115 protein-coding genes and 8 pseudogenes are annotated in these 112445 nt (G+C 55.0%); 76 read left to right on the top strand and 47 right to left on the bottom strand.

The genetic code is table 11. From position 1 onward, the window contains the following. Positions 1 to 69 precede the first annotated feature (69 nt). The 10 genes from HKD28_RS10285 to HKD28_RS10250 all read left to right on the top strand — a co-directional run bounded on the left by HKD28_RS10285 (position 70) and on the right by HKD28_RS10250 (position 7951). A complete protein-coding gene (locus HKD28_RS10285) occupies positions 70 to 606 on the top strand; it encodes a TetR/AcrR family transcriptional regulator (RefSeq protein WP_207728953.1) in 537 nt (178 codons plus the stop codon). Positions 607 to 1304: 698 nt separating this feature from the next. After that, positions 1305 to 1811 carry a helix-turn-helix domain-containing protein gene (locus tag HKD28_RS10280; RefSeq protein WP_077804171.1) on the top strand — a complete coding sequence of 169 codons (507 nt, stop codon included), beginning with the start codon at positions 1305 to 1307 and terminating at the stop codon, positions 1809 to 1811. Between the two features lie 125 nt (positions 1812 to 1936). Then, positions 1937 to 2593: an Abi family protein gene (locus HKD28_RS10275; RefSeq protein ID WP_077804172.1), complete on the top strand. Its 657-nt coding sequence runs from the start codon at positions 1937 to 1939 to the stop codon at positions 2591 to 2593. A 240-nt stretch (positions 2594 to 2833) separates the two neighbouring features. Continuing rightward, positions 2834 to 3535, top strand: coding sequence for a hypothetical protein (locus tag HKD28_RS10270; protein WP_077804173.1), 702 nt, complete (start codon positions 2834 to 2836; stop codon positions 3533 to 3535). Between the two features lie 71 nt (positions 3536 to 3606). After that, positions 3607 to 4812, top strand: coding sequence for a helix-turn-helix domain-containing protein (locus tag HKD28_RS10265; RefSeq protein WP_149026843.1), 1206 nt, complete (start codon positions 3607 to 3609; stop codon positions 4810 to 4812). 326 nt (positions 4813 to 5138) lie between these two features. Then, on the top strand, positions 5139 to 5963 hold the full coding sequence (locus HKD28_RS10260) for a hypothetical protein (RefSeq protein WP_077804175.1): 825 nt from the start codon (positions 5139 to 5141) through the stop codon (positions 5961 to 5963). Between the two features lie 741 nt (positions 5964 to 6704). Beyond that, on the top strand, positions 6705 to 7199 hold the full coding sequence (ssb, locus tag HKD28_RS10255; protein ID WP_077804176.1) for a single-stranded DNA-binding protein: 495 nt from the start codon (positions 6705 to 6707) through the stop codon (positions 7197 to 7199). A 28-nt stretch (positions 7200 to 7227) separates the two neighbouring features. Then, positions 7228 to 7356 (top strand): hypothetical protein, encoded by a 129-nt coding sequence (locus tag HKD28_RS15910; protein ID WP_268898553.1) that lies wholly within the window; start codon positions 7228 to 7230, stop codon positions 7354 to 7356. A 141-nt stretch (positions 7357 to 7497) separates the two neighbouring features. Beyond that, complete coding sequence (locus HKD28_RS15905; RefSeq protein WP_255376059.1) at positions 7498 to 7623, top strand: hypothetical protein; 126 nt, start codon at positions 7498 to 7500, stop codon at positions 7621 to 7623. 151 nt (positions 7624 to 7774) lie between these two features. Then, positions 7775 to 7951 (top strand): hypothetical protein, encoded by a 177-nt coding sequence (locus HKD28_RS10250; RefSeq protein ID WP_194268055.1) that lies wholly within the window; start codon positions 7775 to 7777, stop codon positions 7949 to 7951. A 240-nt stretch (positions 7952 to 8191) separates the two neighbouring features. Here HKD28_RS10250 and HKD28_RS10245 read toward each other — a convergent pair whose 3' ends face one another. Continuing rightward, positions 8192 to 8359, bottom strand: a complete 168-nt coding sequence (locus tag HKD28_RS10245; protein WP_167369412.1) for a hypothetical protein — start codon at positions 8357 to 8359, stop codon at positions 8192 to 8194. A gap of 250 nt (positions 8360 to 8609) precedes the next feature. Here HKD28_RS10245 and HKD28_RS10240 point away from each other — a divergent pair, with 250 nt between their 5' ends. Continuing rightward, entirely contained in the window at positions 8610 to 9278 is a 669-nt protein-coding gene (locus HKD28_RS10240) for a hypothetical protein (RefSeq protein WP_077804177.1), read from the top strand. A 314-nt stretch (positions 9279 to 9592) separates the two neighbouring features. Beyond that, positions 9593 to 10267, top strand: coding sequence for a hypothetical protein (locus HKD28_RS10235; protein ID WP_077804178.1), 675 nt, complete (start codon positions 9593 to 9595; stop codon positions 10265 to 10267). Positions 10268 to 10442: 175 nt separating this feature from the next. On the opposite strand, the gene HKD28_RS10230 is transcribed toward HKD28_RS10235, so the two are convergent. Beyond that, positions 10443 to 11918: a Fic/DOC family protein gene (locus tag HKD28_RS10230; protein WP_077804179.1), complete on the bottom strand. Its 1476-nt coding sequence runs from the start codon at positions 11916 to 11918 to the stop codon at positions 10443 to 10445. Positions 11919 to 11925: 7 nt separating this feature from the next. After that, complete coding sequence (locus HKD28_RS15755; RefSeq protein WP_063905511.1) at positions 11926 to 12141, bottom strand: antitoxin VbhA family protein; 216 nt, start codon at positions 12139 to 12141, stop codon at positions 11926 to 11928. Positions 12142 to 12267: 126 nt separating this feature from the next. Here HKD28_RS15755 and HKD28_RS15750 point away from each other — a divergent pair, with 126 nt between their 5' ends. Beyond that, on the top strand, positions 12268 to 12546 hold the full coding sequence (locus tag HKD28_RS15750; protein ID WP_228119316.1) for a hypothetical protein: 279 nt from the start codon (positions 12268 to 12270) through the stop codon (positions 12544 to 12546). Between the two features lie 108 nt (positions 12547 to 12654). Here the strand turns inward: HKD28_RS15750 and HKD28_RS10220 are convergent, their stop codons facing one another. From HKD28_RS10220 to HKD28_RS10200, 5 genes are all read right to left on the bottom strand, one after another. After that, entirely contained in the window at positions 12655 to 13056 is a 402-nt protein-coding gene (locus HKD28_RS10220) for a hypothetical protein (protein ID WP_077804241.1), read from the bottom strand. Positions 13057 to 13078: 22 nt separating this feature from the next. Next, a complete protein-coding gene (locus tag HKD28_RS10215) occupies positions 13079 to 13888 on the bottom strand; it encodes a hypothetical protein (RefSeq protein WP_077804181.1) in 810 nt (269 codons plus the stop codon). Positions 13889 to 13997: 109 nt separating this feature from the next. Beyond that, entirely contained in the window at positions 13998 to 14564 is a 567-nt protein-coding gene (locus HKD28_RS10210; protein WP_077804182.1) for a hypothetical protein, read from the bottom strand. Further along, positions 14564 to 15409, bottom strand: coding sequence for a hypothetical protein (locus HKD28_RS10205; protein WP_077804183.1), 846 nt, complete (start codon positions 15407 to 15409; stop codon positions 14564 to 14566). The genes HKD28_RS10210 and HKD28_RS10205 overlap by 1 nt, the downstream gene beginning before the upstream one ends. A gap of 115 nt (positions 15410 to 15524) precedes the next feature. Further along, positions 15525 to 16079 (bottom strand): hypothetical protein, encoded by a 555-nt coding sequence (locus tag HKD28_RS10200; RefSeq protein ID WP_149026844.1) that lies wholly within the window; start codon positions 16077 to 16079, stop codon positions 15525 to 15527. 448 nt (positions 16080 to 16527) lie between these two features. Between HKD28_RS10200 and HKD28_RS10195 the strand changes: the two genes are divergently transcribed. Genes HKD28_RS10195 through HKD28_RS10180 form a run of 4 tightly spaced genes read left to right on the top strand, consistent with a single transcriptional unit; the run spans position 16528 to position 21556 of the window. Continuing rightward, positions 16528 to 17286 (top strand): BRO-N domain-containing protein, encoded by a 759-nt coding sequence (locus tag HKD28_RS10195; RefSeq protein ID WP_077804185.1) that lies wholly within the window; start codon positions 16528 to 16530, stop codon positions 17284 to 17286. A 10-nt stretch (positions 17287 to 17296) separates the two neighbouring features. Then, the gene (locus tag HKD28_RS10190) at positions 17297 to 17647 is read left to right on the top strand and encodes a hypothetical protein (protein ID WP_077804186.1); all 351 of its coding nucleotides are present in this window, start codon (positions 17297 to 17299) and stop codon (positions 17645 to 17647) included. Continuing rightward, complete coding sequence (gene mobF, locus HKD28_RS10185) at positions 17644 to 20820, top strand: MobF family relaxase (RefSeq protein ID WP_077804187.1); 3177 nt, start codon at positions 17644 to 17646, stop codon at positions 20818 to 20820. The genes HKD28_RS10190 and mobF overlap by 4 nt, the downstream gene beginning before the upstream one ends. A 49-nt stretch (positions 20821 to 20869) precedes the next feature. Beyond that, on the top strand, positions 20870 to 21556 hold the full coding sequence (locus HKD28_RS10180; protein ID WP_328750176.1) for a DUF6037 family protein: 687 nt from the start codon (positions 20870 to 20872) through the stop codon (positions 21554 to 21556). Between the two features lie 215 nt (positions 21557 to 21771). Here HKD28_RS10180 and HKD28_RS10175 read toward each other — a convergent pair whose 3' ends face one another. Genes HKD28_RS10175 through HKD28_RS10135 form a run of 9 tightly spaced genes read right to left on the bottom strand, consistent with a single transcriptional unit; the run spans position 21772 to position 29453 of the window. Beyond that, complete coding sequence (locus HKD28_RS10175) at positions 21772 to 24087, bottom strand: type IV secretory system conjugative DNA transfer family protein (RefSeq protein WP_077804188.1); 2316 nt, start codon at positions 24085 to 24087, stop codon at positions 21772 to 21774. Between the two features lie 4 nt (positions 24088 to 24091). Further along, positions 24092 to 24532 carry a hypothetical protein gene (locus HKD28_RS10170; RefSeq protein WP_077804191.1) on the bottom strand — a complete coding sequence of 147 codons (441 nt, stop codon included), beginning with the start codon at positions 24530 to 24532 and terminating at the stop codon, positions 24092 to 24094. After that, positions 24529 to 25692: a secretion/conjugation apparatus DotM-related subunit gene (locus HKD28_RS10165; protein ID WP_077804192.1), complete on the bottom strand. Its 1164-nt coding sequence runs from the start codon at positions 25690 to 25692 to the stop codon at positions 24529 to 24531. Before HKD28_RS10165 ends, HKD28_RS10170 begins: the two co-directional genes overlap by 4 nt. Next, positions 25689 to 26186: a lytic transglycosylase domain-containing protein gene (locus HKD28_RS10160; protein WP_194268054.1), complete on the bottom strand. Its 498-nt coding sequence runs from the start codon at positions 26184 to 26186 to the stop codon at positions 25689 to 25691. Before HKD28_RS10160 ends, HKD28_RS10165 begins: the two co-directional genes overlap by 4 nt. Continuing rightward, positions 26183 to 26602, bottom strand: a complete 420-nt coding sequence (locus tag HKD28_RS10155) for a hypothetical protein (protein WP_194268053.1) — start codon at positions 26600 to 26602, stop codon at positions 26183 to 26185. The genes HKD28_RS10160 and HKD28_RS10155 overlap by 4 nt, the downstream gene beginning before the upstream one ends. Beyond that, complete coding sequence (gene icmT / locus HKD28_RS10150) at positions 26599 to 26847, bottom strand: IcmT/TraK family protein (protein WP_064273037.1); 249 nt, start codon at positions 26845 to 26847, stop codon at positions 26599 to 26601. The genes HKD28_RS10155 and icmT overlap by 4 nt, the downstream gene beginning before the upstream one ends. Further along, a complete protein-coding gene (locus tag HKD28_RS10145) occupies positions 26847 to 28013 on the bottom strand; it encodes a type IV pilus twitching motility protein PilT (protein ID WP_194268052.1) in 1167 nt (388 codons plus the stop codon). Before HKD28_RS10145 ends, icmT begins: the two co-directional genes overlap by 1 nt. Next, positions 28010 to 29008, bottom strand: coding sequence for a type IV secretory system conjugative DNA transfer family protein (locus tag HKD28_RS10140; RefSeq protein ID WP_194268051.1), 999 nt, complete (start codon positions 29006 to 29008; stop codon positions 28010 to 28012). Before HKD28_RS10140 ends, HKD28_RS10145 begins: the two co-directional genes overlap by 4 nt. Continuing rightward, entirely contained in the window at positions 29001 to 29453 is a 453-nt protein-coding gene (locus HKD28_RS10135) for a DotD/TraH family lipoprotein (RefSeq protein WP_194268050.1), read from the bottom strand. The genes HKD28_RS10140 and HKD28_RS10135 overlap by 8 nt, the downstream gene beginning before the upstream one ends. A 225-nt stretch (positions 29454 to 29678) precedes the next feature. Between HKD28_RS10135 and HKD28_RS10130 the strand changes: the two genes are divergently transcribed. After that, the gene (locus HKD28_RS10130) at positions 29679 to 29975 is read left to right on the top strand and encodes a type II toxin-antitoxin system RelB/DinJ family antitoxin (protein WP_077804200.1); all 297 of its coding nucleotides are present in this window, start codon (positions 29679 to 29681) and stop codon (positions 29973 to 29975) included. Beyond that, positions 29932 to 30219 (top strand): type II toxin-antitoxin system RelE family toxin, encoded by a 288-nt coding sequence (locus HKD28_RS10125; protein WP_077804201.1) that lies wholly within the window; start codon positions 29932 to 29934, stop codon positions 30217 to 30219. The genes HKD28_RS10130 and HKD28_RS10125 overlap by 44 nt, the downstream gene beginning before the upstream one ends. A gap of 43 nt (positions 30220 to 30262) precedes the next feature. Here the strand turns inward: HKD28_RS10125 and HKD28_RS10120 are convergent, their stop codons facing one another. From HKD28_RS10120 to HKD28_RS10075, 10 genes are all read right to left on the bottom strand, one after another. Next, positions 30263 to 33367, bottom strand: coding sequence for an ATP-binding protein (locus HKD28_RS10120; protein WP_194268049.1), 3105 nt, complete (start codon positions 33365 to 33367; stop codon positions 30263 to 30265). Positions 33368 to 33380: 13 nt separating this feature from the next. Beyond that, a complete protein-coding gene (locus tag HKD28_RS10115) occupies positions 33381 to 34028 on the bottom strand; it encodes a hypothetical protein (RefSeq protein ID WP_207728952.1) in 648 nt (215 codons plus the stop codon). A gap of 6 nt (positions 34029 to 34034) precedes the next feature. Then, the gene (locus tag HKD28_RS10110) at positions 34035 to 34466 is read right to left on the bottom strand and encodes a hypothetical protein (RefSeq protein ID WP_077804203.1); all 432 of its coding nucleotides are present in this window, start codon (positions 34464 to 34466) and stop codon (positions 34035 to 34037) included. Positions 34467 to 34568: 102 nt separating this feature from the next. Beyond that, complete coding sequence (locus HKD28_RS10105) at positions 34569 to 35102, bottom strand: hypothetical protein (RefSeq protein WP_077804204.1); 534 nt, start codon at positions 35100 to 35102, stop codon at positions 34569 to 34571. Between the two features lie 10 nt (positions 35103 to 35112). Beyond that, a complete protein-coding gene (locus HKD28_RS10100; RefSeq protein WP_077804205.1) occupies positions 35113 to 36297 on the bottom strand; it encodes a hypothetical protein in 1185 nt (394 codons plus the stop codon). A gap of 67 nt (positions 36298 to 36364) precedes the next feature. Continuing rightward, a complete protein-coding gene (locus HKD28_RS10095; RefSeq protein WP_077804206.1) occupies positions 36365 to 37663 on the bottom strand; it encodes a DotG/IcmE/VirB10 family protein in 1299 nt (432 codons plus the stop codon). Beyond that, complete coding sequence (locus HKD28_RS10090) at positions 37660 to 38637, bottom strand: DotH/IcmK family type IV secretion protein (RefSeq protein ID WP_077804207.1); 978 nt, start codon at positions 38635 to 38637, stop codon at positions 37660 to 37662. The genes HKD28_RS10095 and HKD28_RS10090 overlap by 4 nt, the downstream gene beginning before the upstream one ends. A gap of 11 nt (positions 38638 to 38648) precedes the next feature. After that, complete coding sequence (locus HKD28_RS10085) at positions 38649 to 39278, bottom strand: DotI/IcmL/TraM family protein (protein ID WP_015074968.1); 630 nt, start codon at positions 39276 to 39278, stop codon at positions 38649 to 38651. A gap of 128 nt (positions 39279 to 39406) precedes the next feature. Further along, positions 39407 to 40300 carry a hypothetical protein gene (locus tag HKD28_RS10080; RefSeq protein ID WP_235993407.1) on the bottom strand — a complete coding sequence of 298 codons (894 nt, stop codon included), beginning with the start codon at positions 40298 to 40300 and terminating at the stop codon, positions 39407 to 39409. Positions 40301 to 40548: 248 nt separating this feature from the next. After that, positions 40549 to 41325 (bottom strand): helix-turn-helix domain-containing protein, encoded by a 777-nt coding sequence (locus HKD28_RS10075; protein WP_077804209.1) that lies wholly within the window; start codon positions 41323 to 41325, stop codon positions 40549 to 40551. Positions 41326 to 41488: 163 nt separating this feature from the next. On the opposite strand from HKD28_RS10075, the gene HKD28_RS15745 reads away from it, so the two are divergent. Genes HKD28_RS15745 through HKD28_RS10030 form a run of 9 tightly spaced genes read left to right on the top strand, consistent with a single transcriptional unit; the run spans position 41489 to position 49924 of the window. Then, positions 41489 to 41827, top strand: a complete 339-nt coding sequence (locus tag HKD28_RS15745) for a hypothetical protein (RefSeq protein WP_077804210.1) — start codon at positions 41489 to 41491, stop codon at positions 41825 to 41827. Positions 41828 to 41881: 54 nt separating this feature from the next. Next, positions 41882 to 42268, top strand: coding sequence for a hypothetical protein (locus HKD28_RS10065; protein ID WP_077804211.1), 387 nt, complete (start codon positions 41882 to 41884; stop codon positions 42266 to 42268). After that, a complete protein-coding gene (locus tag HKD28_RS10060) occupies positions 42265 to 42807 on the top strand; it encodes a hypothetical protein (protein ID WP_077804212.1) in 543 nt (180 codons plus the stop codon). The genes HKD28_RS10065 and HKD28_RS10060 overlap by 4 nt, the downstream gene beginning before the upstream one ends. Continuing rightward, a complete protein-coding gene (locus HKD28_RS10055; protein WP_077804213.1) occupies positions 42807 to 44000 on the top strand; it encodes a hypothetical protein in 1194 nt (397 codons plus the stop codon). The genes HKD28_RS10060 and HKD28_RS10055 overlap by 1 nt, the downstream gene beginning before the upstream one ends. Before the next feature lies 1 nt (position 44001). Continuing rightward, complete coding sequence (locus HKD28_RS10050) at positions 44002 to 45561, top strand: hypothetical protein (protein ID WP_077804214.1); 1560 nt, start codon at positions 44002 to 44004, stop codon at positions 45559 to 45561. A 3-nt stretch (positions 45562 to 45564) separates the two neighbouring features. Further along, the gene (locus tag HKD28_RS10045) at positions 45565 to 47898 is read left to right on the top strand and encodes a DotA/TraY family protein (RefSeq protein ID WP_194268048.1); all 2334 of its coding nucleotides are present in this window, start codon (positions 45565 to 45567) and stop codon (positions 47896 to 47898) included. 11 nt (positions 47899 to 47909) lie between these two features. Beyond that, positions 47910 to 48338: a hypothetical protein gene (locus tag HKD28_RS10040; protein WP_328750155.1), complete on the top strand. Its 429-nt coding sequence runs from the start codon at positions 47910 to 47912 to the stop codon at positions 48336 to 48338. A gap of 48 nt (positions 48339 to 48386) precedes the next feature. Then, positions 48387 to 49400 (top strand): thiol:disulfide interchange protein, encoded by a 1014-nt coding sequence (locus HKD28_RS10035; protein ID WP_194268047.1) that lies wholly within the window; start codon positions 48387 to 48389, stop codon positions 49398 to 49400. After that, entirely contained in the window at positions 49397 to 49924 is a 528-nt protein-coding gene (locus tag HKD28_RS10030; protein ID WP_194268046.1) for a hypothetical protein, read from the top strand. The genes HKD28_RS10035 and HKD28_RS10030 overlap by 4 nt, the downstream gene beginning before the upstream one ends. Before the next feature lie 33 nt (positions 49925 to 49957). Here the strand turns inward: HKD28_RS10030 and HKD28_RS10025 are convergent, their stop codons facing one another. Next, positions 49958 to 50251, bottom strand: a complete 294-nt coding sequence (locus HKD28_RS10025) for a hypothetical protein (protein WP_194268045.1) — start codon at positions 50249 to 50251, stop codon at positions 49958 to 49960. A gap of 68 nt (positions 50252 to 50319) precedes the next feature. Continuing rightward, complete coding sequence (locus HKD28_RS10020; RefSeq protein WP_149026847.1) at positions 50320 to 50667, bottom strand: hypothetical protein; 348 nt, start codon at positions 50665 to 50667, stop codon at positions 50320 to 50322. 572 nt (positions 50668 to 51239) lie between these two features. On the opposite strand from HKD28_RS10020, the gene repC reads away from it, so the two are divergent. From repC to HKD28_RS10005, 3 genes are all read left to right on the top strand, one after another. Beyond that, positions 51240 to 52484 (top strand): plasmid replication protein RepC, encoded by a 1245-nt coding sequence (gene repC / locus HKD28_RS10015; RefSeq protein ID WP_077804219.1) that lies wholly within the window; start codon positions 51240 to 51242, stop codon positions 52482 to 52484. Positions 52485 to 52536: 52 nt separating this feature from the next. Then, positions 52537 to 52821, top strand: coding sequence for a DUF2312 domain-containing protein (locus HKD28_RS10010; RefSeq protein ID WP_077804220.1), 285 nt, complete (start codon positions 52537 to 52539; stop codon positions 52819 to 52821). A 382-nt stretch (positions 52822 to 53203) separates the two neighbouring features. Continuing rightward, positions 53204 to 53455, top strand: a complete 252-nt coding sequence (locus HKD28_RS10005) for a Fic/DOC family N-terminal domain-containing protein (RefSeq protein ID WP_235993406.1) — start codon at positions 53204 to 53206, stop codon at positions 53453 to 53455. On the opposite strand, the gene HKD28_RS10000 is transcribed toward HKD28_RS10005, so the two are convergent. Continuing rightward, on the bottom strand, positions 53349 to 54281 hold the full coding sequence (locus tag HKD28_RS10000; protein ID WP_235993405.1) for an SDR family NAD(P)-dependent oxidoreductase: 933 nt from the start codon (positions 54279 to 54281) through the stop codon (positions 53349 to 53351). The genes HKD28_RS10005 and HKD28_RS10000 overlap by 107 nt on opposite strands. Before the next feature lie 149 nt (positions 54282 to 54430). Between HKD28_RS10000 and HKD28_RS09995 the strand changes: the two genes are divergently transcribed. The 3 genes from HKD28_RS09995 (at position 54431) to HKD28_RS09985 (ending at position 57250) form a co-directional block, all read left to right on the top strand. Continuing rightward, positions 54431 to 55357: a LysR family transcriptional regulator gene (locus HKD28_RS09995; RefSeq protein ID WP_077804244.1), complete on the top strand. Its 927-nt coding sequence runs from the start codon at positions 54431 to 54433 to the stop codon at positions 55355 to 55357. A 137-nt stretch (positions 55358 to 55494) separates the two neighbouring features. Then, entirely contained in the window at positions 55495 to 56277 is a 783-nt protein-coding gene (locus HKD28_RS09990; protein ID WP_194268044.1) for an SDR family NAD(P)-dependent oxidoreductase, read from the top strand. 91 nt (positions 56278 to 56368) lie between these two features. Beyond that, the gene (locus HKD28_RS09985; protein ID WP_167369419.1) at positions 56369 to 57250 is read left to right on the top strand and encodes an MBL fold metallo-hydrolase; all 882 of its coding nucleotides are present in this window, start codon (positions 56369 to 56371) and stop codon (positions 57248 to 57250) included. Between the two features lie 69 nt (positions 57251 to 57319). Here HKD28_RS09985 and fumC read toward each other — a convergent pair whose 3' ends face one another. Together fumC and HKD28_RS09975 are read right to left on the bottom strand one after the other, a co-directional pair. Next, positions 57320 to 58768 (bottom strand): class II fumarate hydratase, encoded by a 1449-nt coding sequence (gene fumC / locus HKD28_RS09980; RefSeq protein ID WP_077804223.1) that lies wholly within the window; start codon positions 58766 to 58768, stop codon positions 57320 to 57322. Between the two features lie 3 nt (positions 58769 to 58771). Then, the gene (locus tag HKD28_RS09975; protein WP_077804224.1) at positions 58772 to 60412 is read right to left on the bottom strand and encodes an NAD-dependent malic enzyme; all 1641 of its coding nucleotides are present in this window, start codon (positions 60410 to 60412) and stop codon (positions 58772 to 58774) included. A gap of 107 nt (positions 60413 to 60519) precedes the next feature. Here HKD28_RS09975 and HKD28_RS09970 point away from each other — a divergent pair, with 107 nt between their 5' ends. The 10 genes and pseudogenes from HKD28_RS09970 (at position 60520) to HKD28_RS09920 (ending at position 73008) form a co-directional block, all read left to right on the top strand. Continuing rightward, on the top strand, positions 60520 to 61425 hold the full coding sequence (locus HKD28_RS09970; protein WP_077804225.1) for a LysR family transcriptional regulator: 906 nt from the start codon (positions 60520 to 60522) through the stop codon (positions 61423 to 61425). A gap of 132 nt (positions 61426 to 61557) precedes the next feature. Further along, positions 61558 to 62721 (top strand): sensor domain-containing phosphodiesterase, encoded by a 1164-nt coding sequence (locus HKD28_RS09965; RefSeq protein ID WP_194268043.1) that lies wholly within the window; start codon positions 61558 to 61560, stop codon positions 62719 to 62721. Between the two features lie 101 nt (positions 62722 to 62822). Next, on the top strand, positions 62823 to 63647 hold the full coding sequence (locus HKD28_RS09960) for an IS5 family transposase (protein ID WP_077804227.1): 825 nt from the start codon (positions 62823 to 62825) through the stop codon (positions 63645 to 63647). A gap of 372 nt (positions 63648 to 64019) precedes the next feature. Beyond that, positions 64020 to 64481 carry a nitrate reductase associated protein gene (locus HKD28_RS09950; protein ID WP_077804228.1) on the top strand — a complete coding sequence of 154 codons (462 nt, stop codon included), beginning with the start codon at positions 64020 to 64022 and terminating at the stop codon, positions 64479 to 64481. Between the two features lie 4 nt (positions 64482 to 64485). Further along, complete coding sequence (locus tag HKD28_RS09945) at positions 64486 to 66789, top strand: FdhF/YdeP family oxidoreductase (RefSeq protein WP_077804229.1); 2304 nt, start codon at positions 64486 to 64488, stop codon at positions 66787 to 66789. Between the two features lie 105 nt (positions 66790 to 66894). After that, entirely contained in the window at positions 66895 to 67710 is an 816-nt protein-coding gene (fdhD, locus tag HKD28_RS09940) for a formate dehydrogenase accessory sulfurtransferase FdhD (RefSeq protein WP_077804020.1), read from the top strand. Between the two features lie 109 nt (positions 67711 to 67819). Continuing rightward, a pseudogene (locus HKD28_RS09935) lies at positions 67820 to 68844 on the top strand (IS5 family transposase). A 208-nt stretch (positions 68845 to 69052) separates the two neighbouring features. Then, complete coding sequence (locus tag HKD28_RS09930; RefSeq protein ID WP_077804021.1) at positions 69053 to 70156, top strand: Fic family protein; 1104 nt, start codon at positions 69053 to 69055, stop codon at positions 70154 to 70156. 51 nt (positions 70157 to 70207) lie between these two features. After that, positions 70208 to 71578, top strand: a complete 1371-nt coding sequence (locus tag HKD28_RS09925; protein ID WP_077804022.1) for a hypothetical protein — start codon at positions 70208 to 70210, stop codon at positions 71576 to 71578. Positions 71579 to 71691: 113 nt separating this feature from the next. After that, positions 71692 to 73008 (top strand): glycoside hydrolase family 28 protein, encoded by a 1317-nt coding sequence (locus HKD28_RS09920; protein ID WP_077804023.1) that lies wholly within the window; start codon positions 71692 to 71694, stop codon positions 73006 to 73008. A gap of 246 nt (positions 73009 to 73254) precedes the next feature. Here HKD28_RS09920 and HKD28_RS09915 read toward each other — a convergent pair whose 3' ends face one another. Continuing rightward, positions 73255 to 73926: a hypothetical protein gene (locus HKD28_RS09915; RefSeq protein WP_077804024.1), complete on the bottom strand. Its 672-nt coding sequence runs from the start codon at positions 73924 to 73926 to the stop codon at positions 73255 to 73257. A gap of 389 nt (positions 73927 to 74315) precedes the next feature. Here HKD28_RS09915 and HKD28_RS09910 point away from each other — a divergent pair, with 389 nt between their 5' ends. The 4 genes from HKD28_RS09910 to HKD28_RS09895 all read left to right on the top strand — a co-directional run bounded on the left by HKD28_RS09910 (position 74316) and on the right by HKD28_RS09895 (position 77109). After that, positions 74316 to 74810 (top strand): DUF4365 domain-containing protein, encoded by a 495-nt coding sequence (locus tag HKD28_RS09910; protein ID WP_077804025.1) that lies wholly within the window; start codon positions 74316 to 74318, stop codon positions 74808 to 74810. After that, complete coding sequence (locus tag HKD28_RS09905; protein WP_077804026.1) at positions 74810 to 75955, top strand: hypothetical protein; 1146 nt, start codon at positions 74810 to 74812, stop codon at positions 75953 to 75955. Before HKD28_RS09910 ends, HKD28_RS09905 begins: the two co-directional genes overlap by 1 nt. Positions 75956 to 76474: 519 nt before the next feature. Continuing rightward, positions 76475 to 76816 carry a type II toxin-antitoxin system RelE/ParE family toxin gene (locus tag HKD28_RS09900; RefSeq protein ID WP_015075038.1) on the top strand — a complete coding sequence of 114 codons (342 nt, stop codon included), beginning with the start codon at positions 76475 to 76477 and terminating at the stop codon, positions 76814 to 76816. Next, the gene (locus HKD28_RS09895) at positions 76813 to 77109 is read left to right on the top strand and encodes a helix-turn-helix domain-containing protein (protein ID WP_077804027.1); all 297 of its coding nucleotides are present in this window, start codon (positions 76813 to 76815) and stop codon (positions 77107 to 77109) included. Before HKD28_RS09900 ends, HKD28_RS09895 begins: the two co-directional genes overlap by 4 nt. Before the next feature lie 106 nt (positions 77110 to 77215). Here HKD28_RS09895 and HKD28_RS09890 read toward each other — a convergent pair. The 4 genes and pseudogenes from HKD28_RS09890 to HKD28_RS09880 form a co-directional block, all read right to left on the bottom strand. After that, positions 77216 to 77824: pseudogene (locus HKD28_RS09890) on the bottom strand (IS5 family transposase); the annotation flags it as partial. A gap of 61 nt (positions 77825 to 77885) precedes the next feature. Next, positions 77886 to 78011, bottom strand: a pseudogene (locus HKD28_RS15740) (IS701 family transposase); the annotation flags it as partial. Positions 78012 to 78104: 93 nt separating this feature from the next. After that, positions 78105 to 78224: pseudogene (locus HKD28_RS15735) on the bottom strand (transposase); the annotation flags it as partial. 121 nt (positions 78225 to 78345) lie between these two features. Next, complete coding sequence (locus tag HKD28_RS09880) at positions 78346 to 79248, bottom strand: LysR family transcriptional regulator (RefSeq protein WP_077804029.1); 903 nt, start codon at positions 79246 to 79248, stop codon at positions 78346 to 78348. A 104-nt stretch (positions 79249 to 79352) separates the two neighbouring features. On the opposite strand from HKD28_RS09880, the gene HKD28_RS09875 reads away from it, so the two are divergent. From HKD28_RS09875 to HKD28_RS16050, 18 genes and pseudogenes are all read left to right on the top strand, one after another. Next, on the top strand, positions 79353 to 81038 hold the full coding sequence (locus tag HKD28_RS09875; RefSeq protein ID WP_077804030.1) for an alpha-keto acid decarboxylase family protein: 1686 nt from the start codon (positions 79353 to 79355) through the stop codon (positions 81036 to 81038). Positions 81039 to 81143: 105 nt separating this feature from the next. Beyond that, a pseudogene (locus tag HKD28_RS09870) lies at positions 81144 to 81662 on the top strand (transposase); the annotation flags it as partial. 251 nt (positions 81663 to 81913) lie between these two features. Beyond that, positions 81914 to 82375, top strand: coding sequence for a lipocalin-like domain-containing protein (locus HKD28_RS09865; protein WP_077804031.1), 462 nt, complete (start codon positions 81914 to 81916; stop codon positions 82373 to 82375). A 14-nt stretch (positions 82376 to 82389) separates the two neighbouring features. Then, positions 82390 to 83460: a [citrate (pro-3S)-lyase] ligase gene (citC, locus tag HKD28_RS09860; RefSeq protein WP_086649678.1), complete on the top strand. Its 1071-nt coding sequence runs from the start codon at positions 82390 to 82392 to the stop codon at positions 83458 to 83460. After that, complete coding sequence (citD, locus tag HKD28_RS09855; RefSeq protein ID WP_077804033.1) at positions 83450 to 83746, top strand: citrate lyase acyl carrier protein; 297 nt, start codon at positions 83450 to 83452, stop codon at positions 83744 to 83746. Before citC ends, citD begins: the two co-directional genes overlap by 11 nt. Next, a complete protein-coding gene (locus tag HKD28_RS09850; protein WP_077804034.1) occupies positions 83743 to 84609 on the top strand; it encodes an aldolase/citrate lyase family protein in 867 nt (288 codons plus the stop codon). The genes citD and HKD28_RS09850 overlap by 4 nt, the downstream gene beginning before the upstream one ends. Before the next feature lie 11 nt (positions 84610 to 84620). After that, positions 84621 to 86138 carry a citrate lyase subunit alpha gene (gene citF / locus HKD28_RS09845; protein ID WP_077804035.1) on the top strand — a complete coding sequence of 506 codons (1518 nt, stop codon included), beginning with the start codon at positions 84621 to 84623 and terminating at the stop codon, positions 86136 to 86138. 25 nt (positions 86139 to 86163) lie between these two features. Then, a complete protein-coding gene (gene citX / locus HKD28_RS09840) occupies positions 86164 to 86697 on the top strand; it encodes a citrate lyase holo-[acyl-carrier protein] synthase (protein ID WP_077804036.1) in 534 nt (177 codons plus the stop codon). Beyond that, a complete protein-coding gene (gene citG / locus HKD28_RS09835; RefSeq protein ID WP_099287729.1) occupies positions 86694 to 87569 on the top strand; it encodes a triphosphoribosyl-dephospho-CoA synthase CitG in 876 nt (291 codons plus the stop codon). Before citX ends, citG begins: the two co-directional genes overlap by 4 nt. Beyond that, a complete protein-coding gene (locus HKD28_RS09830) occupies positions 87563 to 88495 on the top strand; it encodes an AEC family transporter (protein WP_086649673.1) in 933 nt (310 codons plus the stop codon). The genes citG and HKD28_RS09830 overlap by 7 nt, the downstream gene beginning before the upstream one ends. Positions 88496 to 88522: 27 nt before the next feature. Further along, the gene (locus HKD28_RS09825) at positions 88523 to 90118 is read left to right on the top strand and encodes an OprO/OprP family phosphate-selective porin (protein ID WP_149026834.1); all 1596 of its coding nucleotides are present in this window, start codon (positions 88523 to 88525) and stop codon (positions 90116 to 90118) included. Between the two features lie 33 nt (positions 90119 to 90151). Next, positions 90152 to 91078: a LysR family transcriptional regulator gene (locus HKD28_RS09820; RefSeq protein WP_077804040.1), complete on the top strand. Its 927-nt coding sequence runs from the start codon at positions 90152 to 90154 to the stop codon at positions 91076 to 91078. 60 nt (positions 91079 to 91138) lie between these two features. Continuing rightward, complete coding sequence (locus HKD28_RS16055) at positions 91139 to 91294, top strand: hypothetical protein (protein ID WP_174694309.1); 156 nt, start codon at positions 91139 to 91141, stop codon at positions 91292 to 91294. A 36-nt stretch (positions 91295 to 91330) separates the two neighbouring features. Beyond that, positions 91331 to 92409 (top strand): annotated as a pseudogene (locus HKD28_RS09815) (IS5 family transposase). An 11-nt stretch (positions 92410 to 92420) separates the two neighbouring features. Further along, positions 92421 to 92744, top strand: a complete 324-nt coding sequence (locus HKD28_RS09810; RefSeq protein WP_077804041.1) for a GIY-YIG nuclease family protein — start codon at positions 92421 to 92423, stop codon at positions 92742 to 92744. Positions 92745 to 93014: 270 nt separating this feature from the next. Then, entirely contained in the window at positions 93015 to 93653 is a 639-nt protein-coding gene (locus HKD28_RS09805; protein ID WP_077804043.1) for a tyrosine-type recombinase/integrase, read from the top strand. 45 nt (positions 93654 to 93698) lie between these two features. Continuing rightward, positions 93699 to 93995, top strand: coding sequence for a type II toxin-antitoxin system Phd/YefM family antitoxin (locus HKD28_RS09800; protein WP_167369413.1), 297 nt, complete (start codon positions 93699 to 93701; stop codon positions 93993 to 93995). A 66-nt stretch (positions 93996 to 94061) separates the two neighbouring features. Then, a pseudogene (locus HKD28_RS16050) lies at positions 94062 to 94151 on the top strand (type II toxin-antitoxin system VapC family toxin); the annotation flags it as partial. 132 nt (positions 94152 to 94283) lie between these two features. Here the strand turns inward: HKD28_RS16050 and HKD28_RS09795 are convergent. The 4 genes from HKD28_RS09795 to HKD28_RS09780 are packed head-to-tail and all read right to left on the bottom strand — an operon-like array spanning position 94284 to position 96793. After that, positions 94284 to 95363: an IS5 family transposase gene (locus tag HKD28_RS09795; RefSeq protein ID WP_194268042.1), complete on the bottom strand. Its 1080-nt coding sequence runs from the start codon at positions 95361 to 95363 to the stop codon at positions 94284 to 94286. A 16-nt stretch (positions 95364 to 95379) separates the two neighbouring features. After that, on the bottom strand, positions 95380 to 95616 hold the full coding sequence (locus HKD28_RS09790; RefSeq protein WP_235993403.1) for a tautomerase family protein: 237 nt from the start codon (positions 95614 to 95616) through the stop codon (positions 95380 to 95382). Positions 95617 to 95626: 10 nt separating this feature from the next. After that, positions 95627 to 96370 carry an SDR family oxidoreductase gene (locus HKD28_RS09785; protein ID WP_194268041.1) on the bottom strand — a complete coding sequence of 248 codons (744 nt, stop codon included), beginning with the start codon at positions 96368 to 96370 and terminating at the stop codon, positions 95627 to 95629. Positions 96371 to 96397: 27 nt separating this feature from the next. Further along, the gene (locus tag HKD28_RS09780) at positions 96398 to 96793 is read right to left on the bottom strand and encodes a (R)-mandelonitrile lyase (RefSeq protein ID WP_194268040.1); all 396 of its coding nucleotides are present in this window, start codon (positions 96791 to 96793) and stop codon (positions 96398 to 96400) included. Positions 96794 to 96912: 119 nt separating this feature from the next. Here HKD28_RS09780 and HKD28_RS09775 point away from each other — a divergent pair, with 119 nt between their 5' ends. Further along, positions 96913 to 97818, top strand: coding sequence for a LysR family transcriptional regulator (locus HKD28_RS09775; RefSeq protein ID WP_077804047.1), 906 nt, complete (start codon positions 96913 to 96915; stop codon positions 97816 to 97818). Positions 97819 to 97850: 32 nt separating this feature from the next. Here HKD28_RS09775 and HKD28_RS09770 read toward each other — a convergent pair whose 3' ends face one another. After that, a complete protein-coding gene (locus tag HKD28_RS09770) occupies positions 97851 to 98780 on the bottom strand; it encodes a LysR family transcriptional regulator (RefSeq protein ID WP_077804231.1) in 930 nt (309 codons plus the stop codon). Positions 98781 to 98882: 102 nt separating this feature from the next. Between HKD28_RS09770 and hxlB the strand changes: the two genes are divergently transcribed. The 5 genes and pseudogenes from hxlB to HKD28_RS09745 all read left to right on the top strand — a co-directional run bounded on the left by hxlB (position 98883) and on the right by HKD28_RS09745 (position 102652). Continuing rightward, a complete protein-coding gene (gene hxlB / locus HKD28_RS09765; RefSeq protein WP_077804048.1) occupies positions 98883 to 99461 on the top strand; it encodes a 6-phospho-3-hexuloisomerase in 579 nt (192 codons plus the stop codon). 4 nt (positions 99462 to 99465) lie between these two features. After that, positions 99466 to 100095, top strand: coding sequence for a 3-hexulose-6-phosphate synthase (gene hxlA, locus HKD28_RS09760; RefSeq protein ID WP_099287725.1), 630 nt, complete (start codon positions 99466 to 99468; stop codon positions 100093 to 100095). A gap of 27 nt (positions 100096 to 100122) precedes the next feature. Continuing rightward, positions 100123 to 101235: an S-(hydroxymethyl)glutathione dehydrogenase/class III alcohol dehydrogenase gene (locus tag HKD28_RS09755; protein WP_077804050.1), complete on the top strand. Its 1113-nt coding sequence runs from the start codon at positions 100123 to 100125 to the stop codon at positions 101233 to 101235. A 124-nt stretch (positions 101236 to 101359) separates the two neighbouring features. Continuing rightward, a pseudogene (locus HKD28_RS09750) lies at positions 101360 to 102099 on the top strand (transposase). 46 nt (positions 102100 to 102145) lie between these two features. Beyond that, positions 102146 to 102652, top strand: coding sequence for a transposase (locus tag HKD28_RS09745; RefSeq protein WP_235993402.1), 507 nt, complete (start codon positions 102146 to 102148; stop codon positions 102650 to 102652). 39 nt (positions 102653 to 102691) lie between these two features. On the opposite strand, the gene moaB is transcribed toward HKD28_RS09745, so the two are convergent. From moaB to HKD28_RS09720, 5 genes are all read right to left on the bottom strand, one after another. Beyond that, a complete protein-coding gene (gene moaB, locus HKD28_RS09740; RefSeq protein WP_077804051.1) occupies positions 102692 to 103195 on the bottom strand; it encodes a molybdenum cofactor biosynthesis protein B in 504 nt (167 codons plus the stop codon). An 18-nt stretch (positions 103196 to 103213) separates the two neighbouring features. Further along, positions 103214 to 105301 carry a S46 family peptidase gene (locus HKD28_RS09735; RefSeq protein WP_077804052.1) on the bottom strand — a complete coding sequence of 696 codons (2088 nt, stop codon included), beginning with the start codon at positions 105299 to 105301 and terminating at the stop codon, positions 103214 to 103216. A gap of 374 nt (positions 105302 to 105675) precedes the next feature. Continuing rightward, positions 105676 to 107478: a threonine--tRNA ligase gene (thrS, locus tag HKD28_RS09730; RefSeq protein ID WP_371818978.1), complete on the bottom strand. Its 1803-nt coding sequence runs from the start codon at positions 107476 to 107478 to the stop codon at positions 105676 to 105678. 106 nt (positions 107479 to 107584) lie between these two features. Beyond that, positions 107585 to 108067: a Fur family transcriptional regulator gene (locus tag HKD28_RS09725; protein WP_232309385.1), complete on the bottom strand. Its 483-nt coding sequence runs from the start codon at positions 108065 to 108067 to the stop codon at positions 107585 to 107587. A gap of 11 nt (positions 108068 to 108078) precedes the next feature. Then, positions 108079 to 108705 (bottom strand): DUF1826 domain-containing protein, encoded by a 627-nt coding sequence (locus HKD28_RS09720; protein ID WP_167369414.1) that lies wholly within the window; start codon positions 108703 to 108705, stop codon positions 108079 to 108081. A 174-nt stretch (positions 108706 to 108879) separates the two neighbouring features. Here HKD28_RS09720 and folE point away from each other — a divergent pair, with 174 nt between their 5' ends. From folE to HKD28_RS09700, 4 genes are read left to right on the top strand one after another with little or no spacing between them, the layout of a single operon-like run. Then, positions 108880 to 109479 (top strand): GTP cyclohydrolase I FolE, encoded by a 600-nt coding sequence (gene folE, locus HKD28_RS09715; RefSeq protein WP_233142725.1) that lies wholly within the window; start codon positions 108880 to 108882, stop codon positions 109477 to 109479. Continuing rightward, a complete protein-coding gene (gene hisI, locus HKD28_RS09710) occupies positions 109479 to 109985 on the top strand; it encodes a phosphoribosyl-AMP cyclohydrolase (protein WP_149026849.1) in 507 nt (168 codons plus the stop codon). The genes folE and hisI overlap by 1 nt, the downstream gene beginning before the upstream one ends. A 13-nt stretch (positions 109986 to 109998) precedes the next feature. After that, the gene (gene zigA, locus HKD28_RS09705) at positions 109999 to 111228 is read left to right on the top strand and encodes a zinc metallochaperone GTPase ZigA (RefSeq protein ID WP_077804058.1); all 1230 of its coding nucleotides are present in this window, start codon (positions 109999 to 110001) and stop codon (positions 111226 to 111228) included. Between the two features lie 36 nt (positions 111229 to 111264). Further along, positions 111265 to 112428, top strand: coding sequence for an S-(hydroxymethyl)glutathione dehydrogenase/class III alcohol dehydrogenase (locus HKD28_RS09700; RefSeq protein ID WP_077804059.1), 1164 nt, complete (start codon positions 111265 to 111267; stop codon positions 112426 to 112428). Positions 112429 to 112445 lie beyond the last annotated feature (17 nt).

The following is a 112445-nucleotide window of genomic DNA, read 5'->3' as shown; positions in this document are numbered from 1 at the left end:
GAAATAGCGTCAAAACGTCCCAGCGGGCGCCCCCGAAGTTTTGACCGCGATGCGGCACTTGAAACCGCCATGCGCTTGTTCTGGAAATACGGTTATGAAGGTGTGTCGTTCCAGCAGTTGACGGCGGCACTTGGCATCGGCGCACCGAGCCTGTATGCGGCGTTCGGCAACAAGGGAGCGCTTTATCGCGAGGCCTTGGACCGGTATGCAAATATGCGTGGTGCGTCGGATTTGTCCTTCATGGAAGCTGCATGCTCTCTACGCGAGGCGGTCCGCCTCCTCCTTGAAGGGACGGCACGCGGACTGGTGGATCCAGCGGGTGAAGTCGGCTGTATGCTCAATACCGGCATGATTGCGAGTCATCCCGACCATGAAGATCTGGCGCGCGATCTGGCGCAACGTCGCGCGCAGTTTCGCGCGCTTTTGACCGATACATTGCAGCGATGGGTCAGCCGAGAACACGCGACACGGCTGTCGTCTTACGTCACGGCTGTTATGCAGGGCATGGCTATTCAGGCGCGTGACGGTTTTCGTCAGGAACAGCTTCAGGTCGTTGTCGACGAGGCGCTCAAGGCGGTTCCCGATGTTTCCGCTCCCTCGAACTGATGTCCGGTAAGGATGACGCTAGCTATGCAACTTAACGGCTGACATGTAGGCGAGAGCAGCACATCCACTCTCGGATAGGGAGCGCGGACCGGCATGATCGGGGGGGGGGGAACCGGTCAATCGAGTTTTGGATGGAATGCTTCTGAAAGCGGACGTCTTCGCAAATCCCAGAGCGCCTCAAATATAGGTGTTGACTTGGAGCAGCGTGATCGTCGAGTTGGCCGCCCTGACGTTGCTTGAGACGAATTGCGCGCCGCTACTCAGTCGATCGGTTAGCGATTATTGCAGCGGCTTCCAGGTGGTCGAGACATGGCCCGGCTTCGGCGGAGCGCGCGGCGTCTACTCCATGACGGGTTCGAGCATGGAGCTGACCCGGGCTAAGGCGAACGCCTACCGCGGAAAACATGAGCGTCGATCATACGTATTCCTTCATCAGCCGGAGTGATTGTCGACTCAAGGTTGATTTTCAGAACGAAATTCCTCCGATGGTAGAGAATTATTTTCATCTACCTGTTAGGTATTTAGTGCGCCACCTCTCCCCTCCAAACAACCACATAAGTAGCGCTACCTAAGCAGCGTTCAGAGATAGCATCGCAAGTAGTCCTAATCGGGTAGCCCCTTCGATTTCACCACCCCCACTCTGTGCGAGCGTTGCGCTGGTCCGGTCCCATCCATAGGTTGGCGTCAGGAGAAGTAATATGAGCGAGACCACTAACACCGTCGTTGATTTTCCGAGTGCCAAACCGACGCGCAAGCTTTCCTCGACGGAAGGGATTTGGGGCAAATCTGTGGTCAGCCACGGTTATGCCGGCGTTCCTGCGATACTCATTCGCTCCCAAGGGCGCATGAACTTGAGCCCGATGCAATTCAACATCATTATCCAGCTGCTGGAATACTGGTACGACGCGAGCCGCCCACCCTTTCCCACGAAGAAGGATATGGCGGACCGTATGGGTGTAACCGTGAGGGCGATCCAGAACAACATCGCTCTGTTGGAGAAAGCCGGGCTGATCCGTCGCGAGATGCGGCGCACCGCTGCGGGCGACTATGACAGCAATATCTATCATCTGGATGGGCTGATTGAGAAGGTGCGTTCCCTGGAGCCTGACTTCGCGCGGGAAAAAGACGCGAAAAAGGCGCTCCGCCAAGCCCGGTCGGACGCACAGCTATCGCCGCTCCGACGGCGAGTCAGGACAAAATCCTAGCCCAGAAACAGGTTGCCCCGGCCGCATGTCATTGCTGACAGAGACGGGACCGGGGCTTACGCGGAAAGATATAGATCAACTGACGTCCTAGGGCAAGGCCAGAGGACGCCTTCGGGAGCGTGTATATGATCGTGGACGAAGAACTTGAACAAGCCCTCTCGCTGGAGCGGTTCAGCCGCTACCTGAGTTGGGCGGGTGGCGATCGGCGGAGGGCGCTCGACCTCTACGCCCTTAACACGCGCCTATCCGAAGCGCTCTACGTCCCTCTTCAGGTGCTTGAAGTGGCGTTGCGTAATCGCGTCCATGCCGTGCTGGCGGAGCACAAGGGGTGCCGTTGGTTCGAGGAGCCAGATCTCCTAATCGGCCCCTATCAAAGGGAGCAGGTCACGGCCGCGCTCTTGGACTTGGCGCGGCAGCGCAAGGAGGCCACGCCTGGCCGCGTCGTAGCGGCCCTCACCCTGAGCTTCTGGACCACGATGCTTGGCAAGCCCTACGAGAATTTGTGGCAGACGGATTTGCACCGTATTGCCAGACGCGAGGATGGTAAGGGTCTCACGCGCAAGAGCCTGTCAGTCCCCCTGACCCCGATCCGCCTTCTCCGCAACCGGATCGCTCATCATGAGCCGATCCTGTTCTGGGACCTAGAAAAACACCATTCCGCGATCCTGCAAATCACGGTGTGGCTTTCGCCGGCGGCCGCCTCGTGGTGCCGGTCGCTTGATCGTTTTTCCCAAGTGTTCCCGTCCGAACGACTTGTCTTGCAAGACGGTGACGGCGCTTAGATATAGCAGTCTGAGCTACCGCCCTCTGGCACCGGAAGCGCCGACACCACCATTGCCGACCTCCTATTTCACTCGCTCCATCCCACCTCCGACTGGCAATGAAGGCGGAGACGACAATGCACTTATGCTCAACCCGCCCCCGCTGGGAGCTGCTTATTGTCAAGCGCGATTTCCAAGAGATTCTTCATTCAAAACGCGAAAAATGTTAGATTAAATCCATTTATTCGCTAAACAAACCCTATGACCGATATTCGCCGCACCATTCTTGACGCTCTACCCAAGCACCTCTTGCTCGATCTGGAGGACAGGCTGCGGGCAGAAGCACTCAAGGCACACGAGGTGGTGCGCAAAGAGTTGACGCTTAACCCAAAGCGTAGTCGGGAAGCGGAAGGTCAAATTCGATTCCGTCTACAGGAAGAAGGCTACGAAGAGGTCGTTCAGCTTCATGGCGGGCATCTGCTTATCGATGGCGTGATGCTCGGTACCGACTTGAAGGTGTTCCAACCCTTTGCACGATTTGCCGGTCGCGAATCTGGCGTTATCCTCGGGTTTGCCGCCATGCCGGAACGGCGCAAGATTCCTGCCAAGAATATGTCGAGAGCAGCCGGGGTGACGCTTAACGTCCATCTTCAGCCTAGCCTTCTCGTTGATGAGAAAAGCCCGCGGCCAACTGATATCTTCGCGCTCTTCTTGACCGCGAGGGATCGCGAGCGCGCCGGGATGATCGAGGAAATCGCAATCGGGGTAATCGGGTCGGATTATAAAGACTTTATCTTCTACGAATCCTTGGAGAAATTCCTGGGCGGTTACGCTTCCGATCCAGTCACACCAGATGGTCCGGATTGTGAAGCGAAGATTGTGAAGCTGCGTCAAACCCGTAAGATATTCGTCCCACCCGAGACACAGCCCGACAGCGATATCGCTGAGGGAACCACCGACTAACCGGAACCCGGTTTCAGACAAGGTATGCTTGCTCCGTATCCATTGGGTACGGAGCCGATGGGATTCGAAATATGCGTATTGGTACTCCGGGATTTATACCCGCCCGACTGACCGAAGCTCGCGAGGCTCGCCGGATTGCAACCAAATCTGCGCTCGCAAGACGTCTTGGTGTCAGCCCTACCTCAGTATCGCGTTGGGAAGATCTTGGGGCTGACCAGAGTCCCGATTATTCCACGCTCGTCCGAGTTGCTGGTGAGTTAGGCGTTCGGCCTGAATTTTTTCTTCGGCCGCCCTACCATAGCGAACGTCCAACATTTCTGCGCTCTTTGGCCAGCACGCTTGTGCGTGATCTGGCATACCAAAAGGCGCAAATGCATTGGCTTCAGGAAGTCAGCTTCGTGCTAGGACATTATGTCGACCTGCCGGAAATCGACATCCCCGATGTTCTAGATGGGGCGACCTACGGCGAACTTCGAGATGAAGACATCGAAGACATTGCGCTACGGCTGCGCCAACACTGGAACATGGGCGAAGGTCCATGTGGCGATGTCGTGGTGCTCATGGAGCGTATAGGTATCGTAGTGGCGACGATCCCGATGGGCACGACCAAACTGGACGGTCTTTGCAGTTGGTCTCCAGTGGACGGGCGCCCGCATGTGCTCCTAGCAACCGATAAAATGTCCTTTCCTCGTCGGCAGATGGACGCTGCTCACGAACTTGCCCATGTCGTACTGCATCACCAGGTACCGGAGGAGGAGTTCCAAGATAACCTTCGCATGATCGAACGGCAGGCGTTTCGTTTGGCAAGCGCTCTTCTTATGCCTTCCACGACATATCCACACGAAGTTAAATACCCTTCACTGGCGATGCTCACCAATTTGAAAGAGCGGTGGCGTGTCTCGATTAAGGCTCAGATCAAGCGCCTTAGTGACCTTGAGATCATTCCCGAGGAATATACTCGGCAACTTTATAAACTTTACTCTGCCAAAGGTTGGTCGAAAGGGGAGCCACTGGACCACAATTGGCCAATTGTGGCGCCGAAAGCGCTCCGTGACAGCCTTAACCTGATTGTCGAGCATGGAGTTCGCGGTAAGGCCGATCTTCTGGCAACGGAGTTCACGATATCGGCGTCGGATGTCGAGAGCTTGTGCAGTCTACCGAGCGGTTGGTTTGATCGGGAGCCAGCAGAAGTTGTTTCTCTCAAAATTCGCACGGGGTCGTCGGCAGCCGATCTGTCGCCCAAAGGAGAAATAATCCCGTTCCCTGATAGGGAATAACTGAACGAACCCTCTTAGGGCCTGCCCGAAAATGAGTTTGAGCTGCACCGGGATTCAAGCAGACCCGTCGTCGCGTGCAACGGGCGACGTCTGCTTTGGGGAGGCGCTGAGCCACGCCCCACACGTCCGAGATGTAGGCGTAAGCAGCCGTCAATCGTACACTCCTCGGACGCGCACTTTGTAAATAAGAAAAAACAGGGAAGACGCGCCACAGGCCGTCCGGCCGCCACAATGGTTCGGCCGCACGCGGCCCGCGCCCTGAGGGCGCGCCATTGTCCCGTCCAGCCGTCTGCGCCTGCGGGAAAGCATCTGAAAAGAGAAAAAGGATGCTTCTCGTGGCTAGTCCCGTCACAACAGTCTTTACGCTCACCGCCCCGCAGGACCGTCTGCGCCAGATCGCGGAAGAGCGCGCCTACCGGACCTGTGCACCAAGCCAGATGGCGTGGGAGAACGACACCACGCTGGTGATGACCCTCGAAAACGGGATCGGCACGTCCTTCCTCGGGCACGGTCACGGGCTGTCCGACGACTATCCGGACGTCAGTATCCGGGGCATGGAGTATTTCGACAGCTTCGATGATCCGGGCTTTGCCAAATGGCAGGGCGGTCAGCTCGTGTATGAAGCAGACCTCATCACCGTTTTCTCGATCCTGTTTCCAACGGATCCTTCGAGAGACTGGGCGGGCTGTAGCGCCAGCTTCTGGCACAGGTCTGCGCCTCTCGCGCCCGCCGTAGCCGAGAACTGCCCTGACTTTGACCTGATGCCTTTGCGCCGACTGGTAGGGCCGGTGCCGGGATGGGTTGAGACAACGGACGGCTTCGCCACCCTCTTTCTCCGCCCGCCCTCGACACCCGATGCGCAGGATGGCCTCGGCGTGATCTTCTATCCGGAGATCGGCAGGAGCACCCTGCTGACAGGGATCGACCGGTTCGGTGGCGTCGCCCGGTTTCGGCGTCAGTCCTATGGACAGATCAGTGCCTCGTGTCCGGAGCTGCGGGCTGTCCTGCGGGGCTGCTGGAAGGCCCACGAAAAGAAGAGGCGGAAAGCGCGCCAGGAGCGCAGAGTTTTGAGAAGGAAAATGAAGAAAGCAGAGGGGGAGAGAGGGGATAGTATGTTTTCTTTCTTCGAGACTGACCCGTGGGTGATTTGAAGGGTAGGCGAAAAGAGGATTGGGGGCGGCCCTGAAGGGTTCGTTCACTCTATCTTACTAGGCTCCTGCGTCGCCAAGTTCGACCGAGCCACAGGGTCCAGCCGCCCTCAACCGTGCGTCTGGACCCTGCGTCTCGGCCCTTCCGGGTAACGGTTCACCCGCATCCTTTTCCAATAACGGTCGGCCCTGGTCTGGGGATCGGTTCGTGAGACGGCTCCTCAACCTCCCCGGCCCGTCCTGCGGACCGTCCGGGGAGGCACGTTCCATGGAGGTGGCCTCGCATCCAGCGTTCAGTCTGACAGTCGCCGTGCCAGTCCGTAAAGCCACTGCACATCCCTCGGCTTCAGGTGTCAGGCCCGCGTCTGCTGCAGGGCCGCGCGCGACCCTGCAGCAGACGCAAACCTGCCTCCCTTGCTCAGGACGCTCCGGGCTTGACGGCCTGTCCCGTCGCCCGTCTTGGCCGGTGGCAGGATGGGCTCAGGAAAACGCCACCTCCATTCCTCTTTCGTCGCCGTCAGTGTGCTCGCCGCACGGGCAGGATGGGTCTAGGAAAACATCAAATATCCATTAAGTATTCAACAAGTAAATCGTCAATTATTGAAGATTTATTTTCTCAAAAACGGCGGTTTCCTGCGGTTTTTGTTGACTGCGATAAAGTAAAAACCTAATATCTATTCATGGACGAAGGCAATAACGCCGAAACAGTCCAGTTGATACGTTCCTTAATTCTTGGAGGTTCTCATGGCCGGTTCTGTTAACAAAGTCATTCTCGTTGGCAACCTTGGTAAAGACCCGGAAGTCCGCAATACGCAGTCCGGGTCCAAGATCGTGAGTTTCCCTCTGGCCACGTCCGACACCTGGAACGACCGGCAGAGCGGGGAGCGCCGTGAGCGTACCGAATGGCACCGTGTCGTCATCTTCAATGAGCGGGCTGGTGACGTGGCGGAGCGGTTCCTCCGCAAAGGCCGCAAGGTCTATATCGAAGGCGAACTCCGCACCCGCAAATGGACCGATCAGGGTGGTCAGGAGCACTACACCACAGAGGTCGTCGTTGACCGTTTCCGGGGTGAGCTGGTGCTGATCGACAGCAACCGAGGCAATGGCGATGAGGGCGATGCCGGCTTTGCTGGTGGAAACGGTGGCGGCCGGTCTGGGGGATCGTCTGGCAACGGAAACCGCAATGCGGGCTGGGACGCACCGGGCGGGAACGACCTCGATGACGAAATTCCATTTTGAGTGCCGGGGGGAAGGGGCATAGCGTAAGATGAACAAAGACCGCCTCATGGCGCTGCTACCCCCACCGCAGCGCTCTAAACACAAGGAAGACCGCTACAAGGCGATTGCCAGCGTCCTTCAGACATTCGCCCTCAGCGCGTGGGGCTCGGCATCGTGACCCCACTCATCTCCGGGACAGGACCGTTGACCCCCATGCGTGCCGTCACCTGCTTTTTTCTGGGTGCGGCGCGTGAGGCAATTTCTTTGACTTTTCTGGCCTATATCCCTTATCCTGAGGACAAGACGGAGGCGAAAACCAATGGATAACGTGACTCAGAGTATCCTGTTTATTCTTCTTCCTGCCGCTGTTTTCACCATCGGTCTGGGGCTTGCGATCGGACCGATTGCCACCCGGCTCGCAAAGTTGCGAACGTCCCATCAGTGACACGGACAGGCGGCCTCCGGGCCGCTTTTTTTGTCCGCTCGCCCGATTTAGTCAGGCGGACGCGCCTCGTCGGCGCGAAGTGTGATGCCCCCAGTGCTCGCCCCCCACAGGGGGACTGCGCCAGGGCAGCGGAAAGAGCTAGACTGCGCTCATGTCACGACAAACCATAATCCGCATTGTTGCACTGAGTATTCAGGCAGCCGTTCTTCTCCTGATCTGGCAGGGCTTTTTGCATCCAGTCCGGGGAGGCCTGCTGGTGCTTGCCGTGGGTGGGGGTGTGTTCTTCCTGACGCGGGACTGTTCCGGTGCAAATCAGGGCCGTAGGTAGAAAAAACAGAAGAAGGGTCGGGGCGGCCCATCCGGGTAACGGTTCACCCGCGTTCTTTTTCCTGAACGGACGGTCCTGGTCTGGCACGTTCGACCGTGAGACGGCTCCTCGTCCCTCCCGAACGGTCCTGAAGGACCGCCCGGGAGGGCCGTTCCACGACGGCGGCCTCGCATCCAGCGTTCAGTCTGACAGTCGCCGTGCCAGTCCGTAAAGCCACTGCGCGACCCTCGGCGGCAGGTGTCAGGCCCGCGTCTGCTGCAGGGCCGCACGCGACCCCGCATCAGCCGCAGGCCAGCCACCCTTGCTCAGGACGCTCCGGGCTTGACGGCCTGTCCCGTCGACCGTCTTGGCCGGTGGCAGGATGGGCTCAGGAAAACGCCACTGTCGTTCCACTCTCGTCGCCGTCAATGTGCTCGCCGCACGGGCAGGATGGGTCTAGGAAAACGACAGGTATTAATAAAGTAATCAAGAAATCTTTTTACTTGTCACGCAAAAATAAAGCGCGTTTTATAGCGGTTTTTCGTGCTTTTTCTCTTGTCATGAAAGGCCAGAAAGGCTATCTTTTACTTGTCGAAAGGGATTGCCCCTCAAGACAAAGCGCCCCGAACGGTGTTCTAGCACCGAACGGGACTTCGCTAGACTAGAAAAGGTGAGTTTCATGTCCGACGCAGCAACCACAATCGCACCGAAGGCCCAGAACCGCAAGGCTGCAAACAAGGCCAGCCCCGCCGCCGTCCGCCGTTTCAACGAAGCCCGCGAGCGCACCAAGGCCATTGCCTCCCCCACGCTGGCGGACGTTCTCCGTCTCGCCCCCAATGATGACAAGATTTCCGCCATTGTTCAGCATTTCGGTTTCGAGGCTGGCGATTATGACGAGCTGATGGGGGCCGGTTTGAGCATGATCCGCGACCAGTACACGCTTCTTGAGGACGTGCTTGTCGTCACAGACTTCCGGGGCGAGCGCAATTTCAAGGCCATGGAAATGCACCTTGGCCGCATCGTGGACGGCTTGATCCGCTCTGCCTATGGGGCCGCCAACTTCTACGAGAACAAGCGCCAGATTGCCCGCGACGAACAGAACTCTTTCAGCAACGAAAGCCGCGACGAAGACCGCCAAGGCATCGACGGCGGGGAAAACCGCGTAGATCGGGCCGTCCGTTTCGCTGCACAGCAGGCTCCCAAGGCTTACGCGCTCGCCGTCCTGGCTCAGGGCGCATGTGACGCCTACCGCGAACTGATCGGGGAAGACTGGAAGCCTTACGTCAAGGACAACGCCCGCAGCCTCACCGAGAACGTCCGCGCCGCACAGTGGGGGGCCGTTCTCTAACCCCCACAAGCCGGGCCAGCAGGTCCGGCCACTAACCGGGGCCGCGCTGACGGCCTCGGCTCTGCCCTCGGCCTCTTCTCCCGTCCGCCCTCTGGTGTCCCCCTCTCGGTTTTTCCCGCAAAGGCGGACGCGCCTAGTCGGCGCGGAGTGTGATGCCCCCAGTGCTCGCCCCCCACAGGGGGCTGCGCTAAGGCAATCGAAAGAGGCAAGGGTAGAATTGCCTCCCTCAACGCGGTTTCCTAGTCTCGAACGAAGTTACTTCCAGAGAGGCCATAATGCTTTCAAGAAATGCGTCGTTCGTTAAAGGTCACACGATGAGGCTGGACGACTACCGGTTTGATGGGCCGGGAGATATTGGAAGTGCTGAAAAGCCTTCCACCTGGCTCTGTGGCATTGAGTTTGGTGATTCCGAAAATACAAATCCCGCCCTGGTCGCGGAAGAAGGTTTTTCAGTCGAAAAGCAATGGGGATACCCCGGAGGATACAATCGAAAAGCCCACAAGCTGCTTTGTTGCATCGAGGGTTATCCCATCAGCGAAGCCTTCGAGTTTGCAAAAGAAAGAAGCATTTTCGCGTCTCCAGACTGCGGCTACATGCTCACAAACCTCTTCCCGGAAAACTGCCTGACCGTCGATACATGGTCCGCTGAAGCGCAGGAGCGTACAGGCTTCGCAAGCAAGGCCGATTACATCGCATATGTCAGAAATGTTTGCTTCAAGACAATGAGAGCGCAGGTCAAGGAGCATAGACCAAAACTGTTTATTGGCGTCGGCGTAACACACGAGCGAGATTTCGTGAGCATCGCATCCGAACCAGAAATCAAGTGTGAACTCGCGGAGTTCAAGGTCGGAAACCACACAAAACGCATCAGGCTCTATCCCGGAGAGACGCCTCTCGCCGTGATCCCGCATCTCACCAGTGCGGGTGGCCTCAACAGCAATGAGTCCATCGAACTCGCCGGAAAAATCATCCGTGAACGGCTCCTTTAACCGGGCGGCCCTGAAGGGTTCGTTCACCCGCGTTCTTTTCCGACGACGGCCTGTCCCGTCGCCCGTCTTGGCCGGTGGCAGGATGGGCTCAGGAAAACGCCACCTCCATTCCTCTTTCGTCGCCGTCAGTGTGCTCGCCGCACAGGCAGGATGGGTCTAGGAAAACCGGGGGCGATCAGCCGGGGCCGGGTGTTTGGGCAGACGAAAGAGACGGGCGGTCTGCCGGGTCCGTTGTGGCGGTTAGGGCGGGCTGGCCGGTCAGGGTCTGAATCAGGGCGCGGCCCGGTTCAGAAGTGGGAGTCCGGCTGGCATGGCGGGCGATCTCCCGATCCGTCCCGGCCAGGTCTGTCAGGATTTCTGTTTCCCGACCGTGAGCGGCCCCAAACGCAAAGGCCTTTCCCCGACTGTCGCCATAGGCTGCCATGTCCTTCTGCACCTTGCCCAGCTCGCGCGCGAAGGTCGGATTGTGGCGCAGTTCCTTTTCGATCTTTTTCCCGAGCGCCGCATGACGGCCTCCGGCCTTCATGCCGGTAAAGGCCTGTGCTGCATCGCCGCCCTCCTGGCGGATAGCGGCCTCGATGTCGCGGCAGACGAGGGAAGGCGGGGCCGACCAGAACGCATGAAGAGAGGCGGCGGCCTTAAGGCCTTCTTCCTTGGCCTGTGCCAGGAGCGCGTTTTCGCGCTTCTCTTCCGCAGGCCCGAAGACAGCCGGGACGACCGGACGCGGTACGGGCCGAAGCATCGGAGCAGCAGAGGCCGTCAAAAAATCCGACTGCACGGTGATGGTGTACCCGCCGTCCATTCGGACAGCGTTTCGCAGATCCGCGACAGGCACCGCCACGATCCCGTCAGGCGTTTCAAACGCACCGGATAAGCTGGTTCGTGTTTTGAAGATCCCCGAGACAGTTTCCCCAGGCGCGGCCGTGCGGATGACGAGGTCATCCAGCGGCCTTGCGGCAGGACCGGAGCCCATGTCCTGCATCAGCTCCTTAAGAGCACGGGTGCGGGCGGGCGAACTGGCGTCCGTCAGCAGGGCCGCCATGGCCGGATGGTCCGGATCCTGCGTGCCGGCAATGGACGCGGAGACCATCCGAGATCTCGTGATGACGGAGAGGTCCACATTATGCCCGTAGTGTCGGCCGAGTTCCGCGACAAACGCCTCCTGCGTTCTGCCGTTGCCTTCCCGGAACGGGTGGACGTAATTGAGTTCGTTCAGAACCTTGCCGGCGATGGCCGCAAACTGCTCCGGCGTGGAGGTCTTCAGGACGTCCGGGTCGCGGATGGGCTTGAAGGCCTCGGTCAGCCCCATGTCGATGTGGGAGCCGGGCAGGAAGGTTGTTGACCCTTTCCGCATGGAGCCGATCGGTTCGACCCGTGCCCCGTCCACGACCGGCCTTTCGTGGCGCATGTGGCCCGCCCATTCATAGACGTCCTGAAAGATATGCCGATGAATGGCCTTCAGGTGGTCGGCATCGAAAGAGCCGGATGGCCCCATTCCAAGCCGGATTTCCAGAATCCTGTGGCTGGTGCGGCGGTATTCTTCAGGGTGAAGTTCGGAATGGCGGCGAAGGCCGATCCGGTTCCGCAGGACGTCTGTCTGGTCCGGATCGTCGCAGACGTTCGGGTAGGTGTAACCGTGGACGGGAGGCATCGACGCGTCAGAGGGCGGGATTCAGTCTCCGCCCCAGTTCAGCAAGGTCGATCTGCCCCGCAACGAACGACTGGCAGGCATCCTCGATAAGGGGATCATGCGTGTAGCCCTGCCGTCTCTGGGCCGCGAGAGTCCACTCGACCGCGTCCTGGCGGCGCGCGCGCTCTTCATCCGAAAGAGCGGAAAAAGGCGTCGGAGCGAAGAGGGTTTTGGCTGAACTCATAAGAAGAAAATAGCGGTTTTTGCCCGGAATGGCAAGGTTTTCCGGTGGTTCGTGGCCGTTCTGAAGATGTGTTTCAAGGCGAGATTTTTTGCGTTCAGTCGCAGAACACAGCGGCAGGATGCTCGCATGACGAAAAGCCTTTCCCCTCTCGATAGCCGCCCGAAGCACCTGACCGGTCCGCGCCTGTCTCTTGCCCTGTTCCGGATCGGATGGTCCGAGCGTCAGGCCGCCGAGAAATGCGATATGCACAGAAACCAGTTCCGGCGCTGCCTGGAGGGCACGTCCTCACTTCCGGCTGATCTGTCCCTGTGGCTGCTGGATCTGGAAGCGGCTCATCTGGCCCATCCCTGTCCCCGGCAACGTAAGGCCGATCCTATTCTCGCCGAGATCCGCAAAGCCGGGTGACATTGCCCGCGAAGTGGTAGGTTCCGGTGTCTCCACGTCCAGGCTCAGGGGATATGAAAAAGGCAGCCCGGAGGCTGCCTGATCGTCATCAGTCGTGGTGATGGCGAATTAGTTGTGGGGATACATGAATCCCTGTGTGCCATCAGACATCACGGCGGGGACACAACGCGCTTTTGGGTCGGCTGCGGCCGCATAAGGTTTGACCAGCGTGGCTTTCACCCATGCAGGCTTAAAATCAATCCGCAGCGTGGGGAGATAACCGTTTACTGGTGAGGCCCCGGTCTTGATTGCCATTTGTGCGCCAGCAAGGCCTGCATCGCTCGCTGTGTCGGACGGTGCTGATTTGAATAGCGCGGGATGGTTGAAATCCATCGCCTCTTCGTCGGTCTGGTTGATAGCCATGCATGTGTAGCCTGGCAGAACTTTGATGGGGTGTTTGCCCGCAGCATGGGCAGAGGACAGGCTGGCTAGTGCCAGACTGAAGGCCGCAAAAGTGAAAGCTTTAGTCATCAACATATGATCCCTCTATCTTTTACGAGAGTACAGAGGCGTTTGCCCCGGTGCCCATTTTGTTTGCGGTAGCCTGTTTCCATTGGCCCACGGTCTCTCCCGCCGATATGCCGTTTTGCGCAAGTTTGTCCGAAGAAAAACTGGTCAGAATATCGCTCATGGGCATATCGTCCGAAGCAGTAGCAATCTGCTTTCCGGCTGAAGGTCCGAAGTTATAATAGCCTCGTGTGTCTAGCGCGGTAGGATTGGTGACGCCTGCCGCCTGAAGGGACAGGGCGGCATCCTTTAGATATTGTGCGGCTGCAACGGCTTGCGTAGCAGGATCTTGCTGACCTGCTGTTCCAGACGTAATGCTGGTTGCTAACCCCGGATTATCCGCAAGGGCTTTGCTCATCTCTTGGGAATATGTGCCATTCGACATCTGGAAGGCACCAGTAATCGTGTTTCCTGAACTATTCGCCGTATGGACATTTTGGCAGCCGGACTCCACTTGGCATGTCGCGGCCAAGGCAGCGGGGTTTACACCGATGGAGGAGGCATTGTCGGCGGCCTGATAGCCCCACGCTTTACTATAAAGCGTTTGCAGTGAGTCTGACCCCGTCGAGACCGGCTGAGTGGTCTGGATGACCTTGCCGTCTCCGCCGATCTGCTGGACGGTCCCGGCCGGTACCGTAAAGTTCGGCAGGCCGACTTCCGGATAGACGACATGCGGGACTTCCGGCAGGCCGTTAGGCACTTCGATCGACTGCGCCTGGCACGAACCGCTGAGGCCAAGTCCGGCTGAGAGAGCCAGACCTGTAATCAGGAAGGATTGTTTGACGGGGGGCGGCATTGGGCACTCCTGTGTTGGGGTGCTCAGTATCCGTCTGTCGTCTGCGACTTTGAGGGCTGTTTGAAACGCTGCCTGATGGCGCGAGGTGGTGTGTCCGAAACGGACACACCTAAATGAGGTGATCGAGGATAATTCCGAAGACGGTTCCCCCGACGATCATGGTGGCGAACCATCCGGCCCGCTTGCTGATTTCGTCCCTTCGAACCCGGGTGCCCGCCATCACGATCTGGGCCTTCATGCTCTCGGCGATTTCGCCTTTGACCGTACCAAGGACTTCCGCGACCTTTGCCTTGACGGTCTTTTCGTCAATCTTCTGAAGCTGGCGAGAGGCTGCCACGCCTTCATGAAGAGCACGCCTGACCTCAATTACCTCCTCCGTTGCCGAGCGTGTGCATTGATCCAGCAGGCTTTCACACTTCGCGACACACTGCTCCATCCGCTTCTCGGCCTCCTGAAACAGCGCTCTGTGCGCTGCTTCAGAGTGTTCGCGATCCTTGAGGAGGAGGGCCTGATGAAGATTGTTCATCTCCATCAGAATCATGAGGCCATCCAGAACCTTGGCCTCAGGTGAACGCGGCCGAAGCGTCCACCGATGCGTCTGCTCACGGAGCGCATCCAGTGAGCTTTCAAATCTGGCCTGACAGTCGGAAATCCTCTGGGTAAGGCCGTCAGACATTACACGTCACTTTCGGCCGGAACAGGGAGGCCCTTAGGCATATTCGGCAGACGAGGCTCGCCTAGCTCCCGCAGGAAGACCGGGAAGTCACGGCGGTACCAACGGTCAATCGCGAGCCGGTCAAAGATTGAGGTGGTCGGGAACCCGTCCTTTTGTTCGCCCTCGGCATAGGCGCGGAATGTGAGCGTTCGGTCACAGACGTCTTTCATGGGCTCGGCAGCCGGATAGAGGACGAGCTTTGCGCCGTTGTCCATGGCTTCGACAACCGCAGGGTGAATGGCAACCTCTTCAAAGACGTCATCCACGTCCAGGGAAGGAGGAATAAGGCCTTCGTTGAGAATGACTGCGGCGTTCCGGGGAGAGAACTTCTTGTTGGTTTGGAGGTCTTCCAGATAATCGAGATCTGCGCGTTCATGGCCGATGAGGAACGCCACTGAGAGCGTGATGCCCATCATGTCGAGGGCGCGTGTCAGTGATTCCGTGCTGATTAACTCATGCAGCGCTGTCCATCCGCCGCCGATGTCGAGAATGGCGTCATGGCGACTTTCCATGAGAGACTGGATCTTTTCTTCCAGCCATTTCCGCTGACGTTTCGTGTCACCGCCTGTGGGGCTTTTCGCATCATGGAAACTGGAAATGGAGTGCGACCGGTTCAGCAGATCGGTGTTCCAGATTTCGGGTGTGCCGCCCTGCTCGTGGATTGTCTGGGCGAGAGCATTAAGCAGGGTCGTCTTCCCGACCCGCTGACGGCCAATGATCGTAAAAATAACCGGCTTGCGCTTGGGGGCGGCTGCCTTCTGGTCGGCAGCGCCTGTGGGGGCTTTGGCGGCAATATCCTTGGTCATGGATGGTCGGCTCCTGATGAGGCAGCCCCCTCACTGTGAGATGGGCTTCTCTTCCTCTTTCAGACGCCATAGTGCCGGGCCATTCTGCGACTTAACTCCGCCGCTCAGAAAAAAATCAGTCTGGCGTGAGCCTTCTTTTCTCTTCTCTGCGCGCCCGGAGCTTTGCCCGGATGTGTTCCAGAGACTGGCGACCCTCAGCAGAAATGTTCGTATGCGGGTCCGCGTTTCTGGAGGACGGTGACGTTACGGCGGCCGAAATGGCGGGCACCTGTGGCGTGGCGGCAGGTGGCGGCGCGACGGGTCTTTCCTCACGTTCCGCGTAATACTCTTCCACAGCGGCAGGCCGCCAGTCTGCCGGGGTTCGGCTCGGCGGTTCTGGCGTCTGATCGGGTGCGTCGTTTGCCGGTTTTCCGACTGTGATTTTCTCTCGCTCGCTCTTGAGGCGTGACCACATTTTTCTGATGGCCCCAAGTCCAACCGGAGAGAGTTCGACCTCCACACCATCCTTTTTCGCGGCTTCGGCGATCATCTCCCAGGTGGCGATTTTCGCCTCGCGAAGTTCAGACACGATGTCCTGATTTTTTCTGAGCCACTGATAGACGGCTTTCGAGTGCGGTTGAGCAGGGCGTGTCTTGTGTGCCTCCTGAATCTCTCTCAGTGCCTTGGACATGATCACTTTCGCCCCCGCTTTGTGTCCGTTCTGGACACACCTCGCACTCTGAACCGTTTTCACGGCCTCTGGTGCGTCGGACCTCTTTCGCAGGCGAGGCATCTCCGTGTCAAGTTCGAGGCATCATGGAGGCATCTACGAGGCGTCTCCGAAGCCATTTCGAGGCTAGTACGAGGCGACTGCAAGGCGGGATTGAGAATTGACGAGGCAACTATGAGGCAAAGAAAAGAGCTTCTTCATAGACCATTGCACCGTTGGTGCGGGCGGATGCGCCGTGCGGGCTTGAAAGGGCGTCGGAACTAACGACGCCCTTTGCTGCTCCCAGAGCGCGAGAGGCCGTCTATTTCAGGCATCTCAGTCGCATAAAGACCCAGCACGATGGCGGCCGAAAGAGGAAGAGAAGCCTACCTCACAGTGAGGGGGCTGCCTCATCAGGAGCCGACCATCCATGACCAAGGACAGGGATACCGAAGCGGGAGCTGTCGCCGCAGAGGCAGTTCATGATGCTGCCCGTACCACCGAGTTTATGTTTCAAAACCACTGTTTGGAGGGCGTGGTTCACGAAGGAAAACTATGGCTCCGTGCTAGCCAGGTTTGCATGGTACTGGGGCTCTCGAATTCACGCGATGCGATGCTGCGGCTGGATGATGACGAGCACACTTCAATGAAGATGATGACCCATGGAGGTTTGCAGACGGTCAACGCGGTTAGCAGAAGCGGTGCCCTTCACCTCACCTTTGTTTCTCGCTGTCCTCACGCAAAGGCCTTTCGTCGATGGGTTACAGACGCGGTCTTGCCGGAAGTTTTCGAGACAGGTTCCTACCTCGGCAAAGACCGTTCTCAGGCCGGTGTTGAGGGAGCCGAGATGATGCGGCTTCGAGAGAGGCTCCGACTGCCAGGCCGGTATATGGTTCTGAACCTGCCGGGGCGGCCTCTTCACATCGAAGCGCGAGATCTGGAAGAAATTCTTGTCGAGGTTGATCAGGCCGATGTGCAGGCGTTGGTGAGTTCTGCTCAACTGGTCGGATCCCTGTGGCGAAACTTCCGAACCGAGGACGTCATCATGAACAAGGCCGTGACCGAAAATTCCTGCGGCCAACAGCTTGATCAGGCCATCTCTCTGAGCACTCGACTAGCGCAATGGGTCATGCAGGCGGCAACAACCGCACAGAAGGAGAGGGAACGGCCTGACGCTTTGACGAAATGATCTCAGTCGCATGAGGGCTTTCTATCCTGCCAGCATGACAGATCAGACCCAGACCCCCGACCGCGCTCCCGAGACCGATATTACGGACCGGGAGCTTCTTCAGCATCTCATCACCCGCTCTGACGAGCAGGGGGAAGAGATCCGGTTCATCAGCGAAAAGCTGAGTATCCTCATTGAGCTTCTGACCCCCTCGGAGAAGGGGGACGGCCCGACACTGGACGACATTCTCGCGCGCCTGGTCGAGCTGATGAAGGATCAGGAGCCGGTCATCAGGCGCATCGACCATACGACCGCCCGCAACAATGACCTGCTTGAAGGCCGCAAGGTTCGCACGAAAGCAGAGGACGGCCGCCCGTCATGATGACCTTCCGCAAGATCTCGGCGGAGTGCAACGGCCGGTTCGTCGCCGCCTACTTCACCGAGGGCGCGCCGGATCCGGAGCACGATTTTCGCACGGATACCGGCAAGGTGCCTGACGGCGACGGTCAGCGCCTCACGAACTACTACCTCGGCCGGGATGGCAGGGCGTCGTTCAATCCGGGCATGAGTCAGAAGATGGCCGATGTGCTTGGCGTGGATCGGCGGGCCATGCCGACGACCGAAACACTTGCGGCCCTGTTCGAAGGCAAGCGCGCCGACAATGGCGAGCAATGGTCTCAGGCCAAGCGGAAGATCAGCGCCTACGACCTGACCATGGCCCCGCACAAATCGGTCACTCTGGCTGCCGAGTTTGCGCCAACACAGGCCGAAGGAGCCGCGATCTGGAACGCAGTGCAGCGGGCCAACGACGCGACCATGCAGTATGTGGCCCGTGAGCTGGGCTTTGCCCGACGCGGCCATGGTGGGGAAGACGGAGAAGAGGCCGGGGAAGTCGCCTGGACGTCCTACCGGCACCGCACGTCTCGACCGACCCTGACCCTGCATGATGCCGAGACCGATACAACCTACCTGCGCGAGGCTCCGACCGGGGGCGATCCGCAGATGCACATCCATAATTCGCTCTACAATGTCGTTGTCACCGACAGCGGCCATGTAGGCTCGCTGGACACGAAGCGCCTGCGGTCCCGCGTCCACGAGTTCGGAGCCTTCTTCCAGGCGGAGCTGGCGGATGAGCTGCGCAAACTCGGGATTGCGCAGTCCTACGACGCCAAAGAGCAGGCGACTGTTATTTCCGCTGTTCCGCAGGAGGCCTGTGACGCCTTCTCCAGCCGCACGGCCGAGGTGACGCGGGCCGCGCGAGCCTATGCCGAGAAAGAAGGTCATGACTGGAACGCCATGACCGCCGAGCTGAAGAACAAGATGCTCAAGGCCGCCAGTCTGGCGCACCGGCAGAAGAAGAATGAATCCGCCGACGACGTTCAGGCCTGGCGCGAGCGCGCCGCCGAGATCGGGTGGGAGCATCACAGCGTTCTCGATACAGCCGAAGCTCCTGCACTCTCGGTCGCGGAGCGACACGAGCAGGCCTATGCGTTTGCGGCCAAGCATCTCGGCAAGGAGTTCGAGACGGCTGCCGTGCTCGATCACGACAAACTGCGGATGTACGCGGCACGCGGCCTCATCGGTGCGGGGATCTCAGGTGGCATTGAGGACATTGACCAGGTCGTCAAACTGATCGAGGACAAGGGGCTTGAGGTCCGGGGCGAGCAGGTCAGCCTCGTGTCCTGCATGAAGAATGATCGGGTCCGCGTGACCAATACGGCCCAGATCCGGGTCGAAGAGACGCTCGCCAAAGAAGCCGTAAGGGCCTCGGCGGATCGCAGCGCTTCCCTTTCGGATGCCCAACTCACAGAGGCCATCGAGCGCTGCGACCTCGATTTTGACAACGAGCACGGCCAATCCCAGAAGGCGGCAATCTATGCCCTGGGGAAGGCCGGAAAGATCTCGATGCTCACGGGCGTTGCCGGCTCCGGTAAGACAACGCTGCTTAAGCCGCTTGTGGATGCCTGGAAGCGCGATACCCGGTTTTCGGAGAAGGGCCGTGAGATGATCGGCCTTGCGACGGCCTGGCGTCAGGCCGATGCGCTTGGCGATGCCGGCATTCATCAGCGCTACGCCATGATGCCGTTCCTGAGCCGCCTGGAGAAAGGCGAGCAGACGGTGGACGAGAACACGGTGCTGGTCATTGACGAGGTCGGGCAGATCGCACCGCGCCAGATGCTTCAGCTTCTGGAGCTGCAACGCGCGAGCGGCTGTACCATCAAGGCCTTGGGTGATCGGGAGCAGGCACAGTCCATTGAGGCCGGTGATACCGTCGAGATCCTGCGCAGGGTTCTGGCCAAGGAGGACATGCCGGAGCTGCTCTCCACGGTCCGCCAGACGACCGCCCGCAATCGTGAGATTGCCGGACTGTTTCGTGGCGAGAAGCCGAGTGCGGATGCGCTGGAAGCGCTTCGACCCAAAGGGAAGGCCGCCTACGCCAACCGGGACGAGGAGAACTCGGACGATCCCCGCAACGCCTTTCACCTCGAAGAGGTGCGCCGTGCGATCGACATGAAGCGTGAGGATGGCACGATCCGATTGGTCGGCGGCGACCAGGACGAAGTGCTGCAACAGATTGCCGAGCTGTATGTCACACGCCGCGACGCCCTGGCCGCGTCCGGCTCAACGCGTGGCATCAGCATGTCGGCCCTGACCAATCAGGACGCGGCCGATCTCAGCCGCGCCGTGCGCAGGATCCTGCAGGAGCGTGGCGAAATCTCCCGCGATGAGGTCAAGCTCGATGCGGTCGATCAGCGCGGCGAGGCCTACGAGCTTCAGGTGGCGGCCGGAGACAGACTGCGCCTTTTCCGGCGCACCTGGGGGGCGGTCGAAGGGAAAGGGACCACCGTTGGCAACAATGGCGATGTCGTGGAGGTTGTCTCGCACGGCAAGGACGGCCTGCGCGTCCGGATGAAGGATGGTCGGGAGGCAGATGTTGAGTGGCGTCGGCTGAAGGACCACAAGACCGGCCGGATCCTGCTTGGCTTCGGTCATGCCATGACCATTGATGCCGCCCAGGGCCTCACGTCTGACGAGCATATCAACGCGCTCCCGCGAGGTGTCGCGACGGCAACCGGGTTCACGTCCTACGTGGCGGAGAGCCGCGCCAAAGGCACGACCTGGACCATGATCTCAGACGGCGCGACATTTGAGGCCGTGCGCAACGGGCGCGCGCTCGGTGATACGACGGAGATCACCAGTGACGATCTGTGGAACCATGTGGCCAAGGGCATGTCCAACAAGCCTTATAAGGCGCTTGGCATGGATCTGCCTTTTACGTCCCAGGAGGAACGGGAGAAGCACGTTCAGGAACTGATCCGTCTCGGCAAGATGCAGGAGGAGATGGCGCAGGAGGGCCGGGACTACGGGCGCGAGGTCGCGGACCGGGTTCAGGCGATTACCTTAGAAAAGACGGCGCGGCCGAGACTGAAAGATCTTGACCGTCAGATTGAGGAGCTTCTGGCAGCCAGTGCTTCTGTTGCGTCTCAAGAAGAGCGCGACTTGCGCGCAAGACGGGTAATGAAGCTTTCGGAGCATCTCTCTCCTTCCGGCTAAGCTTGGGAATGCTTTCAAGCCTGACGAAAAGACGCCCCAAACACTTGAAATGACCTCACATAGAACAGAAGTGGAACTATGGGAGCTCGTTCCGAAGCTCAAAAACTTTGCGGTAGAGAGATGTGTTATGGTTGCGATGAATGAGCTCCGGCCCCTCCTGGATAGCATGGTTGATCAGGGTATTCAGCGATGCGTTTTTCCCTACGAGAGAAATGGTGTACATTTCTCGGTAGTATTCACTAGAGAATCCGGAAAAAACAACAAACCCTTAGCCCTACTTTTTGGGGCTACCGGTGTAAACCCGTTTGCATTTATATTTTACGGGACGTTAAATCTTCATTTTGACGCTTTTCTGGACAATGAAGAATATAGAAGGCTGTGCAATTATTTGGGTTTGCGTTATGACCCTGCTATGCCGTTTTCTACCTCTGCCTTTTTACAAAATTTTGCTGCTAGTGGGCAGATACCGAATGGCGCGAACCCTTTAGTAGTCCCTGATCCTCATCAAGTACCCGCACCTGCACGTTTTGTTGAGGATGCTGAGCGGCCATATTTTCATGGGTGGAGACAACTACCAGTCAATCAACAAGTAACCGATGGTAATTATAGGCGGACTCTGTTTTCTTTTGGATTGGCCTACGCCGATTATTGCAGGCAGCAGCGTATCTCCTCTTGCTGGACTGCAATAGAAAGAGATGCCCAAAGAGCTGTGGCGCCTGGAGGCTTTCCTGGTTAATGGCTTTTTGAGAAGGGCGAGGTGAATACTCGCCCCAATCCGGATGGCCTCATCATGTTTGGTGTCCGCGGACAGTAAACCGTTGGTCTCCGGATAAAGCTGCCACAGCGGATCAGGGCTGCTTTGTTTTGGCTATTATGGCTGGATCGCTGGGGACAATGCGAGCCTTTCGAAGCGTTCTGCATTGCTCTTAAGTCGTCTTGCGCAGATCGACGTTACGCCTGAAGGCGCTCCCCAATTTTGCGGAAAGATGCCAGTATCTCTTTTTCGTTCGCCCCCTTCGCTCCGGACGTATTGGCTGGAAGGACCCTGATCTGATCGCGCGTCGCCAGCACCAGCACAGCACGACGACGAGGCGTCCGCCCCGTCCTGCTCCCAACCAGGCGCTCCAGTTGCTCGACCTTCCCCAGAAAGGCCCCATCCATGGGCTGCGCAGGCACAAGGCTTTCATCCTTGTTATCGTCGCGATGGAAGCGGCCCCAGGCCAGCATCCCGGCAAACGGCGTGCTTCCGTCCGCCTGTACCTGTGTCGTCGCCGTCCGCAGGTAAGACGCGATTTCCGTCAGGTGCGTACTGACATCGCCCATGAGGGCCTTGCTGTCCCGATGGTTTTCATTCGCGATCTTGCCGATCAGGGCCTTGACCTCTGGCGGGAGGTTCGAGCTGCCGGTCTCGATCTGGAAGTCTCCATTCTCCAGCGTTTCGACAATGCCCCATGTCTCGGCGTCCGGATCCACACCATGCCCGGACTTGGGAGAGGGGAGCATGACCGGACGGGCGCGGCGGACCTCGCCGGAGCGTCCATTGATGTCGGCAAAGAAGGTCTTGGAATGAATGACGCGGCCGCCGAACATCGTCACGGCCTCACCTTCGATCAGGCTTTGCAAATCGTTCCAGGGCAGACGGGAAACTTCGCGGACCTCAGCCCCTGAGCCGTTGTAATAGCCGTAGCCATCATTCTCCACGCGGGTGGCCTGTGTCACCTCAACCTTGTCGGCCTGCTGTTCCAGCCATTCACGGGTCTTCATGGCATCCTGAAGCCGGAGCGCATGGGTAAGGTTGGCATTGCCAAGAAGCGAGAAGGCCTTTTCGCCAATCCGGGCCGTCAGGCCGGGCAGATCCTGAAACGAGATCCAGAACATGCAGTTCAGGCCACGGCCCATGGCGAGCATCCGGTCCATGCCGTCCGTTACATAGGCGGCCAACTCATCGAAGAAGATCTGGAACGGCGCATCGCCGGCACCGGCCTTCAGCTTGAACACTTCGCTGGCAGAGCCGTGCAGCTTGGCCCCGAGAAGCTGGGCCATGACGCCGCGCAGCGAGGCCACGACGATCTTGCCCAGGCCCGCCAGACTGTCTGATGAGTTTTCCAGCGATGGCAGGATGACGATCAGGATGCGGCGGTTCAGGACCACATCGCGCATGATGATGTCGGCCGTCTCCGCACTGAAGATATGCCCCAAACTCACGCCAAGCTGGGTGAAGACGCGCGAGAAATACATCTTGGCATAGCCGTGCTGCTCGGACGGTCTATTTTCCTTCTGGGCGTTCCACTCCAGAGAGGAATCATAACCGGGCAGCTCGCCGAGGTAGGCCTGAAGTGGCCAGAGCACATCGTCCGGAATATCCTCGACCCTGCGCTCGATGGCCTGATTGGAACCGGGATTGCGAATGAGGAAGACCTTGTGCCGGGCGAGGGTGCCGATCCAGCGCAGGTCGGTCGCATAGCGGATGGCGTCGATATTGATGGGGATGCCGTGCGTGTCGCGCATCCAGACGAGGGCCGGAACCACTGTGCCGATGAGGCCGACAGCGCGGTCGCGGAACACGCCATTGGAATCATTGGCCGACTGTTCGCCAAGCTGGCTGACCAGCATTTCGCGAATGGCGTCCGCATTCCCGGTGGCAAACGGGTTGAAGGTGTTGGAATCCCGGGTGCCGGAGGCGGCGAGGAAGTTCAGCGCCAGCACCTGGTCATCGAGCCCAAACCGCCTTGCGAGGGCCAGCACATCGCCGTAGACCGTGTTGTCGCCCTTGGCGTCCACGAGGATGCAGCCGGAGCCATGGGCCAGGGCGTTCGTCATCAGGGAGACAATGGCCGTGGTCTTGCCTGATCCGGTGGTGCCCGGAATGGCCGCGTGCTGACGGGCCGCGTCAGAGGACATCCAGAGCTGGCGTCGGGTGCGGGCTTCCGTGCCGAGATAGAGAATGCCGTTGGCCTGACGGGCCTTGCGATCTTTGGGATTGAGATCGTTCGCATCCTTCAGCCCGCTGTAACGCGGCATGTGGAGCGGGAGGCGCTCAGGACGGAGGACCACCCAAGCCGCGACGGCCGGGGCCGCGAGGATCAGCGCGCCATCTATCGCGGGCACGAACCAGCCCAGACCGACCCCGACGAAGCCAAGCCATCCGGCCAGAGGGGAACGCAGCTCTTCCTTCGTTTTCGTCCAGAACGGGCGGGTATCGCGGTATGTCTTTCCCCGCTCGACCTGCTGATGGCCAAGGGGGGCACCAATCTTGCGAGCCGTCATGGCCTCAGTGCTCCAGACCGAATGGCGAACCGGCCTGCGCGGGCGCGGGTGCCGGGGATGGCATTTCCAGATGGGCGGGCTGATGCAGCGCCTTCAGGATCTGTTGTGGTGCCGTGGGTGCCGCAGCTTGCGGCTGAGTCTCCAGCGGGCCGCTGGAGGGCAACGGCGGAAGAGGTGCGGATTCCGGCATGGTGGGAGCCGACGCGTGCAGGCCCCCAAAAGTGTACAACAGACCGGCACAGACGGCGGCTGTTGCGGCAACCGGCAGGAAGCGGCGGATCCGGCCAGGTGCGACGGCCTGAGTTCCAGCCGGGACGATCTCGGCCTGAACGGCCGCGGGTGGCAGGGCTTGCGGAAAATGGAGATGGATCGGGGCCGTGTTTCCCTCCTCGATGTCGAGCGTGAGGGGAGCGTTCTGGCCGTGCTGGAGAATGATGCGGGTCATGAAACTGTCTTCCAAGTGGAGCGGAGCGTGGAGAGGGCGCGATCAAGCACCGGGATGTAGAGGGGGCGACGCAGACGCTGTTCCTCGGACCAGTGGGCACGGGCGCCAGCGGCTTCGATCCGGGGATTGGGATGCACGTCTTCGTTCGGGTTTTCACTGGGGTAGCCCAGAGAGTGCAGGGCGTACCAAAGCGGCCGGTCGATGAGCTTGATGATGGCGAAGGCGGGCGGCGCCAGCACACCAGCCTCAAAGCGGGCATCGCACAGAAGCGTCATAAGGGCGGTCGTGGTCCACCCGTGACGGTTACAGCTCTGCGCGATCGTGGCCTGCACATCGGGATCTGCAAGGAAGTCCTGCGCGTTCTTCAGGACCGCTGCGGGCACCTTCAGGCTGACCTTCGGGCCGGTATCGCCATCAAGTCCTGCGTCAGTCAGACCTTCTGACAGTTGCCCGAGCAGGGTCATGGCCTCATCGCGACGCTTGAGTTTGTGCAGCGCAAAGGCCGCAAAGAGCACCTGGGCCGCAGGTGGGGCCGCGCCCGGACCGGCCGTTGTGTAGCGCGGGCCGAGCTGACGCTCGAAGGCTTCCTGCGCGCAGACCTCACTGAAACTACCATCGGCGGCCGTGGCAAAGCGGCTGCGCCATTCGTCAGCCGTCAGGGCCGGGTCGGCCGGAAGAGGTGCCCCGTTAGAAGGCGCAACCAGCCGGGTGATGCGGCGCTTGGCGAACCCGCGCAGGGTCGGAAACATTTTTGCCTGCACGGCAATCAGGCCTTCGAGATCAAGGACAGCCCGCAGCGCCTTGTTCTCCCCGAAGAAGAGACACAGACCTGCGCAGATCCCGCCGACCAGGACTGCAACCCACCGGAGCTGCAGACCGACGATGGACAGGCCGTAATAGAGCTGGATCAGGCGAATGGACGCCGGATGGTGCAGGGCCTGATGAAGCTGGAGATTCAGACGCGCCAGCTCAGGCGTGCGCGGCAGGATGCCGATCTGCCAGATCAGGGCCTTGCAGTAAAAGCGGCTGATCTCGGTGTGGAAGGTTGACCAGACCATATAGGCCAGGACAACGCTGCCGAGCAGCGCAACACCGGCCAGCATCAGGGTAATCTCGCCTGACGAGCGCGAGCCTGAGGACCGCGAAGCTGTGCCGCTCATGCCGGGTCTCCTTGATGGCTGGTTCGGATCAGAGTCTGGGAAATCTCGTAAAAGCGCTTCAGATAGGCCGTGCCAAAGCGGGGCGTGTGGGAGTGATAGCCCGCGACGGCCTGCCAGAGATCACCTTGGGCCTTGGCCATTTCCTGCCCGAGGATCCAGCCGCCCGCTTCGAGATTGGCGCAGGAGTTATTCCGCAAGGCCGCGTAGGCACGGGACGGGGTAGTGTGCCAGTGCCGCGCAATCTCGGGGACGTGGATCGTATTGACCTGCATGGGGCCGAGATCGGACGTCCCGTTCGTATTCTGCACGGCCTGTCCGGGATGACCGCCTTCGACATAGAGCAGGACCAGCATGACGCCTGCTGGCACATGCGCGTTATGGGCTGACTCTTTGAGGCAGGCTGCGATCTGGCGTCCGCCATCGTCCTCGGCCAAGGCAGCCGGGGCTGCCATGAGGGCCGCGAGGGCCAACGGAAAGAAAACTCGGGTTTTCATGCGGCTTGCTCCTTCTGGACGGAGACCGGCTGAAGACGTGCCATGCTCGCCTGCCAGAGGCCGTTCAGATCGCACAGGTTGATCTGCCTGTTCTGAACCGGGAGGGCATCCAGCACGTCGAGCAGACAGAGCAGGACCGTCACGGCAGACTGCGCGTCATGGTTGAGGACGGTCACGCCGAGGGCGGCTTCAGGATCATCGACCAGCTTCAACCCAAAGCCGTGCCGAGTCATTTCAAACCAGAGCGCCTCGGCAGTAATCAGGAACGCTGGCAGGAAACCGCTGCTGGACGCCGCGACCGTACTGGCGCAGGGGGTTGAGTTGGTGGCATCGCTCAGAATGACGCCGAGGCCCTTGCGGTCGATGGCCCGGACCAGAACGTCCGACAGGAGCGTGACGGCAGGAGAGGGGGTCATCCGTAGCGCCTCCGCTTCCAGGTCGGCCGCCCGGACCGGACGGGGCCGGTGATGAGGCGACGGACAGTTCTGAGGGCAGCGGGCAGCGTCAGACCAAAGAAGCTGATCGTTGCAAACAGGGCGGTGCCCAGAACGCCGATATACAGCGTCGTCCAGCTCCAGTACGTGACCGTTACAAGGAGCGGGAGACAGGCCCGGCCATCAAGGATAGCCAGACGGACAGGTTGTGCGGTTGCGCGCCACATCAGGCGTCTCTCCTCCAGGCATCGTTGGCCGTCTTTTCAGTAATCAGCCCCTCTTCCAGGGCTTTGCGGATAGCGACGGCGTAGCTCTGACCGTCGCTCTCGATGGCCTGCGCCACGAGGTCGGGCCAAAGCTCGCTTTCGGTTCGCATGAGCTGACGGCGCAGATCCTGATGAAAGGTCAGGAACTCGCGCACAGCCACACGGCCCCCGCCGACCCGTTCCAGAAGACGCTGGTTGATGACGAAACGCAGGGACTGAGCCAGAGCACTCACGAGGTTGTCGCGTTCGGCCCGTGGGCAGAGCGCAATGGAACGCTGGATCATGAGCGGGCCGTTATCGGCATGAATGGTGGTCGAGAGCTTCCCGCCCGTAATGGCGCAGTTGATGGCCGCTTCCATGGTGGGGCCGTCACGACATTCGCCAAGGACCAGATCCGAGTTTTCACGGCGCATGGAGCCCTCGACAAACAGGGGCGGTGTGAGATTGGGCGGACGGATCTCGGTCTGGGTGATCCGGTTGCCATTCGGCGGCTTGAGGCTATCGAAAAGGAACTCGATTGGCTGCTCGCCTGTGGAAATGTTGCACGAGACGGTCGGATCCATCAGCCGCTCGTGGATCAGCCCGAACTGCAACGTGGTCTTGCCCGATCCGGTCGATCCTCCCGTGAGCACCATGCCGCTTCTCAGCAGGTTGGTATCGCGGATCTCCTGCTCGACCCGCTGCTCATCCAGACTGGCTGGAAGGGTCGGGATGGGCCGAAAGACCAGATTCATGCCCGGGCCACGCATGGTCTGCACGGGAAAGATGTTGATCCGAAAGCGCAGGGACTCACGGCGGTTGAGCGTGACGCTATAGGCCGTATCGAGCTGAAGGCTGATCAGGACACGCGGCGAGCCGTCTGCACCATAGACGTGATCCACGATCTGCTTGAGATCCAGCGATGTCGTGGGGTCCATGGTGGCGTAGCGGTTGCGGCCATGAACCGTCAGCGTGGCGCGATGACCGGTCAGCAGGTCGATCCGCGACGCGCCGAGGCCATGCGCCCATTTCAGGAAGTCATCGAGACCGGGCGCGTTCTTCCGGGCTTCAGCGACCCAGGGACACTCGCGCTTCGCCCGTTCGTGCGCCCAGGTGTCAGCGTCACGCAGCTTGAGGACTGCGCTCATCGGCAGTCCTCCGGATAGGCAACGCGGCTGCGGGCCTGAAGACCAGGCTGCCCGGTGATGCGGATCACGCGGTCGCCAAGATGCAGACTGTCCCCGCCGCCCACGGCCTGTCGGTTCTCGAACACCACGCGCGGCTCTTCGACACGACCGGCCCGCAGAAGGACGCGGTAGCGGGCCATGCCGGTGATGTCGCGCTGAAGGCGCGAGAGATCGGCCAGGTAGATCTCATCCGCTACCTTTTCTCCGGAGGCCCAGCCTTCGGCCACCCAGTCGTTCCAGTGCCGCACTTCCTTGTCGGTGTGTGGCAAAGCAGATGAGGCCGGATGACGCGGCCTGTTCCAGGAGCGGACCAGATAGGTGCGCCAGTTCGGAGCGGCAGAGGTGAGCTGTGCCTCACGGGTAATCTCGAAGACACAGCGGCTTTCATGGGCGATGGTGCCGGTGTCGTTCAGAGCGAAGGCCATCTGCGCCTGACTGACGATAGGGGGCTGCATCAGCGTCTGGCCATCACCGACCGGCAGGACGAAGGGGCGGAAATCGAACGTCGTGTCGAGGATGGGCTCGTTGTGGCGTAGCATTTCGTTGATGGCGAAAGACCGCGCGGCCTGTCCGCCCTGTGCGCCGTAGGTCAGTGCAGCCTGCCGGATCTGCTCGCGTCGGCCCGGCTTGAGGTCATCGCCTGCTTCATCGTTCGGCCGCGCGTCCTGCAAGGCTTCAAGAGACGGCGGGGCCTCGCCGCCTGTGATGCGGTCGAGCTGAAGCGCGCCCGTGACCGGGGTGTTGGCCGGATTGCCCAGGGCCTCATCATTGGCGTTGACCTGATCCGCGCCTGGTTCAGGCGGGTTGGGCATGGAGACGAGCGTTCCGCTCCGGGCTGGCGGAGGAAGAGTGCTTGTGGACGGCATGATGGTGCCGTTGTCGGCCGCACCTGCGAGGGCGGGAAATGCGAGGAAGGCAGCCGTTGCGAGGCCGCAGAGCAGGGCGCGATCAGCCATGGTACGTCACCGAGATTGCGTGGGAGAGGGGATCGACAGAGACGGTGGCCTGATCTCCCGCCTGCTCGCCGAGCGTGCGCAGGTGGTCAATCACGGGGGCTACGGCATTGATCTGGACAATCACCTTCCGATGCGTGCCAAACGCGGTCACGCTGTAGCCGATGTCCTTGCCGAGTTTCCGCACGGCAGGCTCAAGCGGGCCTTGCCAGACAAACCAGACCTGTCGCTTGAGGTCAGCCGGAAGGCCGGGGTCCGGTGTCATGGGCGGCGGGGTAGGGCGCAATGTGCCGAGCTGGGCCAGATCCGCGTCGGTCGTGGCGATGGCGCGTTGCAGCGCAAGCTCGGGATTGGCCATGCCTGTTGTCGCGACAGGCTCGGGCGGCTTGGTGGCGCAGGCCGAGAGGGCCAGCAGAAGAACGGGTGTCAGAAGGTAGTGGTGTCGCATGGATCCCTCCAGATGTTGGAAGGATCATCGCGAGCCTATCTGCGACTTTCAGAAAAAAACCTTACGGCGGTTCATCGCCATTCAGGGATGAGTCTTGTTTACCCCGTTTTTTTTGTGTTGCTTTTGTTGAACATATGTTTGACAAACATTTCTAGTAAGTCGGTCCGATAGAGAAGATACGCGAGTGCCAGTGAGTGCCGCAGAGTAAAGAGAGATCCTGACACGATGCCCCAGATCACTGCAAACACAGCCCATTTCGGAATGCGGCTCGAAGCCGATTTCAAAGAAGAGTCCTTCAGGAAGGTCAAGGAACTCGGAACGACGCCTGCTGACCTGTTTCGGGACGTTCTTGAATATGTCGTCAGAAACAACCGTCTGCCGATCCGCAAAGAAGTCGTGAGCGACGATGACGCCGTTCTTCTTGATCTGGTCAAGAAACGCCTGAAGAACCCGGGGGAAATTATGAGGAACGTGAGCCTTGACGATCTACTCTCTGGACATCCCGGAAGTCGTAAGGGATGAACTGTACGCTCTGGATTATAGCGTTGCAGAACGGTTTTTAAAAAAACTTCGCAAGATCCTGCACAACCCCCATGTTCCAAAGAACAAGCTACGCGGTTTGCCGAACTGTTATAAAATCAAACTGCGTGATGATGGCATCCGGGGCGTTTATCAGGTGCATGATCAGGAGATCAGTGTGCTTTTGATCGCTGTCGGCAAGCGCGACAAAAGTGCAGTTTATGAAACTGCAAAAATCCGATTGTGAAAACAGGGGGGCTCTTGCCCCCTTCTTTTGTCGGTGGTGTGTCCTAGGCCGCCGCCCGTTGTTGCTCGTCCATGGCTTCCAGGCGTTCGTACAAGCCGCCTGCAATGCCCTGACCTGAGAGAATTTCCTCGACCAAAGCGTCCATGACCCCCTGTTGGGCCTGTTCGTCCTGAAGAAACGAGCTTTTCATCGCCAGAGCCTTGCGGCGTGCCAGTTCCTTTTCCGCACTCCCGCCTGGAAACACGATGGCAAGGCACCGCAAGGCGCGGCTTGAGGGCATCCGGGCGAAGAGACGCGACCGCAATGCGGTATCGTTCGGCGTGCTGGAGAAGGCCCAGAGTTCGATGGGGCCGAGCACATTGACCAGAAGCTGCTCGTATTTGCCCTCGGCCGCGTTCATCACCACGAAGAACGGCGCACCGTTGCGGCCTGGACCGGGCAGGCGGTTGCGCACTACATAGGCGCTGGCAGGTGTGAGCTTGAAGTTCTCGATCATCTCGTTGGCCTCGCGCTCGTCGCCGCATTTCAGGATCCAGCGGGCCGTGGACTGGCCGACGAGATCGGCGCTGAAATCGCCGCTGCGCTGGCTGATGAACGAAAGCTGGACGTTGTGCTTACGGCCTTCACGAACGTCGCGGATCGCCTGCTTATCGACCTGCGGAGCCTCCTTGGGACGATGCCACTCTTCGAAATCGAGGCGCTTGATCGTCTCTTTCATCTCGGTGAAGCGGCTGCGGTGATACTCCCGCACATCGTCCGGCATGACCGGCAGATCCGCATATTCCGGGTGCAGGAAGAAGTTACGGCCGATCAGGTAACGGCCGAGCATATACATCAGGGCCGTCTGCCGGTTTGCACTCTCTGAACCCTGTGGCGCGACACGGGCCAGATCCAGCACGATGATCCGGGCATCACCGAGATCAAGCTGGGTCGGCTCTGAGAGCGTCGGATATTTCTTGATCGCCGCCATGATATAGCGCTCGAACGCATCAATGAGCGTCTCGTGCGTCGGCAGGATGATCTTGGAATAGCGATTGAAGATCTCCGGCGCGCGGGCCGCTGTAATCAGATCCTGAAGAATCGGAACCGCGTGACGTTGGGCCATCCCTGCCAGACGATGCTCGCCCGCAGCGATCAGAGCCGTCACCACGTCCCGCCACCAGGTCGGATCCGCGCTGTCGAGATCGCCTTCGGCCGCAGCGTGGTGCGGGAGCTGGAGGCCGAGGCGGTGGATGGCCTCATCCACACTGGGCTCGATTCCTTCGCGGTAGTGCTTCGGATTGCCGCCCGCAAAGCCCGTGCATTGACGGTAGGCCTCCGGGATCACATCGCCGACGAGCTGGTCCATCCCCTCGAACGGGATGCCATCGAGCGGTGTGGCCAGCAGCGACACGAAATTGTCGATCGCGACCTCTTCGAGCGGCAGCGGGTATTCGAGGCCGACCTGAAGGTCGAAGATATTGACCTCAAACCCCGGAGCCATCTGCATTTCCACGAAGATGGCCTCATGGGCACGATCTGGCCCGAGCGCGTTGCGGACCATTTCGATGAAGCCGAGAGACGCATGGCCGATGTCCAGCTTCGCCAGCAGCGGCAGCTTGACGCCATTATTGCCCATAGCGGCAGAACTCAGGAGCAGGCCGAGAAGAATGGTGTTTCCGAGCACGGTCTTACCGCTGCCTGGGGGGGCTACGATAATATCCGCGATATGTTCGCGCACACCACCGCCAGTCGGATCGAACGGCCAGATCCCGCCATCGGGCTTGCGAAAAAGGATGGAGCCTTGCGGGAAGGGGGAGGCGCTTCGCATCCACGGCATCATGCCCATGGCATCCCCCAGAGGCGCAAGAGACGGGGTGGCCGTAGAGCCCAGAGAGAGCACGGGCACCGATCCCATGGCGGCCTCAAGCGGATCGCCCGGTACCCGGGTCGTTTTGCAGCCGCCCCAGCTTTCAATGCCCTGGGACAGATCGGCCGCACGGCGACGCAGCAGCTTGTCTTCGCCGACCGGAGCCCAGGTGCTGGCGGTCATCCGCATCCGGACGGAATTATGGTTTTCCTTCTCGCGCTTGGTTTTGATCGCCTGAAACGCCCGCGTGATGTCCTTGTTGCCCGGAAACATGCCAAGCATCGTGGCCCCCGTTTCCTTGATCGCGAACGCGGCCTTGCCACCGCCTTCAAGGATGATGGAACTCCGCCAGGGTAGGCGCTTGCGGCCCAGAGTGTTGAGCAGTTCGGAGAACGGGCGCGGATCCTCGGGACCGAGAAGCATGTCCACGGGCGCATAGGTGTAGTCGCCGACCGTCACGAGCTGACCGCCCTGATTTTCGGCGTCGGCATTAAAGATCTGGTCGCGCAGGGACGGCCAGAGCAGATTTTCAGTCTTTTTGCTCTGTTTTTCGTCATCCGGGAGCCGCGCCATGACACGATCGCCTACTAGCGTCGGCTTCCAGCCGCTTCCGGCCGTCTCGCGATAGAGCGTCTCACGCGCCAGCGTGATGGATTCATCGGCGCGCAGAAGCGTCGTGGAAATACCGAGATTGGACATGCTGTCCTGCACGCGCGCGACAAAGGCGTCGTGACGACCGGCCATCAGTTCGGAGCGCAGGGTAAAGCGCTGGCCGCTCCCCGCTTTTGGCCACGCCTTGACCTGCTCTTTCCGCTCCGCCGCCACCTGCTTCTTTTCTTCACGCGTCAGAACGGCCGGTCGGGTCCACAGAATGTAGCAGGCATCTTCCCACCGCATCACCTGAGGCCACCGCAGGCGGCGCTCATTGATGATGTCGTGGAAGTCGGCGTTCATCATGCGTGAAATCTGCTCGCATCCGTTGAGCGCGAGCAGATCGACGGCCACGCGGGCCTGATCGGGATCGGAGATGTACCAGCCTTCGATCGCATGGCCAGTGCCTTCGAGAAGGCCTTGCAGCTCGATGCGCTGTTGCTCGGCGATGGCCTCCACGTCCGCACGCGAGCACATGGTGCGCAGACCGTTCACGCGCAGGACAGAGACGTACTCGCCCCGCAGCGTCACGAGCCGGTCGTGATGTACGGCATCTGTGTGATTGGTCTCGACGTCGCAAAAGGATTCGAGGGGCTGACGAAGGAAGAGGCTCGCGCTGGCAAGCAACTCGGTCAAAAAGCCAGACATTGGAAACTCCGCGTCAGGATGGGGTAAGAGCAAGGGCCTTGTCGAGGAAGGCCGGATAAACGTCAGCGCCAGCGTCGAGCAGTCTGCCGGTCGGCAGAATACGAAGGCCTGCGCGGAGCAGATCGAGATTGCGTCGGACGGCTTCATCGGCGCTGCCACACAGGCGCATGGCCGTTGTGACCTGACGGATGGAGCCCGATTGCAGCCGGTGCTCGGCTTCCGCGCGCCGACTTTCGAGCAGACGCAGGAGCGTCATGGGTGTGCGGAAAGAGGGGGAAAACTGCGTGCCGAGCAACGGGTCCGGGATAGCCTTGAGGATGGTTTCCCAGAACTGGCGGTCAGACTGACCCTGCTGGCGGGCCATCAGGCGGAGCGTCTGATGGGCGGTCCGGGCGAGGAACATCAGGCGGGCCTGGGACATTTCGGGCCACCAGACGAGCATGGCTTCGGCGTCGATGGCTGCCCGCGACGTGTCCTGAAGAAGATTACACACCGGGCAGACCCGGAAACCGGCCTCTGAGGAGGGACCGGTCCAGGGGAGACCTGCACCGGGCGACGGCAGGCCGCAGCACGCGCAGGTGAAAGACCCATTCGACCCGTCTTTCCCGGGCCGGATCTCCTGGTCGAGACCAGGCTGGAGGAAGAACGGATCGGAAGTCATGTCGGCTTACTGGAACTGGTAGCTCTTGGCGGTATTGCTGATTTCAGCATTCCCGTTGGAGGCCGTGTTCGCAGAGTTGTTGATCCACTTCGGACCCGTCGCAGCCACACCGGCCAGAACAAAGCAGACGACGCCTGCAACAGCCATGCCGGGACGCTTGGTTTCTTCCTTCTGGGATTTGTAGAACAGCACGATGCCCGTCACGAGGGCGACAATGGCCAGACCGTAAAGGGCTGCGGCAGACCCGACACCGATGGTGTCCGTGCCTTCCTGCGCCATGTTCTGGATCTGCTGTCCAAGACCGTTGCTCGACGCCGTTCCACCAGCAGCGGCAAGAGCGTTACCGGCCATGACCATCGGCAGCATGGTGGCTGTCGCGACGGTTGCGCCGATCTTCGTGAGAGCGCGGGAAGCAGACGGGGTTGTGTGGGATGTCATGAGTTGGTTCTCCGTTGTGAGGGACAATCCCCTCTGCCGATCAATCTGACCGCGTGATCTGCGACTGAGGCGGCAGAGAGGTATTTTTTTCGTCAGCCCGTTTCAGGGCCAGAAAGAGAGGATCCAGGTCGCGTCCTTGACCGGATTGAGGAGCATGACGCCAAAGACGTACTGGATGCCGCAGCCAAGGCGTTCGCGGTTCGAGCGGCCTCTCTGGATGGCAAACCAGGTCAGGACGGCGAAGAAGCACGTCCAGGCCCCGAACATCTGAAAGAACAGGGCGAAGTCCTTGATGATCGCCATGATTGCGTCTTTGGGGCCGGTGCCGGTGATCAGGCTGTCCGCCGTGCTGTAGCTGGTGGCTGCGTCGCCCAGAGTGACCTGCACGTCCGTTCCGGCCGAGGCCGTGCTTTTGGTGAGGATGACGTTGAACGAGGCGAAGACACCGCACAGCACGAGGGACAGATAGGGCAGCCAGGGCTTGTCCTGCAGGGCCTGAATGGTCGGGTGGTAATACTGATAGATCCCGATCAGGCTGAAGATCAGGCAGGACACGGCCGCCGCATAGCAGGCCGTGGGCAGGAGCCAGCCCATGCCAACGGCGATTTCGTGGACGAGATTGACAAGGCCTTCCATGGTGGCCTCCTCAGTTCAGGTCGCCATGGGCCGTGTGCAGAACCCAGGTGGCGCCCTGCTGGCTGATGGTCAGGACCGCGCCGTAGCCCGGAATGACCGTGCCAACACCCACCTCGAACTGACGGTCCTGACCGCTCGGGGCCGCGCTGTCTTCGATCATGGCGAGCTGCGGTGAGGCCGCAACGATCCGGTAATGATGGATCCAGGCAGGCTTTGGAGCCGGTGCGGCGACGGCGGCCGGAGCGGGTGGGGCGCTCGACGATGAGAGGGCCGGAGCCTTGGACGCTGGCCCGTTCATGGCAGCGCTTAGAGCGGCACGGGCCTTTTCGGCAGCGGCATGGGCCTGAGCGGCTTCGTCCGCACCGGAGTTCTCGGCACCTGTCACGGCGTGACTGGCTTCGACCAGGGAGATGCGCCGTGTCAGATCATTCAGCTTGTCTTCTTCAGCCTTGCGCTGTCCTGCAAGGGACTGGCGCAGCTTTTCGACTTCGCCCCGCTCGCGCTCGATGACGCGGGCCTCGGCCGTGACGAGCTGAAGCACGTCGATCTGCTGCTGGGTCGCCATGGGCGCGGCCTGTAGAGTATGAGCCGCCTGCACGGGATCCGCAGGAGGCGCGGCAGGTGTAACCGCAGGCGCATCCGTCTGGGCTGCTGCGGACTGTGGCGGTGCGGGCGGTGTTGCAACGACGGCAGCGGGCGCGGCTTTCGCGGCCGGTACGGAGGCAGGCGGGGCCGCGGCAGTCTTAGGATGGCCGAGGGTCTGCATTTCCGCCAGATCGGCGCTTGCGGGCGGCGGTGCGGACGGAGCAGGTTCAGGGGCCTGAGCCACGGGCGCGGCCGTCTGGTCCATGCCCACTTCCTGACCCGGTGCCGAGACAGGGTGATGATGGTGGCCACTGGTCGCAAGAATCCCCGCGAGCAGGACCGCGCAGATCCCGAGGCCCGAACCGCCATAGAGCTTCTGGCGCGGCGTCAGAGCCTCGTAGCGAGAGATGAGGGGTGTGAGAAAAGAAGCCGGGCCTGACAGTGCGGGTTCCGTCGCGTGGCTGTCGTCGTGGGCCGTTGTTTCGGTGTCCTGACGCTCCGGATCATCAGACAGGATGTCATGCTGATCGGGCGGTGGTGGCGCTGCGTGAACGGGCTCCATCCGACGCGGCGCGACTTCGGTGTTCAGGTGGTGAACTGTGGAACTCATAAAAAAGATCCTTCTGGCTGAGACTGCCAGAAGGATCGGGTAACGATCTGCGACTGAGTGCGGAAAATCAGGGCTTATCAAGAACAGGATCCATGAACATCACACCGACATTCACGTTGGCGGCGAGGATGATCCGCGTGCGTGTTGGCGTATCCTGTGTCAGGGCGCTGTTGACGGCCGAAGCCGCACTTCCTGCGGCGACGCCGAGCTGCTGGCCCATGTTCAGACGCTGGATATAGTTCATGCCGCCCAGGGCGCTGTAACTGCCCGAGACATTGGACGTGGTTTCGATGGCCTGCCCAAGCCCCTGCACGAAGGCTGCGGCGGCAGGCATGACGAACCGCTGTATGATCAGGGGATCGACGCTGGAGGCGACACCCTGTTTCATGCTGTCGGGCGCCATCACCACGCCATTCGTCGATAGCGTGCGGCCCTGATGAATGATCTTGTTGACCTGCACGACCAGAAGCTGCTCGTTTCCGGGTGCCCTCGCAACCGTTGCAATCATGCGGTCGCCTGCAATGGGGCCGCTATCGGCCTCCAGCACGATCTGACCCGCCAGATCACTGTCCGTTGCCGTGACGGTATGGGCATAGATCCCGCGACCGGCCGGGATCAGGGCTGGCGCGGCGGCCGTATCATGTGAGGCCGTGGCCGCTGCGGATGCCCCTGTCGCACCATGCGAAGCCATCGCTTTCTCGGCCTGGGGCTGCGCCTCCTGCTCGGGCTTGAAGACGGCTTCCTGAAGGTCCGAGACGGGAGGCCGGGTCTGAAGTCCGCTTTCGATGCGCGCAATCTCGGCGACATAACGGGCGCGGCGCTTCTCGCGTTCCTGTTGCTCGGCCTGGGATGTCTCGCCATTGCCTGACGCAGAGTAGGCCGGATCGGTCTGGACGATCGAGGCTTGCGGAGCGGTCTCGATGTGGGGCGGCGTGGGAGGTGGTGCCGGGGACGCGATTGGCGCGTCATAGCCGATTTCCTGCGGCCGGGCAGGTGCTGGATCATCATGCGCGCCATCATACGACAGGACCGCTCCGGTCCTTTCGCCCTTGTCCCGGGTGACAGCGGGTGCCAGATCCGGGGTATAGGACTGTCCGGCGCGTTCGGATTTCTGTGCAGTCTCGGTGTTCTGCATCTGACGCAGACGGTCCTGCTCCGGGTTTGTGTTTGTGCCACCAGGCAGCGCATTCATCTCGGCAATATGCCCGGGATTGGACTTGGGCATCTGCTTGGTCTGATGGTGTGAGACAAGGAGGACAAGAGCGAGGACCGAGACGGCTGAACCCCCGAGCAGGAGCAGGCGTCGGTTCCCGCCGCGTGTCGCACTCGACAGGACGGATTTGAACTTGGGCAGTTTCGGGATCATGGCGTCATGTCCTTGAGAGACGCGGACACGGTCCGACCGGAATCCGACAGGAGAATGTAGGGGGTCTGGCGGAAGGCGTAGAGGGTGTAGCCGTCTTCGCCGCGCTCTGAACTGTCCCAGGCAGGCGTCATGAGCGCCAGCCGCGTGCGGATGTAGAGTTCATTGCCCATACGCCATGCTTGGACATCGTCAGGAGAGAGACCCTCGACGCTCTGGGGAACGGCGGAGGCCGGAGCGATCCCGGACAGCATGGCGTTCATGAAGGGCTCCGCCGTGCCGGGGGCGGCTTCCGGACCCATTTCCTGCTTCGCATTGGGGCCGTCTTCGTTGACGCGGACCGTCAGGTTGTCGTCATAGGTGCCGCGACCGGCCAGAAGCAGGAAGGAGATCGGCTTGATGGCGCCCTTTAACGTGACGAGCAGGCCGCCGCGTGGCGACAGCGACAGTGGCTCGATGTTGATGGTGTTGCTGCCAGCATAGGGAACACAGGTGTAAAACCCTGTCGTCTGCACGGCAGGAGAGCCACCTTTTCCGCCGTCCGACGAGCAGTTCTTCAGACCGTCCGGATTGGCGGATGTGCTGGTCGTGTTCCACGCAATCGGCCAGGGTGCGCCGGAGCGGTCCACGAAAGAGACGGCCGTGGGATAGCCCTTGGTCGTGAAAATCAGCGATGTCTGCTGACCGGGCGCGAATGACACGCGGATGGCTGGTCGGCTGGTCGGAGCCGCGACTTCCGTGGCGACATCTTCACGCGCCCTCTGGTTCTCTTTGAGGCGTTTACCCAGTCGATGAATCATCTCCGGTGTCAGAGGAATGGCTTCATCCTCGGCAGCCTGCTGGTCCTGCTGCTCTGGCGACAGGTGTGGCGCGGCGGGCGCGGCATCCGGAGCTGGCGCAACCGACTGAGCCATTGCGGTGAAGGGCATCAGGCCCAGGAGGCCGAGGAGGGACAGCGAAAAAGAGCGGGTTGTCATGGTGCGGATCCTCACTGCGGGCTGGCCACAAGCTGGGTAATGGCAATGCCGTCAGGGTGATCCGGGTCATCGACGCGCTCGACATGCACGGTCGCAATCAGGGTCTGGGAGCTTTCCAGATTGACGTTCTCGCAGGTCTGAACGAACGGGAACTGCACGACATAATGGTGATGACCGTTGACCATACTCTGCTGGCGAATGGTTGCGGCACGGGTCGGCTGCGCGTAGCAGAGCAGCTTGGCTTCTTTCATTTTCGCCAGATTGCCGTCCTGAACAAAGGACTGTGCGAACGTGTTCCAGCCGTTCAGGGTGAAATGCGCGCCAGCCGCGTTAAGCTGCGACGGGTAATCCCGGTAATTGATATTGTAGGGCTTGAGCGACCACTTGATGACCCAGGACAGGAAGTCTTCCTGACTGAGGATCGGGCTGTTCAGAGCAATAGCCGGGCGAGGGGCGTTGATTCCGTCCACGAAGAAATACTTCGGGAGCGGATGATACGACCAGGCGCGGGCCAGGAGCACGGCCAGCACCACCACGACGGCGGCGAGTGCGATGGACGTCTGCAAGGAACGCTCAACGATCTTTCCCTGAAAATCAGGATCGGTCAGGCGGCGGCTCAGGGATCCCGAGGAGCGGCTCATGGCGCGGTGTCTCCGTGGAGCGACAGCGGGGCTGCGGATGGCATTTCAAACCTCATGATGACTGTGTCATCGTTACCGTGACCCGTTGATCTGCGACTGAAGCTGAAAAAAGCAGAGAAATTTGCGGATCAATCGCCTGAGCGCATGACGGCAGTCTGCTGATGCAAACGACTGGTGCGGCGACCGCCACGACGTGGGCTCCAGAAGAAAAACCCTTTCTTTCCCAGGCACTCGCGGCGCATGTGATCCATCTTGTTCAGATAGATTTCATACAGGTTGGGATCGAACGTCTTGCGCATATCCTTTTTGGAACGTCGCGGGAGATGGAGCCAGCCGGACTGGCTGACGATGGTGCGATTGCTCAAGAGAAAGTCATCGGCCACAGCCTGAGGGGCTTGGTAGGCAAAATGCCGCATGGCCAGTTCGTGTTGCATTTCAACGGACCAGCGTGTGGTGCAGGCATTTCGGCTGAAGCCGATGACCAGTCCGGTGGGAGAGTTCCGGACCTGCCATCTGCGGCCCTGACGCTCTTCTGGTGTCAGACGGGACGCCTGTTCCCAGGTAAGAATGACGGATGAGTCAGCGGGAATGGCGAAAGGGTCAGCAGCAGGGCGGAGACTGACCAGCTTGCGCTGTAGGCTGCGGACACTGCGTCCCATTTTCTTGGCAATGCGCTGGAGCCCGATGCGCCGCTCACGGTGTGCCAACAGCGTGGCAACGTCAGCGTCTGTCCAGACCGCCTCGGCATAACGCTCCCGTGCGGGTAGGACCAGGGCGGCGCGTTTCTTGCGTACTGCCATGACGGTGCGGTTGAGGCGCTTTGCGATGGCGGGGAGGTCTTCGCCCTTGGCCCATGCGCGGCTGAGACGACTGATATCGCGAAGAGACCATGCCCGAGGCCCGCTTCTGAGCGGGGTGCGTTTAAGATCTAGTCCTTCCTTTTGCGCAATGGCCTCTATTTCGAGGCGGCTTATGAAAAGGGCAGCCGCGATATGCGCGACGTTCACACCTTTTATTGCCATCTTGATGACGAGTGTCCTGACTTCCTCGGAATTTTTTCCGGGAGAAATCAGGTGCTGCTCTTTTTCACTTTTAACATCAGACGAGTGAAATAACGCTTCTTCTACGCTGCCGAGGGCGGGGAGTGAGGAGCGGAGGCTGCGTGCAAACATCGTCGGAAGTCCCTATCACGTTTCAACGTATAAGGACTTATCCGATGATAGATCATCGGTTACAAGCGATATAACACTGAACGACTAAAAGTTTTCCGTTAGTTCACGGTTTTCTGTATGGCGCCGCTCAATGCGATGAAGCTGTCATTAAAAAATTCCACCTGTTCGCGGACGCTCTGGATATTGCTGTAGAGCCCGAGCGTGCGGAGAGAATTAAAAATATCTTTCTGATTGGGGAGACCAGGAAACAGATCGGCTGTAGCGATCTTCAAGGCCGCTGCGATGCGTCGAAGAGACTCAATTGATGGCTTTCGCAGACCAATTTCAATGAGCTGCATAGCCGGCGTCTGATGCCCGCTAGCTGCGCCTAATTCAGAAATACTCATCTGACGCGCAAGTCGGATATCTCTGATTCTCTCACCCAGCTGCTTTACAACAGGCTCTCGCGGATCGCTTTCTGAGGCGGTGGCACCCTTGCGGGCGGCAACATCATGTTCGCGGGCCAGATGAAGTTTTTGGATGAGGTGAGATAAAGACCCTGAAGTTTTCTGGAAAGCGTCAGCGAGCTCCAGATACTTCTGAGTTTCCTCCTCGCTGATTGTAACTTCGATCGGCAATATATCGTGATTATCAAGTGGGAGTATTTCGTTGGGAGGGGTTTTAAGGGCCAGAAGTATCTTATGCAGGGTCACATAAGATACATTTTTCCCCCGCTCGATATTTGAAATTGTCCCGACAGCCAAGTCTGTTACGAAACAGATATTTACGACATTCATCCCTTTGCCTTCCCGGACATCCTTAATTCTCTGTCCCAGGTCCACAAGGTATTCGTCAGATTGCCCGTCACTTACCTGCGTCTCTGTTTTCTTGTTCATGGCTAGTTCTCTCTCTCGGCAGGCCTACGCACCAGATTTCGGGTCCAGATACAGCAAAATACCAACGAGAGCGCCCCTGACAACTGAGTTCGTATTTAACATTTCTCCTTAGTCGCACGTCGATTTGCGATTGAGAACTTTAAGTCATTTCAGGAGAGACCGAATGTTTGTAATGTTGCCTCCAGCTCATGTGCAGCCTGCGCCCTCGGGACCAGTCTCTCTCGCGCCTCCTGTAGAACCGTCCATCCAGACTGCGCCGCCGAAGATAGTCCATCATTTCCGCATGACTGCTGGATATGGTCATCAGGTGCCACTCTCCTTCGCGATCAGACAAATCGTCCCCTCAGGAGTGCGCGTGACCTATGGCGCGGGCGTCGATCCGGGTGAGGCCGTGGACTGGCAGGGCGGTCGGGAATGGAACAAGGTTCTGGCCACCACAGTCAGCCCACTCGGTGAGCGTATCGAGGTTGGGCGCGCACACGTCACTATTTTGAAGAAATAAGCGTTAGTCGCAGATCGACTTGCTTCTCTGCTGGGACTTACCCAGGAGAGAGGCATGTCACCAGACGATCGAACACCGCACAGGGAGACCCCGCAGAGTTCTCTGGCTCCCAATCTCGCTCTCGCACGCCACAATCTGCTTGAGCATTTCCGTGTCCGGAATGGACACACGTTCGGCACCGACGGGGCGGTCACGGCCTCTCTGGCCGATCTTCTCGTGTCCCTCCCCAATGAGGAGCGGCGGACCCTTGTGTCCGAGGTGATCTCGACCGTAGCCGGTGGAGAGGATCTCGTGGCAGCCGCTGTCGCCAGCCGTGCCGACCTTGTCACCTGGACCGATAGCGAGAAGCGGGCAGAACTCTCTGCCCGGGTTTTCTCAGAGGACCGTCTGGCGCTTTTGCGCGATCTTCTTGACCCCGAAGAAGAAAGGTCGGCCGCATGAAACGGGCACCCTTTCTATTTATCGCGGCTGCCTTGTTGCTTCCCGTAGGTGCCTCCGCCGCAACACAGGGCAGTCAGGCCTGCGCCACCCTGACACGGGCCGCAGCGGACGCCGTCAACGGGCGGATCAAGGCCAACAATGCCTACGAAAAGCAGCCTGAAAGCGTCAGCGGCCTGTCGTGTCTCGACAAATTCTTTAACGGGACCGGCCTCAATCTCCTGACAAACATCGCCAACCCTGCGGCGCTGATCAATGACGTTGTCGGGCAGGTCGAAGGAGAGATCTGTTCTGCGGCCCAGAGTGAGTGGAACAACACCGTCGGGGCCGCGCAGCAGTGTGGCCTGAGCCTGAACGGTGTGAATGTCGGCCTTGGCCTCTCAGGCGGGAATGGCCTGATGTGCCCGTCCCTGAACTTTGGCGGCAACGGTCCCCAGCTCGCGGCCGGAAGTCTCGGGAACGGGGATTCCAATGGCTATGTGCGTGGTGAGCCACGCTTGCCGACCGGGTACACAAGCACACCGCTGGATGGGGTATTCTGATGAAGATCCGCCTCAATCCAACAATCGCAACGATGCTCCTCTGCACGACCGTTCTTGTCGCGATGCCGAAGCCTGCGAATGCGTTCATCGGTGAAGCGGCCGTGGTCGCGGCCATCAGCGCCCTACAGAAGTTTACGGGCAGTGCGCTGTCGTCAATGACCAAGACTCTGACGTCGCAGTTGAACAGCTCGATGGACAGCCTGACGAACCCGAACTCCGTCAGTTCTATGCTGAACAAGGGGTTCACCCAACTCAGTAATTACGAAAAGGCTGGTGTCGCCGCAGAGCAGCGGATCGCCGATGCGTCCAATACAGCCATGGCGGAGTTCGCTCGGCGCCAGCAGGATACGACAATCCGCGACGAGCACATGATGAACCCCGAGTTCTGCACGGGGATCGACGGGTCGCAGGCCACCCAGGGGGCTTCGCAGTCTGCGCGCACGGCAACACGGGCCATTGCGACAATTACGGACAGTCGGGGAGAAGCCGACGCCGGAACGCCGTCGTATTACGGCAAGGGCCAGGGCGTGGCCTCAAGCATGGCGCTGCACGGACGGCGGTATTGCTCACAGGAAGACGTCACGGCCGGTCTGTGCTCTGCTCTCTCCCGCCTGCCCAATGCGGACCAACGGGCTATTTCCCTGTTCGGGCAGGATACCCTGTCGGTTGACGGCGGTGTGGACGCTGCCAACGATTACAGCACCACACTCATTCAACCCGTGGCACCGGCCGCACTGCGCGGTGAGCAGCTTACGTCCACGTCCGGCCGCGAAGCCGCGTTGCGTCGTCGTGCCTACAACGCCCGCATGTCGCTGTCGCGCTACGTGATGAATTTCATCACCTCGCTTGAGATCCCGTCGATCAACCTGACGGATGTGCAGAAAACAGAGATGCAGGCCGAAGGGATGGCCGTTTCGGATCAGGCCTCGTGGCTGACCTCGATGAGCCTTGAGGTCAACCGTCGTGTCTCCGGTGTGACTTGGAACAAGAACCTTCAGCAGATGCCGCCCGCCACCGTGATGCGTGAGCTGGCCATCGAGCAGGCGCAGGCCAACTACCTCGCCCTGCAGAATTACCGCCTCGGCCTTTTCCAGTCCTCGCTCGCCGCAACGCAGGTGGCGCAGCACGAAGAGGAAAGCGAGGCCAAGAGACTTGCCCCGATCCCGTCCCCTAACGTCAATCCCGGAGGCTGACATGGCCCAGAACGATACCCAGCCCCCCGCCCTCGTAGACGTGTTCCAGAGCCTGGAGCGCGTGCGGCCGCAACTTGAAAAAGAGGCTCCCCAGCTTGCCGGTCAGATCACTCTGCTGGCGCAGAAGCAGCAGGATCCGGACCTCGCCGCCAATGACCGGTTTCGGACGAACGTGGCCTATGTGCTTCAGGATGCTGAGCGTCTGGTCGGTCCAGTCCTGCCTCAGGAGAGCGGGCTGCGCGAAGAGATGACGCAACGCGCCATGACCGTGCCCGGCCTGACGTCCGAGACCCTCAAGGACTTTATGCGACAGACCCCCGATCTGATGGATCAGCGGCTGGTTGACAACGTGCGCTCCGTTTCCGAGCAGGTGGCCTCCATGGGCGCTGACCAGCAGGGCAATCCGGAGATTGACGAGGTTCTGCACTCGCTAACGGATCGGGTCGCCAACGCCGCACGGTTCTCTACGCACGACCCGGAAGCGCAGACCGTCACAGAGAATGAACAAGCAGATGTCAGACCTGTGGAACCGGCCTCCGAGTTCGATGGGAGCCCTGAGCCACCGCCTTTTGAAGACGTCCCGGATGCTCCCGATCTGGATCACGAAGAAGGGCCGCAGGAGGAAGAGACTGTCGCTCCAGCGCGTTCGCCTGGACCCGAGGCCGCCGATAACAGGATGCACCCTTCGCCAGGTGGTGGTGACAGGAACAGTCAACCCGAGATGGATGGCCGCGCCCGCCCTCAGTCAACCGGAGCAGGACAAAATGAAAGCACAACCACGCAGAAGCCTGAGGGGGGAAGCAAGACTGGTCCGGCGCAGGATGCAGGGAGCCGCACGAAGACTGGTCCGTCCGAAAAGGCAGAAGACCAGCATGAGCAGAAGGACGATGAAAAGGTTGTCTATCAGGTGCGCGGTCCGGGTCTTTTTACCCGTCTCGCACAGGCCATTCGTCCCGAGGCTGTGCAGCAGACCGTAACGCCCGGGTCTAACTGGATGGCCAAGGCGCAGACGATGAACGCTGCCCATGGACAGCAGGCGGACGCCAACCATCTGGATCGGACGGAAGCCCTCGGCCTGAAGGCGCAGAGTGCTCTGGAAGCCGTGCAGAATACGCCTGCATCTTCGGTGATGCGTGAAATTGCAGACGCCGCAAAATCCGAGCCAAACGGCATGGATGGCGTGTTGAGCGAAATGCGGCCGGGAGGTCGGCATGAGGGCCTGCAATCACGATTTCAAGCCGAGCGGAGCACCAACCAGGCGTTCGCAGCGCAACTGAAAGAAGCGGGTGAAGCCGTCGCGGCCTATGGCGCTCACCGCGAAAAAGCCGCCGACATTGGGCTAGAGCGTGGGACAGAGGCTCAGGTTGAGCAGCGTTTCAACGGCCTGGACAGCAAGATTGGCGAACTCGCCAAGGGGGTGCCGGGAAAGGAAGCCGGGACCAGCATGGTCGAAGATCTCTCAGAGAAGGCGCGTGAGCTGCTGAAAAAGGCGGTCGAGGCCGTTGCCTCTGTCTTTCGGCCGTCTCCGTCCGCGTCCGCTAGCGCAAGCCCGGGAATGTAACTGATGATCTTCTTCAGACGGCTCAGCAGAACAGGTTGGGCGCTCTGCGCCCTGCCTCTCTCACTCGCAACAGGGATAGCTCACGCACAGTCGGTCACAGGCAACTCGACGTCCGGGAACTCCACCTACGGCGTGACCTGGAACATGCTCGATCCCGGTGATGACTGGGCCGCGACAATGATCAAGTCGGTCTTTCCGGTCTTCGGGTCGTCCTCGACCTCCACCGGCACCGAGGCCACGGTTATCGGAACCATGCTGGGCGATCTGTCCGGTTTCGTCATGGCGCTGGCCATGGCGTTTGTCTCTTACGTCATGATGATGAACATGCACCGCTCGGCTGAAACGTCGAAGGTGCTTGGTTCAAACCAGACGTCCATGAGCATCGTGCGGATGGCCTTCGGGGCTGTTATGATGCTTCCGGTGGCAGGTGGCTTCAGTGCCGGTCAGGCCGCGTTCGTCCAGGGATCTCTCTGGGGCGTCGGTATGGCGAAGACGGTCTATTCGTCGGCAGTGCAGGCGATCGGGCCAGACGGGAAAACCATCGCGCAGCCTATGGTGCCGGGCACGAAGACCATTGTGGCAGGCCTGATCGCCAATGAGATGTGCCGGGATCTGGTCAATCTGGCCTCATCCAATTCCAGCCTTGTGCCGGCTCCTACCGGTCAGCGCGTCTGGGTTCTTCCAGGCGCGGATGTCGGCGTCATCACCTACCCATATCAGATGACAACCGGGGATGGTCAGCCGGTCTGCGGCTCTGTGACCATTCAGGCGCCCCGGGCCGCGACAAAGGTTCTGGGCGTGACTGTGGATACGGCCGCCATGCAGCAGCAGATCCTCGACAGCGTCCTGGTTGGCGAGATCCGGCCACAGGTTCAGCAGGTTGCGAACCAATTCTGGCAGACCAAGAAGTCGTCCAGTCTCGCACCGCTCGTAGCCCTCATGACGCAGGCCACGAACGACTATACCAGCAAGCTGACGGCCAAGGCTGCCAGCATCCGCCAGCAGGTTCAGGCCGCCGTGATGCAGCGAAGCACAAGTTTTCAGGCGTGGAACAGCGGCACGAACGGAAGTGCTGCAAATACCAAGAACCGACTGGATAGCCTCGGCTGGACGGGCGCAGGGGCCTATTATCTTGAGTTCGCCCGACTCAACGGCGAGACCATGTCCCTGATGGCCTCAACGCCGAGCGTCAGCGCGCCAACCTATGCCGGCCTTGGCGAAGATCTACATGGGGACATCGCGCCGCTGATGCAGTCCATTGGTGCGCTTCTCGCCAATATCTCCAACATGGTTGTGACGCAGGACGGCATGAATGCTCCAGGCGGCAGCAGCGACCTTTACGCGGGTGTTACGCCAACAGGCGATGGCGCAGGCGTCCTGTCGCAGGTGGCGCGGTCTCTTCATCTGACTGACTACACACTCCAGACAGCCATGGCGTTCATCGAGCCGTCTGGTGCTGAGGGCTACTGGACGGATCCCTTCGGGAATCTCATGGGCCTGGGAAACTGGATGGTCACGACCGCCCTTCTGGTCATGGCATCAGCAGCGCTTCTCAGCTCGGACACCGGATCCGCGATTACAGCGGCTGGTGCGGCTTTGACGGGCAATTTTGCGGCTGCAACGGGTATTGGGGTCGGGCATATCGTTGTCAGTTTTCTCAGTACGCCCATTCTGTCGGGGTCCATGGCGCTCCTGGTTCCCGGCCTCATGCTGGCCTTTGTGCTGCCTATGGTGCCCTGGATCATGTGGATGGCAGCCGTTGCGGGCTGGCTTATTCTGGTCTGCGAAGGTGTGATTGCGGTTCCGCTCTGGATGCTCGCCCACATGACAATGTCGGGTGAAGGTCTTCATGGGCACGCGAAGGCAGGATACGCCCTGATCTTTAACGTCCTCTTTCGGCCGACCCTGATGCTGTTCGGACTTTTCCTCGGCTATTTCGTGTTTGATGCCATGTCCTGGCTGGTTCACCAGACGTTCGGGGTTGCCGCAGGGTTCGTGTTGTCGCATGGCTGGATCGTGACCAATCTGGTAGGCATTGTCGTGATGCTCGGCCTGTACGTGACGGTTCACATCACGCTGGCGCTGATGTGCTTCAGGTTGATTGGTATCCTTCCCGAACGCGTTCCGGCCATGATTGGCTTTCATGAAGGAAGCCGGGTCGATCTGGACCAGTTCTCTCGGGATGCAGCCGTCGTTGGTATGGCAGGAACCTTAAAAGGAATTGACAGTTCACTTAAGTCAGTGATGAAAAAAGAGGACGGTCAAGGCAAGGGTAGTCAAGGAGCAGCCGGGGACCGCAAACGGGTTATTGATACAACACTCTCCAAAACAACCTGAAGGTGGCAGCCGTGAGTAGTGATGGCAGTGGATTGAGCGGATGGGCTGGCTACGCTCTCGGGCGAATGGCAGCGGAAACAGACCTTGAAAACAGGCAGTTTGTCGAACGCTTCCAGAATCGCTTACGGCGCCGCAAAGAAGATAATCTTATCGACACCCTTACAGCGAAAGGCGTGGAGTTTCTTGATCACATTAAATGGCAAGAAGGGATCATGGCAGAGCGGAAAGCTCGGATCAGCGATCTCGAAAAGCAACTTGCCCAAGTGGCAGAGACTTTGGAGCGCCAGTGCGCCCTGACGAAAGAATGGGAAGAGTACGCCGATAAGGGCGATAGCAATCTGAGCCGCCTAAAGACTTGGGCTGACGATGCCGAAGCCTCACTCGCACGGTATCGTGCCCTCTACGGCCCTCTTCCACCAACAGAGAAAAGCAGCTCTTAGTCGCATCTCCCCTCGATAGGGTCTCCTTAATTCTTTGGGAGACCCTTCATGCGTTCTCGTACCTCTCTTTATCTCGCTGGATCTCTGCTCCTGGCAGGACCGGCAATGGGGCAGACCCAATGCGCCGTTCCTTCCCCTCCTCCCCAGACGTCCGCACCGCAAAAGGCCATAGCATCAGGGCCTCAGCCGACTGACGCAATCCAACGCCTGGTGCAGGCCGGAAGCGAGGTCCTGTGGGTAGAGCCACAGCACGGCCTCCAGACTGGCGTGGCTCATGGGGACAACCAGCTTCTTGTTTTCTTCACCCCGGAAAATCACAGCTTCATTATTGGCGGGACGCTTATTCCCGTCCCTTATGACCGCCTTCACGAGCTGATGGGCAAACGGGCGACAGATCTTGAGGTCTGGCACGGAACAAAGGGCATGTTTGTGCGCAATGGCGACCGCTTTCAGGTGCTCTATGCGACGCCAGACGGTCAGGCCGCCATCGCCGGCACTGTCTGGGACGCCGCGGGGAAGAACATCACCCGTCAGCAGATCCGCTATATTCTAGGAGCTGTCCCCACGGTTCGAATTGATGTCCCGGGCGGCGGAAAGGCCTCGGCCGGTTCGCTATCCGAGCAGATCTATGCCGGTGCAATCGGACAGAAGGGCGCGCCGGAGGTGATCATGTTCATTGATCCGCGCTGCACGTTCTCGATCCGCGCCATGCAGCTCCTTCAGCCCGCCGTCGATAGCGGCAAGCTGCGCCTGAGAGTCGTGCCGCTCTCGCTCTTGGACTATGAAGACGGGGGAGCCAGCACGCGCTACGCCAGGGCCATGACCTCCCTGCCCGCAGACGCCAGCATGGTTCAGGCCTGGACGTCCGGAGGCCTCTCGACTGCCCTGGATCAGCCTTCTGCCGAAGCGCAATCACGACTTGACGCGAACATGGCCGCCGCGAAGGCGGTCTCGCTGACGGGCACACCGACCTTCTTCTGGAAGCATCATGACGGATCTCTGGGGCGTCTCGACGGCGTGCCTCCCGATCTGGACAAGTTCCAGAAGGATGTCAGCCAGTGAGCGGGGCGAGCGAAAAGAAGGGAGTCCTGGCCAACACAGGCCGGGCCGCCCGGCTTGTTGTGGGTTCTCCATCCGTCGCAGTCGGGGCCACGAGTATCCGTGACGGCTACAGTCTGCTTCGGACACTCTGGGGCATTGTCCGGAGAAAGCCTGAGGCGGAGGACGGATTCCAAGTGGATGGAGCGGGTCGCATAGACCTACGTGCGACGGCAGAGATGTACGATGTCAGTCCGGCCGCAGTCGAGATCTATCTCCAGAACCAGCAAACCAAGACGTATCAACGGGCCTGGTCCGCAGGCCTCATTGGGGCTCTTTTGCTCGCGGCATGGATCATTGTAGGCCTTAGCGGCTCATGGCACAGCCAGACTCTCGTGACAGCGATCGAGATGATGCCGTTCTGGTTCGCTCTGGGGCTTTATATTCTGCAGAATGGCTGGCTGAACTGGCAGTTCCGCCAGAGGCAAAAGGCCGGCATGTTGGCCTATATCAGAGAGGCCGACACCCTTTTCCCTCGACGGCCCTGAAGCAGAAAGCGGCCCAGACGGGCCGCTTTTCTTTTAGAAGGTTCCGGGTGGGTGCGTGGAATTATTGTTGGGGCCACCAACGGCCCAGCCCGCGTGTTCGTAGTCCTCACGGCCTCCGGAATTATGCGGATCTTCGATTTTTACGATATGACCTTGCCGGTCATAGACAGGAGGTGCCCAGACGGCTCTTGACGACCCGTAGGCCGCGCCCGGCTCATAGCGAGCATGTTGAAGTGGGGGCGGCTTGGGGCCATGACCGGCCGAGACGTTGCCTGAGCAGGCCGCTAAAGCAAAAAATGCGATCGCAGGTAGGAAATATAGTTTCATTGACCAGTCTCCGCTTTGGTATCATGGAAACTGGCATGCACATCTGCGACTAAGGTGGCAAAAACGTCTCAGGCTTTGAAAGCGCGAGCTGATTCCTTATGAATGATAAAGGGATCTCCAGCCATGTCCGCTTCAAATGCACTGAATTTCTTCAAACATTCGCTTCTGAGTTCGAGAAATACAGTGTTTTGGCACTCTAGTTTTTTAAGCTCATCCACATAGCGAGCGCACTCTTCAACCTGATCAATATAGTCACGTATCAGGGCGGGAGATATAAAAACCATCGTTGACATCAAAGTAATGGTTTTATGGATTCCATCAATAAGAAATTGGGCTTGTGCGCACAAAGATAATTCATCGCATACGCTTAGTATCGAATATAATTCTTTATTATATTTCAGCACAACAGAACCCATCAGACACCTTTATTAATACCATATAAAACAAAAGTCTGACCGCACCAGGGTTCCAGGTACGGACCAAAACGACCTTTATTTATTTTATCTTCAATTTTCTCCTAACACGGAGATGTGAAAAGAAAAAAGTCTTCATTAACAAATTGTGAAAAAAAGTTATGAAAGGCCTCTTTTGTTCTCATAAGGTCCTAATAGGACCGCGCGGGAGCAGGGTAGAGATGAAAGTCGCAGATCGCCGTGATGTTCTCTGAACGGCGAGGAGAATGTGATGAGGATCTTTCTTTCTCGTTGCAGGACACGCATACAAGTCAGCCGCCTATTTGGGCTTGAAGAAGGAATTATTTGAGTGAGTTAGCCAGAGCCTAGATACGTTTAAGGCCCCGCTTTCACGAGGCCCTAAGAACGTAGTCCCATCGGTTTGGCGACCGATTGAACTGGATTGAAATTTCACTGCTGAATTTTCAATCCTACATTTCAGCCTCGAATGCAAGAGTTTCTTGCAAACGGGAGGGGCTTGTTTGAAGGGTTGGAGAGCAGGGCTTCGGAAACCCCGAAATCCTGAGAAGTTTTCCATGACCTATTCTCTTTCGTATGACCCCCACCAGGCGGGCGTGAGGCGCATCACCGCCGCCATGATCCTCGCGGAGATGCAGTGCGAGGCCCTGCCGCGAAGTGGTGCCAGCAAGGCGCAGATCCTCAGTGCGTTGCACACAGAGCCTCGTGCGCTTGGCCTTCAGCCGCGCCAGTCCGATCTGCTTGGCTTTCTGATCAGCCGCACGAAGCCGGTGGACTGGGAGGACGACAACCTCACAATCTGCGCCGTGCGCAATCGTGACATCTGCGAGCGGTTCGGCATCGAGCGGTCCACGGTCAAACGCTGGTTACGAGGCCTCAGCGAGTTAGGCTGGATCATCATGCGCGATAGTCCGAATCAACAGCGCTGGTTGAGACGTGACGGCCGCAATGGGGCCATCCTTGAGGGATACGGGTTCGATCTGTCGCCGCTCTCTCGGCGCTACGACGAAATGCTCCAACGCGTTGAGGCCTTCAGAGAGCGGGAGCGCGAAGGAAAGCGCCTGCACAAGCGTGCCATGATCCTGAGCCGCCGCATCACGGCCCTTTCTGCCACGGCGCTTGAGACGGTCAGCGACAAGGCAGAGGTCATGAGCATCCAGCAGAACGGGCATCAGCTCCTGGCGCTGCGTGGCAATGACCACGACCTGGACATTCTCTCTCCGCTGGTAGAGCAGATGGAGGGGCTGGTCGAGCGTCTGGAAGCCCTGATCGCAGGTGCTGACCCTGTGGAAATGGACCCCATGGGGCGCACTGATGGACCCCACAATACTGATACAAACCCAAATACGATACCTAAAGTTACTGTAAGCGGAGCCGGCTGCGCCGGCGTTGGCATAGAAGAAGGAGTAGTTGGGTCTGACAGTGCCTCCCCTGCCAAGGCCTCGCCGCTTCGGGGCTTCAAGGCCGGACCGAACTTCCTCCTTCAGCTCGTCCCGGACCTGCGCGATCTCTGCACCAGCAGCCGTCCCCATGAGGCCGAACTGATCGACGCCGTGGAGATGCTCACTGGCTCTCTGGGGATTTCGTCTCATGCCTGGCGTCAGGCGTGCAGTGTGATGGGTCGATATGAGGCGGCTGTCGCGGTGTGCGTCATTTCCGCCAAGGCGCGAAAGGGCAAAGTCCGGTCGTCCGGTGGCCTGCTACGGGCCATGATCGAGCGTCATCTGGACGGTACATTGGCTCTGGACCGGACGCTCTATGGCCTGGCGTCAGATCTTTCGGCCGACCGCACCTACCATTGAGGTGTCAGTCGCAGATGGGATCTGCAGAATGGGCGAGTGAAAGGAGAATTGTATGTTGGCACATGAGAAACAGGACGTAGCGGCTCTTAAGGCTCCAGCTCAGACCGGAGGAATTGCGGCGGATCGTCTTAGATCCATCATCGAGCGTGTCGAGCGGCTGGAAGAAGAGCGAAAGGTGCTGGCTGGCGATATCAAGGACATCTTCAGCGAGGCCAAGTCGGCTGGTTTCGACGTCAAGATCATCAAACAGATCCTGAAACTTCGGAAAATGGAGCCCGCCCAGGTCGAGGAGCAGGAAACCCTTCTGGACATTTACCGTCGTGCTCTGGGAATGTGAAACAGTAGTGTGTCCATTGCGGACACACCCGTTAGGAGAGAGCGAATTTCTACGCCAACAGTTGCGGCCTTATCCTACCGTGTGGCCATGGTGTCCGGAGCCGTTGGGATCAGCCTAATTCTCGCGGGGTATGCGCGACTGAAATATCTCCAGTCTCACCCCGCGTCATCTGGCTTGTCGGCCGCGACGACCGAGCGGCTTCTTGTGATCGTGTTCTGTGGAGCGATCATAAATATCGCCGTCGCTTTTCTTGTGTTCTGAAAATATGCAGAAGAATGGGCACAAACCTTTAAGAGATCTCCAACAGAAAATTTTATTGAAAGGTTTTCAGTACAACCTTTAATAAGATTGTTTTTCAAGTTCTCTGATAAAGGTTTGGGGCATGAAGCGAACTGAGCTATCCGGTGGTGTCCGTGAGCGTCTGGTCCGTCTTCCAGCCCCTTATCAAATCAGTCGTATTCTCAGCCGCCGCGAAGCCGTCAGCAGTTCGGCGATGGAAAGAACCCATAGCACCCTGGATGAACTTCTTATCGCCGACGAAGATGACGATCAGGCAGGGCAGACGGTTCGACAGGTTCGGGATACGCGCTGGCTTTGGAGCGGTTTGTACCATCGGCTCTCATCCATTGCGTAAATTTTTGCGCCCAAGCCGGGTTCCAGCGTGAGAGTGCGGGGCGATTGTGAATCATGTCGTCGACCGACCACTGAATGCGGCGTGTATCCATTTCGGATGTAACTTCGTTGTCCGGACACAGGATGTAGAAATCCTCATTGAATATCCGCTGCAGAAAATAATCTACGACCTGTTCCGCTGTCCATGCAGCCTCCGGTTTACGGTCATGAGGCCCATCCTTGCCGTGGAAATTCATAGGGGTCCATGTATAACCTGGTACCAGAAGGTGGGCCGAAACAGTTCCTCCCGTGGAGACTAGCAGTTCATGGGCCAACTGCTCCGTGAGCACCTTCACTGCTGCTTTGGCGACAGAATAGGCGGCGTGACCAGGCGGCGTAGTAATTCCTTCCTTGGAGCCAAGATTCACCACGGCCGATGGACGTTTTGCGGCGGTCATATGTGGCACGAATAGATGTTGTGCGCTGAGGACGGCGCGAAAATTTACGTTTAGAGTCCGATCCCATTCATCTGGTGAAGCCCATGGACCGGCTTTGCTCAGCACACCAACATTATTCACCAGTAATCCAACGTCCCCAAAGCGGGTTAACGTTTCGTCACGCAAGCGCAGAAGCACCGTATCATCGGTCACGTCACCCACGACAGTCAGTACGTCAACGGGAAGCGTGGGCGCCAGCGCCTCCAGCGCGTCTCCGTCCTGATCAAGAAGTGCCAAGCGCATCCCGCGGGTCGCAAATTCTCGGGCAAGAGCAGCACCAATGCCTTTTGCTGCACCGGTGATGACTGCGACACGATCCTTTGCGACGATTTTCCGCATTCTTTCTGACATGCACGTTGCTCCTTCTGTCTGGGGCACCAAGAAAGGTGATTTATCAACGGATCCTAGCGCAACCTCATAAGGCCTGGAATTGAGTCAAAAAGCACATGGTGTATGCTTACATTCAACAAATATGAATGAACGAGCGGGCGAAACGCATCATGCATCTTTCACGTGGAGATCTGGGAGATCTCAACCTGTTCTGCGCCATCGCCAAAACAGGTGGATTTCGCAAAACTGCAGCAGAACTGGATCTTTCTCCATCGGCCTTGAGCCACGCTATCCGCGGACTGGAAAAGCGCCTGGGTGTCCGTCTCTTTAACCGGACCAATCGCAGCGTCACGCTAACGCCGGCCGGACGGGAATTGCTCTCGCATGTCATATCAGGACTCTCGGAAATCACCAATGGGCTCGAAGCGCTCAATCGTTATCGGGACCGCCCTGCGGGTCAGTTACGTCTGAACGTACCGACGGATGCCGCCCGTCTGATTCTGGCTCCCGTTATAGCGGGCTATGTCGCCCTTTATCCCGAGGTGCGTCTGGAAGTCGCAGTGGATGATGTGGTGGAAGACATCATCGAACAGGGCTTTGATGCAGGTGTTCGCTATGGTGGCACAATACCGGAAGACATGATCGCGGTCCCGCTCTGTCCCGATCTAAGATGGGTGACAGTCGCATCGCCTGCCTATCTTGCTTCAGCTCCACCCCTTCGAGGCCCGGCCGACCTACACCAGCATCGCTGTATAGGGATCCGGATGGGAAGCGGAAAAATCTATCACTGGGAGCTGGAACGCGGCGAGGAGAAAGTCTTTTTGGACACGGACTGGTCAGTGATCGTCAACGAAACCGTTCTGTCTATCGAGATCGCCGAACGCGATGGGGGGATCAGTTACAACCTTGAAAGCCGGGCGGCAGTGCAGATTGCAAACGGGTCGCTCGTCAAGGTCCTGCCCGAATGGGCTTCTATGGGACCGCCGCTCTTTCTGTATTATCCCAGTCGTCGGCAACTACCTGAAGCATTACGGGCTCTTATTCGCCTGGTACAGGAACAAAAGGCTGTCTACAGCAGTCCAGGTGAACAGGAGTGATCACCCCGTTGATTATAGCTCTTCGCCGATCATGTGGATTTTTAAGAATTGAGCGCTTATCTCCGGGGGGAGTGGCAGTAGATATTCCTTGCGATTTGTCACTCCGTTTTATCCAACTTTGGGAAGAGTGAAGACAGATGAGCAAACTTGCCATGATCAGCGGATCGTCCTCGGGCATTGGTTTCGAGATTGCATGTATCCTTGGCGGCATGGGTTATGATCTCGCCATCTCGGGGGCCAGCGATAAAATCCACGACGCCAAAACAGAACTCGAAAAGATCGGGGTGACAGTCTATGCCTTTCAGGCGGATGCAGCGACCTATGACGGCGTCGAAGGGTTCTGGCAGTTTACGAAAGATATTGGCAGAAACGTCGATATTGCCGTTCTCAATGTTGGCATCGGCCTGGGCGGTGCCTTTGTTGATAACAAGCTCGAAGATGATTTCCGGGTCATTGCCATCAACATCTCCGGGACGGTGCATCTGGCCAAGCGTGTAGTGCAGCACATGGTGCCCAACAAGGCCGGCCGGATCATGATTGTCTCGTCCCTCTCGGCAACCACACCGACGCCTTACGAAACGGTCTATGGTCCCTCCAAGGCATTCGGTTTTATGTTTGCAGAATCCCTGCGTGAAGAGCTTCGCGATACGGGCGTGGGTGTCACTGCTCTGCTCCCGGGTGCAACAAACACGCGTTTTCACAAGAATGCCGGCATGGCCACCAGCAAGATCGACCACGGGCCGAAAAATGATTTGCATATCGTAGCGCAGCAGGGTGTCGACGCTCTCATGCAAGATGAAGATATGGTCGTTGGCGGCGATGCCGCAACCAAGCAGCAGGCTATCGACAACCGCACGACACCTGAGACGGTGAAAGCGGCTCGTCATGCCGTCCTTTGCAAACTGAACGGCGTCGTCTGATCAGGTAAAGCACTGCTGACATGGTGTCGGATTGTTGCGGGCGGACTCTGTCGTCTGTCCGCAACTCAATGAGCACCCAAGGGACAAGTTCATGTCATCAAAACGAATGTTTCAGGCCCCTGAAATTAGCCGTTACCGTGTCGGCGAGTTCGCCGTAACGGTTCTGAGTGACGGCTCTCTGGACGGATCATTCGACATGCTTGAAGGCATCGACAATGATGAGGTATTATCACTTTTGATCGCGGCGAATGTCTCATCTTTGCCGCGTATGTTCATTAATGCTTTTATCGTCGAAATCGGAACACAGACCATTTTGATTGATGGGGGTGCCGGAAATATCAACGGGTGGGGCGGACGTCTGGTTCCTGCCATGGTTGCTGCAGGTTATGATCCCCTACAGATCGACACGATCCTTCTCACACATGGGCACAGCGACCATGTTGGAGGTTTGGCCGGTCCTCTCGCCACAAAACATTTCCGTAACGTCAAAAAAGTTTTCCTGCATAGGGCGGAACTGAATTTCTGGCGAGACGATGAGGCACGCAAGGTTGCATCTGCCGATTATCAGCGTCTGTTCGACGTGGCATGCAACGTCCTTGATGCTTACCAGCAGCAGCTCACACCTTTCGAGGACGGAGATGTTCTGCTTCCCGGGATCACAGCTGTCCATTTACCAGGACATACACCAGGTCATTCCGGTTATCTTTTGGAAAGCGAAGGCGACTCCCTCCTGGTCTGGGGAGATATCCTGCATTTCCCTTATATTCAGGTGGCACGTCCTGACGCCACATTTGCCTTCGATTACACTCCCGATTTGGCTGCAAAAACACGTCGTAAGATTCTCACCGAGCTTTCCCAGAATGGTCGATATGTAACGGGTGTACACTTCAATGCACCCGTTAGAGCAAAAATAGAAACTCTCGGAGATTCGTTCCAAATATTTTACGAGCAACAGTCTCGCGATGTTGATTAGCGGCTCTTACTAAAAAGCACTCGGCTCTAGGAAAAAGAGGAATTGTGCAGTTTTAGGGTGCTATCGCCATCAGGCTCCCCCGACCCCATGACCGATCATTGTCATAGGGTCGGCGAGCCGATCGAATGTCTGCTCATCAATATAGCCGCTTTTGAGAGCAGCGTCCCTAAGTGTCATATCCTGCTCCATCGCCACATGGGCAATGGCAGAGGCTTTATCGTATCCGATATCAGGACTTAGTGCTGTCACCAGCATGATCGACCGTGAGACCATTTCACGAATACGTTTCAGATTAAGTTCTGTACCTTCGACAGAATACTGACGGAATTTCTGGCAACCATCAGACAAAATACGGATTGCATGCAGGACGTTATTGATGACGATCGGTCGCATGGCGTTGAGTTCGAAATTGCCCTGACTGCCGGCGAAAGCGACCGCGGTATCATCACCAATGACCTGAATCGCGATCATGACGAGGGCCTCACATTGAGTAGGATTGACCTTGCCCGGCATGATCGACGATCCGGGCTCATTTTCTGGTAGCCGCAACTCACCCAACCCGCATCGTGGCCCGGAAGCCAGCCAGCGCATGTCGTTGGCGATCTTCATGAGTGCTACGGCCACGCCTCGTAAAGCTGCGCTCATGCGAACCATGGCATCTAGAGTACCTTGGGCGGAAAATTTATTCGGCGCTGTAACATATGGCTCGCCTGTTAGTTGGGCTATGGCATTGGCCATATCGACGCTGAAACCTTTAGGTGCATTTAGGCCGGTTCCAACTGCGGTACCGCCAATCGCGAGTTCGAATAACCCTGCACGTCCCAGCTTCAGGTTTGCGATGGTCTCTCGGATCTGATGAGCATAGCCGGACCACTCTTGCCCAACCGTCAGCGGTACGGCGTCTTCAAGGTGAGTGCGTCCGATCTTGACAACGTCCATCCAGCACCCTGCTTTTTCCTCGATGGTGGTGGCCAGAGCGTCCAGCTCCGGAAGCAGGCGCTTATCAAGCAGTGTAAGTGTCGCAATATGCATCGCTGTGGGGAAACTGTCGTTGCTCGACATGCCCATGTTAACGTCGTCGTTTGGGTGAACAGGGTTTTTGCTACCGAGTGTTCCACCTAAAAGCTGGATCGCCCGGTTGGACACCACTTCGTTGATGTTCATGTTGCTCTGTGTCCCCGATCCAGTCTGCCAGACAAAGAGCGGGAAATGAGCATCCAGTTCGCCAGCAATGACCTCGTCACAAGCTTGAGTAATTGCACCTGCTTTGAGAGCAGTCAGGCGACCACCTGCCGCATTGACCTGCGCTGCAGCTTTCTTGACGATCCCATAGGCATGATAGACTTCCATTGGCATCCGGTCGTTGCCAATGGAAAAATGCTCAAGACTGCGCTGCGTCTGGGCACCCCAGTAGCGGTCGGCTGGGACGTCGATCCGCCCCATTGAGTCTGTTTCGACACGCGTTCCCGAAACGTTGAGGCCGATCCGGGTGTCTCGCAGATGAAGCGGAAGAGCCACGGATCAGTTCTCCTCTAACGTAGAGTATTCCGGACGGTAGAGCTTAGCTTCAATCCAGTCCACGATGTCTTCGGGTTCAGGGACCTGAGCCAGGCCCGATTTGAAGATTTGACGCGCGACTTTGATGGCCGTGTTGATCTCCACACGTAGGACATCTTTTTGCGGCGGAAAAAGCAGGCCATGGGTACGTTGTTCCGTTGTGACCTGTTCAGCGGTTGCCTTCGCAGCTTCAAGGAAGACCTCGTCGGTGATGCGTCGTGCCTGTGTTGCCCAGACAGCCAGTGCCACGGCGGGGAAGATATAGAAATTATTGGCCTGTCCGGGGGTGAGCGTTTTGCCATTCAAAGTAACATCGTCGAACTGGACGCCAGCAGCGAAGAGGGCACGGCCGTCTGTCCAGCGATAAGCTTGCTCCGCGGTACATTCCGCCTTGTCGGTGGGATTGGAGAGCGCGAAAATAACGGGCTTGTCGTTGATGCTCGCCATGGTGCGAACGACTTCCTCGGTGAAGCCACCCGCGTTGGTGCTGACGCCGATCAGAACAGTGGGCTTAATGGCTCTGACTGCCGCCGCAAGGTCTTTCGTCGCGGCATGGGAGTGGGCGAACACTTTCTGAGACGGATTAAGATCCTGCCGCGAAGGTTCGATCAAACCGTTGATATCCATCATGGAAATGCGGGTGCGGGCGTCAGCTTCAGAAAGACCTTCGTCCTGTAATGCACTCACGATCATATTCGCGATACCGATCCCGGCAGACCCTGCACCGTAGAACAGGATACGCTGTTCTTTCAGCGCCTCGCCTTTGATCGACAGGGCGGTGTCGAGGCCCGCGATCGTAATGGCCGCAGTCCCCTGAATATCGTCATTATAGCAAAGGATTTTGTCACGATATCGCGCCAATAGGCGGATGGCATCGTCTCCTTTCCAGTCCTCAAAATGTAAGCAGCAACGAGGATAAAGCTCTTGAATGGCTGCCACGAGTTCATCAACGAATGCGTCGAGTTCGTCTGACGATGGGGGTGCCTGCCGCAAACCGAGATAGAGTGGATCGTCAATCAACTCCTGATTGGTTGTACCGATATCCAGTAACATTGGCATCAGGCCCTGAGGCGGGATGGCGGCGCAGGCCGTATAGAGCTGCAGTTTGCCTACCGGGATCCCCATGCCATTGGCTCCGATATCTCCGAGCCCCAGAATACGGCCGCCGGAACTGACGCAAATGAAGCGCACATCTTTTTCGGGCCAGTTGGCGAGTATCTCTTTCACACGACCTTTGTGACGTAGCGAAAGATACATACCCTGTGGTCTCTCGAAGAGACGGCTGTACTGAAGGCAGGCATCAGCGATTGTCGGATCGTAAACAATGGGAAGAAAGCGCTTCGGATCAGACATCACAACCTTGAAGAACAGGGTCTCGTTACGCTGTGACAATTCGTTCAGATGGAGAAAGCGCTCGAGATCGTTACTCTTGCTGTCAAGCTGCCATAGGACGCGCTCCATCTGCCGATCAAGGGTTTCGACGGCGTCTGGCAAGAGGCCGAGCGTACCATTCTTGTGCCGCTCATCGTTTGTGAAGGCAGTTTCGCGGTTGTGAACCGCATCCAGAAGGGGAGGGAGTGAAGGTACAGTGCGATCGGACGTCATGTCTGTCTCCATTCATTGATGTACTCACAATGGCTGTGTGTTTATCGCGCTGGTAGTCACATAAAAGACATTGTATCTGTGTTTAAAATGCAAAGATGGTACTCTCAATGCACGATGACGCCGGTGATCTGAGATTTTTCGTACTTCTCGTTGAAGCGGGGAATCTGACTGCAGTCGCGCGTCACCTCAACGTTTCGGCAGGAGCTTCCAGTCGAAGACTGGCTCGGCTGGAGGAGCGGCTTGGCGTACGTCTGGTCACAAGGACATCAAGACGCTTCGACCTGACGGACGAGGGACAGACGTTTTATGAGCGTGCTGCAGAGATCATGATTGATATCGAGGCGGCTGAAGCAGAGATTTCTGCCAATCAGAAGGAGCTTCGTGGTGTCCTGCGGATCGGGGCGCCACTTGAACTGGGGCGCCGTCGGTTGGCTGATTTTGTCAGTAAATTTGCCGATCGTTTTCCAAAGCTGCGTGTGCATCTCCTCCTGTCAGACGAAGGACTGGATGTCGTTAATAGTCGCCTTGACCTGGCCATTCGGATTGGAATGCCAAATGAAGCAGGAACTGTCGCGACGAAGATCATGAATAGTGAACGGGTCATCTGCGCTTCTCCAGCCTATCTCGAGAGGTTTGGCATGCCGACCACCCTTGCCCAGTTAACTGAGCACCGTTGTATTTGCCTGATGCGGGGGCATGAACTGGGGATGCTCGACCAGTGGAGACTATCTCGTTCGGGTGAAGCTCAGATTGTAGAGGTAACTCCTCATCTCTCGACGACGAGCGGCGAAGTGGTGCATGACTGGGCCCTCAAGGGCAAAGGCATCGTATTCAAAGTCTTGTGGGACGTCAGCGACGACCTGCAACGCGGTAGGTTGGTCCGTCTTTTTCCAGAGTACCAGGGGGAAACAATCGGGCTATTTGCAACGATGCCCAGTCGACGCAACGTCCCTCTACGCGTTAAAACTTTTCTCGATAATTTAAGAGACTTTTTGGCGCACCCTCAGTCTTGATTATATGAGGAGAGGTAAGTGTCGATACATTATGAAAATAAAACAGAGGAAGACCAGTAAACGTTGATACGCATAATACGTTAACGATATCGGAACGTTTTACACCGTATTAACCCTGAAAAGGGAAAGACAATGAACCGGCATTTCAAAATTGGTGAAACGACGATTCCCGTGTTGCCTTATTTCCAACCAATTGTATCAATGAAATCTGATCAAATTATTGGTTATGAAGTTTTGAGTAGATTTTTTGATTGTGGAAAACTTCTCGATACCAAGAAAAGTATCGAGCGGTTCGAAAATAAAAAACTCCTTGATGGACTCCTTATTTTTCTTTTGGAATATACTTTCCGTCACCGACTTAAATTCAATCCCAACCTGTTTTTCTCGTTTAATCTTTCACCATCGCAGATATCGGATGCCTGTATTCTTGATGGCATCCTGTCCCTCATCAGCCTCTATGAGTTCCCGCACGAGCGCATCAAAATCGAAATTACTGAAAGCGTGATTATTTCTGATCTCGCGCTTTGTACTGAATTTATGACAAAGCTGAATACAACCGGAATTTCCTTCGTCATGGACGATTTCGGCACCGGCTATTCAAGTCTCACGATCCTGAGTTCTTTGCCATTTTCAGGTGTAAAAATTGACCAGAAATTCGTGCATTCCTGTGTCAGTCGTAAGGAGGATAGAAAAATAATATCTGCGATTGTTGGCTTGGCGAATAGCCTCGATATTGACGTGATTGCAGAAGGGATAGAGACGGTCGAGCAGGCAGATCTGTTACGGAAAATTGGTTGTACGAAAGGGCAGGGGTATCTGTTCAGTCCTCCTCGGCCATTAAAAAGGATTGGAAACCCGAATTCCAATCCGGTGGTACATACGGAAAACGAATATCAAAGACTATCTATTGAAGAGAGGGCATTTCAAATATCATCTCTCTATAATTCGAGAGAAGTTGCGATTTGTTTTATAGATCGAGACTATATCATCCGGGATGCTAGTATGACATTCTGTCGTCGGATTGGTTTTGACAAAAAAGAGGTTATTGGTGCCGATATCCATGTGCTTCTGCCTGATACGCGTACGATGCTCGAATGGTTGAAGTCTTTTAGAGAACGCGGTCTACCTTATCCTCCCTACAGGTTTACGCGGGAGAGTGGTGACATCGACCTTGTTATGCTGACCCAGGTCAGGGACGAATCAGAAGAAATTCTAGGTTATTCAATTATTTCACTCGAAATATTTAGCAAGACAATTAATGGGATAATGGCGCAGAAACGGCTGAACGTCTGGTAACCTGCATATTCTGGAAGTCATTCGGGAAGACGCCTTCTCTCTGATGTAATTACAGCTCAGAGCCTGTTTGGAAAATCGGTCTGATGTGATTCAAGCTCTGGATGTGGACGCCAGAGCAGAGGGGCCGGATGGCCAGGATCAGCCGCAAGACGAAACGCTACCCGTCTGACATGACGGACGAGGAATGGGAGCGGATTGCGCCATTGATGCCAGGCCCTGGGCGTCGTGGCCGTCCACGGGAAGTCGAATTCCGTGAGGTGATCAACGCGGTGCGTTATCTTGTTCGTTCAGGCTGCGGTTGGCGCATGCTGCCGATCCATTTCGGACACTGGCGCACGGTCTATGGCTGGTTTCGGGAACTGGCGCGACGGTTCCTGTTCCAGACCATTCATGACGTTGAACTGATGCTCGACCGGGAGCAGTCAGGCCGCGAGGCCAGTCCGACAGCGGCGGTGATCGACAGCCAGAGCATCAAGGCGCCTCATGCAAAGACAAGGGGTTACGATGCCGGCAAGAAGGTCGTCGGACGCAAGCGCCATATTGCCGTCGATACGGACGGGCGCCTCCTGATGGTCAACCTGACCCCGGCCGACATCTCCGACAGTGCCGGCGCCCAGATGATCCTGGATGCGATCCGCAAGCGTTGGCCATGGGTGAAGCATCTGTTCGCCGATGGCGCCTATGACCGCCTGCAGTTGATGGACAAGGCGACTTATCTGAATTTCATCGTCGAGATCATCCGCCGCCGCGACGGAGCAAAGGGCTTCGAGGTGCTGCCGCGACGCTGGGTGGTCGAGAGGACCTTCGGCTGGATGACCCGCTGGCGGCGGCTCGTGCGTGACTACGAACGCCGCGTCGACGTGTCACAGGCCATGATCTTCGTCGCCATGGGCGCCAATCTCATGCGCAGAAATGCTCACCCGTGATTTTCCAAACAGGCTCTTATTGTTTTTGGTGGCGGGAAACGTCTATCGTCCACTATGGGAGATCTTGGAAGAGGTTTGAAAATATTTAAGAAAGAAGTCATCGAGATAGGATCGGACGACCACCCAGTCTCCATTGAGAACAAACGCATGCCTCTTGATAGACATTCCGAACAGGTCGTTCCTCCTTTTTTGAAAGAAGCAAAGAAGGACTCACTTTAAAATATTTTGAATAATATGAACTCAATATTTCCTCATAGTGTATTTAATGTTTAATTAAAACAATAACTGATTAATGTAAGAGAAATTATTTTTTTAACCGATTTATCATTCGTCACATTGATCGCAAAGGTAAATACAATGTCTGAAAATCCTATGATTTTTGAATTCGAGCGGGATTTTGCAGGCTCTTTGCGATGTATTCCAATGATCGCACGACAGAAGCTCGACCTTGTGGGAATCAAAATGACGCTTCGTCAGTGGAGCCGTCTGTTGCGCGAGGAAAGGAGCCATTTGGTAGAGGCACCATGTGAGACGGCTCAGGAACAGACCGCCTATCGCACTCTTGTCGAGGATCTGATTGACGTTCGAGCAGATGAGCCTGTCAGTTTCCTCCCGTCGCAGACATTTGAAGACTGGCGAGAGAAGGATCGGATGCCGGCGGCAGTTTCGTCTCAGGCTGAGGCAGACGCCGTTCCATCACCTACACCGGAACAATGGGCTGCGTTAACTCCGCTTCAACGTTTCGCATTGATCAAGCTCGCCAGATTGAAACATGAGAACGAAAATTTTGTACCTGCGTTGAAGGAGTTTGGCGTCCTTCAAGGGGAGGGTTGATATCATGAGCAAAGACAGAGAGTCCGAGTTTAAGCCTTATCATCACCCTGCAGGCGGCTGGGGAGCGGCCGGTGCAACCGCGAAGGTTCTGATGGAGCAGAGCGTTCTGGTCAAAGGATCACGCGGCCTGCTTGCCATGAATCAGCCGGGTGGTTTCAAATGCCCCAGTTGTGCGTTTCCCGACCCGGATCACCGAAAGAAACTTGAATTCTGCGAGAATGGCGCAAAGGCCCTCGCGCATGAGGCTACCAAAGCCCGTGTGACACGAGAGTTCTTTGCAGAGCATACTGTCACGGAGCTCATGGAGTGTAGCGATTACTGGCTGGAAATGCAGGGACGCCTGACCGAGCCTATGCGCTATGATCCTGCAAGCGACAAATATGTGCCGATTGCCTGGGATGATGCCTATGCCCTGATTGGAAAGCATCTTCGGGCGCTGGAAAGTCCTCATCAGGCAGAGTTCTATACGTCCGGTAGAACGGCTAACGAAACCGCTTTTCTTTATTCCATCTTTGTCCGCGAGTTCGGGACCAACAATTTCCCCGATTGTTCGAATATGTGTCATGAGCCGACATCCCGCGGGCTGCCTTCCTCGATCGGGATTGGAAAAGGCACGATCGTCATGGCGGATTTCGACCATGCCGAAGCCATCTTTGTCATTGGGCAGAATACCGGAACCAATTCCCCCCGTATGATGACGAACCTTGTGGAGGCTCGCAAGCGCGGCATCCCAATCGTTTTGATCAATCCGATGCCTGAACGGGCGCTGATCCGTTTTACGGAACCGCAGGATATCCTGCAGATGGGCACGTTTGGTTCGACACCCATTTCCAGTGAATTTGTTCATGTGCGCATTGGTGGCGATCTGGCAATCTTTAAGGGGATGATGCGCGCGCTGTTCGAGGCCGAAGATCGCGGCGAGTCAGTGCTGGATCATGCTTTTATTGCTGAGCATACAGTAGGGCTGGAAACTCTGCGCGCTGACGTCATGTCAGTTTCCTGGGCAGATATCACTCGTATCTCTGGCATATCGGAAGAGCAGATCCGCCGGATTGCCGGGATTTATGCCAAATCCAACGCGACAATCATGTGTTATGGAATGGGCATAACGCAGCATCAGGAAGGGTCCCAACTTGTCCAGCAGGTTGCGAACCTTCTGTTGCTCAAGGGAAATATCGGCAAGAAGGGCGCGGGCATTGCGCCGATCCGGGGACATTCCAATGTCCAGGGTGACCGCACGGTCGGCATCGATGAAAAGCCAACACAGGCCTATCTTGATCGTGTGCGGGATGTTTTCGGTTTCGAGCCGCCACGCAAGCATGGCCATCATGTGATTGAAGCTGTTGAAGCCATGGAAGCCGGAACCGCCAAGGTTTTCTTCGGCATGGGCGGGAATTTTGTCCGCGCAATTCCTGATACCGAACGGTCTTATGCCGCCATGGCAAAGCTCGATCTTACGGTGGGGATCGCAACAAAGCTCAATCGCGGGCATCTGATCCATGGCAAGGAAGCTCTTATTCTGCCTGTTGTGGCTCGTTCAGAGATTATCCGTACGTCAGCGGGTGAACAGTTCGTGACCATTGAAGATGCAATGTCGAACGTTACGCCGTCGCGTGGCGTTTTCGAACCGGTTAGCCCCGATGTGCGGCCTGAGACTGAAATCGTCTGTCGGGCGGCTATGGCCACTCTTCCAGAGTCAAAAATTCCGTGGGCAGACTATATCGAAGACTATAGTTTAATCAGGGACAAGATTGCTGAGGTTTATCCGGCGATTTACACGGGGTTCTCGGAAAAAATGAAAGACCCTCACGGGTTTCATCTCGATATTCCGCCTCGTCGTCGTGTCTGGATGACCCCGAATGGAAAAGCGAATTTTCTTGTTTTGCCGGGGCTAACGGTGGACGACGTGATTGATGATCCGGCAATGCTTCGGCTGGCCACAATCCGTTCGCACGATCAGTACAACACGACAATCTACAGCAACAACGACCGGTATCGGGGGGTCTATAACACGCGTTTGGTTATCTTCATGAACAAAGAAGATCGTGAAGCGCGGGGATTGGAAAACGGGGCTGTCGTGGGGCTGGAAACCTACAGTGACGATGGATATCGGCGCTATGTCGATGGGCTGACCATTCTGGATTATCCAATGCCTCGTGGATCTATTGCGGGTTATTATCCAGAGTTAAATCCTCTTCTACCGCTGGATTTTTTCGATGAAATCAGCGGTACGCCAGCGGCCAAGGCTATTCCAGTTAAAGTTGTGCCAAGCGTGACGTCTGCAGCCCCAATCCGAATTGCGGGCTAAGTGGGAGCCGTATCGGCAAGAAAGAGCTATGAGAGCATATACAAGCTTTTTGTTGCCGGGAGCGGGCGTTGCACTCCTGACAGGCAGTATCAGTGAGAAAGGCGTATGACGCCATTATTTCAGAGTCGAACGGCAACCCTCCTTAGTCGCCCAGAGGAAGAGATCGTTCTGAATATTGCCGATGAAGTTCCGGTCAGGCTCGTCTTTAATGGCATTGTTCCGCACGGGGTGATGATGATGACCCCGGATCACCTGACGGACTTTGCTTATGGCTACTGCCTAACTGAACAAATCATTACGAATAAAAAGCAGATCCGCTCCGTCTCTGTTCTGGATGGTGAAGATGGTCTGACCTTGGACGCTACGATTTCAGGGGACCGTCTTTCAATCCTGCTACGACGCAGACCCCGTGCCCAGACCGGGCATTCAAGTTGTGGCCTTTGCGGGACTGATACTGTGTTGTCCGTTGATGCCCATGAAGAGGTGCCTTTTCCCATCAATGCCAAGATTGCGCCGACTGCGATCCTGCGGGCCCTGCATGATCTTGAAAAGTGGCAAACCCTGAATGCAGCGACACGCATGGTTCATGGAGCAGCCTGGGCCGACCAGAATGGGAAAATCCTTTTAATCCGTGAGGATATCGGCCGTCATAATGCGCTTGATAAGCTGATTGGTGCATGGATGTGCGATGATCGTCTTTTTGAAAATGGATTTTGTCTTCTGACCAGTCGCTATTCATACGAAATGGCACTTAAAACTGCGCGCGCGGGTATGGCGACGGTGGTCGCCGTTTCAGCTCCGACGGATCGCGCATTTCGATTGGCCCAGAAAATGAATCAGACACTGATTGCAATTGCACGACAGGACAGGCAGTTCGTTTTCTGTGGTGAAGCGCGGTTGATTAGGAAACAGGACTCGTAGCCAGAAGATGACGGTTGTAGCGAGGCAAATGGAGGGTTCGAAAAACCCTCTGGTTTTGAGGCTTTCTGTGTGATCTCATTTCTCGTGCGTTGATTGGGGATGCTGGAAGATGAAGCAGTCTGGTTTCTTTGATGTTGAAAAGCGGCTTGCTCGATTGAGCGGGCTTGGCGATCAGCTTGAAGCGTTTTCCCAGACTGTGGATTTTGAGGTGTTCCGCCCTTTGATCCGGTACTGATGTACAAAATCCTGGTGATCCAGACGCTGAACAATTTGTCTGATGAACGGACAGAGTATCTGATCAACGATCGCCTCTCCTTCATGCGTTTCCTTGGTCTGGGGCTTTCAGATCGGGTGCCTGATGCCAAAACGGTCTGGTTGTTCCGTGAACGCCTGACCCAGGCGGGAGCCATTGAAAGGCTGTTTGACCGGTTTGATGCAACTCTGCGGAACGCCGGCTATCTACCGATGTCCGGCCAGATCCTGGATGCGACATTGGTAGCTGCTCCAAAACAGCGCAATACCAACGCTGAGAAAGCCGACCTCTGGGCAGGACGTATTCCTGAGGACTGGCAGGATAAGCCATCCAGATTGTCCCACAAGCATCGTCATGCACGATGGACACTGAAGTTCAAGAAGGCGAAGCGGCAGGATGACGGGACGATCCCCGCAACGGATCTGGCCATTCCGTTCTTTGGCTACAAGTCCCATGTCTCCATCGACCGGAAGTTCCGGTTCATCCACAAATGGAAAACGACGCACGCCGCCGTCAGTGATGGTGCGCGATTGAGAGAAGGGCTGCTGGATAAAACCAATACGATCTCAACGGTTTGGGCTGACACGGCGTATTGCTCAAAAGCGAATGAAGACTTCATGGAAAAGCAGGGCTTTGCCTCAAAGGTTCACAGAAAAAATCTGCATCTCAAACCGATGCCCCGGCATAGCCAGCGATCTAATGCAGGGAAGTCGGTGATCCGATCACGCGTCGAGCATGTCTTTGCCGACCAGAAATCGCAGACGGGGCTCTTCATTCGAACTGTCGGTATAACTCAGGCCACCATGAGGATCGGGCTAGTCAATATCGTCTACAATATACGCCGCTTCCTCTTCCTCGAGAGGATCAGCACCAAAGCATAGCTATCCAGAGGGTAACAGCCCCCGATCTGCTCAAAACGCAGATCAAAAATAACCCAAAGCACCGTCAATCAAAGCGCTAAAAGCCAAAAATCACCAGCCAAGCGTATCAACCAACAGTTCTTCGATCCCTCCAGGTGATGGATAGATTGCACTTCTATCAATCATAATTTGCAGTTAAAGTGGTTGATAGAAGGTTGGGGTATCGATCATGCGTTGGAATTGGCAGCGTCCGGACTGGCCGCAATTTCAGTTTAAGAAAAGCCGTTTGCGCGAAGCTGAAACGCAGTTCCTGAAAGGTTCAGGCGTTGTCGTGGGCGCGATGCAGCATCTGGACAAAGACGCCAATCAGCAGCTCATTGTTCAGCTTATCTCACAGGAGATGGTCGAGAGTTCCGCCATTGAGGGTGAGGTGCTTGATCGGGCCAGTGTGCAATCCTCGATTGCCCGACAATTAGGCTTTGCTAAAGACAAGCGGCGCTCCACGCCAGCGGAGGCTGGGGCTGCGGAATTAATGGCCGATCTCTATCGGCATTATGCGGCTCCTTTAACCGACCAAATCCTGTTCGACTGGCATGCCATGCTGATGAATGGGCGGCGTGATCTGGAAATCATCGGCGGATATCGGGCGCATGCAGAAGCTATGCAGATTATTTCAGGCCCTCTCCATGCGCCGCATATCCACTTTGAAGCTCCGCCGTCACAAAATGTGCCGAGCGAGATGGCGCAGTTTGTTGAGTGGTTTAACAAAACAGCGCCAACCGGAGCGGAGCCTCTCCCTGCTATCGAACGGGCGGCGGTTGCACATTTGTGGTTTGAGACCATCCATCCCTTCGAAGATGGCAATGGCCGTATCGGACGGGCTCTTGCTGAGAAAGCATTAGCGCAAAGCCTTGAGGCCCCGACGCTTACAGCACTGGCTGCAACCATCAATGCACACAAGAAAGCTTATTATCTCGAATTGCATCGTGCCAGCGAAACCAATCACATTGATGCGTGGATGGGGTGGTTTGGAAATGTCGTTCTGGAAGCCCAGTCTCGCACGCTTCAGAATATTCGTTTTTTGATTGAGAAAACGCGTTTTCTGGATCGCCTCCGTGACAAGCTGAACACTCGTCAGGAAAAGGTTCTGCTTCGGATGTTGGCAGAAGGGCCTGACGGCTTCCAAGGCGGTCTGAGTGCCCAGAACTATCGTTCCATCACCGGCGCCACATCTGCCACCGCGACACGTGATCTGGCCGATCTGGTATCTCTCGGTGCCCTTAATCGGACGGGAGAAAACCGCTATGCACGATACTCTCTTTGTCTCGGGTAAACAGGGTGTTTGCCGTTCCGCCGCAGAACAATAGTGGAGGTCGTCGCATTTATGAACGCTGACAATCTGACAGGGCTTATCGGATATCTGAAGCAGGATCAGTGGCAATCCTGTTTTGAAGAGGTGTTGGGTGAGCATCTGGGACCGGCTTTGGAGGCGGCGGATATCAGCTTCGAAGACCTGGGAGATATCCTAGGGCAGGGTGCGGCCATGTCACTCTGGGGCTGTGCCTTCGAAGATTTCTTGGGGCAGAACTGGGATAACGAAAATTTCGTTGAGGTCTATCTGAAACGACGGGGCTGGAAAGAAGGTCCACGCAAAAGCGCTTATATGCGGGGCCTCAAAGAGGCCGTCATGAGCCTGTATGAGGTTTCGCAGATCGTGCCGGGTCAAAGCATGATGGTTCGTGACCTGTTGCGGGGTGGTGATCCTGTTCTGGTTCATGAGCGCTCAGCCACACAGTCCCTAAAGCCTTGGGAACGCATCGCCGCACGCCTTGTTTCTGAAGATGGCAAAATGGTTTTGGCAGGGGGTCTGTTGGCATATTCTCAGCAGGCTTGCGAAGATCTGGCTGAGAATTTACGCGAGGTTCTCAAGCGTAAGCGGGGGCAGGCTGAGTTTCCAAAGATCAAAACAGATGTGCTTCGTGATCTGGCTCCGGTCTTCACGTTGACCTGGCTCTTTAGAACTATGGAAAACATGCTGAGCGCCTCCGAGCCACCCGTTCTGTTTAACAGCGATGGCGAAGACCTGGTCTTTCATGACGTGTGTTTTCCTCTCAGCAAGGGAAGCACTCAGAAGAGCATTGCTGAGGTTTTGAAGACGATACCTTGTTTGCAGCATGCGGGGCGCATGATCTGGAATTGGACGCGTCAGGCGGGTGGCCATGTTCCTGAGGCCAATTCTAAGGCAGGAGACAGCAAAGCTCAGTTTTTGAGCACGACGTTGGATGATGGTGGTCTTGTTTTGGGGAACCTTGAACTGAAAGGCCGTCAGCTGAAATTGCAGGTCGATTCAGAAACGCGGGCTAAGCAAGGTACAGCTTTACTCCGCAACACCTTGGGGAGTCTGATTGGATCTCCTCTGACACAGATTATGACTGCTGAGCAGGCTATAGAAGAGCAGCGGACCTCTGGCCGAGGGGACGTGCGTGAAGATGAGATCCCGCTTGAAGAGGAAGCGGAAATTCTGGCTGCTGTTCTGGAGCAGCATTATCGTCGTGTTCTGGATGAGGTTGTTCCGGGGCTTGGGCGTGTCACGCCGAGGCAGGCTGTTAAAACAGCGGCGGGGAAAAAGAAAGTTGCGGCCTGGTTGAAGCAGATTGAAGCCACGACAGCAGGCTTGGGGCGTGAGGGGGCAGGGTCCTCTTTCAGCTTTGACTGGATGTGGGAAGAGCTGGGTATCAAGGGGCTGCGGAAGTGACAGGCATTGCTGGCCAACAACACAACCAGTCGGACCAAAAATCTGTTTTAGGCAGCTGTTCTATGAGAGACAGGCGCCTCGTTTTAGGTGGAGTGGTCGCGGCGTTGTTGTGCATGCCCATGACCGGTCATGCCGCTTCGTCTCGCTGTGATCCTGTTACTTATAGTGCACGGCATGATGGCCGCACCAATGACGGTCCGGCCATTCAACGTGCCATTACAGCCTGTAGCGAGGCTGGCGGTGGTGTGGTGTCGTTGGCGTCTGGAATATGGTTGAGCGGCCCTTTATCTCTCAAAAACCACGTCACGCTGAACTTAGAGAAGGGAAGTACCCTTCTGGGAAGTTCGGACACTCATCTTTTCCACTGGGCCTTTCTGGGGAATCCAGCGCAACCCGGTGAAGCCCTTATTTCTGCGATTGACGTTCAGGACGTAGCCATAACTGGTCAGGGTCATATTGATGGAAATGGCGCTGCTGTCTGGTGGCCTCAAGCCGTGCAGGCGCACAAGACGCAGACCTCAGGTCCTTTACCTTACGGGCCAGACTATCCGGGAGTTCCTGCTGCGAATGGTATGCCACGCCCCTGGCTGATTGAGTTCTCGCATGTGCAGCATGGACGGATCTCAGGGGTTATGGCGACCAATTCTCCGATGTGGACGGTGGTCGTGAGGGATTCCGGTCAGATCAGGATCGATCATCTCACGATCCGCAACCCGGCCTCGTCTCGGAATACCGATGGTATTGATCTTGTCTCCTCGGATCATGTCACGATGAGTACTCTCGATATTGCGACAGGAGATGACAACATCGCCATCAAGTCCGGTTTGATGCAGCCGGGCCGGGCTGCGAGCGATATTAGCATTACACAGTCTCGTTTTGGCGAAGGACACGGTCTGTCCATTGGCAGTGAACTGGCCAATGGGGCCCATCATATCAGAATTTCTGACGTCTCGTTTCAGAGCACGCTGTCCGGACTGCGGATTAAGTCTGGGCGGGATCGCGGCGGAGATATTGGCTGGATTAGTGCGGAACACCTGACGATGGACCATGTCCGGGTTCCGCTGTCGATCAGTGATTATTATGCAGGGCAGCCGGGGGGAATGCAGCAGACTGCGTTAATGAACGATCCCGCTGCTCCGGTAACATCCACGACCCCGCATATTCATGATGTCACCATAACAGATATAGCTGCGACAGATGCCGAGACGGCTGGCGTCGTGTTGGGCTTGCCCGAGGCACCGATGGAGCGGCTGACTCTGAGACATGTTCGACTGTCGGCCCGGACTGGGCTTCAGCTTAGTCATGTTAGCGGAAGTGCCTCTGGAATCACGCTTACAGTCCAGACGCCTCCAGTTCTTCAGTGTGGACCTGGTGTGCATATTGACGGATCAGATCTGCGCTGCACGGATGAGAGAAGAGTTCATGAATGAGTTTTTTACTCGTCATGATTGACCGTCTGTCGGCTCAGAAAAAACACAGCAGACAGGCGGTAATCGCCTCATGCCGGACGCTCAAGCTCTTTGGAGCCCGTCTTAAAAGCGGACTTTCGTTTACGACCGGACACGCAGCCCCGTTACGACCATCATAAAGTAGCTGGGGATATTGGCGAGCAACACCCGCATTACTTCTTTCTGCCGAGAGGTGGCTCACACCCCGCTGTGATCTATTACATTTCCTCACGCGAGGCTTAGGATTTTGGTAACGTATTGGCCTTGTGCCCGATTAATTAGTGATCTTAGTCCGTAGGCGAATACATAGTACCTTTGAATCCTAGCCCTCTTCTGCACGGAACTTACAATCAAAGTATGATCACGAACGAAGCGTATCTCCGACATGCTTTGCACTTGTTCAAATAGACGTTTGCTAGTCGCCGATATAAGGGTGCCAAACCACGCAACCAACGCCTCCCGCTCAGCAAAAAATTCCAGCGCATCGTCGAAGTCCCAACGTGGCATCATTACCAGCTTGTTTTCCAAACTGAAGCATTCGGTTGTGAAGCTAATGCGCTGCCGATCAGCATCGGAGTGAGCTATGACCTTGTTGCGCCGCTCTAACAGTCGCTCATGCAGAGCACGTTCGTCAGAGCTGGGGCTAATCTTGATCTGTTTGAAACTAAGCAAAGGCAAATTATTAGCATTTGTGAAGGCGCGCCCATAGGCAATTACAGCGGTGTCTTCAAAACATCGATAGCGCCGTCGCTCAACGCGAGTAACGAGGCGATCTTCGTCAAGTTCACATATAAATTCCATGGCACTGCATGCCATCTGGAAATCAGCGAGGGACTGAACCAACCTGATCTGCCGCGGCAGTAGTTGTTCTGCGTCACCATCTTTTATGTTTTTTTCCAATTACATCCTCCATCTAGCACCGACAAACTAAATCTCTTTGTGGGAGGTAAGAAATACGACCCGAAAGCCAATAGGAAAATTCCAGAATATGCGGATAACTCGCCGGACACCGGGCTTTCCAGCCCCTTGGAATCCCTTGCCGAACGCAAGGCAAAAAATTCCGTCCTCGCAGGCTAAAAAGCAATTAAGTCGTAACAGACTACCCAGATCGTTGGGGGATGGCTCCTTCCGCCTACTTCTCGGACGCCGTGGCACGGCCAGGCCGCTTCCTCGAAGCGGAAGTGGCTCAGGACGCGCAAGGAGCCGGTCTTCACCGATCCTGGGACGGTTCAGTGAAGGAAGATAATTTCTTGTAGAAACAATACTCCCATGTCACTAACTATGACACCATGCCCGATACCCTTCTTGCAGATACCGATATTGAAGAAGCGCTTTCCCAAGCTTACGTGACTGCCGTAGCCAGCATGGCAGGCTACGTAGTGGCTCATAAGAATTTTGACCGTGATGGTATCGACATAACTATCGAAGCCGGAGACTCGTTTCGACCAAAAATAGATTTACAATTAAAGGCAAGCATAAATATCGATGATAGCGCTGAGACGATCTCTTATTTCTGCCGAAAAAGAAATTATAACCTGTTGAACATAGCGACACAAACACCAAGATTACTACTAGTTATGAAACTACCGAAAAATAGGGAAGATTGGATAAATCTCTCCAGTGATCAATTAGTGATCAGGCACTGTGCTTACTGGATGTCACTTCGTGGTTACCCGGATTGTGAAAATGCAACCGGACAAACCATTTACATACCGACAACAAATAGATTCCACATTCAATCGCTACGCCTCCTAATGGACCGATCACGAAGCGGTACCGTTTGATGAAAACAAAAATTATAGATTTAGAGGCTTTGAAAGCTGTCTCACCGACCGCGATGGTCGCTTATGTGAGAGCAGAAGGTTGGTATCGTACCGATAGTTACGGCCAGCATAGTGACGTATATGAATGTGCTGGAAAACCTGAGTTAATTCTACCTGGTACAGACAATCTTGCAGATTATCCTACAATTGTTAGTGATATCCTGCGATTGCTATCAAAGCAAGAAAATCGGGACGAGTTGCAAATTTATCGAGATCTTGTGAGTGCAGACAAAGATGTTGTCCGCTTACGATCTCCATATGCGGATAGTGATGGAGCAATCTCGATTGATGCAGGCGTAGAACTCGTCATTCAAGGACGAGATTTGCTTCTATCTGCAGCATGCGCGGCCAAGGAGCCGCGAGCAACTTACCGGGCTGGCAAGGTTAAAGACGCTTCTGAGTATATGGAAAGAGTAAAACTTGGCCAAACAGAGCAAGGCAGCTTTATCATATCATTACTAGCTCCAGTGCCACCCGCTCTGGACATAGGAACCCAAGCTTCTTTTTGGCCTCTTCCTTCTGAAGAACCCTTTGATCGAAAAGTAACACGCACCTTGGTTGGAGCCCTCACGTCCTCCCGTCGAGCCGCTGAAGCAATCGTCCGTGGGAGTGGAAGCAGTGCGTTTCATCAAGCAATTCAGGATGGAGTAAGCGCCAATCTTTGCGATGCTCTGTCTATCCTGATTTCCCGTAACGAGGGCCTAGAAGTATCCGTCACATGGGCACGAACAAGGCCAACACCAGAAGCACGATGCGTTATTAGCTTTTCAGAGGCAGAAGGTGAAATATTTCGTGAGGCTGCTAGAGTGCTGCGGGCTATGGAGCCTCGTCCCGACGAGCATCTGGAAGCTTTTGTCGTAGGATTGGACAGACAGCTTGGTTCTGATAGTGGTCGTGTTACCCTGAAAGCGTATATTGACAACCAATTGATGTCTATAAAAACGACCTTACCTTCTAATCACTATGAAGAGGCTGTACGTGCTCATGAAGCACGTCAGATGGTGACTATTCATGGAGATTTAGTACGCTCCGGTCATAGATGGGTTCTTGAACATCCAAGAGGTATGCATGTCATTCCAAATGACCATAGCGATGATGAGGCTTAGGCCCCTTTGCAAAAGTCATACCATTGATCTGTGTTCCATTATTGTACAGACGCTCCTCCGTTGGGGAGCAAAACAGCTGATCCCGACGACGGCTCCCTTTCACCATCGTCTTCGGGACGGCAGCTATCTCCAGCCACTGCTCAAAAGCTGACTGTCGGCTTCCCCCCCCCCCAAAGCCGCCGCAAAACCGATAAAGGATTGCAGGCCTGTGCGGGGGTATAATTCCTCACACCCGGCATGGCAGAAGCGATGGAACCAACTTTCCACGAGGCGCCATTGTCTACTGAAGATGGCTTCAGGCCAGCACATCGGAAGGGCCTTTTGGGGAGGATTTTATGCATTCTACCCTATGTCCGATAATAAGAAAAAACGGACATAGGTTTTATGGCGGAAAACTGCCGGTTTTGGAGATTTCGTGCAGTTTCTGGGGTGCTCTTTGTCTGGATACACGCCATACCGCTCGCCTCTTTGAATTATACGCCGTTGACGTATATGCTATTGGCATATATTCCATTGTGAATGTCAAAGCTGCAGACCGTTGTCGAACTGCCTGAATTCATAAAGCGGGCAAAAGCCCTGATGTCAGACGACGATCGTATGGCTCTGATTAACATGCTCGCTGCGATGCCAGATGCTGGCCTTTCTTTAGGCGGCGGTCTGCGAAAGGTCCGCTTTTCCCGCGAGAATGGTGGGAAGAGGGGAGGGTACAGAACTCTCTACGTTTTTGGTGGAAGACAGATGCCTCTGTTTCTCCTGACTGTTTTTGCCAAAAACGAGAAAGACAATCTGACGCGATCTGAACAGGCCGCCCTGGTAGAGTTGAGCAAGACGCTTGTTGCGAAATACGGAGAACCATCATGAGCGCTTATGACAGCATTCTGCAGGGGCTAAATGAGGCTCTTGCCTATTCGGACGCTCCGGCCGACGACTGTGTGACCCACCAGGTGCGTGTTCCGTCGGTTGACGTGGCGGCCATCAGAACCCGGACCGGACTCTCTCAGGCCCAGTTTGCCAGAAGCATCGGGGTCGCCAAGGGGACCCTTCTGAACTGGGAGCATGGCCGTCGTCAGCCAACCGGACCGGCTCAGGTTTTGCTGGCGATGTTGGATAAGCGACCGTCGTTAGTGAGTGAGCTGCTTGCTGCCGTTCGTTGAGAAAACACAGGTCCCGACACGCTCATTCAGACGACCGATATGGGGGGGGAAGCGGCATGTCCGGTTTAGAGTAGAAAAATCAATAAAATGGACATGCCTCTCTTCTACATGACGAATTTTCTATCACGCCATCAGCCGTGACACTGACAATGTCTTCATCTTCAGGGATCTGCTCAAGAAGCATGGGCAGAACCGGAGCATCACCGACAGTGTTTCTTGTCATGTCTACGGCTCTGATTTCCATTGATCCTTCGTCGATCCCGATATGAAGTTTACGCCAGATCCGACGCTTCGAACCGCCATGTTTGCGGGTGTGCCATTCACCTTCTCCCTCGACCTTGATCCCGGTGCTGTCGATCAAAAGATGAAGTGGGCCGTTCGAACCACGATAGGGGATATCGACCGTCAGGCTTTCCTGTCTGCGGCTCAGCGTACTGAAATCTGGAACAGACCACGGCAGTCCCGCCAGGTGTAGGAGACTTTCAACAAAACCCGTCGTCTGCCGTAGTGCAAAACCGAACAGGACTTTCAGCGTCAGGCAGGTCTGTATCGCAGCATCGCTATAACTCTGCCGCCGTCCCCGACGCCCCGTCGCCATGCCCTCCCAAAGCATGGATGGGTCAAACCACACCGTCAGGGAGCCACGCTTTTTCAGCGCCGCATTATAGGAAGACCAGTTCGTCGTGCGGTAGCGCGTGGGGGTCACTGCACTCATCCCCTCAGATAATAAACCCAAGGCAAAACCGAAATCCCCGCACGCCATTTATGCAACAAAGCCGATCTCCTGGCCCGATCAGACCTGCGATATAGGCCGGGCATATTTTACGCCGCGTCTTGTTACCAAGACCTTCCAGATACGGGACGAGCCATTGCTCAAGATCCGCTTGCCAGTCTTCTTCCAATGCCAGCCTCCGTCAAAGCTGGCTCACCATGAATCACGCAATCAGCCCCATGGGAATCCTAAAAAATATACTTCTGCCAAAGTAGTGCTAGTATCCCGTCGAGACGATGTACAGTACCGCCTCAACAACCCGCCAGAGTTCCGTTCTTCTGAACGGCATCAGAGAAACCAGAAGCGCCCATTTCCGATCGCGTAGATCGCTTTCATAGGTCAGATCATCGCGACGATACTGACGACGGGTGAGTTCAGTCTAGGCCACAATTCACTCCTTTTCTTTGCAAAGACCGAGGAATCACAAACCACTGGAATTGCGCAATTCATTTTCGGCCAGGCTCTTAAGTTAGAATTTGATTATTATCTCCTGCAGTAAGAAGAATTTGATGAAAGTTGGCGCTTGGACCAGTCAACTCTGTTTCCAGAGTGGCAAGAGAGATGCTGGCTCGAGGTGAGGGTCCTGAAATTGGATGGAATGTTGCGCCATCGGCATGGATTTGACTTAAGTAGGCAGGGACAATCGCAACACCTAGCCCAGCTGCAACCATCGGGATTGTTGCAGCGATCTGAGGGGCAGCTTGTCCGAAACGCGGAGTGAAGCCGGCTTGTTGACAGGCCGAGATAATAGCATCGTAGAAACCGGGACCGAGTGATCGATCAAAAATAAGAAATGGTTCCTTTGCTACATCAATCAATCTGAGGGTGTGGCGTTTGGACAGTGGATGGCCTTTTGGGATGGCGATCAGGGTTGGTTCATCAAAGAGGGGATGGAGTGCAATGTCCGGATCTGGCGCTGGTGGACGCACAATGGCGAGATCCACCCGGCGCTCCCGTAAGGCCTCACAGAGAGCAGGAGTGTTACTTTCTTCGAGTGTAATCACAATATCCGGCCACTGCTCACGAAATGCCCGTATGGCTTTGGGTATCAGAGGAAGAAGTGCGACGGCACCTGCCATGCCGATCCTGAGGCGTCCTTGTTCACCGAGGGACAATCCCCTGGCTAGAAGGTGAAATTGCTGCTCAAGACGCAAAATTGTCTGGGCTTTTTCAAAAAGCTGCTCTCCAAAATCCGTCAATGCGGCTCCACGTTTGGACCGTATAAAGAGTTGCACTCCCAGTTCTGTTTCCAGGGATTTGATCTGCTGACTGAGAGGAGGCTGCTCAATGCGAAGCGTCTCCGCAGCTTTTGTGAAGCTGCCATGCTCTGCGATGGCCACGAAATAGCGTAGGTGACGAAGGTCCATATTTCCATATGATACACGTATGACAATCAGTCAAAATATATATTGGACGTTTGAAAAGGGGGCCTCCATTCTGTCCGAAGAATTTTTGTTGGAGATACTGAGTTATGGCTTTCACTGTTGGGCATTATCTGGCTGAGCGGCTAACGCAAATCGGCTTGAAGCACCATTTTGCTGTTGCTGGTGACTACAACTTGATCCTGCTTGATCAACTGATTGAGCATGGCGGTATGAAGCAGATCTATGACTGCAATGAGTTGAATTGCAGCTTTGCGGCAGAAGGTTATGCACGCGAAAATGGTGCTGCTGCTGCTGTCGTGACGTTTAGTGTCGGTGCAATTTCAGCAATGAATGGCCTGGGTGGGGCTTATGCTGAAAATCTTCCCGTTATTCTGATTTCTGGTGCGCCGAACTCTAATGATCATGGGTCGGGCCATGTCCTGCACCACACGATCGGCACGACAGATTATAATTATCAAATGGAGATGGTGAAGCACGTTACGTGTGCGGCTGAGAGCATCACCTCGGCAGACACTGCACCTGCAAAAATCGATCACGTCATTCGGACCGCACTGCGCGAGAAGAAGCCAGCTTATCTAGAAATCGCCTGTAACGTTGCGAGTCAGCCTTGCGTTCGACCAGGTCCGGTCTCGTCGCTTCTGTCGCACCTGGAAGCAGACGAAGTTAGCCTCAAAGCGGCGATCGAAGAAAGTCTCGCGTTTCTTGAAAAAGCGCAGAATGTTGCCATTCTTGTCGGGAGCAAGCTACGCTCTTGTGAGGCACTCACTGAAACAGTGGCTCTCGCAGACAAGCTTGGTTGTGCTGTGACTGTTATGGCTGCGGCCAAGAGCTTTTTTTCTGAAGCGCATCCGGGTTTCCGCGGAGTTTATTGGGGGGAGGTCAGCAGCCCTGGCGTTGAAGATGTCATCAAGAGCGCTGACGCTGTTATCACTCTGGCCCCGGTCTGGAATGATTATTCGACTGTCGGTTGGCGGGATTCCGTGCGTGGAGAGCGTGTGCTTGAAGTGGACCCGGGTCGTGTCACGGTGAGCGGAAAGACTTTTGAAGGTTTCCGTTTGAAGGAATTTGTGGCTGCTCTGACGGAGCGGGTGTCCAGTAAGCCTGCCTCTCTGGTGAAGCCGTATACTCCCGTTGCGTTGCCAGTTGTTGACGCTGCCAAGCCGCTCACTAATGATGAGATGACCCGTCAGATCAATGCGTTGGTTGATGGCAACACAACGCTATACGCCGAGACCGGTGATTCCTGGTTCAATGCAACACGCATGCATCTGCCTGAGGGTGCTAAAGTTGAGTCGGAAATGCAGTGGGGACATATCGGCTGGTCTGTACCGTCTATTTTCGGTAATGCCTTGGCTGCTCCTGAGCGTCAGCATGTTCTGATGGTTGGCGATGGCTCGTTCCAGCTGACGGCACAGGAAGTGGCGCAGATGGTTCGTTACGAACTGCCGGTTATCATCTTCCTTATCAATAATTTTGGTTACGTCATTGAGATCAAAATTCATGACGGCCCCTATAATTATATCCAGAACTGGGACTATGCCGCTCTGATGCAGGTCTTCAACCAGGGTGTTCCCGGCGTAGAAAGTGGTAAATACGGACTGGGCTTGCACGCTACGACAGGTGCAGAACTGGCTGATGCCATTGAAAAGGCCAAGAAGAATACGCGCGGGCCAACATTGATCGAATGTAAGCTTGATCAGACCGATTGCACCGAAACGCTCGTGCAGTGGGGTAAATTTGTTGCAGCTGCGAATTCCCGTAAGCCTGTCTGAGTATAGGAAATTCATCTTGTAGATTAACTGAAGGGTTCGAAAACTCTTTGGTTTTGAGGCTGCCTTTGTGATTCCATTTCCCCCGAGTTGATTTGGGCATGGATCATGAAGCAGCCGTGTTTTTTTGATGTTGCAGAGCGACTTGCCCGCCTGAATGGGCTTGGTGATCAACTCGAAGCTTTTCCCCGGACTGTGGATTTTGAGGTCTTCTGCCCTGATCTGGAAAAGGCTCTGGCCTATTTAGGTGGAAGCAAGGGCGGTCGTCTCCCGTTTGATCCCGTGTTAATGTTCAAGATCCTGGTGATCCAGACGCTGAACAATTTGTCTGATGAACGGACGGAATATCTGATCAACGCCCGCCTGTCGCTCATGCGCTTCCTTGGTCTGGAGCTTTCAGATCGAGTGCCGGATGCCAAAACAGTCTGGCTGTTCCGTGAACGCCTGACACAGGCGAGAGCCATTGAAAGGCTGTTTGAGCGCTTCAACGCAATCCTGCGCAACGCCGACTATTTGCCGATATCAGGCCAGATCCTGGATGCAACGCTGGTCGCAGCTACAAAGTCGCACCATACCAACGCTAAGAAAGCCATGCTGCGCGCGAAACGCTCATCCGTGAATTTCCAAAAGGGCTATCAGGCTGGGTTAGCGTAGCCTTCAGTCTAAAAAACCAGGCTAACTCTATTCAGGGATGAATCAGTCGCAGCATTCCTTGGTATTGATGGGACGCCTCACAAATTTGTAGAAAGACATTCAATTATTAAAATAGAAATTAATTACGTCAAACGTAATAGTTATTTACGTCAATTAGATCTAGAATACATAGGGAGATGTATTAAGTTGAATGAAAGAAGGGCAGTAAATATCACGGGGTAGGAATGAAAAACTCACTTCATGTGAAGGAAACACCGTCAATGGAGCTTGCGGAGCAAATCATTGGAACGTGGCAACTTGTTTCTTACCAAGTGGAATTGCAGGCCACGGGTGAATTTATAGACGCAATGGGTGACCACCCCCGTGGTCGAGTGATTTTTACAAACGATGGTTGGATTGCCTTTAACCTTGAGGGCACCGGCCGGGAGCCGGCGCATAGCGATGCGGAACGCTCTCGTTTAATGCAAACTTTGGTTGCTTATATTGGTCGCTATCGTATTGAAGGCAATCAGTGGGTCACGACGGTACAAACTGCATGGGCTCCTGAATGGGTGGGTACGGAACAGCGTCGTACTGTCAAAATTGAGGGTGATACAGCTCAGGTTGTGACTCCGTGGCGAAAAATGCCTAATTGGGCAAAAGATCAAATGTCGCGCAGTATCATTAAATTCGTCCGTGCACACTAGAAACAGTTATCGATATGTATCGGAACTCAGATGATATTTCGATTTCTCTTCTTTCGGGATCTGACCTTGAAAGAAAGAAACACGATATCATCGATTTTTTAGCGACCGGGGATCTGCGTATCGATGATCAAGTTACGACGTTCGTAGTTGCCTTGAGCCAGGATAATGAACGGATTGTCGCTTGTGCTGGATTGGACAAGAATGTTGTTAAATGTGTTTGCGTTGACAAGCAGCTTCGTGGTTCTGGTCTGAGTGTGCGCCTTGGTACAGAAGTTATAATGCAAGGATTGTCTAAAGGTTACGATGACCTTTTTTTATTCACAAAATATATAAATTCTAGGATTTTTGATGGATGGGGATTTAAGTCCCTAGTTGAAATTCCAAATGTAGTCTCGTTTATGGATTATGATTCTACGCAGTTAGAATATTATCTTGATACTTTGAAATCAACCTTAAGGGCAGGAGAGCGTATAGGAAGCATAGTAATGAATGCTAATCCTTTCACAAATGGCCATCGATATTTGGTAGAGCAGGCGTCTAAAGAGTGTGATTGGGTACATGTTTTTCTAGTACGAGAAGATGTCTCCTTTTTTTCGTATGACACTCGCCTCACTCTCGTCAGAGACGGAGTTTCCGATTTAAGAAATGTCGTTGTTCATGAGGGTTCTGATTATATTATTTCTCACGCAACATTTCCTCAATATTTTCTTAAAAAGGACGAAGAAATCACGGAACAAGCATCTGCAATCGATGCCTTAATGTTTCGGAAATATATCGCGCCATCATTAAATATAAATATCAGGTATGTTGGGACAGAGCCAACGGACAAAACAACAGCTATGTACAACGTTGTTTTGAAGAAGTTCTTAGAAGATTGCTCTTATTCAGATAAGAAAATCGAATTAAAAGAGATAGAAAGAGTAAAATTTCAAGATATAGCTGTATCGGCTTCTCGTGTAAGAAGCCTAATTCAGGAAAATAGATATAGAGAAACTGCGGATTTGGTTCCAAAGTCAACATATCTATATCTCAACAAATTCTTTGTGAATGAAAAAGAAGAAAGGAAATCGTGTCATGAAAATTAACAAACGTGGTATCGCAGGCACGCTAGAGTCTAGTGATGTCATGGTGGTAATTAATCCCCATGATTCTCAAGAAATAAAATTGATTGTGCAGAGTAAAGTTGAAAAACAATTCGGTTCTTCGATCAGAAAAACAGTCAAAGATACACTCACAAAATGCGGTGTTTTGTCAGCAGTAGTTGACGTGAGAGATCAGGGTGCGTTGGACTGTGTAATCAGAGCGCGTGTTGAAGCCGCTGTTTACCGGGCTTCTGACGAAAAAACCGTAAAATTTGGAGATCTGTCATGAGACTTCGCCGTAGTATGATGTTCATTCCAGGAGCTAACGCTGGAATGTTGTCTAATTCATATATCTACAAACCTGATTCAGTGATGTTTGATCTGGAAGACTCAGTGAGTTTGACAGAAAAAGATAGTGCACGTTTTCTGGTATTCAATACATTAAAAGAAAACTTGTATGGCGATATTGAAACTGTTGTTCGCATTAACGGGGTAGAAACGCCGTTTTGGGAAGACGATCTTGATATGGCCGTAAGAGCAGGTGTGCAGATTGTTCGCTTGCCTAAAACAGAAACTGTAGAAGAAGTCAAAGAGCTCGAGCAACGTATCGCAAAAATTGAAAAAGATTGTGGACGCACAATCGGCGATACAAAAATTATGGCCGCTATTGAATCTGCTTGTGGCGTCGTAAACTCAGTCGCCATTGCAAAATCGACACCGCGTATGGTGGCAATTGCTTTGGCGGGTTTTGATTACTTGGTTGACATGCAGACCTCCCGGAGCTCAGGCAGTGAGCCCGAGCTATTTTACGCACGAGCTGCAGTACTGCATGCTGCCCGAGCAGCAAAAATTGACGCATTCGATGTCGCTTATGGAAACGTCAATGATGAAGAGGGATTTTTACGCGAAGTCGAGATTGCAAAAAATCTTGGGTATAACGGGAAATCGCTGATTCATCCTCGCCAAATCGAGCTCTTACACAAAGCATATGCTCCGGCCCAGAAAGATGTCGATCACGCTAGAAAAGTTGTCGCGGCAGCTGAAGATGCCGAAAAAAAAGGTCTTGGGGTCATTTCACTTGATGGAAAAATGATTGATCCGCCGGTTGTGCATGAAGCGCAGCGTGTACTTCTCCTAGCTGAACATTCTTGAGGAGGAAAGAAATGGCTTACAATAAAAAAGCAGCCGAAGATTATGCGGCAAAGAATAATATCCCAGCTTTTAAAGGAGTTTTCGCTAATTCTCCGCAGCTGGAAGACATTACGACGAAACAGAAGCGTAAGTTAAAGCCTTCTCTTGAGGACGTTATAAAGTCTTCAGGTCTAAAGAATGGCGGTACGATTTCTTTTCATCATGCCTTTCGCGAAGGCGATAAAGTAGTTTTGCAGGTTGTAAAAAAACTTGCCGAAATGGGCTTTAAAGATCTCACCATTGCTCCCAGTTCGCTGTTGAATTGTCACGATGGACTTCTTGAATTTATTAAATCGGGCGTGATTGCGAAAATCTTTACGTCAGGCCTGCGTGGTGAGTTGGGAGAAGCTATTTCTAAGGGGATCATGAACACACCCGTTCAGATTCATTCTCATGGTGGGCGTGTTCATCTTATTCAAACGGGCGAAATTTCAATTGATGTGGCTTTTCTGGGCGTTGCATCATCAGATGAGTTTGGAAATGCGAATGGAAGTCATGGTGAGCTAAGCTGTGGATCGTTGGGGTATGCAAAGGTTGACGCTGCATACGCACGCTATGTTGCGGTCTTAACACAAGATATAGTGGAATTTCCGAATTATCCAGCAAGCCTCTCTCAAGACCAGGTAGACGCGGTTGTGCAGGTTGACGAAGTAGGAGACCCATCTCTCATCAGTGTTGGCGCAGCTCGGCTTACAAAAAACCCTCGAGATCTGTTGCTGGCACGAATTGCGGCATCTGTCATTGAGAATTCAGGTTATTTCAAAGCAGGATTTTCTCTTCAAACAGGATCCGGTGGTGCTGCAACTGCAACTACCATCTTCTTGGGAGAGAAGATGATTGAAAAGAATATTAAAGCCAGTTTTGCGCTTGGCGGTGTAACGGGTTCTATCGTTGATTTGTTAAAAAAAGGCATGATTGAAGCGATTGCTGATGTACAGTCCTTTGACGTCGACGCAGCTCAGTCATTAAGAGATAACCCAGCTCACACCGAAATTTCCGCGAATGAATATGCAAATCCTTCGTCAAAGGGTGCATACGTCGATCGTATAGATACTGTTTTGCTAAGTGCGCTTGAAGTAGACACCGATTTTAATGTTAACGTGCTAACTGGCTCAGATGGCGTACTACGTGGGGCTTCTGGCGGGCATTGTGACGTTGCTGCAGCTGCAAATTTGACGGTTATTGTTACGCCTCTTCTTCGAGCAAGAATGCCCTGTATTGTTGATTGTGTGAATACGGTGGTCACACCAGGAAAAACTGTCGACGTAGTGGTGACGGATCATGGGATCGCCGTTAATCCGAATAATGTAGATCTCAAAAAACGCCTCGTAGATGCGAGACTTCCTGTTACAACTATTGAGGAGCTTCAGAAAAAAGCTATTCTCCTCGCCGGAAAACCTGATCCTATTCAGTACACAGATAAAGTAGTTGCTGTAGTCCGCTATCGCGATGGAAGTGTGATGGATATCGTTCGTCAGGTTGCGTCGTAAGACGATAGCGCGGAGACCTGATGAAATGACAGAAGGTCCTGAGATTTTTGATTCTATCCTGCGAGCGCGCGAAGAGCGCGCTCGCAGGCAGTTATTTATTTTGAGACGCTTCGAACGCCCGATTATTTCGGTAACGGTTGTTTCTCCAGGGAGTGATAAATGTTCTCCTATCATAATGGAAATATTTTCCGAAGCGCGTAAGAGTATTTGCTCTACTGTTAAAAGTTCGGGCTCACGTGTTTTGCTGGAAGAAGCAAGTGTAAGCTCGTCGGGGCCGGAGGCGATTTTTGTGGTATCGGCTTTGTCTCAAATCGATATCAAGAAAATGACTATGCTATTAGAGGAAACGCATCCTCTCGGCAGGTTGTGGGATCTGGATGTTATCGCACCAGATCAATTTTCCCTTTCTAGAGAAAATTTTGATTTCCCTGCGCGTAGATGTCTTTTGTGTTCCGATATTGCAATGAATTGTGCGAGAAGTAGAAAACACTCCATAGAGGACCTTCGTAGAGAGATGAAGCGGATTTTTTTTCTCTTCGAAAAGGAGAAAAAAAATTGATTACGTCAGAGAAGATATCCCAAATAGCACGATGTGCTTTGCTTAAAGAAATTAATCTTTCGCCTAAGCCAGGGCTGGTCGATCGTTTTGATAACGGTGCCCATTCAGATATGGATCATGCTCTATTTTTAGAGAGCATAGATGCAATAAGTCCTTTTTTTTCGTTATTTTATGAATCCGGCTGTGCGTCGACGTCTTCGAAAGAGGCGCTTAATGATTTGCGTAAAGTCGGCGTGAAATGTGAAAATGCAATGTTTTCCGCGACTAATGGAGTCAATACCCATAAAGGTGGGATTTTCGCTCTTGGTCTTTTATGTGGTGCATCAGGAAGATTAATTTCTAACAATCAGGAATGTACTATAGAAAACGTCTGCATCGAAGTAAGCCGGATCTGCGACGGGTTATTGCACAATGATTTAAGATCGGGAAATGAAAGATGCGCACCCCCTACAGCGGGGCAGCTTATTTATCGACAATACGGCTTCGGTGGTGCACGAGCTGAAGCAGAATCTGGCTTCTTAACCGTTCAACGTTATGCGCTTCCCGCTTATCGCGATGCCTTGTGCGATGGATACTCCGCAGTTGAATCCGAGTTAATTTCGCTTATTTCTTTAATATCAAACAATAATGACACAAATGTTATTTCAAGATCCGGAATATATGGATTGAACTACGCTAAGGTTTTCTCCAAAAAAGCTTTAAATACTTTGCGGGAAAAAGGTTTTGGAAATTTTGAAACAGAGGTTTCTGAGATGAATACTGCATTTATTTCACGGAATATCAGCCCAGGTGGAAGTGCCGACCTTTTGTCCGTGATGTTATTTCTTGTTGATTTCGAGCGTTATTTCTTGAATGGAGAGAGCGTATGTTAGAGATTATTTGCGGAGCTATTTTCCCGATTGTAGTATCGATGATGCTCGGATATCTCGGTGCTTCTATGGGTATGTTTGATCGCGATCAAGCAACTGCGATAAATCGAATGGTACTTAAATTTGCACTTCCAATGGATTTATTTGTTGGAATTTCTAAAATTGATCGTACGCAAATTTTACATTCTGGTAGTTTTGCAGCAATTATTATTTTCTGGATGATTGGCAGCTTTTTTATAACCTATTGGATTTCGCGTTTTGTTTTTAAGCGATCAGTGTCGCTTGCGACACTTCAGGCTTTGGCTATCGGAAATCCGTCGGTCCCATTTGTGGGATCTGCTGTTTTGGGATTTCTTTTCGGTGGGAAAAGTGCGCTTGCCGTTTCTTTGGCGAGCTTAACAATAAATGTTATTCTTATTCCTGTAGTATTTTTTTTACTGTCTAGTGACAATAAGGAGACTATGGGGAATGGCGAGAATTGGGTTTCTCATTTGAAAAATGCGCTAAAACAACCTGTCGTTTTAGCACCACTCTGCGCATTTATCTGGGTTTTATCAGGTATTCCGATTCCAAGATTACTTGATATTTCTTTCATAATGCTTGGAAAGACAACTGGCGGAGCTGCGATGTTCGCAGCTGGCATTTTACTTTGCCTTATGAAACCAATGATCAACAAGATGGTCATTACATCGGTATTTTTCAGAAATATCGCAGCACCTATGGTCGCATGGGGGTTAGCTATTGCTGCACACCTTTCTCCTTTTTACTTAAGGGAAGCAGTATTAACATTTGCTATGCCTTCAGCATCAGTGATAGTGATTTTATCAAATCAAATTAAAAAAGGTGAGAGAGAGGCCGCATCAACCGTATTCTTTTCTACAGTGGTGTCCATATTCACGATGGGAGCACTCATAGCTCTCACATCGTGAATAAATAAAGATTTGGCAATTATTACGATGAAAAAATCTTTTTTCATTTTTTCATTTTTGTCTTTTTTTATTTCAACATCCGTATCGTTCGCCCAGACCAATTCAGGAATATCTGAATTGGTCAATGAATTAAAAAAACAAGATAAAAGAATTAGATATTTAGAAAAAGAAATTATTGAACTGCAAGGGCATTCCTATCAAAAGCAGAAAGTAAAAAATAATTATAATGATCATTCAATATTAGACATTCCATATTATAAGCAGAAGAAGTTTAGGTCTGTTAAAATTTCACATAGAGAAATTAATAATAATTATATAAATTTCCCATTGGTTGCATCTCCTCCAGGAACATTTGGAGCCGTCTCAAATATGCCTTCAAATTCCGGTTCTATTTTGGGTATATCATCACAAATACCAAATAGAACTACTGAGTTTGATGGTTTAGTATTAAAATGGGGAAAAGGTTTACCATCGTTCTCGACGCCTGATGGCAATTATAGCTTCAGAGTTCGTGGTCGAATATTGGCAGATTATGGTGCGTCGTTTTCGAGCCGCTTTCCGCAACAAAATATTTCAAGAACAATACTTCGCGCGGCTAGACTAGGGGTTCAAGGTAGGGCCCGTAATTTATCGTGGGTATTGGAAGGGGATTTTTCTAGCAATACATTGCAACTCATGAGTGCATTTGCAACCTGGACTGACAAAACAGCTGGGTTACTATCAGAATACACAATCGGAAATAAATTTTCTGAACGAGGTTTTGATGGCTCTACGGGGTCGAGTGATACCGTATTTCTTAATAGAGATATTGTTGCCAATCTGTTAGTGCCCATGATGGGTTGGTACGGCTTAGGCGGTGCATATAAGATATATGGTAAAAACTGGCATATTGCGACGCAAATATCTGGCGATCAAGTCAATTCAACAAATAATACTAACAACGTTAGAGATGATTTAACGTATCTTCTGCGTGCTCACTATATACCTTTCAAGGATAAGGTATCGTTAATTCATTTAGGGTTTTGGGGGTTCTACGAAGATTCAAAACCGACACAAAATTTTACCCAGAACGTGAATTTATTAAATTATACGGATAACGCATTTAATTTTCAGGTCGGACCAACAGCTCCTCTTTCTCATTCTTTATCTGGTGGCGTTGAGCTTTTTGGTATTTGGAAATCTTTTTGGGCATTATTCGAGTTTGGCTTACGAAAGTTATCGCTAAGGCGCACGTATTCATCGTATCCAAATTATGCTCTTTGGGCCGGAAAATCTGGCTCCGAAGAGGCCCTTAGTGTTCAAGGAGGCGTTTTTTTGACGGGTGAGACGCCTAATTACTTCGCGCATTCAGGTGTTTGGGCTGCACCAAGAGTTCTCCATCCAGTAACACAAGGCGGATTGGGTGCGTGGGAAGTTTCTCTTCGATATGATCGTGCGAGTGTATCCCGGAGCTTGGGTAGTTCGAATGCATCTACCGTTACATTAGGAGTTAATTGGTATTTTTTGAATTACGCTCGTTTTATGTTTAATTTTACGCATGCTAATGTTTTAAATACACATGGTTTGTATATCGGTTACAATTCCGGTAATACTCTCGGTGGAAGAATGTCTATAACCTTCTAATATCGAAATTTCGGTTGCTGTGGAATACTGAAGATGAGTCTCGAAGAAATCAGCGATTTAAGATTTTTTGTCGACCTGGTAGACGCAGGCGGTATTACAAGCGCGGCACTGAGATTTGGTGTAACACCACCTTCTGTTTCGAGGCGTCTAAGTAAAATAGAAAAAAGACTCGGAATAAAACTTATAGAAAGAAATACACGACATTTTCATTTAAACGATCATGGGCATTATTACTACGAAAAAGGATCATTGATATTATCAGATATTGATGAACTTGATTATAGAATTTCTTCTTCAGACAAAAAAATTGAGGGCTTTTTAAGCATAGGTGCTCCATTAGAGCTTGGATCAAATAAAATAGCGCCATTCGTTGAAAAATTTGTGAAGAAATATCCGAACATCAATGTTAATCTTGCAGTGGCGACTGAAGGCTCATATAATTTCGATGACTATTTAGATATAATTATTCGTATAGGACTTCCAGAGTCTTCAAGCGCAATCGTCACAAAAATTGCATCGACTATTCGTGTGCCATGTGCTTCTCCTGAATATATTAGGATACATGGTGAGCCCAAGTCTCCACAAGAGCTTCAGCAGCATACATGTCTATGTTTGAGACGTTATAAAACCATGGAAGCTATTAATCAGTGGTTGATGGAAAACAATGAAGAATCATTTATCATTAAGGTTGAGCCCAAATTTAGCAGTACGAGTGCAGAGATTATACATAGATGGGCACTTTCCGGTAACGGAATTGCATATAAATTATATTGGGATTTATCGGAGAGCTTACAAACAGGAAAGCTTGTAAGAATACTTCCTAATTATAACGGAGAAATTATATCTTTATATGCTGTATTACCTTCGAAGTCATATGTAAAAAGGAGTGTTCGTATTTTTCTTGATGAGCTAAAATTGTTTGCGAAAGATAATATAGATACTACAATACAAACTATATGATATAGTCTGTACGGTTATAATATAGATAGTTCGAATAGAGGTGGATGGATCGAAAAACTGTTGGTTGATGCGCTCCAAGAAGAGAAAGCGGCGCATGTTGTAGACGATATTGGCGAGCCCGATCCTCATGATGGCCCGGGTGATACCGACAGTTCGGACGAACAGACCCATTTGGAGGGTTCGAAAAACCCTCTGGTTTTGAAACCAGCTCTGTGATTCCATTTGTCCAGTTCTGACTGTGGGAATGGCGCTATGAAGCAGACTGGCTTTTTTGATGTTGAAGAGCGGCTTGCCCGGTTGAGCGGGCTTGGCGATCAGCTCGAAGCATTTTCCCGGACTGTGGATTTTGAGGTGTTCCGCCCTGATCTGGAGCAGGCTTTGGCCTATTCGGACGGCCGTAAAGGCGGGCGTCCGCCATTTGATCCGGTGCTGATGTTCAAGATTCTGGTGATCCAGACGCTGAACAATTTGTCTGATGAGCGGACAGAGTATCTGATCAACGATCGCCTGTCCTTCATGCGTTTCCTTGGTCTGGGACTGTCGAACCGTGTGCCGGACGCCAAAACAATCTGGCTGTTCCGCGAGCGCCTGACGCAGGCTGGTGCGATTGAAAGGCTGTTTGATCGTTTTGATACCACCCTGCGCAACGCCGGATATCTGCCCATGTCAGGCCAGATCTTGGACGCGACATTGGTGGCAGCTCCAAAGCAGCGGAATACAAACGCTGAGAAGGCAGATCTCCGGGCAGGACGGATCCCCGAAGGCTGGAAAGACAAGTCGGCAAAACTGTCCCACAAGGACAGGCATGCGCGCTGGACGCTGAAATTCACGAAAGCAAAACGGCAGGAAGATGGAACCATGCCGTCCATGGACCTCGCCATCCCGTTCTTTGGCTACAAATCGCACATCTCCATCGATCGGAAGTTTCGACTGATCCGGAAATGGAAGACGACAGATGCCGCTGCCAGTGATGGTGCCAGGCTGCGCGAGGGCCTGCTGGATAAAGCCAATACCGCCTCAAGCGTCTGGGCCGATACCGCGTATCGCTCGAAAGCCAACGAAGACTTCATGGAAAAGCAGGGCTTTGTCTCAAAGGTCCACAGGAAAAAGCCGCATCTCAAGCCCATGCCCCGCCACATCCAGCGGTCCAACGCAGGGAAGCGGTGATCCGGTCGCGTGTCGAGCATGTCTTTGCCGATCAGAAATCGCAAACGGCTCTGTTCGTCCGAACCGTGGGTATCACCCGGGCCACCATGAGGATCGGCCTGGCCAATATCGTCTACAACATGCGGCGCTTTCTGTTCCTGAAGAGGTTGAACGCGAGCGCGTAGCTATTCAGCGGGTGCCAATCCTCGATCTGCTCAAAACGCAGATCAAAAGATCTCCCAAAAACCGTCAATCAAATCGCCAAAAGCCTGAAATCAGAACCAAGGCACATCAACCAACGGTTCTTCGATCCCTCCACCTGCGAACAGCCAGTCGTATCCGAGAGGCAGTTCTGGAAAGGCTTTCTCACAGCACAGACGTCGATATTTATGTGATTGTACCTGAAGATCCCCTCTGGCTGAATGGCGTATTGCCCGTCGATCCTGTCGCCGGTTTAGAAGAAGGGTTGATCCGGACCTTCAAGCCAAAGTGGAATCGTCGCGGATGCGGAGCGGAATGACTGAAGTGAACGGCTCCGGGATTGACGGCGACTATTCCTCGCGCGACATGAGCCACGTCCGCTTCGAGGAAGCATGAGGCAGCTCTCCCACGTCTGAGATGAGGGCGAAAGCAGCAGGTCCGCTTACGCCTATATGCCGGACATACAGCCTCCCATTCGCCACGCCCCTAAGCGGACAGTCCGCAATCACCATGAACTGATGCCGTTTCCTCCCGCCCGAGCGCATTCTCCGCTCGGCTGCATACATGCAGCCCTTCTGGAGAACGTGTCATGGAACAAGGCATACGCTTCCCATCACCCACCTTGAAAACCCAAACCCCCTGGAACGCTGGCAAAATGGTCGGCGCCAAACGGGCGCTGAAAGAGAAACACGTCTGGGCCATCCGCTTCTGGCTGGTCCATGAGGGCAGGATCCGTGATCGAGCGCTGTTCGATCTTGCCCTCGACAGTAAACTCCGAGGTTGCGATCTCGTGACGCTGCGCATCGGCGATGTCGTTACCAGCGGTCAGATCCGGAGCCGCGCGATGATCGTGCAACAGAAAACCAGGCGTCCGGTTCAATTCGAAATCACGGAAACGACGCGCGAGAGTGTCCGCGCCTGGCTGGAGCATCGTGGTGGCTCACTCCAGGATTTTGTCTTTCCCAGCCGCCTGAGCGCGAAGGCACATTTGAGCACGCGGCAATATGCCCGTTTGCTGGACGAGTGGGTGGAGGCGGTTGGCTTAATCCCCGGCGAATACGGCACGCATTCCATGCGTCGGACGAAAGTCGCGATGATCTATAAGCGCACAGGTAATCTGCGTGCGGTGCAAATCCTGCTGGGTCACACCAAGCTGGACAGCACGGTTCGATATCCGGGTGTCGATGTTGAAGATGCCCTGGCTTTGTCGGAGGCGACGGACCTGTGACGTCTCCTACGTTTGCCGCTTGCTCCCTCCCTATGTGTACATGCTATGATGACACATAGGGAGGGGCACATGAGCGAACAGCTTTCTGGCAGCCAGAGCAAGCCACTGAAAATCGGCGTAAGAGAATTCCGCGGCAATCTGACCGCCTACCTTCGTCAGGCGCGACAAGGTAGCACGATTCTGGTCACGTCCCATGATGAGATCGTGGCCGAACTGCGCCCACCGTCCCCGTCCTATCGTCCCCGTCGCCAGCCAGGTGCGCTGCGCGGGCGGATCAAGCTGAGTGATGATTTCGATCAGACGCCGCAGGATATGCTCGACAGCATGGATGGGGTCCTGTGAAGGTTCTGCTCGACAGCATGGATGGGGTCCTGTGAAGGTTCTGCTCGACAGCATGGATGGGGTCCTGTGAAGGTTCTGCTCGATACACATGCACTGCTATGGTGGTTGTCAGATTCCGAAAAATTGGGGCCTACATCACGCGAGATCATTGCAGATGGAGGGATCGAAGAACTGTTTGTTGATGCGATTGTCTGATGATTTTAGTTTTTTGGCGCTTTGATTGAGGGTTTCGGGGGTGACTTTCGCTCTGCGTTTTGAGCAGATCGCGGTCCATCGCCAGTGGGAGGACTACGCGCTCGCGTTCAATCTTTCGAGGAAGAGGAAGCGGCGCATGTTGTAGACAATATTGGCAAGGCCGATCCTCATGGTGGCCCGGGTGATACCGACAGTTCGGACGAACAGACCCATTTGCGATTTCTGATCGGCAAAGACATGCTCGACACGAGATCGGACCACCGACTTTCCAGCATTCGATTTCTGGATATGCCGGGGCATAGGTTTGAGATGCGGCTTTTTCCTGTGAACCTTCGAGACAAAGCCCTGCTTGTCCATGAAGTCCTCATTGGCTTTCGAGCGATACGCTGTATCAGCCCAGACGCTTGAGGCCGTATTGGTTTTATCCAGAAGGCCCTCGCGCAGTCTGGCACCATCACTGGCAGCAGCATCCGTTGTCTTCCATTTCCGGATGAACCGGAACTTCCGGTCGATGGAAACATGGGACTTGTAGCCAAAGAACGGAATGGCGAGGTCCGTGGCTGGGATCGTCCCGTCATCCTGCCGCTTCGCTTTGGTAAACTTTAGTGTCCAGCGCGCATGACGGTCCTTATGCGACAGCTTTGCGGGTTTGTCCTGCCAATCTTCAGGAATACGCCCTGCCCGGAGGTCAGCTTTCTCAGCGTTCGTATTGCGCTGCTTTGGGGCGGCTACCAATGTCGCATCCAGGATCTGGCCGGACATTGGCAGATAACCGGCGGTCCGCAGAGTGGCATCAAACCGGTCAAACAGTCTTTCAATAGCTCCCGCCTGGGCCAGACGCTCACGGAACAGCCAGACCGTTTTGGCATCAGGTACCCGGTCCGACAGTCCCAAACCGAGGAAACGCATGAAGGACAGGCGGTCGTTGATCAAATATTCCGTTCGCTCGTCGGACAGATTGTTCAGCGTCTGGATCACCAGAATCTTGAACATCAACACGGGATCAAACGGCGGTCGTCCACCTTTGCTCCCATCTGAATAGGCCAGAGCCTTCTCCAGATCGGGGCGGAACACCTCAAAATCCACAGTCCGGGAAAATGCCTCAAGCTGATCGCCAAGCCCGCTTAACCGGGCCAGCCGCTCTTCAACATCAAAGAAACTCGGCTGCTTCATCTGCCATCATCCCCAATCAACGCAGGAGAGATGGAATCACAGAGGAACCCTCAAATCCAGAAGGTTTTTCGAACCCTCCAGGTCTATAAACCTGATCACGCCAGTCCGAAGAAGCAACCTCGTCGAAACCAACCGAGACCGCATCGTCCGTATAACCCAGAATAGCGGTAACTTGCTGGGTGATCGCATCCGCCAGACGCTGTTTTTGCTGCTCGGATTTACCTGGCCAAAGCTTCACGATGATATGCGGCATTGAGGATTCCTCACCAGGCCTGATTGGCTGGCCCTACTGTAAACTCGTTGATCGTTGTGTCTGCTGGGGCAGAAATCGCAAACGAGACTACGTCGGCAATGCGTTCGGGTGGGATAGCATGCTGATCGTACAGCTTTTGCATGGCTGCAGCCGCCCCGGGATCAGAAATGCCGCCGAGCAATTCAGTTTTCACCGCTGCAGGATAAATCGTGGAGGTACGAATATTGCTACCCTCCATGGCTGACTCCATACGAAGCACCTCCATGAAATCGCGAACGAACCACTTGGTGCCGCCGTAGATCGCGCTGCCAGGGTATGCTTTGAGACCGGCCACTGAGGAAACGGCAATGATCTGACCGTATTTCTGTGCCAGAAAATGAGGCATGGCGGCAGCAACGCCATTCAGAACGCCTTTGATGTTAATGTCGACGGCTGCATTCCATTCGTCTGTCTTCAAGGCGGATACGGGGGCTGTCGGCATCAGACCTGCGTTGAGGAAAATAACATCAAGACGACCGTATTTTTCTTTGGCCATGTTGACCAAAGCCTCATTATCACTCGGCTTCGTTACATCCGTCACGAGGTAGGTCGCTGTGCCGCCCTCGTCTTTGATAGCACTGACAATCTCCTTTAGACGCTCTTCTCTGCGCGCACCCAGGACAACTTTCGCACCCTGCCGTGCCAGAAGCCGCGCCGTCGCTTCGCCAATACCAGCAGATGCACCAGTGATGAGAACAACTTTATCTTTAATCATGATGTGTCACCCGTATAAATATTTGACTTATTGCCCGTATTGGTCGTCAGAGACGTGCTCGAGCCAGTCTACGACTTTCCCATTCTCGACTTCCTGAATCGCGATATGGGTCATGGCCGTCTCTGGAGCGGCGCCATGCCAATTTTTTTCACCTGGTTCGAAGAAAACCACGTCGCCAGGACGGATTTCTTCGACGGGGCCGTCCCATCTCTGTACGCGACCAACGCCTGATGTCACAATAATGGTCTGGCCCAGTGGGTGGGTATGCCAGGCTGTCCGTGCACCCGGTTCAAATGTCACGTTTGCACCCTGAACACGATCGGGAGCGGCGGGGTTGAAAAGCATATCAACCCGGACCGTGCCTGTGAACCAGTCTCCGGGCCCTTTGAAAGACGGCTTGTGACCTACGCGGAAGATTTCCATAAAAATTTCCTGTGTTTCGCTGTCAGGCCGGACGAGGCCTTGTTCCGAACACGATAAGGGATCTTGCTGAACTCGATTAGAGCATATAACGTGCATGAACCTTTGAAATAAGCTCAGCAATGCCACGCGATCATATCAATGAACTGACGGCTTTTCTCGCGGTTGCCAGGGAACGAAGCTTTACGCGAGCCGCTGCCGAGCTCGGTGTCACGCCTTCAGCCTTGAGCCACACGGTGAGAGGACTTGAGGAAAGGCTCGGAGTTCGCCTGCTGTCTAGAACGACCAGAAATGTTGCAACTACCGATGCCGGAGAGCAGCTTCAAAAGCGTGTCGGGCCCCTTCTTGAACAGGTCTCTACCGAACTCGACTCAGTTGCGTCTCTTGGTAGCAAGCCTGCCGGATCAATTCGTATCACATGCACCGATGCGGCCATAGAACTGGTGTTTCGACCTAAACTTCTCGAATTTCTCCAACAATACCCCGACATCAACATCGAATTCAGCATGGATTACGCTTTTGTTGATATCGTTGCAGAACGCTTTGATGCAGGAGTCCGTATCGGGGAAGCCATCGAGAAAGACATGGTCGCGACGCGTGTGGGCCCCGACTGGCGCTTTTGCGTCGTAGGATCACCGGATTATTTTCACCGTCATCTGCCCCCTGCAACGCCTCATGATTTGCGCCGTCATAACTGTATTAATATGCGGATGACGACTGCTGGAGGAAACCTGAAGTGGGAGTTTCGTGAACCGACAGGACGCGAAATCGCATTTCGTGTGGCAGGACAAACAACGTTTAGCAACTCTATGTTGGTCCTCGGTGCTGCTATTGATGGGATTGGGTTGGGCTACGTTCCTTATGATCTGGCAAAGCCCGATATTGAAATGGGACAACTGGTTGAGGTGCTTTCTGAATGGAGCTTAGAGTGTGAAGGCCCCTATCTGTATTATCCCAGCAGGCGATTACACTCACCAGCTTTTGCAGCGTTGGTAGAAGCCATGAGATATCATCTTCCTGTTTCTTAGAAATAATACCGTCATAACTGAGGAACAAATTTTTAAGGGATTTGCGCCATCTTCCATAGCGTGTCGCGTATCCAGCAGTGCGCCTGATCGTCTCCGTAGGATCCATGCCAGATCATGTCGATCCTGACATCTGTGAGTGCTACAGGAGGCGGACTGGTCGTAAGATTGAAGATCTTTGCCAGCATTTGCGCAGGGCGGCTGTGCATGGTCGCTATCACGGGAGCCTGCACGAGCAAAGGAGCAACGCTCATAAATCTTGGCGTTGTCAGGGCAATTGAGCGGCTCAATCCCAGGAGCGCCAAGGCCTTATCAACCACACCATGCTCCCCAGGTCGCAAGCTTGTCAGCAGATGTGGGAATTTAAGAAAATCGTCGAGAGAAAGTGGTGTTTTTAATTTTGTGATATGAGAATTGAAGAGAACCAGATATTCATCCCGCATTAAAAGACGGCTTTTATGGTGGGTTTGTGCACCACTGAAGGGTCCTATACTAATCGCGAGATCGATTTTGTTTTCATCTAGCGTATTGAGGACGGATTCAGGATCAACGTTATGTAGGCGCAGGCGAATTCCTGGAGCCTTTTCCTGAAGGTACGCTAGAAATCGAGGCATCAGAAGCATTTCGATACTGTCTGGGACTGCAATCCTGAAAAGACGTTCAGCTGTGGCTGGATCAAATGGTGTTTCACGCCCTAACAAAGCCTGAAGACTACTGAGGGCCTCTCGCACGGGTAGGCGGAGAGCTTCTGCGCGCGGGGTGCGTCGCATGCCGCCCGCATGTCGTGTCAACAGTTCGTCTCCAAAAAGAGTTCGAAGACGCCCTAAATTATGGCTCATGGCAGATTGGCCGATCCCCATCAGCTTTCCAGCTTTTGTCACACTTCCCGTTTCCAGAAGAGCATCCAGAGCGATCAGAAGATTCAAATCGAGCCCAGCCAAATTGATATGATCGATACCCACCATTGACCTCATTTGTTTGTTTGATCCTGGCTGTTCTCTTATCTTCTGGCAACGGCTCTGGGGCAGATAAGCCAGTCAATCAAAAAGAATCAGGGGAGGGGAAGCATGGCGTTTATATCGCCCGATACGAAGGCTGTTTCCGACGCTCTGTCGACAATCGTGACTGAGATTTCTCATGCCTTACACTCTGTACGTATTGAGAACTGTAAAAGGGCAGCACGCATGATCGCATCTGCGCCGCGCCTGTATTTTGCAGGTGCCGGTCGCAGTGGCATTGGGATGGGAATGAACGCAATGAGGTTCATGCATCTCGGACTGAAGGTCCACATGCTGTCTGAATCAACGGCACCGGCCGTAAGTTACGGAGATGTCGTAATTATTCCGTCAGGATCCGGGAGCACGGACAGTATGCTCGCGATCGCTCGTAAAGTGGTCCGTGCGGAAGCAGATGTGATTGCCCTGACCACAGCAGCGGACAGTCCCTTGAGCCAGATCGCGACTGTCTCGATCATCATAGATGCTGCTGGGAAGCAAAGTTCACATAGAGGATCCACGGTTCAGTACGCCGGGTCGCTGTTCGAACAGGCGGCCATTCTGGTTCTGGACAGCCTCTTTCATGCCATCTGGCAGGCCAACCACCTCGAAAAGGACGTGCTTTGGGCCCGTCACGCAAATTGGGAATAATGTCATGAAACTTCAGATTGCTTTGGATCTTCTGCGCACGCGAGATGCTCTCCTTCTGCTGGGAAAGGTTGCGCCATATGTTGATATTATCGAAATTGGTACACCGCTCGTCAAAGCAGAGGGTTTAGCGGTTCTCAGGGCTATCAAGACTGCTTATCCAGAGAAAGAACTCTTCGCAGATTATAAAACAATGGATGCCGGGGAGCTTGAAGCCACCATGGCGTTTGAAGCGGGGGCTGACTCCGTTGGCGTGCTGGCCCTTGCGAACGATGCTACGATCGCAGGTGCCGTTAAAGCCGGACATACGTATCAAAAACGGGTCGTTGCTGATTTGATTGGTGTGCCTCCACAGAACCGTCTCTCCCGGATTTCCGAACTAAAAGATCTGGGGGTTTCTCACGTCGAACTCCATGCGGGATTGGATGAGCAATCTTTACCTGGGTACAGCATTGTTGATCTGCTCAAGACAATTTCCGGAAGCGTGCTTCCATTCGCCGTAGCGGGTGGGATCAATGCTTCTACAATCGTGACAGTTCGGGATGCAGGTGCCGAAGTTGCTATCGTGGGAGGGGGAATCTATGGCGCGGAGGATCCTCAGGACGCAGCCCGAAGACTGCGCAGTGCCATCAAATGAAGCAATAAAATAATTAAGGAGCTGAACATGAAGTCACGGGCTGCTGTTGCTTTTGAAGCAGGGAAACCGCTTGAAATTGTCGAAATTGATGTTGCGCCTCCCCGTAAAGGAGAGGTGCTCATTCGGATAACGAATACTGGCGTCTGTCATACAGATGCGTTCACCCTGTCAGGCAATGATCCGGAGGGGCTTTTCCCAGTTGTGCTGGGGCACGAGGGCGCTGGCATTGTCGTCGAGGTTGGCGAAGGTGTCACAAGTGTTGCCCCAGGAGATCATGTGATCCCGCTTTACACGGCGGAGTGTGGGAAATGCGAGTTTTGTCTGTCTGGGAAAACCAATCTTTGCATTGCTGTTCGTGCCACTCAGGGCAAAGGTGTGATGCCTGACGGAACAACGCGTTTTTCGTATAATGGTCAGCCTCTGTATCATTATATGGGCTGCTCGACGTTTAGCGAATATACGGTTGTTGCAGAAGTTTCGTTGGCTAAGATCAATCCTGAGGCCAATCCCGAACACGTCTGCCTTTTAGGGTGCGGTGTCACGACGGGTATTGGCGCAGTGCATAATACAGCCAATGTTCAGCCGGGGGATTCCGTTGCGATCTTCGGCCTGGGCGGTATTGGTCTTGCTGCGGTTCAAGGGGCACGGCAGGCGAAAGCAGGGCGCATTATTGCCATTGACACCAATCCGGAAAAATTTGCGTTAGCACGCCAGTTTGGTGCTACAGACTGCTTGAACCCCAAAGATTTTGATCGGCCAATTCATGAGGTGCTGATCGAGATGAGTGGCTGGGGCATCGATCACACATTCGAGTGTATTGGCAATGTCCATGTCATGCGCTCAGCCTTGGAGGCCGCGCATCGTGGATGGGGACAGTCTATTATTATTGGTGTCGCCGGAGCGGGGCAGGAAATCTCGACACGTCCGTTTCAACTGGTTACAGGACGTGTCTGGAAAGGCTCTGCTTTCGGCGGTGTCAAGGGACGTTCCCAGCTTCCGACTATGGTCGAAGACGCTATGAAGGGGGATATTGAACTTGCGCCCTTCGTCACGCACACGATGCATCTGGATCAGATTAACAAGGCTTTTGATCTCATGCATGAAGGAAAATCTATTCGGTCAGTTATTCACTTCCATTGAGGGAATAGGTGGACCCGTCTGTCCGGACAATTTCGGGCTTGAATAAGCTAGAGGGTTCGAAAATCCCTCTGGTTTTGAGTTTATCTGTGTGATTCCATTTCTCCTGAATTGATTGAGGGCGTGGATGATGAAGCAGTCTGGTTTGTTTGATGTTGAAGAGCGGCTTGCCCGGTTGAGCGGGCTTGGTGATCAGCTCGAAGCCTTTTCCCAGATTGTGGATTTTGCAGTGTTCCGTCCTGATCTGGAGGAGGCTCTGGCCTATTCCGATGGAAGCACGGGCGGACGATAGCCTGTCGTCCATGCGCTTCCTTGGGCTGGGGCTTTCAGATCGTGTTCTTGATGCCAAAACGGTCTGGCTGTTCCGTGAGTGCCTGACGCAGATGGGAGCGATCGAGGGTCTGTTCAATCGCTTTGATACAACCCTGCGGAACGCAGGCTCTCTGCCGATGTCAGGCCAGATCCTGGATGCAGCATTGATAGCCGCTCCAAAGCAGCGCAATACGAACACTGAGAACGCCGACCTCCGGGCAGGACGTATCCTCGATGACTGGCAGGACAAGCCGGCAAAGCTGTCGCACAAGGATCGTCATGCGCGCTGGACACTGAAGTTCATGAAGGCGAAGCGGCAGGATGACGGGACGATCCCCACAACGGATCTGGCCACTCCATATCCAGCGGTCCAATGCAGGAAAGTCCGTGATCCGATCCCGCGTCGAGCACGTCTTTGCCGATCAGAAATCACAGACAGGGCTGTTCGTCCGAACTTTCGATATTACCCGGGCCACCATGAGGATCGGGCTCGCCAATATCGTCTACAACATGCGCCGCTTCCTCTTCCTGGAGCCGATCAACGCGAGCGCGTAGTCATCCAGCGGGTAACAGCCCCCAATCTGCTCAAAATGCAGACCGGATGCCATCGCAGAATCAGAACCAAGGCACATCAACAAACGGTTCTTCGATCCCTCCATATGGACAACAGCCCAAAGTATTTCGCGAAAGCCAGATCCGCGAGCTTGAACAACGGATTGAAATCGTTATCGCAGAGGCAGAAGAACTCTCCGCCAAAGCACAGCTTCTCCGTTCCATTCCTGGTATCGGCCCGGTATCAGTCGTCATGCTTCTCGCAGAAATGCCAGAGCTCGGCCGCATGACAGCGACAGAAGCCGCTGCCATGACCGGACTTGCGCCAATGGCTCACGATAGTGGTGCAATGTGCGGAAAACGTGTCATTTCAGGGGAAGGAAGATCTCTCCACCACGTGCTGTTCCAGGCAGGATTAACAGCTGCCTGCCATAATCCTGTTCTGAAAGCTGCCGCCGAACGCATGAAACAGCGGGGTAAACCACATAAACTGATGATCGTCGCTATCGCACGGCGTCTCGTCACAATCGCTATCCTCAAAACCGGAGTGCCATAGCGCATTAGCTCCTCCGCTTAGACACAGTTGCGGGTTTATTTATATCCTTGAAATAATTTCGACAAAATTACACGGTTTGTGATTGCTATCTAGCTGATATTTTAAAATATCATCCCACCCATCTTTGACTGCGCCTGGTGATCCGGGAAGCGCAAATAGTAATTTCCCACGGGACACTCCCGCCATGGATCTAGATTGTATTGTAGAGGTCCCTATCTTTTTATAAGACAACATTCGAAACAGCTCTCCAAAACCGGGAATGTATTTATCTAAAACCAGATCGAATGCTTCCGGAGTGACATCTCGTTTGGTTAATCCAGTTCCTCCTGTGGTAATTATAACATCAACATCCTTATTATCGATCATGATATTGAGCGCGTCAGTAATTCGATTGATATCATCTATTTCAATCGACCTAGCCGCAAGAACGTGCCCTGCCTCCATGACTCTGTCGGCCAAGATCTTACCAGAAATGTCGGTTTCTAAATTCCGGCTATCTGAAATAGTCAGAATGGCAATCCGAACGGGTATAGAGTTGTTCAAGTTATTATCTTTCCACTTTTATTCCGGACGCGACTTTAGCTTCCCCGTCTCAAGTTCATCAGCAAGAGCATCAGCGTGATACACCGTCCTCAATGCAGCCATGATGGCACTTGTATCCGTGGAAACAGCACGATTGCGCTCGATGTCGTAATAAAGATCGCCCGCCAGGCTATCGAGGTTACCGTCAAAAATCAGGCCAACGACATCGCCTTGACGGTTAATAACAGGGGAGCCTGAATTGCCGCCGACAATGTCATTGGTCGACACATAATCAAGCTTCGTAGAGAGGTTTAGATGTGGCTTCGCATCCAACCAGACTTGCGGCAGACGGAACGGATCACTGCCCGTTGCATGTTTGTACATCCCTGCAAAATCCGTGAAGGGTGCAATGACCTTTGCGCCATCCTGGAAGCCTTTAACTGTGCCGTAAGATAGTCGCGGCGAGAACGTGGCATCCGGATAAAGTGTATCTGCCTTTCCTTCTGCCTGAGCACGCGCGAACTGGGCCCGTGCAATCGTACCCTGGGCTTCGTGCATCGGTGCTTCAATCTGGTCACGGCTGCGATTGCGGATCGTGTCCAGAACCGGCTCTAAGTGACGTGCCAGAACGATCATTGGATCTTTGGATGATTCAATGGCCTTGACGCCACCTTTGTAAAGCGCGAGACGCTCTGCGGGATCCGCCAGTTTCGTGCCCTGTATCAGTTCTACGGCGCGCTCATCCGGGCTTTTTTTTCCCAGAATCAGATGGACCGCTGCATCATCCTCACCGAGTATCTGGCGCATGGTCGTCATACCTAACGCCAAAGTCGTAGTTTCCAATTCAGTATGCACCGGCACTTTCGCAGCGATCTCGGTTTCAAGTGCGGCTAATTCCGCATCATGGTAACCGGACCGACGCTCTGTATCTGGCTTCTTTCGTTCATGCGCCGCTGACACCAGCATAACAGCGTCCCCCAGCAGACCATGAACTGTGCGTGTTATGGCAAAATCATGCACATAATACTGACGCTGCACAGCAAGAGCGGCTTCCACTTTTTTGTACGGATCACCATAAGTCTTGCGACGTTCTGCATCTGCGTCAATCCACGCCTGAAGGGCTTGATCTTCCGCCTCGCGCTTTTCTATCACTTCAGGTTCACGCAAAGCCTTTGCTGTACCAGACAGAGATTTCAGTGCGTTCTGAACACCGAAAAGCGTATTTTGTGCGTCAATTAGGTGGGTCTTGCTTTCTCTGGAATACTGCCACAGCGCTCCTTCAAGGGTCGAATAAGCAGCAATAATGGTTGGCAGACTGACATCTCGTTGAAATGCCAATGCGCTGGCCGGAAGGGACCGTTGTGTGCGTCCTGGGTTTCCGGATGTGAAAACCAGATCACCAGCCTTGGGGCCCTTTGGATCGAATTTAAAAAACGGCGTATGAACCGGCTTGCCGTCTTCAAACACCCGCAGCATCGATAGATCAATATCATAACGCGGGAATGTAAAGTTATCGGGATCACCACCAAAGAATGCTATATCCTGATCGGGCGCCATCACGAGACGGATATCCTGATAACGGCGGTAACGATAAAGCGCCGTCTGTCCACCATGATAGAGTGTCACGACATCGCAACGCCAGTGTGAGGCATCACCCAGCGCGCATTCCTTGGTCAGGACACTATTGGCAACCTGCAAAGCTTTGCCATATTCCGCACCATGTTTTCCTGCGGTCATTTCTGCGACACGACCCGTTACATCTTTCACCTGATCCAGACGATCCAGTTCCATCCCCGGACACTGAGGCTCTTTTGAGACCTCTCGAGCCGAGAAACCATCATGGAAATAATCGTGATTTTTGTCAGACAGATCCGTGAGACACGTATTGGCACAATGATGATTTGTCATCACCAAACCATCACCTGATACGAACGAGGCAGAGCAGCCTTCCGCCAAGCGTGCCGAAGACTGAATGACATGGTTAATCCATTCGACAGAGGGTTCAAACCCATATTGCTGCTTCATCTGCCGAATAGGCAAATGATCAAACGTCCACATGCCTTCTTCAGCCTGAGCAGATCCAATAAACGCAGGAATAATTGCAAACAAAATTGATTTTTTTCTCATAAATAAACCCGAATTAAGAACCTTAAAGATACGGAAACATAACTTTACTTGACGTTTTACATTGTAATAATTCCCGTTCCTTGTTTAACGAATTTTAGTATGTTAACTCGCGTCGAAACACTTTATTTTCGGTGGCTATCATTACGTTATAACATCACAAATAACCCGACATCGCAATATTCGTCAAGCATAAGACTAACGTATTCGATCCCGGACTTAAGTTGCGTAGAAATAATCAATAGCCTCTTTGTATATATTGGGATTTCGAAATAGATGTCGGGGCGAAGTCAGAAATGTAGAAATTATTATAAATATTATTCGTATAATCACTTATCCCAATGATATCTAACAACCAAAGAAATCGTGTCGATAAGCTAAAAGACTTGTGCCAAACGAGACTCCGATGCTTTGGCGATTAAATTGATAGCGGATTCCATGTCCAACATTGGTGTTTCTGATCTTCCATATTCCCGGATAGACACGGTGCCTGCCTGTGCTTCCTTCTTCCCGACGATCAGCAACATGGGTACTTTCGCGAGGCTGTGTTCGCGGATTTTGTAAGCGATTTTTTCATTGCGCAAATCGGGCTCTGCTCGGACTCCACGTTGGCGGAGCGCTTTAATCAGATCGACTGCGTAATCGTCTGCAGCGCCGGTGATTGTTGCCACCACGACCTGAATGGGTGCAAGCCAGAAAGGCAGGTGGCCGGCATGGTGTTCAAGGAGAATGCCGATGAAACGTTCAAGCGAACCGAACAGGGCGCGATGCAGCATGACGGGCGGATGTTTTTCTCCATCCGCGCCAATATAATGCGCGTCCAGACGCTGAGGCAGATTGAGATCGACCTGAACGGTACCGCACTGCCAGTCCCGGCCGATTGCATCACGCAGTACGAACTCCAGCTTGGGACCGTAAAAAGCGCCTTCTCCTGGATTGCGTGTGTAGGAGAGGCCTGAAGCTTCGACCCCGCGCTGTAACGCTTCCTCCGAGCGATCCCAGATCTCGTCCGATCCGACACGTTTGTCAGGCCGGTCGGAAAATTTGATACGGACATCTTCAAAACCGAAGTCCTTATAGATCGAAAGCACGAGATGGCAGATCCGCTGCGTCTCGGCCTCCATCTGTTCCGGTGTGCAGAAAATATGTGCGTCATCCTGCGTGAATGCACGTACGCGCATCAGGCCATGCAACGCTCCTGACGGTTCAAAGCGATGGACTTTGCCGAATTCGGCCATCCGCAGGGGCAGGTCGCGATAGCTCTTCAGGCCTTGGCGGAAAACCTGCACACCACCGGGGCAATTCATAGGCTTGAGGGCGTAGGTACGGCCTTCGGTTTCGGTGGTGAACATGCTCTCCCCGAATTTTTCCCAATGGCCAGAGGCCTGCCAGAGCGACAGATCCATGATGTCGGGCGTATTGATCTCCACATAGTTCTCGGCCTTCTGACGTTCGCGCAGATAAGCGAGCAGGGTCTGGAACAGTGTCCAGCCGTTCGGATGCCAGAACACCGCGCCTGGAGCTTCGGCCTGGAAATGGAACAGATCCATCTCGCGGCCGAGACGACGATGATCACGCCGTGCTGCTGCTTCCTGACGCTGCTCCCACGCGGCGAGTTCGTCGGCATCACGACAGGCCGTTCCGTGAATCCTCTGCAGCATTGGATTGCTTCGATCACCTTTCCAATAGGCACCAGCCGTACCGAGAAGTCGAAAGGCGTGTCCGATCTGTCCTGTGCTGACGAGATGTGGCCCTCGGCAGAGATCGACGAAGTCGCCTTGTCGATAAAAGCTCAGGGTGGCATCAGCAGGCAGGGACATGATGATCTCGGCCTTGTAGGGCTGTCCATTCTCCCGGCACCAGGCAAGTGCTCTCTCGCGATCCCACTCCTCCCGGATGATCGGCTCGTCCCGGTCGACGATCTCGTGCATCCGTGCGTCGATCCGAGCGATGTCATCATCGGTGAAAGCGTGCTCAGCGGCGAAATCGTAGAAAAATCCCTGTTCCGTGGCGGGCCCTGTCGCAAGCGCGGTGCCGGGATACAACTCACTGACGGCTTGTGCCAGAACATGGGCCGTGTCGTGACGGATCAGGGAAAGCGCATCGGCGTCCGACCGGAAGACAGGGTCAGCCCGTTGGTCACCAGTTGTGGAGGAAAGATCGCTGATAATGCCGTTCACACGGCAGGCGAGCATATCCTTTGGTGGGTGGGATGAAGGACGGGAAGAGATGGTGGTCGGTAACATGAGAGAGCCTTAACGGAGAAGAGCGGCGAGGGGGCGCGGTTCATTTGGGCGCGCGTGTCGGAAGCTTGTGCTTTTGTTGTGTCGGCAAGAAAGACGGGCAGACGCTGCATCGTGCGCAGACGCCCTGAACTTCGATGACCCGATGCCGGACCTGAAATCCAAGGGTCTCGGCCGCAGCGTCGATCAATTGACAGGATAGCGTATTTTCCACCGCTTGCGCGGCACCACATCGATCGCAGATACAGTAGACGAGGTGAGAGGGATCGTTTGCCCAGATCCGCACGAAGGCATTTCGACTTTCGAGCCGTCCCACTAACCCGCTGGCAATCAGCTTTCCGAGAGCCCGGTAAATTGTAGTCGGAGCAATCCGCGGGCAATTCGAATGACTGACACACCGTAGGATGTCGTAAGCCGAAAGTGGGACGTTTGCCTTCGTCAGCACGTCGAGTACATCATTCCGTAAAGACGTGGTCCGCCTTTTGAAGGCATCGCAACCTTGACGTGCGTCGCGAGACGGCGGCATGACACGCTCTATCATCGGGAAATTGTATCCATCACGAGGACCGGCCCAGGCCTTGCACCGTTTGCGATATTTGCCGGGAGACGATGAAGGCATCCGAGTTTGCCTTCAGCCGCCCCTTTAATGAACACTACTGCGAACGGTGTCAGGGTACTGACAATACCACTCTTTGGATTTTGGCTGCCGCACCACTCTGGTCCAGCGCTTCCATAGGCGCAGATCAGCCGAAGTGCATCGGGGGGCAACTCGAACGCAGTCTCCCCACGGGATGGCGTTATTAGCTGGATGTGCTGCCGGACGCCTCCTGTCAGCGCACCGAACAGTGCGGACAAGTCCCTGACATCAGTCAGGATGAGGGGAGACCAGTCCTGATGTAAAGCCGGGTTTACAAGGGAATCTGCGATTTCCGAAGGTGTGCCGGCGAGAGTGAGAGCAGATGGGGCTTGTGAGCAGTTTGTGAGAGTTCCTTCCCATGTTGCCGGAATCCGGCGCCCCCACACGACCATATCGACATCCGGTCGCTGCAGATCCATCACGACTGTCGCGTGGGCACAGGCGACCACATGCGGTGCAAGACGGCCCAGAGTACTGTTTTCCGGTGGGTCGATTGTTGGCGCGGGCCAGCTCTCAATGAATAGCATGGCGCCGAGACTTTCCTTCGGCGCGCGCGCGGGTGGAGTCATATCCGTCGAGACAGAATGTTGCTGTGAGGGAGGGGGCATGGTTCCCGAGCTTGACGATAGGTGGCGAACGTCTTTATGGTTACGTTATAACATAACATAGTCAATAGCAGATAAACTTCAATGGACACACTGATGGACGTTCCACGGCAAGTGAGAACCCGGCCGACCCGGGCTCAGGCGGAAGAGGCGGTGCGAACCCTGCTCGCCTGGACCGGTGATGATCCTGATCGCGAGGGGCTTGCCGGTACGCCTGACCGCGTGGTGCGGGCCTATGAGGAGTTTTTCGAGGGATATCATGACGACCCGGTCGCTCTTCTGGAGCGGACCTTCGAAGAGAGCGGTAACTACAACGAGATGGTGGTGCTACGCGATATCCGTCTGGAATCCCATTGCGAGCATCATATCATTCCGCTGATCGGTAAGGCGCATGTGGCGTATCTGCCCGACAAGCGGGTAGTTGGCATCAGCAAGCTGGCGCGTCTCGTGGACGTCTTCGCCCATCGTCTACAGATCCAGGAAAAACTGACGGCCCAGATCGCGGATACAATCCAGGGCGTGCTTCAACCGCGTGGCGTCGCGGTCGTGATCGACGCGGCTCACCAGTGCATGACCACACGCGGAGTACATAAGCCAGGCGTGAGTATGGTGACCAGCCGCCTGCTGGGCGAGTTCGAGACGTCGGAATCTCTGCGGCGCCAGTTCTTCACTATGGCGGGAATGGGTGGCGTGTGATGGGCACAACTGTATCTTCTGTGTCCACGGCATTTGGGTCGCGCGTCTCAATTGAGCAGGTCGAGGAGGGGAGCGATCTCGCCCCACGTTTCGACGCCAGCGGACTGCTGACCGTGGTCACAACGGACGCAGAAAGCGGTGATGTCATGATGGTTGGCGTCATGAACGCAGAGGCGCTCGCACGCACTATCGCAACCCGTGAGGCGCATTACTGGAGCCGGAGCCGTCAGTGTCTCTGGCGAAAGGGCGCCACGAGCGGGCTGGTCCAGCATGTCCTCGAAATGCGGATCGACGACGATCAGGACGCGATCTGGCTGCGCGTTCACACTGCGGGCACAGGAGCGAACTGCCATGTGGGTTATCGAAGCTGTTTTTATCGGCGTGTTGATCTCACTTCTGAGGAAGGCCTTCCGTCATCATCGGCAGCACTCCTCTTTTGCGAAACGCACAAAATATTCGATCCGCTCGCCGTCTATGGCGACGCCCCAAACCCGACAAAGCTTTAGAGGAAAAATCCCCATGGATGACCAACTTCCCGTTACCGTGCTGTCCGGCTTTCTTGGCGCGGGAAAGACGACCTTGCTCAATCACGTACTGAATAACCGCCAGGGCTATAAGGTCGCGGTCATCGTGAATGATATGAGCGAGGTCAACATTGACGCCGCTCTGGTGCGCGAGGGCGGCAGCAATCTGTCGCGTACCGATGAAAAGTTGGTTGAAATGACCAATGGCTGCATTTGCTGCACGCTCCGCGACGATTTGTTGCAGGAAGTACGGAGGCTCGCAGAGGAGCGGAAATTCGATTATCTGCTCATTGAATCTACAGGCATTGCGGAACCGCTGCCCGTAGCCGCAACGTTTGAGTTTCGTGACGAGAGTGGCGTCAGCCTGAGCGATATCGCACGGCTGGATACGATGGTGACGGTCGTTGATGCGGTCAATCTCCTGCGCGATTATTCTTCCAGCGATTTCCTGAAGGATCGGGGTGAAACGGCCGGGGAGGACGACGAGCGTGCCCTGGTCGATCTGCTCGTCCAGCAGATCGAGTTTGCGGATGTCGTGGTGATCAACAAAGTCTCCACCGCTACATCGGATCAGGTTGATGCGGCGAGGCAGATCATTCGTGCGTTGAATTCGGACGCTGATATCATCGAGACCGACATGGGGTCTGTTCCTGTTGAGCAGATCCTGAATACAGGCCGTTTCGATTACGACAAGGCACATCAGCATCCGTTGTGGTTCAAGGAACTTTACGGCTTTTCCAGCCATGTTCCTGAAACAGACGAATATGGCATCCGTAATTTTGTCTATCGTGCGCGCCGTCCGTTCGAACCAGCGAAATTCCAGGCCTTCCTTGATCGGAACTGGTCTGGCGTCGTACGCGCCAAGGGCCATTTCTGGTTAGCTACGCGCCCGGACTGGGTAGGTGAAATGAGTCAGGCTGGAGCCCTGGTGCGAAGCGAGGCGATGGGGCTGTGGTGGGCTGCGATTCCGAAAAATCAGTGGCCGGATACTGATCAGTGGCGCGACTTCGTATTGGGAAACTGGGATCCGGTCTTCGGCGACCGTCGTCAGGAAATCGTCTTTATCGGCAATGGAGATATGGATGAATCCGGTCTTCGGCAGGAACTTGATGCCTGTCTTGTTCCAGATCTCGGAGACACCGCTTTTGAGCCGTCACGCTATGCACGCCTCCCTGATCCCTTTCCGCTTTGGCGTCGCCAGTCGGAAAGTCTTGAGTCGGCCTGAACGAATTCCCACACGCTATTATTGAGGAATATTTTCATGAAAACCCGAGCTGCAATTGCGTGGGAACCTAACATGCCGCTTGAGATCGATCTGGTTGATCTCGAAGGCCCGAAAGACGGCGAGGTTCTGGTCCGTATCGTGACCACGAGCCTGTGTCATACGGATATGTTTACCCTGTCGGGGCATGATCCGGAAGGACGTTTTCCATGTATTCTCGGTCACGAGGGGGTCGGGATCGTCGAGGATGTGGGTAAAGGTGTTACCTCTGTTGCTCCGGGTGATCATGTCATTCCGCTCTATATTCCCGAAGACCCGAACTGCCCGATGATCCGTTCGGGCAAAACCAATCTCTGCTCGACTATCCGCGAGACACAGGCGCTCGGTCTGATGCCAGACGGCACCAGCCGTTTTTCATACAAGGGCCGCCAGATCTTTCATTACATGGGCACCAGCACGTTCAGCGAATATACCGTGCTGCCCGAAATTGCCGTGGCGAAGATCACCAAAGAGGCGCCGCTTGCGAAAGCCAGCGTCATGGGGTGCGCCGTCCCGACAGGTATGGGAGCCGTGCGGAACGCCGCGAAAGTGGAAGCGGGATCGACTGTGGCCGTCTTTGGTCTCGGTGCGATCGGCATGGCCGTCATTCAGGGGGCTGTCATGGCCGGTGCTGCAAGGATCATCGGCATCGACACCAATCCGGCGAAGTTCCTGCTGGCCCGAAATCTGGGGGCGACCGATCTCGTCAATCCGACCGATCATACCGATCCAATCCAGAAAGTTATCGTGGAGATGACGGGTGGCGGCGTGGATTATTCCTTTGAGGCGATCGGTCGGGTCGATGTCATGCGAGCGGCCCTTGAGTGTTGCCATAAAGGCTGGGGTGAATGCACAGTCATCGGTGTCGCTGGGGCTGGCGAGGAGATCTCGACGCGGCCTTTCCAGCTGATCACGGGACGGGTCTGGCGGGGCACGGCCTTTGGGGGTGTAAAAGGGCGTTCGCAGTTACCCGGTATGGTCGATGAATGGCTGGCGGGGAAGTTTAGCGTTGACCCTTACATCACCCACAACATGACTCATGACCGGATCAATACGGCATTTGATCTTCTGCATCGGGGAGAGGCCATTCGCTCTGTCATGCATTATCAGCCGGGCGAAACCATGTCGAATGACCTACCTGGCAAAATTCTGACCGATCTTTAAGGAGACGAAATGTGGCT

Origin of the sequence: Gluconobacter cadivus (assembly GCF_015244745.1) — a bacterium.
Classification (GTDB): domain Bacteria; phylum Pseudomonadota; class Alphaproteobacteria; order Acetobacterales; family Acetobacteraceae; genus Gluconobacter; species Gluconobacter cadivus.
Note: the sequence above shows the minus strand (reverse complement) of the source record. Positions and strands in the feature narration are given on the sequence as shown.

Excerpts from the sequence above, each read along its gene's own strand:
- HKD28_RS10285 (WP_207728953.1), top strand. The coding sequence starts at position 70 with ATGCGCTTGTTCTGGAAATACGGTTATGAAGGTGTGTCGTTCCAGCAG.
- HKD28_RS10280 (WP_077804171.1), top strand. The coding sequence starts at position 1,305 with ATGAGCGAGACCACTAACACCGTCGTTGATTTTCCGAGTGCCAAACCG.
- HKD28_RS10275 (WP_077804172.1), top strand. The coding sequence starts at position 1,937 with ATGATCGTGGACGAAGAACTTGAACAAGCCCTCTCGCTGGAGCGGTTC.
- HKD28_RS10270 (WP_077804173.1), top strand. The coding sequence starts at position 2,834 with ATGACCGATATTCGCCGCACCATTCTTGACGCTCTACCCAAGCACCTC.
- HKD28_RS10265 (WP_149026843.1), top strand. The coding sequence starts at position 3,607 with ATGCGTATTGGTACTCCGGGATTTATACCCGCCCGACTGACCGAAGCT.
- HKD28_RS10260 (WP_077804175.1), top strand. The coding sequence starts at position 5,139 with ATGCTTCTCGTGGCTAGTCCCGTCACAACAGTCTTTACGCTCACCGCC.
- ssb (WP_077804176.1), top strand. The coding sequence starts at position 6,705 with ATGGCCGGTTCTGTTAACAAAGTCATTCTCGTTGGCAACCTTGGTAAA.
- HKD28_RS15910 (WP_268898553.1), top strand. The coding sequence starts at position 7,228 with ATGAACAAAGACCGCCTCATGGCGCTGCTACCCCCACCGCAGCGCTCT.
- HKD28_RS15905 (WP_255376059.1), top strand. The coding sequence starts at position 7,498 with ATGGATAACGTGACTCAGAGTATCCTGTTTATTCTTCTTCCTGCCGCT.
- HKD28_RS10250 (WP_194268055.1), top strand. The coding sequence starts at position 7,775 with ATGTCACGACAAACCATAATCCGCATTGTTGCACTGAGTATTCAGGCA.
- HKD28_RS10240 (WP_077804177.1), top strand. The coding sequence starts at position 8,610 with ATGTCCGACGCAGCAACCACAATCGCACCGAAGGCCCAGAACCGCAAG.
- HKD28_RS10235 (WP_077804178.1), top strand. The coding sequence starts at position 9,593 with ATGAGGCTGGACGACTACCGGTTTGATGGGCCGGGAGATATTGGAAGT.
- HKD28_RS10230 (WP_077804179.1), bottom strand. The coding sequence starts at position 11,918 with ATGCCTCCCGTCCACGGTTACACCTACCCGAACGTCTGCGACGATCCG.
- HKD28_RS15755 (WP_063905511.1), bottom strand. The coding sequence starts at position 12,141 with ATGAGTTCAGCCAAAACCCTCTTCGCTCCGACGCCTTTTTCCGCTCTT.
- HKD28_RS15750 (WP_228119316.1), top strand. The coding sequence starts at position 12,268 with ATGACGAAAAGCCTTTCCCCTCTCGATAGCCGCCCGAAGCACCTGACC.
- HKD28_RS10220 (WP_077804241.1), bottom strand. The coding sequence starts at position 13,056 with ATGACTAAAGCTTTCACTTTTGCGGCCTTCAGTCTGGCACTAGCCAGC.
- HKD28_RS10215 (WP_077804181.1), bottom strand. The coding sequence starts at position 13,888 with ATGCCGCCCCCCGTCAAACAATCCTTCCTGATTACAGGTCTGGCTCTC.
- HKD28_RS10210 (WP_077804182.1), bottom strand. The coding sequence starts at position 14,564 with ATGTCTGACGGCCTTACCCAGAGGATTTCCGACTGTCAGGCCAGATTT.
- HKD28_RS10205 (WP_077804183.1), bottom strand. The coding sequence starts at position 15,409 with ATGACCAAGGATATTGCCGCCAAAGCCCCCACAGGCGCTGCCGACCAG.
- HKD28_RS10200 (WP_149026844.1), bottom strand. The coding sequence starts at position 16,079 with ATGTCCAAGGCACTGAGAGAGATTCAGGAGGCACACAAGACACGCCCT.
- HKD28_RS10195 (WP_077804185.1), top strand. The coding sequence starts at position 16,528 with ATGACCAAGGACAGGGATACCGAAGCGGGAGCTGTCGCCGCAGAGGCA.
- HKD28_RS10190 (WP_077804186.1), top strand. The coding sequence starts at position 17,297 with ATGAGGGCTTTCTATCCTGCCAGCATGACAGATCAGACCCAGACCCCC.
- mobF (WP_077804187.1), top strand. The coding sequence starts at position 17,644 with ATGATGACCTTCCGCAAGATCTCGGCGGAGTGCAACGGCCGGTTCGTC.
- HKD28_RS10180 (WP_328750176.1), top strand. The coding sequence starts at position 20,870 with ATGACCTCACATAGAACAGAAGTGGAACTATGGGAGCTCGTTCCGAAG.
- HKD28_RS10175 (WP_077804188.1), bottom strand. The coding sequence starts at position 24,087 with ATGACGGCTCGCAAGATTGGTGCCCCCCTTGGCCATCAGCAGGTCGAG.
- HKD28_RS10170 (WP_077804191.1), bottom strand. The coding sequence starts at position 24,532 with ATGACCCGCATCATTCTCCAGCACGGCCAGAACGCTCCCCTCACGCTC.
- HKD28_RS10165 (WP_077804192.1), bottom strand. The coding sequence starts at position 25,692 with ATGAGCGGCACAGCTTCGCGGTCCTCAGGCTCGCGCTCGTCAGGCGAG.
- HKD28_RS10160 (WP_194268054.1), bottom strand. The coding sequence starts at position 26,186 with ATGAAAACCCGAGTTTTCTTTCCGTTGGCCCTCGCGGCCCTCATGGCA.
- HKD28_RS10155 (WP_194268053.1), bottom strand. The coding sequence starts at position 26,602 with ATGACCCCCTCTCCTGCCGTCACGCTCCTGTCGGACGTTCTGGTCCGG.
- icmT (WP_064273037.1), bottom strand. The coding sequence starts at position 26,847 with ATGTGGCGCGCAACCGCACAACCTGTCCGTCTGGCTATCCTTGATGGC.
- HKD28_RS10145 (WP_194268052.1), bottom strand. The coding sequence starts at position 28,013 with ATGAGCGCAGTCCTCAAGCTGCGTGACGCTGACACCTGGGCGCACGAA.
- HKD28_RS10140 (WP_194268051.1), bottom strand. The coding sequence starts at position 29,008 with ATGGCTGATCGCGCCCTGCTCTGCGGCCTCGCAACGGCTGCCTTCCTC.
- HKD28_RS10135 (WP_194268050.1), bottom strand. The coding sequence starts at position 29,453 with ATGCGACACCACTACCTTCTGACACCCGTTCTTCTGCTGGCCCTCTCG.
- HKD28_RS10130 (WP_077804200.1), top strand. The coding sequence starts at position 29,679 with ATGCCCCAGATCACTGCAAACACAGCCCATTTCGGAATGCGGCTCGAA.
- HKD28_RS10120 (WP_194268049.1), bottom strand. The coding sequence starts at position 33,367 with ATGTCTGGCTTTTTGACCGAGTTGCTTGCCAGCGCGAGCCTCTTCCTT.
- HKD28_RS10115 (WP_207728952.1), bottom strand. The coding sequence starts at position 34,028 with ATGACTTCCGATCCGTTCTTCCTCCAGCCTGGTCTCGACCAGGAGATC.
- HKD28_RS10110 (WP_077804203.1), bottom strand. The coding sequence starts at position 34,466 with ATGACATCCCACACAACCCCGTCTGCTTCCCGCGCTCTCACGAAGATC.
- HKD28_RS10105 (WP_077804204.1), bottom strand. The coding sequence starts at position 35,102 with ATGGAAGGCCTTGTCAATCTCGTCCACGAAATCGCCGTTGGCATGGGC.
- HKD28_RS10100 (WP_077804205.1), bottom strand. The coding sequence starts at position 36,297 with ATGAGTTCCACAGTTCACCACCTGAACACCGAAGTCGCGCCGCGTCGG.
- HKD28_RS10095 (WP_077804206.1), bottom strand. The coding sequence starts at position 37,663 with ATGATCCCGAAACTGCCCAAGTTCAAATCCGTCCTGTCGAGTGCGACA.
- HKD28_RS10090 (WP_077804207.1), bottom strand. The coding sequence starts at position 38,637 with ATGACAACCCGCTCTTTTTCGCTGTCCCTCCTCGGCCTCCTGGGCCTG.
- HKD28_RS10085 (WP_015074968.1), bottom strand. The coding sequence starts at position 39,278 with ATGAGCCGCTCCTCGGGATCCCTGAGCCGCCGCCTGACCGATCCTGAT.
- HKD28_RS10080 (WP_235993407.1), bottom strand. The coding sequence starts at position 40,300 with ATGGCAATAAAAGGTGTGAACGTCGCGCATATCGCGGCTGCCCTTTTC.
- HKD28_RS10075 (WP_077804209.1), bottom strand. The coding sequence starts at position 41,325 with ATGAACAAGAAAACAGAGACGCAGGTAAGTGACGGGCAATCTGACGAA.
- HKD28_RS15745 (WP_077804210.1), top strand. The coding sequence starts at position 41,489 with ATGTTTGTAATGTTGCCTCCAGCTCATGTGCAGCCTGCGCCCTCGGGA.
- HKD28_RS10065 (WP_077804211.1), top strand. The coding sequence starts at position 41,882 with ATGTCACCAGACGATCGAACACCGCACAGGGAGACCCCGCAGAGTTCT.
- HKD28_RS10060 (WP_077804212.1), top strand. The coding sequence starts at position 42,265 with ATGAAACGGGCACCCTTTCTATTTATCGCGGCTGCCTTGTTGCTTCCC.
- HKD28_RS10055 (WP_077804213.1), top strand. The coding sequence starts at position 42,807 with ATGAAGATCCGCCTCAATCCAACAATCGCAACGATGCTCCTCTGCACG.
- HKD28_RS10050 (WP_077804214.1), top strand. The coding sequence starts at position 44,002 with ATGGCCCAGAACGATACCCAGCCCCCCGCCCTCGTAGACGTGTTCCAG.
- HKD28_RS10045 (WP_194268048.1), top strand. The coding sequence starts at position 45,565 with ATGATCTTCTTCAGACGGCTCAGCAGAACAGGTTGGGCGCTCTGCGCC.
- HKD28_RS10035 (WP_194268047.1), top strand. The coding sequence starts at position 48,387 with ATGCGTTCTCGTACCTCTCTTTATCTCGCTGGATCTCTGCTCCTGGCA.
- HKD28_RS10025 (WP_194268045.1), bottom strand. The coding sequence starts at position 50,251 with ATGAAACTATATTTCCTACCTGCGATCGCATTTTTTGCTTTAGCGGCC.
- HKD28_RS10020 (WP_149026847.1), bottom strand. The coding sequence starts at position 50,667 with ATGGGTTCTGTTGTGCTGAAATATAATAAAGAATTATATTCGATACTA.
- repC (WP_077804219.1), top strand. The coding sequence starts at position 51,240 with ATGACCTATTCTCTTTCGTATGACCCCCACCAGGCGGGCGTGAGGCGC.
- HKD28_RS10010 (WP_077804220.1), top strand. The coding sequence starts at position 52,537 with ATGTTGGCACATGAGAAACAGGACGTAGCGGCTCTTAAGGCTCCAGCT.
- HKD28_RS10005 (WP_235993406.1), top strand. The coding sequence starts at position 53,204 with ATGAAGCGAACTGAGCTATCCGGTGGTGTCCGTGAGCGTCTGGTCCGT.
- HKD28_RS10000 (WP_235993405.1), bottom strand. The coding sequence starts at position 54,281 with ATGTCAGAAAGAATGCGGAAAATCGTCGCAAAGGATCGTGTCGCAGTC.
- HKD28_RS09995 (WP_077804244.1), top strand. The coding sequence starts at position 54,431 with ATGCATCTTTCACGTGGAGATCTGGGAGATCTCAACCTGTTCTGCGCC.
- HKD28_RS09990 (WP_194268044.1), top strand. The coding sequence starts at position 55,495 with ATGAGCAAACTTGCCATGATCAGCGGATCGTCCTCGGGCATTGGTTTC.
- HKD28_RS09985 (WP_167369419.1), top strand. The coding sequence starts at position 56,369 with ATGTCATCAAAACGAATGTTTCAGGCCCCTGAAATTAGCCGTTACCGT.
- HKD28_RS09975 (WP_077804224.1), bottom strand. The coding sequence starts at position 60,412 with ATGACGTCCGATCGCACTGTACCTTCACTCCCTCCCCTTCTGGATGCG.
- HKD28_RS09970 (WP_077804225.1), top strand. The coding sequence starts at position 60,520 with ATGCACGATGACGCCGGTGATCTGAGATTTTTCGTACTTCTCGTTGAA.
- HKD28_RS09965 (WP_194268043.1), top strand. The coding sequence starts at position 61,558 with ATGAACCGGCATTTCAAAATTGGTGAAACGACGATTCCCGTGTTGCCT.
- HKD28_RS09960 (WP_077804227.1), top strand. The coding sequence starts at position 62,823 with ATGTGGACGCCAGAGCAGAGGGGCCGGATGGCCAGGATCAGCCGCAAG.
- HKD28_RS09950 (WP_077804228.1), top strand. The coding sequence starts at position 64,020 with ATGATTTTTGAATTCGAGCGGGATTTTGCAGGCTCTTTGCGATGTATT.
- HKD28_RS09945 (WP_077804229.1), top strand. The coding sequence starts at position 64,486 with ATGAGCAAAGACAGAGAGTCCGAGTTTAAGCCTTATCATCACCCTGCA.
- fdhD (WP_077804020.1), top strand. The coding sequence starts at position 66,895 with ATGACGCCATTATTTCAGAGTCGAACGGCAACCCTCCTTAGTCGCCCA.
- HKD28_RS09930 (WP_077804021.1), top strand. The coding sequence starts at position 69,053 with ATGCGTTGGAATTGGCAGCGTCCGGACTGGCCGCAATTTCAGTTTAAG.
- HKD28_RS09925 (WP_077804022.1), top strand. The coding sequence starts at position 70,208 with ATGAACGCTGACAATCTGACAGGGCTTATCGGATATCTGAAGCAGGAT.
- HKD28_RS09920 (WP_077804023.1), top strand. The coding sequence starts at position 71,692 with ATGCCCATGACCGGTCATGCCGCTTCGTCTCGCTGTGATCCTGTTACT.
- HKD28_RS09910 (WP_077804025.1), top strand. The coding sequence starts at position 74,316 with ATGCCCGATACCCTTCTTGCAGATACCGATATTGAAGAAGCGCTTTCC.
- HKD28_RS09905 (WP_077804026.1), top strand. The coding sequence starts at position 74,810 with ATGAAAACAAAAATTATAGATTTAGAGGCTTTGAAAGCTGTCTCACCG.
- HKD28_RS09900 (WP_015075038.1), top strand. The coding sequence starts at position 76,475 with ATGTCAAAGCTGCAGACCGTTGTCGAACTGCCTGAATTCATAAAGCGG.
- HKD28_RS09895 (WP_077804027.1), top strand. The coding sequence starts at position 76,813 with ATGAGCGCTTATGACAGCATTCTGCAGGGGCTAAATGAGGCTCTTGCC.
- HKD28_RS09880 (WP_077804029.1), bottom strand. The coding sequence starts at position 79,248 with ATGGACCTTCGTCACCTACGCTATTTCGTGGCCATCGCAGAGCATGGC.
- HKD28_RS09875 (WP_077804030.1), top strand. The coding sequence starts at position 79,353 with ATGGCTTTCACTGTTGGGCATTATCTGGCTGAGCGGCTAACGCAAATC.
- HKD28_RS09865 (WP_077804031.1), top strand. The coding sequence starts at position 81,914 with ATGAAAAACTCACTTCATGTGAAGGAAACACCGTCAATGGAGCTTGCG.
- citC (WP_086649678.1), top strand. The coding sequence starts at position 82,390 with ATGTATCGGAACTCAGATGATATTTCGATTTCTCTTCTTTCGGGATCT.
- citD (WP_077804033.1), top strand. The coding sequence starts at position 83,450 with ATGAAAATTAACAAACGTGGTATCGCAGGCACGCTAGAGTCTAGTGAT.
- HKD28_RS09850 (WP_077804034.1), top strand. The coding sequence starts at position 83,743 with ATGAGACTTCGCCGTAGTATGATGTTCATTCCAGGAGCTAACGCTGGA.
- citF (WP_077804035.1), top strand. The coding sequence starts at position 84,621 with ATGGCTTACAATAAAAAAGCAGCCGAAGATTATGCGGCAAAGAATAAT.
- citX (WP_077804036.1), top strand. The coding sequence starts at position 86,164 with ATGACAGAAGGTCCTGAGATTTTTGATTCTATCCTGCGAGCGCGCGAA.
- HKD28_RS09830 (WP_086649673.1), top strand. The coding sequence starts at position 87,563 with ATGTTAGAGATTATTTGCGGAGCTATTTTCCCGATTGTAGTATCGATG.
- HKD28_RS09825 (WP_149026834.1), top strand. The coding sequence starts at position 88,523 with ATGAAAAAATCTTTTTTCATTTTTTCATTTTTGTCTTTTTTTATTTCA.
- HKD28_RS09820 (WP_077804040.1), top strand. The coding sequence starts at position 90,152 with ATGAGTCTCGAAGAAATCAGCGATTTAAGATTTTTTGTCGACCTGGTA.
- HKD28_RS09805 (WP_077804043.1), top strand. The coding sequence starts at position 93,015 with ATGGAACAAGGCATACGCTTCCCATCACCCACCTTGAAAACCCAAACC.
- HKD28_RS09800 (WP_167369413.1), top strand. The coding sequence starts at position 93,699 with ATGATGACACATAGGGAGGGGCACATGAGCGAACAGCTTTCTGGCAGC.
- HKD28_RS09795 (WP_194268042.1), bottom strand. The coding sequence starts at position 95,363 with ATGAAGCAGCCGAGTTTCTTTGATGTTGAAGAGCGGCTGGCCCGGTTA.
- HKD28_RS09790 (WP_235993403.1), bottom strand. The coding sequence starts at position 95,616 with ATGCCGCATATCATCGTGAAGCTTTGGCCAGGTAAATCCGAGCAGCAA.
- HKD28_RS09785 (WP_194268041.1), bottom strand. The coding sequence starts at position 96,370 with ATGATTAAAGATAAAGTTGTTCTCATCACTGGTGCATCTGCTGGTATT.
- HKD28_RS09780 (WP_194268040.1), bottom strand. The coding sequence starts at position 96,793 with ATGGAAATCTTCCGCGTAGGTCACAAGCCGTCTTTCAAAGGGCCCGGA.
- HKD28_RS09775 (WP_077804047.1), top strand. The coding sequence starts at position 96,913 with ATGCCACGCGATCATATCAATGAACTGACGGCTTTTCTCGCGGTTGCC.
- HKD28_RS09770 (WP_077804231.1), bottom strand. The coding sequence starts at position 98,780 with ATGGTGGGTATCGATCATATCAATTTGGCTGGGCTCGATTTGAATCTT.
- hxlB (WP_077804048.1), top strand. The coding sequence starts at position 98,883 with ATGGCGTTTATATCGCCCGATACGAAGGCTGTTTCCGACGCTCTGTCG.
- hxlA (WP_099287725.1), top strand. The coding sequence starts at position 99,466 with ATGAAACTTCAGATTGCTTTGGATCTTCTGCGCACGCGAGATGCTCTC.
- HKD28_RS09755 (WP_077804050.1), top strand. The coding sequence starts at position 100,123 with ATGAAGTCACGGGCTGCTGTTGCTTTTGAAGCAGGGAAACCGCTTGAA.
- HKD28_RS09745 (WP_235993402.1), top strand. The coding sequence starts at position 102,146 with ATGCCATCGCAGAATCAGAACCAAGGCACATCAACAAACGGTTCTTCG.
- HKD28_RS09735 (WP_077804052.1), bottom strand. The coding sequence starts at position 105,301 with ATGAGAAAAAAATCAATTTTGTTTGCAATTATTCCTGCGTTTATTGGA.
- HKD28_RS09725 (WP_232309385.1), bottom strand. The coding sequence starts at position 108,067 with ATGCCGCCGTCTCGCGACGCACGTCAAGGTTGCGATGCCTTCAAAAGG.
- HKD28_RS09720 (WP_167369414.1), bottom strand. The coding sequence starts at position 108,705 with ATGCTATTCATTGAGAGCTGGCCCGCGCCAACAATCGACCCACCGGAA.
- folE (WP_233142725.1), top strand. The coding sequence starts at position 108,880 with ATGGACGTTCCACGGCAAGTGAGAACCCGGCCGACCCGGGCTCAGGCG.
- hisI (WP_149026849.1), top strand. The coding sequence starts at position 109,479 with ATGGGCACAACTGTATCTTCTGTGTCCACGGCATTTGGGTCGCGCGTC.
- zigA (WP_077804058.1), top strand. The coding sequence starts at position 109,999 with ATGGATGACCAACTTCCCGTTACCGTGCTGTCCGGCTTTCTTGGCGCG.
- HKD28_RS09700 (WP_077804059.1), top strand. The coding sequence starts at position 111,265 with ATGAAAACCCGAGCTGCAATTGCGTGGGAACCTAACATGCCGCTTGAG.